Source organism: Mesorhizobium sp. BR-1-1-10, assembly GCF_020165595.1.
GTDB classification, from domain to species: domain Bacteria; phylum Pseudomonadota; class Alphaproteobacteria; order Rhizobiales; family Rhizobiaceae; genus Mesorhizobium; species Mesorhizobium australicum.
Window position 1 is genome coordinate 230,687 of the sequence record NZ_JAIUIL010000005.1, and the last position, 114,010, is coordinate 344,696.

A 114,010-nucleotide genomic window follows, 5' to 3' on the forward strand; every position below is an offset into this window, starting at 1 on the left:
CAGGGAGAAGATCCTGGTCTTCAACGGCTGCTATCACGGCTCGGTGGACGAGACGATGGTGCGGCTGATCGACGGCAAGCCCGTCAACCGGCCGGGACTGGCGGGCGAATTCCGCGACCTGACCCGCACGGCCAAGGTCATCGAATTCAACGATGTCGCCGCTCTCGAGGCCGCATTGAAGGACAGGGACGTCGCCTGCGTCATCGCCGAGCCGGTGCTGACCAATTCCTGCATGGTACTTGCCGACTCTGGCTACCATGATGCGCTGCGAAAATTGACGCGTGAAGCCGGCACCCTGCTCTTGATCGACGAGACGCATACGATCTCGACCGGTCCCGGTGGTTACACCAGTAAATATGGGCTGGAGCCCGACTTGTTCGTGCTGGGCAAGCCGATTGCCGGCGGCGTGCCGGCAAGTGTCTGGGGCATGAGCGAGGAGGTCGCCTCGCACTATGCCGACTATAACAGAACGAAAGAGCCGGGATATTCCGGCATGGGCACGACGCTGTCGGCCAACCCGCTGCAGTTCGCCGCCATGCGCGCCACGCTCGAGGAGGTGATGACGCAAGAGAATTACGACCGCATGGATCATCTGGCGCGGCGGCTCGATGCCGGGCTGAACGGCGTGATCGATCGTTACAATCTGCCCTGGCATGTCTCCCGCGTCGGGGCACGCGTCGAGTTCATCTGCGCGCCCGGCCCGCTGCGCAACGGTGCCGAGGCGGAAATTGCGCATGCGCCGGAACTGGAGGCTGCCATCCATGTCGCGCTGGTCAATCGCGGCGTGCTGATCGCACCGTTCCACAACATGATGCTGATCTCGCCGGCAACGTCAGGCACCCAGGTCAACCGGCTGATCGCCGCGTTCGGCGCGGTTGCGGCAAAGCTTGCGGCGTGAGACAAGCGCCCAAGCCAAACTTGAGTGCGATCATGACCTCACCTTCGGGCTCGACGCCCACCGAGGCGCAAGCCTTCCTCGACGCCCATCCCGAGATCGAGGCCTTCGATATCGTGCTGACCGACGCCAATGGTGTGGGGCGCGGCAAGATCGTGCGCAGGCATGAGCTGAAAAGCATTTTCGAGGGCGGCCGGCATATGCCGATCTCCATTCTCGGCCTCGACATCACCGGCGAGGATGTGCACGAAACCGGGCTGATCTGGGACAGCGGCGACGGCGACCTGAGGGCCTGGCCGATTCCGGGCACGCTGGTGCCGCTTTACGGCACGAAGCCACCGCGCGGCCAACTGCTGATGGCGATGTATCATCTCGACGGCCAGCCAATGTCGTCGGATCCGCGGCTGGCGCTTGCCCGGCAGGTCGACATATTGGCCGCCAAGGGACTCTATCCCGCCGGTGCCTTCGAGCTCGAGTTTTTTCTGCTGGCCAATGAGCGCGACGCCGACGGCAAGGTGCAGCCGGCGCGCGCGGTGCTCGATGGCCGCGTCTCGGGCAAGACCGAAGTTTATTCAGTCGACCATCTGCACGGCATGGAGCCGTTGTTCTCCGACATCTACGCCGCCGCCAAGGCGCAAGGCATTCCGGCCGAGACGGTGATTTCCGAATATGCGCCCGGCCAGTACGAACTGACGCTGAATTACCGCAAGGACGTGATGCGGGCGGCCGACGATCTGGTCATGCTGAAGCGGCTGGTGCGGGCGCAGGCGCGCCGCCATGGTGTCACCGCCTGCTTCATGGCCAAGCCGATCGAGAAATATGCCGGCTCCGGTATGCATTTCCATGTCTCGCTGCAGGACAAGGACGGCCGAAACGTCTTTGCGGAAGCCGCCGGCGAGAGCTGGTCGCTGCCGCTGCTGCGTGGCCTCGGCGGGCTGATCCAGACCATGGCGGAATCAATGCTGGTGTTTGCGCCGCATGCCAATTCCTGGCGGCGCTTCGTCTCGCAATCCTATGCGCCGGTGGCGCCGAGCTGGGGCGTCAACAACCGCTCGGTGGCGTTGCGCGTGCCGGCCGGCGATGCAAAGAACCGGCGCATCGAGCATCGTCCATCAGGCGTCGACGCCAATCCGTATCTGATTGCCGCGACGGTGCTTGCCGGCATCGTCAAGGGCCTCGACGAAGGGCTCGATCCCGGCCCCGAAACGACCGGCAATGGCTATGAAGCGGCCGTCACCCGCACGACGATGCCGGCCGATTGGCGGGCCGCCATCGAAGCGGCCAAGGCGTCCAGCTTCCTGAAGGGCGCGCTCGGCGAGGACCTGCACCGCACCTTTGTGGCGATCAAGCAGTCCGAGTACCTGCGCGTGGCGCGCACGGTGAGCGAGCTGGACTATCATCTCTATCTGCACGAAGTCTGATGCGGGGGACCGGCGGCGATCACTTTTTCGCCGTCACCATCAAATGAGCTGGCGCATTGGCCTTCCGGAACATATCATGAACAAATGAGCGCACTCCCTGTTCGTGAGAAACTGGCAATCCTGTCCGACGCCGCCAAATACGACGCCTCCTGCGCCTCATCGGGCGCGGCGAAGAAGGATTCTTTGAAATCCGGCGGCATCGGCTCCACCGAAGGCATGGGCATCTGCCATTCCTACGCGCCGGACGGCCGCTGCATCTCGCTGCTGAAAATCCTGCTGACCAATTTCTGCATCTACGACTGCAGCTATTGCATCAATCGCTCGTCCTCGAATGTCCGGCGCGCCCGCTTCGGCATCGACGAGGTGGTGAAGCTGACCATGGATTTCTACCGGCGCAATTATATCGAAGGGCTTTTCCTGTCCTCGGGCGTCATCCGTTCGCCTGACGAGACCATGGGCGAGATGGTCGAGGTGGCGCGGCGGCTGCGGCTGGAGGAAAAATTCTCCGGCTACATCCATCTCAAAACCATCCCCGAGAGTTCGGCGGACCTGATCGAGAAGGCCGGGCTCTATGCCGACCGCCTGTCGATCAATGTCGAATTGCCCACCGACGAGGGCGTGAAGAAGCTGGCGCCGGAAAAGAGGCCGGAGACAATCCGGCTTTCCATGGCCAATTTGCGCCGGAAAATGGAGGAAAAAGCCGAGCCGACATTGCGGACCAAAAAACGCGAACGCTTCGCCCCGGGTGGCCAGTCGACGCAGATGATCATTGGCGCGGACAACACCTCCGACGACGGCATCCTGCACGCCAGCGCCCGGTTGTATGGCAGCTACCATTTGCGGCGCGTCTATTACTCGGCCTTCAGTCCGATCCCCGATTCCTCGTCATCGCTGCCGCTCCGGAAGCCGCCGCTGATGCGCGAACACCGACTCTACCAGGCCGACTGGCTGATTCGCTTCTACGGATTTTCGCAGCCTGAAATCCTGGCCGACAGCAGCGATGGCATGCTCGATCTCGCCATCGATCCGAAACTTGCCTGGGCGCTGCGCAACCGGGGACGTTTCCCCGTCGACGTCAACCGCGCCGACCGCGAAGCGCTGTTGCGCGTGCCTGGCCTGGGAACCAAGGTGGTCGCGAAAATCCTCGAAACCCGCCGCTACCGGCGACTGCGGCTCGAGGATGTCGGCCGGCTCTGCCATTCGATCGCCAAGCTCAAGCCCTTCATCATCGCCGAAGGCTGGTCGCCAGGCGCGCTCACAGACAAGGCCGGACTGCGCGGCAAGATCGTGCAATCCTGCGAACAACTGGCGCTGTTTTGACGATGCGGCCGGCCGAGCTCGACCTCACCCGCCACACCGTTTGGCTTGAAAGCCAGACCGATTTCGCCGGCTGGCGCGACGCGGCTCGGCGGCTGGCGTTGAATGAGGTCAGACCCGAGGACATCAGCTGGCATGTCGTAGCCGGTCTTGACCGGCCGCCAAGCGACTTGCCTGACGTGCCGCAGGGCGCTGAGCTCATTGTGCCACGCGATTTCATCGGCCACGCCGAGACCGCCTTCTGCCATTCCGATCCCGGACGTTTCGCCTTTCTCTACAGGCTGCTGTGGCGGCTGCGCACCGAGCCCAAATTGCTGGCGATCGCATCGGATCCCGACACCAAACGGCTTGAAACCATGGAAAAGGCGGTGCGGCGCGACAGCCACAAGATGCACGCCTTCGTCCGCTTCCGGAAGATCGGTGACGGTGAGGATGAACGCTATGTCGCCTGGTTCGAACCCGACCATTTCATCGTCGAGCGCAATGCGGATTTCTTCGTCAGGCGTTTTACCGGCATGCGCTGGACGATCCTGACGCCTTACGCGTCCGCCGATTGGGATGGCGAGAGGCTGGCGATCGGGCCGGGCGCGGCCAAGGGCGATGCGCCAGACAAGGACGATACCGAGACGCTGTGGAGGACTTATTTCGAGAACATCTTCAATCCGGCACGCCTCAAGGTGAAGGCCATGCAAAAGGAGATGCCGAAGAAATATTGGCGGAACCTTCCCGAGGCCTCGCTCATTCCTGACTTGATCGCAGGAGCGGACGAGGCCGCCAGGGATATGATTGCGAAGATGCCGACAATGCCCGCGCCGCACCACGCCAAGGTGCAGGCGAGGCACTGGCCTAAGCATGAGCCTACCGAAGCGCCTGAGGACGATGCCGCGCACACGGTTTCCGAATTGCGCGAGGCCGCCAAGGGATGCCGCCGCTGTCCGCTTTGGCGCGATGCGACGCAGACCGTATTCGGCGAAGGGCCTGACAACGCCAAGGTGATTTTCGTCGGCGAACAGCCGGGCGACCAGGAAGACCTCGCCGGCCAGCCGTTCGTCGGCCCGGCGGGCAAGGTTTTCGATGCCATATTGGACGATGCCGGGGTCGACCGGCTGAAGGTCTACGTCACCAACGCGGTCAAGCACTTCAAATTCGAACCGCGCGGAAAACGCCGCATCCACTCCAAGCCGAATGTCGGCGAGGTTCAAGCCTGCCGCTGGTGGCTAGACCACGAGTTTGACCTGATCAAGCCGAATCTCGCCGTGGCGCTCGGCGCCACGGCGGCGCTATCCCTGCTTGGCAAGGCGGTCCCGGTGACCAAGATGCGGGGCCAGGTGATCGAACGCGAGGATGGCTTGCGTGTCTTCCTCACCATCCATCCCTCCTTCATCCTGCGCATTCGGGATCGCGCCGGCAAAGAAGCCGAACGCGAGCGGTTTTTGCAGGATATGAAGCAGGTGAAGAAGCTGATAGCGGCTTGATCTGCCGGTTTAGCGGATGAGAATTGCTCGGAGATCGTTCACGTTCGTGCCGGTCGGGCCGGGCACGAAGAGATCGCCAACGGCATTGAAGGCCGTCCAGGCATTGTTTCTGGCCAGCATCGCCTTGGCATCCACACCCGCCGCGCGCATGCGCGAAACGGTCGAGCCGTCGGCGAAGGCGCCGGCATTGTCTTCCGAGCCGTCGATGCCGTCAGTGTCGGCCGCCAGGGCGTGAATGCCTTCGATGCCATTGATGCCAATGGCGAAGGCAAGCAGGAATTCCGAATTGCGGCCACCCTTGCCTTTGGCCCGCAGCGTGACGGTGGTCTCCCCGCCCGAGAGGATCAGAACCGGCTTTTGGAAGGGCCGGTTGCGCGTCGCCACTTCGCGGGCGATGGCCGCGTGGACGCCGCCGACCTCGCGTGCTTCGCCTTCGATGGCATCGGAGAGGATGACGGCTTCGATGCCTTGCCGCCTCGCTTCCACCGCTGCCGCTTCCAGCGACACGCCGGCCGATGCGATCAGATGCACCTCGTTGCGCGCAAAGCGCTGATCGCCGGGATCTGGGGCGTCGGCCGCCGGCGACTGGATATGCGCCATGACCGCGTCCGGCAGTTTCATGCCATAGGCTGATATAGAAGCCAGGGCATTCTCACGGCTGCCGACATCGGGAACGGTTGGGCCGGAGGCGACAAGGGCCGGATTGTCGCCGGGGATGTCGGAGACCACCAGCGACACCACCTTGGCCGGCCAGGCCGCGGCAGCCAGCCGGCCGCCTTTGATGGTGGAGAGGTGTTTGCGGATGGTATTCATCGCCGCGATCGGCGCGCCGGAGGCAAGCAGCGCCTCGTTGACGGCGATCTCGTCGGCCAGCGTCAGGCCGGCGGCCGGAGACGGCAGCAGCGCCGAACCGCCGCCGGAAATCAGCGCCACGACCAGATCGTCCGCTGTCAGCCCTTGCACCTTCTCCAGCAGGCGCCGCGAGGCCTCGAGCCCGGCAGCGTCCGGCACCGGGTGTGCGGCCTCGATGATCTCGATGCGCTCGCATTTGGCGCCATAGCCGTAGCGGGTAACGACCAGGCCTTCGATCGTCTCATCCCAGACCTTCTCGAAGGCCGCCGCCATCTGCGCCGAGCCCTTGCCGGCACCGATGACGATGGTGCGGCCCTTCGGCTTTGCCGGCAAATGATCGCGAATGGTCTTTTCCGGATCGGCGGCCGCGACGGCGGCGTCGAAGATGGAGATGAGGAAGGATTCGGGATCGAGCACGGTCATCCTTGGCTGCCATCGGCGATTTGCGAATAGCCGCAAGGCTGGCCCCGCCCCTCATCCGCCTGCCGGCACCTTCTCCCCGTATAGTGACGGGGAGAAGGGAAGCGCTCCAGCGTTGGTACGCCCCTCTCCCCGTCTCTATACGGGGAGAGGGTGAGGGTGAGGGGGAGGGGCAGCGCTGACGTCACGATTTTTCTTCCGGCGGCAGAGCAAGCTGGCCTGCATCGATGGCCAGGTAATCGCACAGCGCATCGACCACCACGCCATGATCCTGGCGCTCAGGCAGGCCAGAGACCGCGATCACGCCGATGACACCGACGCCCTTGACCGCAACCGGAAAGCCGCCGCCGGCCAACACATAGTCAGCAATATCGAGCCCCTCGCCGATCTTGAAGGTGCGGTCGGGGCGCTGCTGCTCCAGCACCAGCCGGTAAGTGCTTCTGAGATAGCGCTTCACGACATTGATTTTGCGCCGCGCCCAGTCGGGATTGGAAGCGTTCGAGCCCGGCATCGCGGCATAGAACAGCGGCCGGTCGAAGGTCCTGATGTCGACGATGATGGGCAAGTCTTCCCGGAGCGCCCGGTCGCGGATGGCCGAACCGATCTCGAAGGCGACAGCCTCGTCGAAGGCCGTGAAGACAAGCGTCTCTTCCTGTCTCTTGATCAGAGCGATGTCGTCAGCAACGGCCATGTCGTTCCCCTGTCAACTTCGCCGCACGCTTTGACCGATGGCTGCCGCCGGGTCAAGCGGGGAACACGCCGCAGTGCTAAATTGCGATGTCGCTCTTGGCAGGCCGCCCCGCGACATAGACCTCGCGCACCGCGCGGTCGTCTCCCAGCGTCTGCAGCAGGAACAGTTCCTGCGCCAGCGTCTCGACCGTTTCCATCCTGAGCCGCATCGCCGGCGTCGCCCTGGCATCGAGCACGACGATATCGGCGTCGGTGCCATCCTCCAGCGTGCCGATCCTGTCCGCCACCGACAGCGCCTCGGCGTTGCCACGCGTGATCTGCCAGAATGACTGGAACGGGTTGAGCTTCTCACCATTGAGCGCGATTACCTTGTAGCCCTCTTCCATGGTACGCAGCATCGAATAGTTGGTGCCGCCGCCGACATCGGTGGCGGTCGCGATGCGCAATGGCTTGTCGCGGCAGCGAAAGCGCTGATAGTCGAACAGGCCGGAGCCGAGGAACAGGTTGGAGGTCGGGCAGAATACCGCCACCGAACCGCTGTCCGACAGCGCGTCCGCCTCACGCTCCGACAAATGAATGCAATGACCGAACAGGCTCTTTTTGCCAAGCAGCCCGTAATGTTCGTACACATCGGTGTAGTCGCGCGACCAGGGGTAGAGCTGTTGCGTGAAGGCGATCTCGGCGTGGTTTTCCGACAGATGCGTCTGCATGTGCAGGTCGGGATGTTCGCGGCACAGCGCGCCGGCCATCTCCATCTGCTCCGGTGAGGAGGTGATGGCGAAGCGTGGCGTGATGGCATAAAGCTGGCGGCCCTTGCCGTGCCACTCGGCGATCAGCGCCTTGGTGTCGTCATAGCCGGATTGCGGTGTGTCGAGCACGCCTTCGGGCGCGTTGCGGTCCATCATCACCTTGCCGGCGATGTTGAGCATGTCGCGCGCGTGCGACTCGGCGAAGAAGGCTTCCGCCGACGCCTTGTGCACCGAACAGTAAGCGGCGACCGTCGTCGTGCCATGGCGCACCGTCTCATCAAGGAACAGGCGCGCGATGCGGCGGCCATGCTGCGCGTTGGCGAATTTTGTTTCCTCTGGAAAGGTGTAGGTGTTCAGCCAGTCGAGCAGTTCGGCGCCATAGGAAGCGATGATCTGCATCTGCGGGAAATGCACATGGGCATCGATGAAGCCCGGCAGCAACAGATGCGGCCGGTGATCGATTTTTTTTGTCCCCTCGCCCGCCTGTTTCTCGACATCGGCGTAGGCGCCCGATGCAACGATCCTGCCGCCGCTTATCAGCAGGCCACCATCTTCCTCGTAGCGCCAGGCGGAGTGGTCGTCGATGGCTAGCGGCCAGCGCACGAAGGACAGCGTGCGGCCGCGCAGAAGTGTCGAGGTCATGCTTATTTCCCCGCGCCTTCGAACCAGGCGACCAGCAGCGCCCGCTCCTTGTCGGTGATCTCTGTGACATTGGCGGGCGGCATGGCGTGGCTGCGGCCTGCCTGCAGGTAAATCTCGCGGGCATGATCAGCAATGCCCGCGTCCGTATCCAGCATCACCCCCTTGGGCGCGTGGTAGATGCCCTCGTAGACCGGCTCCGCGGCATGGCACATCGAGCAGCGGCCAAGCACGGTGTCGCGCACCGCCGGGAAATGCGCCGAAGCGATATAGACTTGCGCCGAGGCGGAAACCTTGGGTTCACCGGTCAGCACCTTCGGCACGGTCGACAGCCAGATGATGATGAGGAACAGGACAAGGGCGCCCAGCCAGGTCCAGTGCGGGTTGCCGGCACGTTTGTGCACGCTGTTGAAATAGTGGCGGATCAAGACACCGATGATGAACACCAGCGAGGCGATGACCCAGTTGAACTGCGTCCCGAACGCCAGCGGATAGTGGTTCGACAGCATCAGGAACAGCACGGGGAGCGTCAGATAGTTGTTGTGGAGCGAACGCTGCTTGGCGATCTTGCCGTACTTCGGATCCGGCTTGCGTCCTGCGATGAGGTCGGCGACGACGATCTTCTGGTTCGGAATGATGACCATGAAGACATTGGCCGACATGATCGTCGCGGTGATGGCGCCAAGATGCAGGAAGGCGGCGCGGCCGGTGAACAGATGCGTCAGTCCCCAGGCGATGAACACCAGCACGCAATAGAGAACCAGCATCAGGCCGGTGTCGCTTTTGCCGAGCGGCGAGCGGCACAGGAGATCATAGACCACCCAGCCGACGCCGATCGTCGCCATCGACAGCAGGATGCCTATTGGCACCGACATCGGCAGCACATTGGGATCGATCAGGAACAGGTCCGCTCCGGCGTAATAAACCACGCACAGCATGGCGAAACCGGACAGCCAGGTGGCGTAGGATTCCCACTTGAACCAGGTCAGATGCTCGGGCATCTCGGCCGGCGCCACCCGATATTTCTGGATGTGGTAGAAGCCACCGCCATGCACCTGCCATTCCTCGCCGAAGGCGCCGACGGGCATGCCTGGTCGCTGGCGCAGGCCCAGATCGAGCGCGACGAAATAGAAGGACGAGCCGATCCAGGCGATGCCGGTGACGACGTGCAGCCAGCGCACGGCGAAGCTCAGCCAGTCCCAGAAAATCGCGAAATCCATCATTGAAGTCGTCCCTGCCGATGACGCGACTTTAAGGTGTGGCGCGTAAACGGAAAGAGGCGAGGTGTGCGATGACTTTCAAAAAAAATTGGAAAATACTAGGTTGATCCCTGCAAACCGGCGAAGGTGCTCCGCATGGCCTATCTCGACAACATCGCCGTCTTCGTCCGCGTCGTCGAGCTCGGCAATCTGTCGGCGGCCGGGCGCGACATGCGCATTTCGCCGGCGGTCGCCTCGAACCGTATCAAGGAACTGGAGAAGCATCTCGGCGTCCGGCTGTTCAACCGCACGACACGGCAGTTGATGCCGACCGAGCACGGCACCGTGTTCTACTCGGGCGCGAAGCAGGTTCTGGAGGCGATCACTGAAGCGGAGGCGGCCGTCTCGGCACTGTCCGGCCAGCCGCGCGGCACCATCAAGGTGACGGCGCCGCTTGGGCTCGGCCGGCGGCTGGTGGCCTCGGGCATTCCCGATTTTCACGACAAATACCCTGATATCGAGGTGCGGCTCAGGCTCTCGGACCACAATGTCGACATCATGAAAGAGGGCATCGATGTCGCCTTCCGGCTCGGCATCATCGAGGACTCCAGCCTTCGGATGCGCGGCATCATGGAATGCGAACGTGTGTTGGTCGCCGCACCCAAATATCTTGAGGCACGCGGCGAGCCCATGGATCCGCAGGAATTGATCGGCAGGAGACATGACTGCCTGATGCTGCGCTATTCCGGCGCACGCGAATATGTCTGGACCTTGCAAACGCCGGCCGGCCAGCAAAAATTCGAAGTGCACGGGCCCTACGACACCGATGACGGCGACGTGCTGACCGGTTGGGCTCTGTCGGGACGCGGTATCATCAACAAGCCGCGCTTCGAGGTCGAGCCGTTCATCCGCGACCGGCGGCTGAAGGTCATTCTCGCCAGCACCCCGCCTACGCCGGTGCAGTTCGCTGCCGTATATCCGCACAAGAAGCTGCAGGATCCCAAGGTGCGCCTGCTGCTCGACTTCATGGCGGAGCGCTGCCAGCGGCTGATCAAGGACATCCTGGCCGGCAAGTGACGGGCTCCTGGCCCATCGGATCCGGTTGCCTTGCCCGAAAGCCGGCCTAGGTTGGAGCCGGATGGCTGTGCGACGTCGCTGGCAGCCAGATGGGCCGCAAGATGCATCTCGCCGTTTCGCTCGACATTGCTTCTGCCACAGGGCAGGCCGGTCTGACATTCGGTGAGATCTCCGCCTTCGTGCGGAAGGCGGAGACGGCCGGTATCGAGATTGTCATGATCTCGGATTCCTTGCCGGACGGCGAGCGGTCGACCAGCCCGTTCGAAGCAACCACCCTCGTCGCCGCGCTGGCGACCGTGACCGAAAAGATCGGCCTTGTCGCCGCGGCCTCGACCGTTGCTCACCAGCCGTACAATCTGGCGCGCCGTTTTGCTTCGCTCGACATCATCAGCCATGGCCGCGCCGGCTGGAATGCGACCATGACGCAAGCGCCAGACGAAGCAGGCAATTTCAGCCGACCGGAAGAGTTCTCCGATGACGATTTTCGCCGCCGCGCCGAGGAATATATCGCCGTCGTCCAGCGCCTGTGGAACGGCTGGGATGCGGACGCGCTCCTGTTCGACAAGAGCGGCGGCCGCTTCCACGACCCCGAAAAGATGCACCTCCTCGACCACAAGGGCGAATTCTTCTCCGTGCGCGGCCCGCTGAACGTCGCACGCTCGCCGCAGGACACGCCGGTGCTGGTGCTGTCCGGTCTGTCGGAGGCCGACTTCGACATCGCCGCCCGCGCCGCGGACATCATCGTATGGGACGAATGGCCGGCGGTAGAGAGTAAGGCACGCTATGACGACTTCCGGCACCGCGTTTCCATGTGCGGGAGCGAACCGGATACCGTGAAGGTGCTGACCTGCATATCGCTTCCCAGCGAAGGCATCATCGGGCTGGCCGACAGGCTGGAGGAACAATTTCGGGCGAAAAGTTGCGATGGGTTTAACATCTTGATGTCACCGGAGCCTGCGGTGCTCGATGATTTCGTCCATCACGTTTTGCCCGAACTGCGGCGACGCGGCTTGTTTCGAGAGAACCACGTCGGAACAACCATGCGCGCGCATCTCGGCCTTGCCGGCGGAGGTGACCGATGAGCGCGCGCATGAAGCTCGGTGTCTTCCTGTGGGCGACGGGCCATCACATCGCCGCCTGGCGCCATCCCAAGACGCATGTGACCGCTGGCATCGACATCGATCACTACATCGCACTGGCGCGCACGGCGGAAGCCGCCAAGTTCGACATGATCTTCTGCGAGGACGCCGCCGGCCTGCGCGAGGCCAATGTCGGCATCGCCAGCCAGACGTCGCGCTCGATCGGCTTCGAGCCGATCAGCCTGCTTTCGGCGCTGGCCGTCCAGACCAGCCGCATCGGCCTCGTGTCCACGGCATCGACCAGCTACAACGAGCCTTACGGCCTGGCGCGGACCTTCCTGTCCCTCGACCATCTGAGCGGCGGCCGGGCCGGCTGGAATCTGGTCACGTCGGCCAGCCCGATCGAAGCCGCCAATTTCGGTGCGACGGGCCTCAAGCCTCACGCCGACCGCTATGAGCGGGCGCGTGAGTTCGCCGAGGTTGTCACCGGGCTGTGGCACGGCAAAGCATCAGGCCATGTCGGCCAGAGTTTTTCGGTGCGCGACCCGCTCGATCTGCCGTCTTCGCCACAGGGCGCGCCTGTCATGGTCCAGGCCGGCGCCTCGGATGTCGGCCGTGACCTCGCCGCCCGCACCGCCGACGTGGTGTTCACGGCCGCACAGACCTTCGAGGAGGCGAAGGCCTTCTACGACGACCTCAAGGGGCGCATGGCGGCCCATGGGCGCGAGCCCGACGACATCAAAATCATGCCCGGCGTCGCGCCCGTGGTGGCGGAAACCGAGGCCGAAGCGCGCGAGAAATTCGAGGAACTGCAGGAACTTATCCCGGACGATGTCGGCGTAACGCTGCTGTCCAGCTATCTCAGCATCTCCGACCTCTGGCGCTATCCGATCGACGGACCGCTGCCCGAACTGCCCGAGAGCGAGGGCATGAAAAGCCGCCAGGCCCTGGTCGTCGAGCAATCGCGCCGCGACGGTCTTTCCATTCGCCAGCTAGCGCGGCATTTCGCCGGGGCGCGCGGGCATTGGCGCATCGTCGGGACAGCGGCCCAAGTCGCGGACGAGTTGCAGGCGCGGTTCGAAGGCGGTGCCGCCGACGGCTTCAACGTCATGCCCGCTTATTTCCCTGGCGAGCTCGATGCCTTTGCCGCGCTGGTGGTGCCGGAACTGCAGCGGCGTGGCCTATTCCGCATGGAGTATGAAGGCACCACGCTGCGTGCGCATCTGGGCTTGAAGCGACCGAGCTAGCCGGCCATCGCCTTGCCATGCGGAGCGTGATGCCCTGGGTTCGAGGCCGCCCCGTGCACGACTAGAGCCGTCATGATCTCGGCGGCCGCCAGTGCGGCGATCACCTGCGGGCGCTTGTCCTTGACGGCGTCGCCACCGATCGGCGAGACGAGCCCGCCAAATTCAGCCTCCGTGCCGTCCGCCGATTTCAGGAACCAGTTTCTGAATGTCGCCTTCTTGGTCTTCGAACCGATCATGCCGACATAGGCAGCGTCGCCGCGTCTCAGCGCCTCTGCGACGATCAGGAAATCGAGCGCGTGGTCATGGGTGAGGATGGCGAAGGCGGTGCCGGCCGGGGCGGCGCGAACCTCGGCTTCCGGCATCGGCGTCAGCCGCGTCTCGACGGTTTCCGGCATGCCTTCCAGCGCCTCGGCCCGCGTCTCGATGACGACACCGTGCACGGGAAGAAGCGCTACCGTAGACGCGAGCGCCTGGCCGACATGGCCGCCGCCGAAGATGTAGACGTGCGGCAGATGGGCTTCCTCGGCTTCCGCCGCCGCAACCAGTTCGGCGGCCAGCGCTGCATCGACCAGCCGGATCAGCACCTCGACGCGCCCGCCACAGCACTGGCCGATCTCCGGCCCAAGCGGCACATCGAGCGTGGCGCAGATTTCGTCGACTTCGATGCGGGTTCCCCTCCCCCTCGAGGGGAGGGTGGCGGCGAAGCCGCCGGGTGGGGTCGTTGCGGCAGTGCTCGACCCCCTTGCGGTGCCTCCTGCGAGGACCCCCTCTGGCCGCTTCGCGGCCATCTCCCCCTCGAGGGGGGAGATGAGCATCTGCCTGGCTCTGTCGATGGCCATGTATTCGAGCTGACCACCGCCGATCGTGCCAAAGATCGCCGCCGGCGAGACAAGCATGAAGGCGCCCTTCTCGCGCGGCGTCGAGCCCTTGGTACCGGCCACTTCGACCAGGGCAAGTCGCGCGGCGCTGCCGAGAAAGGTTTTCAGGCTTTGCACGTTCGAGTTCATGGTTCACGGTTCCCGAATGAAAAATATAGGCTTTTTCGGTTGGGATTGCACGTTTGCCGGCCTTCAGGCGCCCGCCTTGACCTCTTTCTTCAACCGTTCGATCGCCATCAGCACGCGTTCGGGGGTCGCCGGCGCGTCGAGGCGCGGGCAGATCTTGTGGTCGGCGACGCTGGCCACGGCATCCGACAGCGCATGCAGCACTGCCATGCCATGCGGCAGCGGTGGCTCGCCGACCGCCTTGGAGCGATGGATGGTCGGCTCATAGGCCTGCGACCAGTCGGTCAGCGCGACGTTGAAGATCTTCGGCCGGTCCGAGGCCAGCGGGATCTTGTAAGTCGAGGGCGCATGGGTGCGCAGCCGGCCCTTGTCGTCCCACCACAGTTCCTCGGTGGTCAGCCAGCCCATGCCCTGGATGAAGCCGCCCTCGACCTGGCCGAGGTCGATGGCCCGGTTCAGCGAACGGCCGCAGTCGTGCAGGATATCGGCGCGCTCGACGACATACTCGCCGGTCAGCGTGTCGACCGACACTTCGGCACAGGCCGCGCCATAGGCGTAGTAGTAGAAGGCGTGGCCCTGGCCCTTGCCGCGGTCCCAGTGAATCTTCGGCGTCTTGTAGAAGCCGGCGGCCGAGAGCTGCACACGCGCGATGTAGGCCTGCTTGACCAAATCGTTGAAGCTGACTTCCTGGTTGCCGACGCGCACCCGGTTGGGCAGGAACACCACCTGGTCGAGAGGAATCTGATATCTCTCGGCAGCGAAGTCGGTCAGCCGCTGGCGGATCTGGCGCGCCGCGTTCTGCGCCGCCATGCCGTTGAGGTCGGCGCCCGAGGACGCCGCCGTCGGCGCGGTGTTGGGCACCTTGGCGGTGGTGGTGGCAGTGATCTTCACGCGGTCGAGGTCGATCTGGAACTCCTCGGCCACGACCTGCGCGACCTTGAGGTGCAGGCCCTGCCCCATTTCGGTGCCGCCGTGGTTCATGTGCACCGAACCATCGGCATAGACATGGACCAGCGCCCCCGCCTGGTTGGACTCGGTCTTGGTGAAGGAGATGCCAAACTTGACCGGCGTCAGCGCCAGGCCGCGCTTGACGAAGCGGCTGTTGGCGTTGAACGCGGAAATCTCGCGGCGGCGGCGCGCATAGCTGGCGCTCTCTTCCAGTTCCGCCACGATGCGCTGAATGATGCAGTCCTCGACCTTCTGGTGATAGGGCGTGACGCAGCGCGCGCCGATCGCCTCCATCGGGTCATAGAAATTCAGCTTGCGGATTTCGAGCGAATCCTTGCCGACGGCGAAGGCGACCTCGTCGATGACCCGCTCGGCGCCGATCATGCCTTGCGGACCGCCGAAGCCGCGGAAGGCGGTGTTGGAGACGGTGTTGGTGTAGAGCGGCGCCGACTTGGCCAACACCGCGGGATAGAAATACGCGTTGTCGCAGTGGAACAGCGCGCGGTCGCCGACCGGGCCGGACAGGTCGGCGGAAAAGCCGCAGCGCAAGGCATAGGTGAAGTCGACGCCGAGGATGTTGCCCTCGTCGTCGAAGCCGACTTCATAGTCGATGGCGAAATCGTGCCGCTTGCCGGTGGCGGTCATGTCCTCGTCGCGGTCGAGCCGGACCTTGACCGCCCGCTTCAGCTTCTTGGCGGCGATGGCGGCGATCGCGGCGCACTGGTTGGCCTGCGTTTCCTTGCCGCCGAAGCCGCCGCCCATGCGGCGCACCTCCACCGTCACCGCGTTGCTCGGCACGCCGAGCGTGTGGGCGACCAGATGCTGTGTCTCGCTCGGCCCTTGCGTCGAACAGTAGACCGTCACCTCGTCGTCCTCGCCGGGGATGGCGAGCGACACCTGGCCTTCGAGGTAGAAATGGTCCTGGCCGCCAAGCCACATGCGGTTCTTGATGCGGCGGGGGGCGGCCTCGATTGCGGCGGCCGCATCGCCACGCCTCAGGATCAGCGGCGTCGTGACCTGCTTGTCCTTGGTCGGATCGAGGTCCCATATGTCGATGACGGCGGGAAGCTCGTCATACTCGATCCCAGCCAGGCGCACGGCGCGACGCGCCGCCTCGCGGGTCTCGGCAATGACCGCGAAGATCGGCTGGCCGAAGAACTGCACCTTGCCTTCCGCCAGCACCGGATCGTCATGCATGTTGCTGGGCGAGACATCGTTCTCGCCCGGCACGTCGGCATAGGTCAGCACGTCGACGACGCCAGGGGCCGCGCGCACCGCCGAGAGATCGACGCTCTTCAGGACGCCATGCGCCACCTTGGACAGGCCAAGACCGACATGCAGCGTGCCGGCCGGCTCCGGCATGTCGTCGATATAGACCGCGCCGCCGCTGACATGCTTGTGTGCGGAATCGTGCCGCTGGTCGGTGGCGACGCCGCCGACTATCTTCTCGGCCTTGAGGTTTGATGGTGCGTGCTTGTTCATCAGGCCGCCTCGCTGCGTGATACCTGGAACGGCGCCTTGGTGCCGGTGGTTTCCACGTAAAAGCGCAACAGAAGGTTCTTCGCCGCCAAAGCTCGGTATTCGGCGGTTGCGCGCATATCGGTCAGCGGGGTGAAATCGCTGGCATAGCAGGCCATAGCCGCTTCCACCGTCACTTCGGTCCAGGCCTTGCCGAGCAGCGCCTTTTCGACGGAGGACGCCCGCTTCGGCGTTGCCGCCATGCCGCCATAGGCGATGCGGATATCGGCTACCGTGCCGTCCTTGGCCAAGGCCAGATAAAAGGCGCCAAGGGTCGCGGTGATGTCCTCGTCGCGGCGTTTGGTGACCTTGTAGACGGCGAACTTTGTCCCCTTTGCCGGCACCGGCACATGCACGGCCTCGACGAACTCGCCTGGCTGGCGGTCCTGCTTGCCATAGGCGATGAAGAAATCCTGCAATGGGATCGTGCGCCGTGTCTTGCCCCTGCGCAATGTCAGCCGTGCACCGAGCGCGATGAACGGTGGCGGCGTGTCGCCGATCGGCGAGCCGTTGGCGACGTTGCCGCCGATCGTGCCCATGTTGCGGACCTGTTCGCCGCCGATGCGGTCGAACAACGGCCCCAATGCCGGGATGCGTTTCGACAGCGTCGAAAAGGCTTCGGTGTAGGTGACGCCGGCGCCAATCGATATGACACCATTGTCTTCCGTGATGGTGCAAAGCCCCGGCAGATTGCCAATGAAGATCGCCGGCGAGATGTCGCGCATCTGCTTGGTCACCCACAGGCCAACGTCGGTCGAACCGGCGACGACGGTGGCGGTCGGTTCTTTTTCGAAGACAGCCGCGAAATCGTCGGCATCGGCCGGCACAACCAGCCGCGTCCCGCCGGCGCCGATCTCGACCCTGGCGCCATCGTGCAACGCCTGCAGCCGTGTGGTGATGTCCCGGCGCTCCGCCGCCAAGGGGTCCTTCGCCATCTTGCCGTAGCTCGATATGGCGTGCGCGGCGCGCATGATCGCCTCATAGCCGGTGCAGCGGCAGAGATTGCCTTGCAAGGCTTTTTCGATGGCCGCGCCCGAAGGGTCCGGTGACTTCATCCACAAGCCGTAGAGCGACATGACGAAACCCGGCGTGCAGAAGCCGCATTGCGAACCATGGAAATCGACCATAGCCTGCTGGACCGGATGCAACTGGCCAGCTTCGCCGCGCAGGTGCTCGACCGTCACGACATGGGTGCCGTCGAGCGAGCCCAGAAAGCGAATGCAGGCATTGACGCTTTCATAGACCAGTCCGGTGGCCGAAAGTCTGCCGATCAGCACCGTGCAGGCGCCGCAATCGCCCTCGGCGCAGCCTTCCTTGGTGCCGCGCAGCGAACGGTCGAGCCGCAGCCAGTCGAGCAGGGTCGCGTCAGGCGCCACGGATGACAGCGCGACATCCCTGCCATTCAGAATGAAGCGGATTTCGCTGCGGATATTGACCTTGGCCATGCCTCAGCTCCCCCTGTAGGTGGAATAGCCGTATGGCGAGATCAGCAATGGTACATGATAGTGCAGCGCCTGCGCCATGCCGAAGCGGATCGGCACACTGTCGAGGAAGGCCGGCTCGGGCAGCTTCGTTCCTTGGCCGCGCAGATAGTCGCCGGCCGCGAACACGAGTTCGTATTCGCCGGTGCGGAAGTCGGCACCGGCCAGCAGCGGCGCATCGCAGCGGCCATCGGCATTGGTGACGACCGTCTTCAGAAGCGTGCGGGCCAAACCCTCGATACGGTAGAGCGCGATGGACAATCCCGCCGCCGGGCTGCCGGTCGCGGTATCCAGGACATGGGTCGTCAGACGCCCGCCATCGGCTTTCGATGTCTCTGCCATTGGCCGCCTCCCATTTTCCAATACGAACAAATTGGCCGGTACAATCAAGCACTACTGATGAATTGTGCGCCAATTAAAGGCGATGCATAAGTCCCGGTCGAGCGGAGTGCGACAAAAACACTTTCAAAAATTTTGAGGGGAATGCGAGAAGCACCCTTTCGATATCCTGATCATACTTCCGGTGATGCCGGGCGCGGAGGGACGATGCGTTACACCAGGGACATGCGTGGCAACGGAGCCAATCCGCCGGATCCGAAATGGCCTGGCGGCGCGCATGTCGCCGTGCAGTTCGTCGTCAACTACGAAGAGGGCGGCGAGAACTGCGTGCTCCACGGCGACAAGGCTTCCGAAGCCTTCCTGTCCGAGATCGTCGGCGCGGCGCCCTGGGTGGGCCAGCGCCACTGGAACATGGAATCGATCTACGAGTATGGGGCGCGGGCCGGCTTCTGGCGGCTGCTGCGCCTGTTCAGCGAAGAGCAAGTGCCTGTCACCTGCTATGGCGTCGCCACGGCGCTCGCGCGCTCACCCGACCAGGTCACGGCGATGCAGGAAGCCGGCTGGGAAATCGCCTCGCACGGGTTGAGATGGATCGACTACCGCGACCACGACGCCGAGGACGAGCGCCGCGACCTCGAAGCGGCGATCAAGCTGCACTACGAGGTGACCGGCCAGCGCCCGACCGGCTGGTATACGGGCCGCACATCGATCAACACGGTGCGGCTGGTGGCGGAGGAAGGCGGCTTCGACTACGTCTCGGACACCTATGACGACGAGTTGCCCTACTGGTTCGAGCATGAGGACGGCACGCAGCTCATCATCCCCTATACGCTCGACGCCAACGACATGCGCTTTGCCACACCGCAAGGCTTCAACTCGGGCGACCAGTTCTTTGCGTATTTGAAGGACAGTTTCGATACGCTCTATGCCGAGGGCAAGGCCGGCCGGCCGCGCATGATGAACATCGGCCTGCATTGCCGCCTGGTCGGGCGGCCGGGCCGGGTGGCGGCGCTGAAACGCTTCGTCGATTATGTCAAATCGCACGACAAGGTCTGGCTGGCGCGGCGTATCGACATCGCCAAGCACTGGCAGGAAAACCACCCCTATCAGCCGGCCGCGCTACGCCCCTCGAAGATGGAATTCGAGACGTTCGTTCACGCCTTCGGCGGCGTTTTCGAACATTCGCCCTGGATCGCCGAGCGGGCCTACGAGCTGGAGCTCGGCCCGGCGCACGACACGGCGGGCGGCCTCCACAATGCGCTTTGCCGCATCTTCCGTTCCGCCAGCGAGACCGAACGGCTCGGCGTGCTCAACGCCCATCCCGACCTCGCCGGCAAGCTGGCCAAGGCCAGGCGACTGACGGCGGAATCGACCAGGGAACAGGCTTCCGCCGGCCTCGACGCGCTGACCGACAAGGAACGCGAACTGTTCTCCAAGCTCAACGCCGCCTACGTCACCACCTTCGGCTTTCCCTTCATCATCGCGGTGAAAGGCAAGACAAAGGAGGAAATCCTCGCCGAATTCGAAGCCCGCATCGGCAACAGCCGCGGCGTCGAATTCGAAACCGCCTGCAAACAGGTCGAGCGCATCGCGCTGCTGCGCCTCAAGGACATGCTTCCACAATAGGTTTGAACCCATGGATACGATCAGGATGCCCGAGCGAACCTATTATGCCCCAAAGGGCGGCCATTCCGGCCAGAGCGAACTTCTGACCGGCCGCGCCGTCTTTACCGAGGCCTATGCGGTCATCCCCAAGGGCGTGATGCAGGACATCGTCACCAGCGCCCTGCCGTTCTGGGACAAGACCCGTGTCTGGATCCTGTCGCGGCCGCTGTCCGGCTTCGCCGAGACGTTTTCGCAATACATCGTCGAGGTCGCGCCAGGCGGCGGCAGCGAGCGGCCGGAGCCCGATGCCGGCGCCGAAGGCGCCCTGTTCGTGGTCGAGGGCGAACTGACGGTTCTGCTCGACGGCATGAAACATGTGTTGCGCCCCGGCGGTTTTGCCTTCCTGCCGCCGGCCAGCGGCTGGACAGTCCGCAACGAAGGCAAGGCGGCTGTCCGCTTCCACTGGATACGCAAGGCTTATGAAGTCGTCGATGGCCTCGAGATTCCCGAGGCCTTCTTCACCAACGAACAGGAGATCGCGCCGACGCCGATGCCCGGCACCGAGGGCCGCTGGGCAACGACGCGGTTCGTCGATCCCGCCGATCTGCGCCATGACATGCACATGACCATCGTCACGCTCGAGCCCGGCGCGGTCATTCCCTTCGCCGAGACGCATGTCATGGAACACGGGCTCTATGTGCTCGAAGGCAAGGCTGTCTATCGGCTCAACCAGGACTGGGTCGAGGTCGAGGCCGGCGACTATATGTGGCTGCGCGCCTTCTGCCCGCAGGCCTGCTATGCCGGCGGCCCCGGCAAATTCCGCTATCTGCTCTACAAGGACGTCAACCGGCACGCCAAGCTCGGCGGGGCCGGCATCGCGAAGCGGACGTCATGAGCCGCATTGTCGCGCGGCCGCTGACCCGTGAGGCCTTTGCCGAATTCGGCGATGTCATCGACATGGGCGGCGACAACCACTATCCGATCAATGGCGGCAAGGCCGAGCGCTACCATGACCTCGCCACCGCGCAAGCCACGGGGCCGAATGCGCGCGTGCTGATCTCGATGGTGCGCGGCACGCCCTATGACATGCCGCTGAAGCTGACCATGGTGGAGCGCCACCCCTTGGGCAGCCAGGCCTTCATACCGCTGTCGCCGCGTCCGTTCCTGGTCGTCGTCTGCCCTGACGGCAAGGACGGGCCTGGCGAGCCTCATGCCTTCGTCACCGCACCGGGGCAAGGCATCAACTACTTCCGCAATCTCTGGCACGGCGTGCTGACGCCGCTCGGAGAGCCTCAGGACTTTTTGATCGTCGACCGTGGCGGCGACGGCTCCAACCTCGAGGAATTCCACTTCTCGCACGCCTACGAAATCCACCTCCCTGACGAGAGCTTGTGATGACCGACATTTCGCTGATCGACCGCCTGCTCGACGTCATCGAGCACGAGATCGTGCCGAAGACGGCAGAAGGCGTCGCCCACGGCAACAAGCTGTTCGGCGCGGCGATCCTGCGCAAGGACGACCATTCGCTGGTGCTGGCCGAGACCAACAACGAGATGGAAAATCCGCTCTGGCATGGCGAGGTGCATTGCCTGAAGCGCTTTTACGAGATGCCCAGGGCCGAGCGCGTCGACACCAAGGACGCCATCTTTCTCGCCACACACGAGCCCTGCTCGCTCTGCCTGTCGGCGATCACCTGGGCCGGCTTTGACAACTTCTACTATTTGTTCAGCCACGAGGATTCGCGTGACAGTTTTGCCATCCCGCATGATCTCAAAATTCTGAAAGAAGTCTTCACCCTCGACCCCGGCGGCTACAATGCCGAGAACGCCTATTGGAAAAGTTTTTCGATCCGCAGGTTGGTGCGGGCGCTGGCCGGGGCCGAACGCCAGCGGCTGGAGGAGCGGATCGGGAAAATCTCGGCGCGCTACGACGAATTGTCGGGCGACTACCAGGCGAGCAAGGCTGAGAACGACATTCCGCTGAACTGAGCTTCCGTCTCAACAATCGCCGCTTGTGTTACCCCCTTTATGGGGGCATACTGGATTATGGATAAACGCAGACCCACTTACGATCTTGATGCAATCAAGACGACATTTGGGTCTGTCGACACGCTGGCGATCACAACGTCCGCACTGCGGGATGCTGTTGGGCTGGGCTTCGATCGCGCCGGTGTGATCGAGGTGACCGACAGCATGACGCGGAAGATGTTTGTGAAGTCGATGACGACTTTCGCGGAGCATCGAGTGTGACAGGATGTCTATCGCGTGCCAGCGCGTGACATCCTTCTCATGTGAAATTCCAGGCGGATCTCGTGACCGAATTCACGGTCATGTCATTCAAGGAGAAATGACCATGGCGACAAGGGAGAGCAGTGAAACGAATAGGATGGTCTCCCCCGAAACCGGAAAAACGTTGATGCGCGGAGTCCGTCCATTCACCGTGACCTATAAGGGCGAGAGCATGATCGTCGACCTGCCCGGCTACTATCCGCCATCGGATGGCGAGGGTGTGCATGTCGGCGACGATATGGCCGCCGTTGATGCCGCGCTGCGCGCGCTCAAAGAGAAGATCGACGGCGTGCCGGCCCCGTCAACCATCCGCCGCATGCGCACGAAGCTCAAGCTGTCGCAGCGCGAGGCCGGATCCTTGTTCAAGGTCGGCGAGAACGCCTTCGACAAGTATGAAAGAGGCTTGATCGAACCGAGTGGCCCGACCATTCAATTGATGACATTGCTGGAGAAACATCCCGAACTGCTCGACGAATTGCGATAGCGGCACAGGTCGCATATTTCGCTGCTCCAGTCGCGAATGGCGATTGAAAGTTCTCGTGCCGCGGAGCGTTATGCCTGCCATGAAAATCATCACCGAATTTCCCCGCAAGGTCGTCGAATTTCCCGATATGGGCATCGTCATGCCCGATGGCTGCCGGCTATCGGCTCGGGTGTGGATGCCAGAGGATGCGGGCGACGATCCGGTGCCTGCCATCCTCGAGCACCTGCCCTACCGCAAGCGCGACGGCACGATCTTTCGCGATCAGCTTACCCATCCCTATTTCGCCGGCCACGGCTACGCCTCGATCCGCGTCGACATGCGCGGCAATGGCGATTCCGAAGGGCTGATGGACGACGAATATTCCGAGCAGGAACTGCAGGACGCCTGCGATGTCATCGCCTGGGCGGCGGCCCAGCCCTGGTGCAACGGCAGTGTCGGCATGATGGGTATTTCCTGGGGCGGCTTCAACTGCCTGCAGGTGGCGGCCAAACAGCCGCCGGCGCTCAAGGCGGTGATCAGCCTGTGCTCGACCGTCGACCGCTATGCCGACGACATCCACTACAAGGGCGGCTGCCTTTTGAACGAGAATTTCGGCTGGGCCTCGACCATGCTTTCCTATTCGTCGCGGCCGCCGGATCCGCTGATTGCCGGCGACAACAGATGGCGCGACCTCTGGATGACCCGGCTGGAGAACCTGGCCTTCATGGCGCCGCTGTGGCTCAGCCACCAGCATCGCGACGCCTATTGGAAGCGCGGTTCGATTTGCGAGGATTTTTCGGCCGTCAAGGCGGCTGTGCTGTCGATCGGCGGCTGGCACGACGGCTACCGCAACACGATCTCGCACCTTGTCACCAACATCGAGGCACCGGTCAAGGGCATCGTCGGACCGTGGATCCACAAATACCCGCACTATGCCGGCCCCAAGCCAGCCATCGGCTTCCTCCAGGAAGCGCTGCGCTGGTGGGACCGCTGGCTGAAGGGCGCCGAGACCGGCGTCGAGGCCGATCCCGACTACCGCGCCTATGTGATGGACAGCGTGCGTCCCGCGCGCTGGCATCCGGAGCGGCCCGGCCGCTGGATAGCCGAGCAGGAATGGCCATCGTCCAACATAACGATTGAAGCGCTCGAGCTCATGGCTCCGGGTGCAGGGCCTTCAACCGTCGCTTCGCCGCAAACCTGTGGGCTTGCCGGCGGCGAATACTTTCCGTTCACCTTCGGACCGGAACTGCCGGGCGATCAGCGTCCTGATGATGGGCTGTCGGCCTGTTTCGACCAGCCTGAGCTCACCAAGCCGATCGAGATCGTCGGCGCGCCGGAGCTTGAGGTCCAGCTTGCCTCGGATCGGCCCCAGGCCAACATCGCTGTCCGGCTCTGCGACGTGCATCCCGACGGCGCCTCGGAACTGATCTCCTATGGCGTGCTCAATCTGACGCACCGCAGCTCGCATGAATTCCCCGAGGCGCTGGTCCCCGGGGAGACGGTTTCGGTCCGTGTCGTGCTCGATCAATGCGCCTACCGCGTGCCGGCCGGCCATCGTCTGCGCGTCGCCGTTTCGACCGCCTACTGGCCCGCTATCTGGCCCTCGCCCGAGCCGGTACGACTGACCGTGTCGGCGGCCACGCTATCGGTGCCGTTGCGCCTGCTGGCAACAGGCGACGAAGCCGTTTTCGCCGAGCCGGAAGGTGCTACGCCGTGGGCGACCGAGACGGTTCGGCCCGCCAATTCCGAACGCCATGTCGACCGCGACGAAAAGACCGGGATTGTCACGCTGTCGATAACGGACGACTTCGGCGAAGTGCGCGATCTCGACCACGGACTGGTCAACGGCAGCATCGCCCGCGAAACCTGGACCATCCAACCTGACGATCCCCTGTCAGCCTCGGGAAAAACACACTGGACGCAGACCCTGTCGCGAAATGGATGGTCGGTCCGTACCGAGACATGGGCGCAGATGCGGTCGGACACGCAAAACTTCATCGTCAGCGCCCGAATCGAAGCCTATGAGGGCGAAAAACTCGTCTTCGAGCGCGATTTCGACGAAAAGGTCCCGCGTGCGCTTGTTTGAGCGCTGAAATCATTGATCCAAATGCGACGTGCGATTTACGCCACGGCATGTCGCATTCGGTCTTGCTTACCGCTTTCCCTTGCGGTCATTATTCCCTTTAACAAGAAGCAAGAAAATCGACCGCAGAGTCGAACCAACAGAGTGAGGAACTCAAATGTCAAACGAACTGGAATTCCTTAGCCGGCGCGTTGCGTCCGGCAAACTGAGCCGTCGTGATTTTCTCGGCCGGGCGGCAGCGCTCGGCATCGCCGCACCCTTCGCCAACGCGCTGCTTTCGAGCGCGGCGCGGGCGGCGGGTCCGGTCAAGGGCGGTACGCTGAAGGCCGGCCTGGTCGGCGGTGAATCCACCAACAGCCTCGACCCGGCGCTGATGATGACGCAGGTGCCGTTCGCCTTCGGCAAGTGCTGGGGCGAAATGATCGTCGAGCTGTCGCCGGAAGGCAAGCTCGAGAACCGCATCGCTGAAGACATCGGCTCGTCCAAGGACGCCAAGACCTGGACGCTGAAGATCCGCGACGGCGTCGAATTCCACAACGGCAAGACCGTGACCGCGGAGGACGTGGCCGCCACGCTGGAGCGCCATTCGGACGAGAAGTCGAAATCCGGCGCGCTCGGCTACATGAAGGGCATCGACACCATCAAGGCCAGCGGCAAGGAAGTGGTGCTGACGCTAAAGGAGGCCAATGCCGACCTTCCCTATTTGCTCAGCGACTATCACCTGATCGTTCAGCCCAATGGCGGCAAGGACAAGCCAGATGCCGGCATCTCGGCAGGGCCATACGTGGTCAAGACCAACGAGCCTGGCGTGCGCCATGGCGGCGAGCGCTTCGCCAATTACTGGCAGGGCGACAAGATGGGCCATGCCGACCAGATCGAGGTCATCGTCATCAATGACGCGACCGCCCGCACGGCAGCACTGCAGGGCGGCCAGGTCAACATGATCAACCGCGTCGAGCCGAAGATCGTCGACCTGATCAAGCGCGTGCCGGGCGTGACCATCCGCAACCACGCCGGTCCCGGCCACTACGTGTTCATCATGCATTGCAACACGGCGCCGTTCGACAACAACGACCTCAGGATGGCGCTGAAGCTGGCGATCGACCGCGAGGAGATGCTGACCAAGGTGCTGCGCGGCTACGGCTCGCTCGGCAACGACTTCCCGATCAACGCGTCCTATCCGCTGTTCAGTGAGATCGAGCAGCGCAAGTACGATCCCGACAAGGCCAAGTTCCACTACAAGAAATCAGGCCATGACGGCACCGTTCTGCTCAGGACCTCGGACGTGGCTTTCCCCGGCGCCGTCGATGCGTCCCAGTTGTTCCAGCAGAGCGCGGCCAAGGCCGGCATCAAGATCGAGCTCAAGCGAGAGCCCGGCGACGGCTACTGGAACGAGGTCTGGAACAAGCAGCCCTTCTGCGCCTCCTACTGGGGCGGCCGCTCGACGCAGGACCAGATGTATTCGACCGCCTATCTGTCGACGGCAGACTGGAACGACACGCGTTTCAAGCGCCCGGATTTCGACAAGATGGTGCTGGCGGCGCGCGCCGAACTCGACGAGGCCAAGCGCAAGCAGATGTACCATGACATGGCTGTCATGGTCCGCGACGACGGCGGCCTGATCCTGCCGATGTTCAACCAGTTCATCGACGCCACCGGCGCCAAGGTCGATGGCTGGGTGGATGATCCGCACCAGGAACTGATGAACGGCTACGCCCTGGCGAAGTGCTGGCTGCAGGCCTGAGTCCGGCTTTGCAGAGATGTCTTCACCCATCCTGAAACTCATTGCCCAGCGCATTGCGCTGGGCATCCTCCTTCTGTTGGCCATCTCGGTCCTGATCTTCGCCGGCACGCAGATTCTGCCAGGCGATGTCGCGCAAGCCATTCTGGGACAATCCGCGACGCCGGAATCGCTCGCCAATCTGCGCGAGCAGCTCGGGCTGAACGACCCCGCCTATGTCAGGTATTTCCACTGGCTCGGCGGCGTTTTGACCGGCGACCTCGGCACGGCGATGTCGAGCGGGCAGGATATCGCAACCTCGATCAAGTCGCGCCTGTGGAACACACTGTTCCTCGCCTTCTGGGCGGCGATCGTGGCCGTACCGCTGGCCATCATCCTGGGCCTGATCGCGGTGCGCTACCGCAATGGCTGGGTCGACAAGCTGATCTCCGGGCTGGCACTGGCCTCGACCTCCTTCCCCGAATTCTTCATCGGCTATGTGCTGGTCTATTTCTTCGCCGTGAAGTGGCAGATCTTTCCCGGCATCTCGACTGTCTACGAAGGCATGCCCTTCGGTGAGCGGATGCAGGCGATCGCGCTGCCGGCGACGGCGCTGACGCTGGTGGTGCTCGCCCACATGATGCGCATGACGCGAGCGGCGATCCTCAATGTCATGCAGTCGGCCTATGTCGAGACGGCGGAACTGAAAGGCCTGTCGGCGTTCAACGTCATCCGCAAGCACGCCTTCCCCAATGCCATCGCGCCGATCATCAACGTCGTCATGCTCAACCTCGCCTATCTCATCGTCGGGGTCGTCGTGGTCGAGGTGATTTTCGTCTATCCCGGCATGGGACAATATCTCGTCGATCACGTCACCAAGCGTGACGTACCGGTGGTACAGGCCGTCGGCCTGATCTTCGCCGCCGTCTACATCAGTCTCAACATCATCGCGGACATAGCGGCGATCGTCGCCAATCCGCGTCTCCGCCATCCGAAATAGGGGGGCTGATATGCTCGATATCAAACGCATCCCCATCCCCGCGCTGATCGGCATTGTCCTGACGGCACTGTTCGTGCTGGCGGCGATCTTCGCGCCCTGGATCTCACCGCATGACAACGCCGAAATCGTCGGCGATGTCTGGGAGCCGATATCGGCGGCGCATTGGCTGGGCACCGACAATCTCGGCCGCGATTTGCTGTCCCGGATGATCTATGGCGCGCGCATCACCTTGTTTATCGCGGTGCTGGCCACCGCGCTGTCGTTCTCGCTCGGCGCCATACTTGGCTTTTCGGCGGCCGTGTTCGGCGGCTGGTTCGATACGATCCTGTCGCGCCTCGTCGATCTCCTGATGTCGATCCCGACACTGATCATGGGCCTGGTGGTGCTCTCAGTGCTGCCAACCAACCTGGTGACGCTGATCCTGGTGATGGGCATTCTCGACTCGACGCGCGTCTATCGCCTGTCGCGCGCGGTCGCCGTCGACATCAACGTTATGGACTATGTCGAGGCCGCCAAGCTGCGCGGCGAAGGCAGCGCCTGGATCATTTTCCGCGAAATCCTGCCCAATGCGCTGTCGCCGCTGATCTCCGAGCTCGGCCTGCGCTTCATCTATGCGGTGCTGTTCCTGTCGACGTTGTCCTTTCTCGGCCTCGGCGTGCAGCCGCCGGACGCCGACTGGGGCGGCATGGTGAAGGAGAACAAGGACGGGATCGTGTTCGGCATAGGCGCCGCGCTCATTCCCGCGGCCGCGATCGCAGCACTGGCGATCTCGGTCAATCTTGTGGCCGACTGGGTGCTGAACCGCACGACAAGCCTGAAGGGAGGACGCGGATGACGGCCGACGTGAAGGCAAAGTCCACCCCTCTGCTCGATATCCGCAATTTGCGCATCGAGGCGACGGTCTATCCGCCAGGTGAGGCGCCGAAGAATATCGTGCTCGTGCACGACGTCTCGCTGACGCTGGAGAAGGGCAAGGTGCTCGGCCTGATCGGCGAATCCGGAGCCGGCAAGTCGACCATCGGCCTGTCGTCCATGGGCTATGGCCGTGGCGGCGTGCGCATCACCGGTGGCGAGGTGCTGCTCAACGGCCGCGACATCCTGAAGGGCGGCAAGGAAGGTTTCCGCAAGCTGCGTGGCCGCGAGGTCTGCTATGTCGCGCAGTCGGCGGCGGCCGCTTTCAACCCGGCGCACAGGCTGATGGACCAGGTGGTGGAAGCCACGCTGCTGCACGGGACGGCGACACGGGCGGAGGCCGAGAAACGCGCGATCGCGCTGTTCAAGAAGCTCAGCCTGCCGAACCCGGAAGCCATCGGCGAACGCTTTCCGCACCAGGTGTCAGGCGGCCAGCTGCAGCGCGTCATGACGGCTATGGCGCTGTGCTCGGAGCCTGACCTGATCGTCTTCGACGAACCGACGACGGCACTCGACGTGACGACGCAGATCGACGTGCTGGCGGCGATCAAGGACGCCATCCGCGACACCCATGTGGCGGCGCTCTATATCACGCACGATTTGGCCGTCGTTGCCCAAGTCTCGGACGAGATCATGGTGCTGCGCCACGGCCGGCTGGTCGAATGGGGCGGCACCCGCCAGATCATCAAGGAACCGCGCCAGGAATACACCAACGCCCTGGTTTCGGTGCACGAGATCGAACATGCCGAGCAGAACCCCGGCACCACGCCGTTCCTGTCTGTCAAGAACGTCACCGCTGCCTATGGCGGCGGCCAGGTCAAGGTGCTGAAGAACGTCTCGGTCGATATCTACCCCGGCCAGACATTGGCCGTGGTTGGCGAATCCGGCTCAGGAAAATCGACGCTGGCGCGCGCCATAACCGGACTTTTGCCACCCGAGCAGGGCACCGTCACGTTCGACGGACGCCCGTTGGCCAACCGGCTTGCCGATCGGCCGAAGGAGGATTTGCGCCAGCTGCAGATGATCTATCAGATGGCCGACGTGGCGATGAACCCGCGCCAGACCGTCGGCACCATCATCGGCCGGCCGCTCGAGTTCTATTTCGGCATGCGCGGCAAACAGCGCGATACCCGCGTCGCCGAACTGCTCGACAAGATCGAAATGGGCAAGGGCTTTGTCGACCGTTACCCGGCCGAGCTTTCCGGCGGCCAGAAACAGCGTGTTTGCATCGCCCGCTCGCTCGCGGCAAAACCCAAGCTGATCATCTGCGACGAGGTGACCTCGGCGCTTGACCCCTTGGTGGCGCACGGCATCCTGAAGCTTCTGCTTGAACTGCAGAAGGAGGAGAACGTCGCCTATCTGTTCATCACCCACGATCTGGCGACGGTGAAGTCGATCGCCGATTCGATCGCTGTGATGTATCGCGGCGAGGTGGTGCGCTATGGTTCGAAAAGCAAGGTGCTGACGCCCCCCTTCGATGACTACACCGACCTTCTCTTGTCATCGGTCCCGGAGATGGAGATCGGCTGGCTGGAAAAGGCGATCAAGGGGCGGCGCATGGCCAGCGCGGGGAACTAGCGCAGTTCACCGTTTCACGGAAACGGTGAACTGCTCTATCTCTTTGTTTTTACGCAATTTCGGAAGGAAGACCGTTCATACTTTCCTCGAATTGCTCCCGCCAGCCAGCGATCCGCAAGCCAGGGGAGATGGCGATCGTCATCCGCATGCAACACTAGGGCGCCACACGTCCTTTGGACGGGCGCCACTGGTGCGGCGTTGTTTCAACAAGGGGTAGGACATGAAGACTGAACTCGATCATTTCGCCGATCTCGCTGGCCAGGGCCGGATATCGCGTCGCGACTTTCTTGGCCGCACCGCGGCGCTCGGCGTGTCCGCCGCGCTGGCAACGACGCTGGCCGGGAGGGCCTTCGCGCAGAGCCCGGTCAAGGGCGGCATCATCAAGGCCGGCCTGCAGGGCGGTGAATCGACCAACAGCCTTGACCCTGCCCTGAACCTCAGCCAGGTCACCTACAGTTTCAGCAAGCAGTGGGGCGAGTATCTTGCCCGGCTAAGCCCAGACAACAAGCTGGTAAACCTGATCGCCGAAGACATCGGCGCTTCCAAGGACGCCAAGACGTGGACGATCAAGGTCCGTGACGGCATCGAATTCCACAATGGCAAGACGGTAAACGCCGAAGACGTTGCCGCCACCATCGAGCGCCATGCCGACGAGAAGTCGAAGTCGGGCGCGCTCGGTATCCTCAAGAACATCAAGGGCGTCAAGGCGAGCGGCAAGGAAGTGATCGTCACGCTCGGCGATGCAGACGCCGACTTCCCCTATCTGATGGCCGACTACCATCTCGTCATCCAGCCGAATGGCGGCAAGGACAACCCGAATGCCGGCATCAGCGCCGGTCCCTACAAGGTCACCGTCAACCAGCCGGGCGTGCGCCATGGCGGCGAACGCTTTGCCAACTACTGGCAGGGCGACAAGGCCGGCCATGCCGACCAGGTCGAGATCGTCGTCATCAACGACGCGACGGCGCGTCTCGCTGCCCTCCAGGGCGGTCAGGTCCACATGATCAACCGCGTCGAACCGAAGGTTGTCGATCTGGTCAAGCGCATTGCCGGCGTAAGCATAGAGAACGTGTCTGGCAAGGGCTACTACCCGTTCAACATGTTCTGCGACACCGCACCCTTCGACAGCAACGATCTGCGTATGGCGCTCAAGCTCGCCATGGACCGCGAGGAAATGCTGGAGAAGATCCTGCGCGGCTACGGCTCGGTGGGCAACGACTTCCCGATCAACGAAGCCTACCCGCTGTTTACCGCCATCGAGCAGCGCAAATTCGATCCGGAAAAAGCCGCCGCCCTCTACAAGAAGTCGGGCCATAGCGGCTCGGTCCTGCTGCGTACCTCCGATGTCGCCTTCCCCGGCGCCGTCGACGCCGCCCAGCTCTATCAGCAGAGTGCGGCCAAAGCCGGGATCAAGATCGAGATCAAGCGCGAGCCCGGCGATGGCTACTGGTCCGAGGTGTGGAACAAGAAGCCCTTCTCGCTCTCCTATTGGGGCGGCCGCGCCACGCAGGATCAGATGTATTCCACCGGTTACGTCTCGACAGCCGACTGGAACGACACGCGCTTCAAGCGGCCGGAATTCGACAAGATGCTGTTCACCGCGCGCGGCGAGCTCGACCAGGACAAGCGCAAGGCGATCTACCACGACATGGCGGTCATGATGCGCGACGAAGGCGGCCTGATCGTGCCCTTCTTCAACCAGTTCATCGACGCGGCCGCCACCAACAAGATCAGCGGCTGGGTCAAGAACCCGATCGGCGAAATGATGGATGGGTACGCGCTGGGAGAATGCTGGCTGAACGCCTGACATCTGTCTCATATTGAAAAGCGCCGCGTGTCCCAACGACACGCGGCGCACTCGTTTCAACAGACAATCGCGTGGAGTAACCGGTGGCGATCCAATCCAAGCTTCTGCTGATCATCCTCGATGGCGTTCCCTACCGCAACTGGCGCCGGCTGATGGGCAATCTCGAGGGTTGGGTGCAATCGGGCGAGGCGCGGGTGTGGAAGATGCGCTCGGTGCTGCCGTCGACCTCGGCCTGCTGCTATGCCTCGATCCACACCGGCGTTTCGCCGCAGGTGCACGGGATCGTGTCCAACGAAAACCGGTTTCGCGTCGGACAGCCCGATATCTTCTCGGAAGTCAGCAAGGCCGGCGGCGGGACCGGCGCGGTTACCCATTCCTACTGGTCTGAATTCTTCCGTTCCTATCCCTTCGACCTCGTCGAGGACATGGAATATGACGAGCCCGGCGGACCGATCACGCATGGCCGCTTCCACACCATGACCGGCTATAATCTCAAGAACCAGATGACGCCGAGCGATGTCGACCTGTTCGCGACGCTGACCATGCTCACCCGGCGCCACGGCATTGACTACGGCATCCTGCACACCTGCACGCTGGACTCGATGGGCCATCGCTTCGGTCACGACTGCCACGAGATGGACCATGCCTGCTACGCCATGGACGGCATGCTGGCGGCCTTCCTGCCGGGCTGGATCGAAGCCGGCTATGAGGTCATGGTCACCGCCGACCATGGCCAGACCGACCGCGGTCACCATGGCGGCCATGACGACGAGATGCAGGATTTCGCACTGTATTATTTCGGACAAGGCAAAGGGCCGGAAGCCGACACGCTGCTCGACCAGTTGCAACTGGCGCCAACGGTGTTGAGCCGGCTGGGCGTGCCGGTGCCGGCGACGATGAAGGCGAAGGCTTTTCTCACCTGATCGGACGGCTGGCGCCTCCCGCATCCGCCTGCCGGCACCTTCTCCCCCTAAACGGGGCGAAGGGATGCTCTGGCAACCGCCCCGCTCTTCGGTTAGCCTCCCAAAATTCCTTGGCGGAGGATGAACCTTTTTGGACCGATCGGCGACAGAGCAAACAGGAGCCAGGCGGCTCGACCGGCCATGACAGCGGCGACGGAGACCGATCGCGCGCTTGTCGACCGGGTCGCGAAGGGCGACCGGGCCGCCGTGCGGCTCCTGTTCATGCGTCACCACGCGCGGATCTACCGCTTCGTGGCGCGCCAGACGGGATCGGAAATGATGGCTGACGATATCGCCAACGAGGTGTTTCTCGAACTGTGGCGCCAGGCGCCGGGTTTCGAAGGGCGCTCCGAAGTCTCGACATGGCTGCTCGGCATCGCCCGCTTCAAGGCGCTGTCGCTGCTGCGCAAGAAGAAGGAAGACTGGATCGACGACGAGGCCGCCGCCGCGGTGCCCGACAGCGCCGACACGCCTGAGATCGTCACCATGAAGGAGGATAAGGCCGCCGCCTTGCGCCGCCTGATTGATGCCTTGCCCGAGGAGCACCGCACGGTGATCGATCTCGCCTATTATCAAGGCCAATCGGTGATCGAGATCGCCGAGGTGCTCGACATTCCGGTCGCGACCGTCAAGACCCGTATGTTCTACGCCCGCAAGAAACTCGGCGAAGCCCTGAAGGCCGCCGGTTACGACAGGGGGTGGCCATGAGCGCCGCTGAAAAGATGTCGCGCCGCGACGAAATGGAAACGCTGCTGCCGTTCTACCTGAACGGCTCGCTCGAAGGTTCGGATCTGGAAGCCGTCGAGGAATGGCTGGCCAACGATCCCTCGGCACTTGCCGCGCTTGGCGAGGCGGAAGCCGAATTCTCCGGCACGGCGGCGGCCAATGAGGCGATCCGCCCGCCGGCCGATGCGCTCAGCCGCTTCGCCAAGGCGCTGGACGCGGAGGCCGGGCCTGCACGCAGGCCGGCAGGATCGTCCTGGCTGGCGCAGGCCTGGGCCCGTTTCATGGCGGTGCCGGTCGGCGTCGCCTGGGCGGCGGCCGCGGTTCTGCTGGCCTTGATCGCGGTGCAGTCCCTGGTGCAGCCCGGCGGCAAGGGCGGCAATTTCGAAATCGCCGGCGCACAAGACGATCTGGCCAAATTGCCGTTTGCGCTGGTCAAGTTCAAGCCGGACGCCAAGATGGCCGACATTGCCGTCTTCCTCGACGCCAACAAGCTCAAGATCATCGGCGGACCGACCGCCGATGGCGTCTTCAGGCTCGCCATTCCGGCGACGACAGCCGCCGACTACGAGAAGGCGCGCAGCCTTGTTGCCGCGCAGCCTTTCGCCGAGACCGTGATCGAGGGAAGGAAACCTGTTGATGGCGGCTGAGGCGGTCATTCGATTTGCGGCTGTCCTTGCGGCGGCGATGACAATCGCCGCCGTGCCTGCGTCGGCGCAGACCAACGAGGCTAATCCCGAGCGGGCCAAAATCGATTGCAGCAACGAGGCCAATGCAACGGCGGCCGACTGCGTCAAGGACGGCGGCGCCACCAAAAACGGGTCGGGTGCGGCCCAGGCCAGCGCCGTTTTTCTGCCCGCCTTGATCGTCGACCTTTTCCCCAATCCGGCCGCCCCTCCTGCACCGGTGCCGACACCACGGCCGGAGCCCGCGACTTCCCCCGGGGGCAACCAGGCCGGCCCACCAGCCAGTGGACCGATCGTCTCGCCGACCGATCTCATCGCCGTCCAGTCGCGGCGCGCCGTGACCGGGGACTTCGTGCCGGACGAGGTGCTGGTGACGGTCGATGGCGATGCCGGCGCCGTGCAGCAAATCGCCGCTTCCTTCGGCCTAGAAGTGCGATCGCAGCGCCAGTCCCGGCTGCTTGGCGCCACTTTGGTGCGTTTCGGCATTCCCGATGGCCGCCCTGTCGGCGTGGTGCTGGCGCAGCTTGCCGCCGACGGCCGCACGCGGCGCCGCGAGCCCAACCACATCTACTCGCTGCAGCAGGCGGCCGGCATCGGCAACTATGCCTTCGACCGCATCGCGCTCGACGCCAAACAGGCCAGCGGCGAGAACGTGCGCGTCGCCGTCATCGATACCGGCATCGACGACAGCAATCCGGCGCTTGCCGGCGTCATCGCCGCGCAGTTCGACGCCATGCCCGACGTGCCGATCGAAAAGCGCGACCACGGCACTTCGATCGACGGTCTGATTGCCGGCGTCGGCCCGCTGGAAGGCATGGCGCCGGGCGCCAGGATCTACCATGCGCGCGCCTTCGAGGGCGGCAAGTCGACCATGGACGTCATCCTGTCGGCGCTCGACTGGGCGGCGGACCAGAATGTCAGCATCATCAATATGAGCTTCGTCGGACCGAAAAACGACCTGCTCGGCACCGCCTGCCGCAATGCACGGGCGCTTGGCATGGTGCTGGTGGCGGCGGCCGGCAATAACGGGCCGAAGGCGCCCTATGGCTATCCGGCCGCCTTTGACGGCGTCATCGCCGTGACCGCCACCGACGCCAAGGACGGGCTCATGCCGCAGGCCAATCGCGGCGCCTATGTGTTCATCTCGGCGCCGGGCGTCGACATGGTGGCGCCGAGCGGCGCCGGCTCGGATGTCGTTACCGGCACCTCGTTTGCCGCGGCAATCGTCAGCGGCGCCATCGCCAACCTCATCCATGCCACGCCCGACCGCTCGGCCGACGACATCGAGAAGGCGCTTGCGGCGACCGCGAAGGATCTCGGGCTTAAGGGGCGCGACAATGATTTCGGCTACGGCCTGCTGGACATCAAGGCTGCAGGGACGGCGAAGGAATAGCCAACGACGGCTCAGGCCGCGCTTTGCCGGGACGAAGCAGGAACCAGAACGCGGCGATGTGCGTGATCATCAGCAGCGGCACGTAGATGATGGGGATCGCGTAGGTGGCTCCCAACTGCTCCGCGTGCTCGGGAAGGCCTTCCTGAACCGCGTGGTAATAGTCGACGACGAGGTCGGCCATTCCGACGAGATTAAAGGCGACGACGAACGACCAGAAGAGCAAGCGAACTCTGGCCGTCAGCGATGCCAGCATGGCCAGCACCCCGGTGGCGAAGTCGCCATAGGCGGCGAACATGGCGAAGCCGGCAGGCAGATTGGGGCCGACCACGCCCTGAAGCAGGAACACGAGACCGAAGAAGCGGAAACTGTGCAGCGTGGCAATGGCGCGTTGCGCCGCCATCCGATCCATCGAGTCCAGCCATGGCAGGCCATATGCACCGAAGCAAAGCAGCCATGCGACATAGCCCAGGACGAGTTGGATCTGGAACAGCATCGGCGTTGACATCGGTTTCCTCGCAACAGGTGGTCATGCGGTCCCGCACTTCGACCGTTAGCTAAGACTGCTTTCATAGTTCGGCCATCCGCTGTGATCAGAACAGCCTATGAAGCAGAGATACACAATTCGGCACGGTGCGTTGGACGGGGTCGAGGTATTCCTGGCCGTCGCGCGGCATCGTAACTTCCGCCGTGCCGCGGCCGAACTGGCGGTAACGCCATCCGCGGTGAGCCAGGCGGTGCGCGCGCTGGAAGCCCGCATCGGTGCGGCCCTGTTTGCCCGCACGACCCGAAGCGTCGGCCTGACCGAGGCTGGCCAGCGGTTCCTCGACCGCGCCGGACCTGCCTTCGAGGAGATCATGGCCGCAGGCGAGATCGCCCGCGATGTCGGCCAGCGGCCGACCGGGCTTTTGCGACTGTCCGTGCCCCGCGCGGTCGTGCCGCTGGTCCTGGAGCCTATGATCGCGTCGTTCTGCCGGGCCTATCCCGAGATCGAACTGGAGATCGCCGCCAGCGACGAGATGGTCGATCTCGCCGCCGGCGGATTCGATGCCGGCATCCGGCTGGGCCAGTTCATCGCGCCCGACATGATCGCGGTGCGGCTGACGCCGCCCTTCTCCTTCGTGGTCGTCGGCAGCCCGGACTATCTCGAGCGCCACGGCCAGCCAGAACAGATCACCGATCTGCGCCGCCACGCCTGCCTGCGCCTGCGCCGCGCGAACGGCGCCGTCGCACCCTGGTCCTTCGCCGACGGCAACGGGGCGATCGAGGCGGTCGTCTCGGGCCCGCTGATCGCGCATGACTATCCAACCTTGCTGGGGGCCGCGATCCAAGGCGTCGGCCTGGCGCAGACGCCTCGGCCTGTCGCCGACGGCGCAATAGAACAGGGGAAACTCAGACCGGTGCTGGAGGACTTTGCCGGCGCGACCCCGGGCGTCTTCCTCTATCATCCAGGCAAGCGTCAGGTCCTGCCGAAGCTGCGCGCCTTCATCGATCATCTTAAATCCGCGGGCTGAGACAACGGGCAGAGGCAGCGCAGAAGTCGTTCCAGCAATTGACCCCGCTGGCGAGTGGTCAGGCCGGCGCGCCGGCGACCGATCCCCTGACCACCAGGTCGACCGGCCAGGCCTCGCCGCGCGCGCCCTCCTCCAGTCCCGATATCCGCGCCGCCAGCCGCTCGGCGATGCGTGCGCCCGCCAGCCGGATCGACGAGCGCGTCGTGGACAGCGGCACGGAAAAATTCTCCGGCTTCAGCCAGGGAAAAACGTCGTCATGGGCAATCAGCGAGACGTCGCCGGGAATGCTGAGGCCAAGGTCGCGCACCGCGCGCACGACACCGAGCGCCATGATCAGGCTGGAACAGGCGATTGCCGTCGGCGCGCCTTCCTGTTCGAGCAGGCGCCGGGCGGCGCGATAGCCGTTCTCCTCGGTCATGACGAGCGAGCAGACATGGCGATCGTCCAATGCCAGGCCACTGGCGGCCAGCGCCCGGCGCAGGCCGCGCTCGCGGTGGATGGCAAAGGTCTCGCGGTCGTCGCCATTGATCAGCGCCAGCCGCCGGTGGCCGAGTTGGACGAGCAGCCGCGCGGCTTCGTGGAAGGCGCCTTCATTGTCGATGTCGAGAAAGGGATAGTCGAAATTCAGGCCCTCGCTGCGGCCATGGACGATGAAAGGAATGCCGAGCGTGTTGACCAGCGCCACGCGCCTGTCGTGCGGCCTCGGCGAAGAGATGTAGACGGCATCGACCTGCCGGTTGGCGACGATGCGGCGGTAGGTCGTTTCCTGGTCATCGGCATCGGTCGGTGACAGGACAAGGTCGAGCTCGTGCGAGCGGGCATAGTCGCCAAGACCGGACAGGAATTCGACGAAATGGGGATCGATGTCGACGGCTGCACCCGTCGGCAGGACATAGCCGATCATTCCGGACTTACCCGTGGCCAGCCGGCGCGCACTCGGATTGGGGCGATAGCCGTGGCGCTTGGCTGCGTCCACGACACGCCTGCGGGTTTCCTCGTTGACTTCGGGATAGCCGTTCAGCGCCCGGCTTACCGTGGTCTGGGAAAGCGCCAGCATATGCGCGAGTTGCTTGAGGTTCACGAGAGGCCTCCCTGCCTCAAAGCGCTTTTAAATTGAATCGACCCAAACGCCACAAGGGCGTGGCCAACTCCACATGGACCATAAGCGTGCCGGGGCCCGGTTTGAAACGAAAATTGCTGCTGCAGTGCCGAAAAAGCATGTTGCGGTGCAAATTTTTGGACCCTGGCAGACGGCGACTAAATCGATTAGTTCCTGCTTCCCCTTGACACCCGCCCGATTCAGTGGCGAGATCAACAAAGCCAAAGCGGTTTGGAAGACTGTTCGAAAGGTTGCGGTTCCCTTGCGACTGAGTCACAGTCCTGCGGCGTCGGCGGGCGGAATGGAGGTTCCGTCCGGTGTGTATGATCCACTGGGAGGAATACCGATGAAGAAAATGCTTTTGCTGGGTGTTGCGTCTGCCGCATTCGCCCTGAGCGCGCCCGCGCATGCCGAACTGAAGTTCAAGCCGGGCGAGGACAAGCGCTTCAACTGGGCGAATTACGAGGATCTCAAGAAAGTCGACCTCAAGGGCGAGACCCTGACCATCTTCGGACCGTGGCGTGGCGAGGACGAGACGCTTGTCCGGTCAGTACTCGATTATTTCTCCGAAGCCACCGGCGCAGAGGTCAAATATTCCTCGTCCGAGAATTACGAGCAGCAGATCGTCATCGACACCCAGGCCGGCAGCCCGCCCAACATCGCCGTCCTGCCGCAGCCGGGCCTCATCCAGGACCTCGCTTCCAAGGGCGTGCTGACCCCGCTCGGCGACGACGTCGCAGCCTGGGTCAAGGAGAATTACGCCGCCGGCGACTCCTGGGCCAAGCTCGGCACTTACAACGGCAAGGACGGCAAGCCAGGCTTCTATGCCTTTCCCTACAAGATCGACGTGAAGGGGCTGGTCTGGTACTCGCCCGACAATTTCGAGGAAGCCGGCTACAAGGTGCCGAAGACGCAGGAAGAACTTGCCGAACTCGAGAAGAAGATCATCGCCGATGGCGGCAAGCCGTGGTGCATCGGGCTTGGTTCGGGCGGCGCGACGGGCTGGCCGGCGACCGACTGGGTCGAGGACATCATGCTGCGCACGCAGACTCCCGAAGTCTACGACAAGTGGGTGAAGAACGAGATTCCGTTCAACGACCCGGCCGTGGTCAACGCCATCGACATCTTCGGCAAGATCGCCACCGACGACAAGATGGTCGACGGCGGCGCCAAGGCGGTCGCGGCGACCGACTTCCGCGACAGCCCGAAGGGCCTCTTTACCGTACCGCCGAAGTGCTACATGCACCATCAGGCATCGTTCATCCCCTCCTTCTTCCCGGAGGGCGTGAAGCTTGGCCAGGATGCGGACTTCTTCCCCTACCCGCCCTACGCCGCCAAGCCGGAACTCGGGACGCCGCTGGAAGTCGCCGGAACGCTGGTGATGATCACCAAGGATTCCAAGGCATCGCGCGAATTCATCAAGTTCCTGCAGATGCCGCTCGCGCATGAATTGTGGATGGCACAGAAGAGCTTCGTCACACCCTTCAAGGGGGCCAACAAGGACGCCTATGGCAGCGATGCGCTGAAGAAGCAGGGCGAGATCCTGGTCGGCGCCACGACGGTGCGCTTCGACGGCTCCGACCTGATGCCCGGCAAGGTCGGCGCCGGCTCGTTCTGGACTGGCATGATCGACCTGGTCGGCGGCAAGTCCGCCCAGGACGTCGCCACCGACATCCAGAAGAGCTGGGACGCCATCAAATAGGCCGCTCCGGCGCGACCTGATCTTTCCTCATCTTGCTGCTGGATCCGGGCTACGGCCCGGATCCGACCGGCGGGGCACGCCGGAAGCTTCGCGTTTCGATTGTTCCGAATAACTGAAAGTCGGCGCATTGGTCGCCAGCATCGCTGGCCGGTCACGCGCAGGGAGAGGGACCCATGGCGGCTCAGATTTTCTCGGCAATATTCGTCATCATCATCGGCGTCGGCGGCTGCGTCGCCTATTTCTGGGGCGCCAACAAACTGCTTGACCTGATCTTCCCCGCGCGCGGGGTGTCCGGAACGGCCGCCGTCAACAATCTGCGCCGGCAGGGATTGGTGCGGCCCTGGTTGTTCGTGGGTCCGGCGCTGATCATCCTGACCATCTACCTGGTCTATCCGGTGATCGCGACGCTGTGGCTGTCCTTCTTCGATCGCGGCGGCACGAGTTTCGTGGGATTCGCCAACTATGAATGGGCGCTGCGCGATCCGGATCTGCGAAACGCCATCCGCAACAACATATTGTGGCTGGCGGTGGTGCCGGCGGCCTGCACCTTCCTCGGCCTGATCATCGCCGTGCTCACCGACAAAATATGGTGGGGAACGATCGCCAAGAGCCTGATCTTCCTGCCGCTGGCCATCTCCTTCGTCGGCGCCAGCGTGATCTGGAAGTTCATCTACGAGTATCGTGGCCAGGGCCAGATCCAGATCGGCCTGCTCAACGCCATCATCCAGTATTTCGGCGGCCAGCCGCAGGTCTGGATATCGCTGCCGTTCTGGAACAACTTCTTCCTGATGGTCATCCTGATCTGGATCCAGACCGGCTTCGCCATGGTCATCCTGTCCTCGGCGCTGCGCGGCATCCCCGAAGAAACACTGGAAGCCGCGGTCATAGACGGCGCCAATCCGTTCCAGATCTTCTGGAAGATCATGGTGCCACAGATCTGGGGCACCATCGCGGTGGTATGGACCACCATCACCATCCTGGTGCTGAAAGTGTTCGACATCGTCCTGACCATGACCAACGGTCAATGGAACAGCCAGGTGCTGGCCAATCTGATGTTCGACTGGATGTTCCGCGGCGGCGGCGATTTCGGCCGCGGCGCGACCATAGCCATCATCATCATGATTGCCGTCATTCCGATCATGGTCTGGAACATCCGCCAGGCCAACAAAGAGACGGGAGGGCACTGAGATGGCCGTCGCGACCGGAAATTCCTTCGCCAGCCGTTTCGGCGTCCATATCGCAGTGCTCGTCTTCGTGCTGATCTGGACCATCCCGACGCTCGGCATCCTCGTCTCGTCGCTGCGCGACAAGGACCAGATCATCGCCTCGGGTTGGTGGAATTCCTTCGCCAGTTCCAGCCAGACGGAAGCCGGGCGACTGCCGGCCGCCTCCACACAGGTAGAAAAGGACGGCAAGTTCGTTCTCCAGGGCAACATCTTCGGCGACGGGGCCAAGCGCGCGATAAGCGCCTTCGGCGTCAAGGCGGCGGCACCGACGCAGTATCCTGCCGGCACATCAGCCGATCTCGGTGACGGCGTGACCCTCCAGATCAACGCCGACGGCAGCTTCGTCATGGCCTCGCCAAAGGCGTTCGAGGGCGACAGGGGCCAGCGCGTCTACTACGCTTCGTCGGCGCCGCCGAAATTCACCACCGACAATTATCAGACCGTGCTGTTTTCCGAAGGCATCGGCCGCTCCTTCATGAATTCGCTAACGGTCACCATCCCGGCGACCGTCATCCCGATCCTGATCGCGGCCTTTGCGGCTTACGCACTGGCCTGGATGCGCTTTCCAGGCCGCGCGCTCCTGATCGCCGTCGTCATCGGCTTGCTGGTGGTGCCGCTGCAGATGTCGCTCATTCCACTGCTGAAGCTCTACAATGGCGTCGGCACGTTCTTCGGCGTGCCGTCCAAGACCTACCTCGGCATCTGGCTGGCGCATACCGGCTTCGGACTGCCCTTCGCCATCTACCTCTTGCGAAGCTATATTGCCGGCCTGCCGCGCGAGATCATGGAATCGGCGCGCATCGACGGCGCCAGCGATTTCGAGATCTTCGTCAAGATCGTGCTGCCGCTGTCCTTCCCGGTGCTTGCCTCCTTCGCCATCTTCCAATTCCTGTGGGTATGGAACGATCTCCTGGTGGCAATGGTTTTCCTCGGAACGGCGCCCGATCAGATCGTGCTGACGGCCAAGCTCAATGCTCTGCTTGGCTCGCGTGGCGGTAACTGGGAGATCCTGACGACATCGGCCTTCATCACCATCATCGTGCCGCTGATCGTCTTCTTCTCGCTGCAGCGTTATTTCGTCCGCGGGCTGCTGGCCGGCTCGGTGAAAGGAGGTTGAGACCATGCAATCGGCTTTGAAGGCGACTTCGAAACCAGACCCCGCCATCGACCGCGACTGGTGGCGGGGCGCGGTGATCTACCAGATCTATCCGCGCAGCTATCAGGATTCCAATGGCGACGGCATCGGCGACCTCAAGGGCATCATCGGCAGGCTGCCCTACATTGCCGCCCTTGGCGCGGACGCCATCTGGATCTCGCCTTTCTTCAAATCGCCAATGAAGGATTTCGGCTATGACGTCTCGGATTATTGTGACGTCGACCCGATGTTCGGTACGCTGGCGGATTTCGATGCGCTGACGGCGGAGGCGCACCGACTGGGCCTCAAGGTGATGATCGACGAGGTGCTGTCGCATACCGCCGATATCCACCCTTGGTTCAAGGAAAGCCGCTCGAGCCGCACCAATCCCAAGGCCGACTGGTATGTCTGGGCGGATGCAAGACCCGATGGCACGCCGCCCAACAACTGGCTGTCGATCTTTGGCGGCTCGGCCTGGCAATGGGACACCAGCCGCCAGCAATACTACCTGCACAATTTCCTGGCCGAGCAGCCCGACCTCAATTTCCACAACCGCGAAGTCCAGGACGCGCTGCTCGACGTCACCCGCTTCTGGCTGGAACGCGGCGTCGACGGCTTTCGCCTCGACACCATCAATTTTTACTTCCACAGCCAGGGGCTGGAAAACAACCCGCCGCTGCCGCCGGAACAGCGCAACGACCAGACGGCGCCGGCGGTCAATCCCTACAACTACCAGGACCATATCTACGACAAAAGCCGACCGGAAAACCTCGCCTTCCTCGAGCGCTTCCGCGCGCTGCTCGACGAGTACACGGCGACCGCAGCGGTCGGCGAAGTCGGCGATTCGCAACGCGGGCTGGACGTGGTCGCCGCCTATACCGCCGGCGGCAAGCGCGTGCACATGTGCTATTCCTTCGACTTCCTGGCGCCGGAAAAGATCAGTGCCGCCAAGGTCCGCTCGGTGCTGGAAGCTTTTGGCCGGGTGGCCAGCGACGGCTGGTCGTGCTGGGCGTTTTCCAACCATGACGTGATGCGACCGGCCTCGCGCTGGGCCGCCGACGAGGCGGACCCGTCGGCCTATCTCAAGGTCATCTCGGCATTGCTGATGTCGCTGCGCGGTTCGGTCTGCATCTACCAGGGCGAAGAACTCGGCCTCGGCGAGGCCGACCTGCGCTTCGAGGATCTGCAGGATCCCTACGGCATCCGTTTCTGGCCTGAATTCAAGGGCCGCGACGGCTGCCGCACGCCCATGGTGTGGGATGGCAATGCAAGGAATGGCGGCTTCTCCCAGGCAAAACCCTGGTTGCCGGTACCGGCCGAGCATCTGCCGCAGGCGGTCAACGTGCAGCAAGGCGACGAAACCTCCCTGCTTGAGCATTACCGGCGCTTTCTTTCTTTCCGCCGCGCTCATCCGGCACTGGCCAAGGGGGACATCGCCTTCATCGAAAGCCAGGGCGACACCGTCGCCTTCACCCGCCGGTCGGGCAATGAGGAGATCGTCTGCGTCTTCAATCTGGGCGCAAGGCCGGCGAAGGTTGACCTCGGCAACCGAACCCTGCAACCTTTGCCGGGACACGGGCTCTCCGGGCAGGCGAGCACCGGGTCGGTTGAGCTCGGCGGCTATGGCGCCTGGTTCGGACGCATAGGCTGAAACATCCGAGGAATCACTGGAGGAAACCAATGGCCGATGTCAATTTGAGACAAGTGAAGAAGTCCTATGGCAATCTTAACATTCTCCACGGCATCGACCTCGACATCAAATCGGGCGAGTTCATCGTCTTCGTCGGCCCGTCGGGCTGCGGCAAGTCGACCTTGCTGCGCTCGATCGCCGGGCTCGAGGAAATCACGTCGGGTGAACTCAAGATCGACGGCCACGTGGTCAACGACGTGCCACCCTCGAAGCGCGGCATCGCCATGGTGTTCCAGTCCTATGCCCTCTACCCGCACATGACCGTCTACGACAACATGGCCTTCTCGATGAAGATCGGTGGGGAAAGCAAGGCCGAGATCGACAAAAGGGTTCGGCAAGCCGCCGAGATCCTGCAGCTGACCAAATATCTCGACCGTCTGCCCAAGGCGATGTCGGGCGGCCAGCGGCAGCGCGTCGCCATCGGCCGCGCCATCGTGCGCAATCCGAAGGTGTTCCTGTTCGACGAACCGCTGTCGAACCTTGACGCCGCATTGCGCGTTGCGACGCGCATCGAGATCGCCAAGCTCAAGGAATCGATGCCCAACACGACCATGATCTACGTCACGCACGACCAGGTCGAGGCGATGACGCTGGCCGACCGCATTGTCGTGCTGAAGGACGGGCACATCGAGCAGGTCGGCACGCCCATGGAACTCTACAAGAACCCCGGCAACCTCTTCGTCGCCCAGTTCATCGGCTCGCCGGCCATGAACATCCTGCCGGCGACGGTCGACAAGACGGGCAATCCGACCATCGTCAGCCATGTCGGCGGCCGCAAGGCGACGGTGCCGATCGCGACACCTGCTTCGGCAAAGGGAGCGGCGGTCAGCTTCGGCGTACGGCCGGAAGATCTCGCGATCGCCAGCGGTGCGGATTATCTGTTCGAGGGGACCGTCGATTATCTCGAACAGCTTGGCGAGGTCCAGCTGGTCTATGTCGATATCGGCCGGGCCGACCTGCCGCTGGTGACCAAGCTGCCGGGCAATGTCGAGGTCAAGCGCGGCTCGACGCTGCGGCTGACCGCCAATGCCGGCGATCTCCATATCTTCGATGCGGATGGTCGCTCCTTTGCCCTCCACGAAGCGGAAGCAAAGGCGGCCTGAAGACGGCCGTCCGGTAATGAAAGAACAAGAGCGGCGGGCCTGGCCCGCCGCTCTTGTTGTCTGCACAGGCTGGTTAGTTGTTGCCGAAGAGATTGCGATCGGCACCCTGATGGGCCGGCTTCTGCACGTCGCCGGACGAGTTGAGCAGCTTGTAGACAGGCGAATCGCTGTTGCGGATCGCACCTGTATGCGACGTATCGACATTGACAGTCGACGAAGCAGTGGGCTGGTTGACGCCGTTGGAGCCATAATTGTCGCTGCCGGCGAAGGCGCTGCCGGAGACGGCCAGAACGGCGGCGGCGGCAATGAGGATCTTGTTCATTTTAGGTACTCCTGAATTTTGGAAGTCCCGCAGACCGGCGGACAAAAGCCTACCGGCCGTGGGATGGCCATTAGTGGCCGAAGAGGTTGCGGTCGCTGCCCTGCTGGACAGGCGCCGAGGTGGCCGGAGCCGACTTGCCGATCGACGCGGTATTCGAATTGTCGGTCGAAGCGGCAGCAGCCTGATTGGCGCCGTTGGAGCCATAGTTGTCGCTGCCGGCGAAAGCGCTGCCAGAAAGGGCCAGAACGGCGGCGGCAGCAATAAGGATCTTGTTCATGTTAGGTACTCCTGAATTTTGGAAGTCCGGCTGCCGGCGGGCCAGAGCCCACCGGCCGTGGGATGGCCGTTAATGGCCGAAGAGGTTGCGGTCGCTGCCCTGCTGGACAGGCGCCGAGGTGGCCGGAGCCGACTTGCCGATCGACGCGGTGTTCGAATTGTCGGTCGAAGCGGCAGCAGCCTGGTTGGCGCCGTTGGAACCATAGTTGTCGCTGCCGGCGAAAGCGCTGCCGGAGAGAGCCAGAACGGCAGCGGCAGCAATGAGGATCTTGTTCATTTTAATACTCCTGAATTTGTAGGGTCCACCAGCGCGGCAGGGTCACCCGCCGCGTGCCGGGGATCGCTATTAATTGTTGCCGAAGAGGTTGTGGTCGGCGCCCGTCACAGGCGTCTGGGCAGCCGGCTCCGACTTCTTGGTCGAAGCGGTGTAGGAGCTGTCGACAGTGGCCGTGGGGGTCGCGGCGTTCGAACCATAATGGTCGCTGCTAGCGAAGGCGCTGCCGGAAATAGCCAGAAGGGCGGCGGCAGTGAGAATGATCTTTTTCATTTTTGTACTCCAGTATTTTTCCCGTCCGTCTAGCGGCGTGTCTTGGGATTAAATCGCGTCGTTCGGACAGCCCCGATGTGGGAGAGCCCCCTTGCCGTTTCCAATCACGAAGTTGTTCAGCGTGGACCATGACTCCACCACTTGAAATTGTACCAACGCCTTCTACATGTCTTATTTTTCCATTTGATATCAAATACTTGCATAAGATCACGGCCCGATCACCAACTGTGTCGGAAGGCTGGGCGTTCACACCGTCCTGCACGCACCGTCAACAGAAACGAACCGTTCGGTTCGATTTTAGACTCTGCTAATAGTCACTTTTCGAAACCATTAACCCTTTTCCGGCCCGGCTGAGGGTCGAAAACGGTGCCCGCGCGCCTGGCGAGAAGAGGCGATTCCCCCGCTGCAACCGCGCCGGGACGATCCCGCGTACGTGTCGCGCCGCATGGATGCGATGTCGCTTTCGTGCCGATGTCGCAAACCCTGTCGTGATTAGATCGAGCGATCTCAGGTGCCGCTGCGTGACGACGGAGCGGAGAATTGGGAAGCCGGTCAGATTCCGGCGCTGCCCCCGCAACGGTGGTGGAGTTCAAGTCGCAACGGGAGACCACTGGGCGAAAGCCTGGGAAGGTGTCGCGATGGTCCGCCAGGACAACTCCAGAGCCCGGAAACCAGCCCGAGATCGCTAGAACTCGACTGATCGCGGTGGGCGGTCAAGGGGCGGATGGTGTTGTCCGGCTTTCGCCGGCTTGCGCCCAGTCCTTCCTCCATCACCACCAGTTCAGTCCTTGAAAAATGAGGACAGGACATGGACGCGCGCAACGACATGCTGAGGCTTTTGAACGGCCGCAGACAGGGCCTTTCGCTGGAACAGCCCTTCTATACCGACCCGGACTACTTCAAGCTTGACATGGAACTGATCTGGTATCGCGACTGGCTTTTCATCGGCCATGATTGCGAGTTGCCCAAGCCGGGCAGCTTCATCACCGTGCAGATCGGCGATTATCCGGTCGTGCTGGTGCGCGATCAGCAGGGCAAGATCAACGCTTTCCACAATTCCTGCCGCCATCGCGGCAGCCGCGTCTGCAACACCGAGAAGGGTATGGCCGCCAAACTGGTGTGTCCCTATCACCAGTGGACCTACGAACTCGACGGCCGGCTGCTGTTCGCCCGCCAGATGGCCGATGGGTTCGACAAGAGCCAGTTCGGGCTCAAGCCGGTCGCCTGCGAAAGCGTCGCCGGCTATGTCTTCATCTGCCTGGCCAAGGAGCCCGCCGACTTCGCGCCGATGCGGGCGATGATCGAGCCCTATCTCCTGCCGCACCGGCTGAGCGAGGCCAAGATCGCCTTCGAGAGCACGATCATCGAGAAGGGCAACTGGAAGCTGGTCTGGGAAAACAACCGCGAATGCTACCATTGCGCGGGCAATCATCCTGAGCTGTGCAAGACCTTCCCGGAAGCGCCGACCGTGACCGGCGTGCAAGGCGCCGACAGCGATCCGGAGATGCTGGCCCACTGGGCGAGGTGCGAAGCTGTTGGCCTGCCCAGCAAGTTTCGCATCGACCCGGCTGGACAATACCGCGCCACCCGCGCGCCGCTGCTGCGCGATGCCCAGAGCTACACGATGACCGGCAAGCGGGCGGTGAAGAAGAACCTGTCCGACAGCGTCTCGGCCGACCGGATCGGCACGCTGATGCACTATCACTACCCGACAACCTGGAACCATATCCTCGTGGATCATGCGGTGACGTTCCGCGTGTTGCCGGTCAGCGCCACGGAAACAGCGGTTACGACCAAATGGCTGGTCCACAAGGATGCCGTGGAAGGCGTCGACTACGATCTCGCCGAACTCACCCATGTCTGGACCGAGACCAACGACCAGGACCGCCGCATCGTCGAGGAAAACGCCTTCGGCATCCTGTCGCCGGCCTACGAGCCCGGTCCCTATTCGGAGCTGCACGAGGGCGGCGTCATCCAGTTCGTCGACTGGTACGCGCGCTTTATCGGCCCACGGCTTTCCGAAGACGGCCGGCCTGCTCTGCGCAGTGTCGCCTAGCGCATGTCGGCCAAAACTGTGCAGCGGCTTTGGGATCACGACACGCCCAAAATGAAAGGTATGCAGGGATGAACGCCATGACTGATCTTGGGCTCTATCGCCACCTCGACCAGATGGCGCCGTGGAACGACAGGCTGCAGGTGCTGGAAGTAACCGGCGTCAGCGACGAGGCGCCCGACGTCAAGACCTTCACCTTCCGCTCCGACAACCAGACCTGGTTCCGCTACAAGCCGGGCCAGTTCGTGACGCTGGAATTGCCGACACCGGACGGCCCGCTGATGCGCACCTACACGCTGTCATCATCGCCGTCACGGCCATTCTCGATCGCGGTGACGGTGAAGGCGCAGGCGGGCAGCGTCGGCACACGCTGGATGTTCGATCACCTGACGCCCGGCTCGCACGTCAAGGCCTATGGACCGGGCGGCGGCTTTTCGCTGCACAGCCACCCGGCGGCGAAATACCTGTTCATCTCGGCCGGTTCGGGCGTGACGCCGATGATGTCGATGCTGCGCTGGCTGAACGACTGCGCGCCATGGACCGATGTCGGCTTCGTCAATTGCGCGCGGCGCCCGGAAGAGATCATCTTTCGCAAGGAACTCGAACTGCTCGGCGGCCATATGCCGGGCCTGTCGCTCGGCTTCATGATCGAGGAGCGGTCGAGCCGCGAGGGCTGGTACGGCCATATGGGCCGCATCGACGCCATCCGGCTGCCGCTCCTGGCGCCCGATTTCCGCGAACGCGAAATCTTCTGCTGCGGCCCCGACCCTTTCATGCGCGCCGTGCGCGGCATGCTGGAGGCCGCCGGGTTCGACATGGCAAAATACCATCAGGAGAGCTTTGCCGCGCCGGCGATGGAGGAAATCCCGGCGCCGTTTGCCTCGCCGGCTGAAGACGGCGCGGCGATTTGCGTCCAAGCCGCGACGCCGATCCGCTTCGCGCTTTCGGATGTCGACGCCGATTGTGTCGCCGGCCAGACCGTGCTGCAGACGGCGCGCGCCTCGGGTGTGCGAATACCGGCCGCCTGCGAATTCGGCCTGTGCGGAACTTGCAAAGTGAAGAAAGTCTCCGGCAGCGTCGAGATGAGCCACAATGGCGGCATCCTCGATCATGAGATCGATGATGGCTTCATCCTGGCCTGTTGTTCCAAGCCATTGTCGCCGCTTGAAATCGAGGCTTGATCCGCCCGGCTTTCGACTGAACCCGGAAATGGTCCCGCGTTGCCGGCAAAGGTTACCTTGCCAAGGAAGACCTGAAAGTTTACAGGCGTTGTTGGTGGAAGCGGTCCTGCTGGCGGGCAGGAAATGCAGGACGGGGCAACAATGACGCATGACTCCCACGCCTATGCGGTAGCGAGCCGGGATATCGTTTTCGAATCTTTCGATGGCGAGGCCGTGGTGCTCAATCTTGCCAATGGCAAATATTTCGGCTTTTCCGATTCCGGCAGCAAGGTATGGCAGGCGCTTTCATCCGGCGCGGACGCCCAGGCTCTGGTCGGGCTGAGCGCCGGCGGCTCGACAATAGGCCAAGCCGAACTCGAACGCTTCATATCGCAATTGCTCGAATTGGGTTTGCTGGTGCGCTTGGACGCGGCGGCGCAGCCTTTGCCGGGCGATTTGCCTGCCGAGCTTGCCGCCACGAACGAGCCGCTCAATGTGAGCATTCACGACGACCTCGCCGACCTGATCGTCGTTGATCCCATCCACGAGGTCGAGGAACCTCTCGGCTGGCCGGCGGTCAAGCAGGCTTCCTGACGGGGCGGCCGCAGCGTGATGGAAGGCGATTGATGCCGCGCGTCACGCTCGAAACCTTGCCGGATTACGCCAGGTATCTCATCGCCGCCGCTGAAGGCGCGGCCGCGTGCTATCCGACCATGCGAAAGGTTCGCCTGCCCTGGCTTGAACTGACCGTGCATCTCGGTCACGGCGTGCTTGCCGATGCATTGGGCCATGGTTTTGTCGAGACCGGGCATGACCAGCCGGCACCGTCCACGGGTCGCATCTTCATCGCGCATCCCGGCATTGACGGCATCCCGGAGCCGGCGCACTGGGGCGATGCCCATTTCACCGAGCACGGTTTTGCCAAACGGCTCGCCGAAGCCGGTTTGCGCGGGCACCATTTCCACGACCTGGATTTCTGGCAGGTCTACGATCCGCACCGCCGCGTCGGCGTGCAGCTGATGGCCTCGGCCGATGCCTTTCCGCCCTGGGAGCCGGGAGCACCGCTGCGCGCCTTCCTGCACTGGGAATATGCCGCGCGCGGCATGCGGCTGACGCATGCCGGCACGCTTGGCATCGACGGCAACGGTATTCTGCTTGCCGGCTCGGGCGGGGCCGGGAAATCGGGGACCGTCGCCGCCGGCCTGCTTAACGGGCTCGACAGTGTCGGCGACGACTATGTGCTGATCGATCTCACCGACGGCGTGACCGCGCGCCCCCTTTTTTCGACGTTGAAGCAGGACACGGAAGGTTTCGCCCGGCTGGGCCTGCGGCAGCGGCTAACGGCGCAAGGCCCGCTGAACTGGCAAGGCAAGCACACGTTCCATATTCATGATATCGCGCCTCGGCCGGTGCCCGCCATGCTGGACATCGTCGCGCTGGTGGTGCCACATATCAGCGGAGGCGGAGCAAGTTCGATTATGCCGGTGTCGCGCAGGGATGCCATGATTGCCTTGGCGCCGTCCGGCATCGCCCAGATGCCGGGCGAGCGCGAAAGCGGCTTTCGCTTCTTCAGCGAATTGACGCGCCACCTGCCGTGCTTCCGTTTGTCCCTCGGCATCGACCCGGCAGAGATCGCCCGCACGATCGAGGATTTCCTGACACGAGGCGCCCGGTGAAGCTCAGCGTGATCATGCCTGTGTACAATCGCGAGCGCTATGTCGTCTCGGCGCTGCGCTCGCTCGTGCGGCAGCAAGATGCCGCCGATCTCGACATCATCGTGATCGACGACGGCTCGACCGACGGGTCGCCGGAGGCCGTGCGTTCGATGATGGCCGAGAACCCCTGCATTCGTCTTTTCCGGCAAGAGAACATGGGCGTGACCCGGGCCCGCAACGCTGGTCTCAGACTGCTCACGCCGGAAACGGAGCTCGTGTCGTTCCTCGATTCGGATGATGTCTCGCCTGCGGGACGATTCAAGGCCGATATCGCATGCTTTGACGCCGACCCCGCTCTGGAGCTTACCTATTCCCTGATGATGATGGTCGAACACATCGACGACGATCTGCTGGAACCCTGCCCCGGCAGCCATTTCATGACCGTGCGGGGAATTCATCTGTCGTCGGGCATTTTCTCGCGTAAGCTCATCGAACGGATCGGCGGCTTCGATGAGGCCTTCGGCCAGGCTGAAGACACAGACTACCTGCTGCGCACCTTTGAAAGCGGCCCCAGATTCGTCCTGCCGGATACCGTATCGCTTTACTACCGACGTCATCCCGGCAACATGACGAAGCAGGTCGACACATCCCTTCGGGAATTCTTGCGGGCCATCCACAAATCGATGAAACGGCGCAAGGCCGACCCTTCACTGCGCGGGATCGAAGGCATATTCGATGTCAAAGAACTCGCCAACTGGCGCTTCATGTAGCATGCGGAGCTATGGCGTCGTCATACCGGCCTTCAACGCCAGCGGCACCATCGCCGAGACGCTACGATCGGTCGCGGCGCAGACAGTGCGGCCTGAGCTGGTGGTGATCGTCGACGATGGATCCAGCGACGATCTCGCGGCGGCGATCGGCGGAACGGACCTGCCGCTGCAATTGCTGCGCCAGGCAAATGCCGGACCTGGGAGCGCCACGACAAGGGGCATCGCCGCCTTGTCGACGCCGCTCATTGCAACGCTCGATGCCGACGATCTGTGGCTGCCGAGCAAGGCCGAAACACAGCTCGCGCATCTCGAAAGGCATCCCGCAACGTCGGGCGTTTTTTGCCATTTGCGAAACTTCCGCAATGACCGGCCCGATGCACCCGAGGACGCGATCGTACCCGGTTGGTCGCGGACCACGATGCTGATCCGGCGCGAGGTCGCCGAGACCGTCGGACCAATCGTCGATCCTCCGGGCGGCCGCGGCGAAATGATTGACTGGATCGCGCGGGCACGCGAGGCGGGCCTTGCCCTCGACATGGTGGAAGAGGTGCTGGCGCTGCGCCGCATCAGGCCCGGCAGCCTGTCCTATGGCCGCGATGCCGCGCGCGACCGCGGCTATCTCGAAGTGGCGCGGCTCGCCATGCTGCGACGGGCCCGGAACAAGGCCGGCGCGGGCTGATGGCGGGCATTCGCCGCATCAGCCGACGTTTCCCGGACTATGGCTGGTCCTGGCCGACGGGCGGGCTCGACCAACTGCTCAAGGCCGCCCTTCTTGCCGATGAGGGCGCGGCTGCCGGTTGCGCCTTGCAGTGGCTAAGCGCGAACGACATCGACCTCGTCTCCTTCAGGGAACATCGACTGCTGGCCGCGATCTGCGACCGGTTCGGCCGGAAATTGGCCGGCCAATCCGCCTATCCGCGCCTTGTCGGCCTGCAAAAGATGCTGTGGACCAAGTCGCGCATGGCGATGCGCGAGGCCGAACCGGCGCTGCAGGCGATGACGGATTCCGGCTGCCTGGTGATGCTGATCAAGGGTGCCAGCCGCATTGCCTTGAACGCCTCGGCGCAGCGTGGCCGGGTGGCGCACGACATCGACATATTGGTGCGGCCGCAGGACATGCCGGCGGCATTCGGCGTGCTGCGCGACGGCGACTGGCAGATCGCCACCGGGGTGAGTCCCCAATATCTGAGGACAAGGCTGGCGTCGCTGCGCTCGATGAATTTTTTCAAGGGCAGTTATGGCGATATCGATCTGCACCAGCTTGCCTATGACGGCTCGCAGCAAAGCGACGAGGATGACCAGGCGATCTGGCAGCGCGCGGCGACGGCCGAATTCAGCGGTGTCGGCGTGCTGGTGCCGTCGCCCGCGGATCGCATCGCGCTCGCCATCGCGCATGGCGGGCTCGATGCCCATACCCACAGCGATTGGCTGGTCGATTGCGCGGTGGCCATTCGCACCGGCGGCGTCGACTGGGACGTGTTCCTCGATGTCGTCGCCAGGCGTGGCCTTGCCGTTGCCGCGGCGGTGGCGCTTTCCTACCTTGCGCTCGCTGTTGGCGTGACGGTGCCTGACAAGGTGCTGGCGCGCGTGCTGGACATGGCCGACCGCACCGGCCTTGCACGCTGGTCGGCGGTGCTGCAGGCCAAGCCGCGAACCGACTTCGGCAGGCTGACCTGGCTGTCGCGCGGCTTCGCCAAGCAGTTGCGGCTGAGACGCAAGAGCGGTCGGCTGCGGCAGGAGCCGCCCGCCAGGGCGTGGCGCGGCAGAGCATGGCGCGGCAGGCAGGCACCTCGCGAGCCGCTGGAAGGACAGTCGCCCCTGGCCTTCTCGCAGACCATACCGTGCCCTGCGACGGCGGGGGAGATGATGCTGGACATCACGATCAGGATCAGCGTCCCGCCGGTCCGGCGCCGCATCGAAATGGAGATCAATGTGGGCGACGACCACGTCGCGCGTCTGCGTGCGATGGCCATCAGCCGGTCTGGTGGAGAGCGGGTGCTGTGCTTTCGCGGCAAGGTTACGTTCGATGGCCGACAGCATGCCCTGACGCTGGAAGCGCGGCCGTCCCGGCAGTTCCGCCAATGGGACGATCAGGCGACGGTCGCCGCTTACGGCGCATTGCCTTTCCATCTGGTCTCGGCGATTTTTTCACCGCTGCGCTGAACTATCGCTGGTCGCCTAAAGGTCGGCGGCGCCGTGCGGGGCGCGAACCCTCGCCTATACGGCGCCCTCGTCGGGCTTCGTCACCCGCCGCAACGTCAGGTTGATCCTGCCGCCGTTCTTGAGCAGCGCCGAGGTCGAAGGGTAGATGCGGTCGACGCCATGGAAGGCAAGACGGCCCTCGCCGCCAAGCACGACGACATCGCCGCTTTTGAGCCTGAACGATTTGGTGGCGCCATCGCGGGTTGTCTGGCCGACCCTGAACAGGCAATCGTCACCCAGCGAGACGGAGACGACGGGTGCCGAGAAATCGGCCTCGTCGCGATCCTGATGCAGGCCCATCTTCGCTTCCGGCGTGTAGAAATTGATCAGGCAGGCCTGCGGTGGATTGGGATAGCCCGAGACCTGACGCCATAGATCGAGCAGACTGTCGGGGATAGGCGGCCACGGCTCTCCGGTCAACGGATGCGTCGGCTGGTAGCGATAGCCGCGTTCCTTGTCGGTGACCCAGCCGAGCGGACCGCAATTGGTCATGCGTACGCTCATTTCCTTGCCGGTCCGAGGCATGGCCGGCACGAACAGCGGCGCCTGCTGGACAATGCTTCTCACCTCCTCGACCAGCGTCTCCTGGACGGCGCGGGACAGATGGGCCGGCATGTGACGGATGCCTTTGGGCAGAACGAGCATGGGTTGGCTCATGTGAATGGTTCGGAGCCTCAGCATGCCACCGCCAGACGAAAACGGCGACCCGAAAGCGGTCGTGGTTTTTACGAGGGATGGCCGCAGCGAATTCGTCTTGGCCAAATGGCGGTTGACGAACAAAGAAATAGTCAAGATTTAGAACCGGACCGGTTGACACAAGAATTTTCAGCTTCCGCGTCCAGCGAAGCCGCGGGCAGCCAACGAGAGCGAGGGATATGGAAGTGACATTTCTTCAAGGCTTCAACGCGATCGAACGGGGCTGCATCTGGTCGCGGCGAGGACTGCTTGCCACGACATGCCTGGCGACGCTGGCTGGTGCCTACCAAGCCTCCGCCCAGCAGGCAGGCACCCAGGCATCGGGCGGCGCCACCATGCTCGAGCCCATTACGGTCAGCGGCGAGGCCGGCGGCGACACGTCCCGTGAGGACGACAGGACGGTGGCTGCCAAGCGCAGCTCCGGTGCGACCAAGACGGACACGCTCCTCATCGAAACGCCCCGCTCCGTCTCGGTGGTGACACGCAAGGAACTCGAGGAGCGCGGCGCGCAGGACATTATCGAGGCGGTGCGCTATTCCTCAGGCGTCAGCACCGGCGCTTACGGATTCGACCCGCGATTCGACCAGATCTATATCAGGGGCTACGACGCAACCACGCTCGGCGACTACAAGGACGGCCTGCGCCAGCCCTATATCAACTACGGCACGTTCCGCACCGACCCCTATTCGCTCGAACGCGTCGAGGTGATCAAGGGACCGGTATCGGTGCTTTACGGCGCGGGAACGCCGGCAGGCATCGTCAACAAGGTGCCCAAGCTGCCGACCGAGGACAGGATCAGGGAAGTCGAACTGCTTTATGGCACGAAGGACAGGGCGCAGGCCGCCTTCGATTTCGGCGGCCCGGTCACCAAGGGCAGTGACGATTTCCTCTACAGGATCGTCGGCCTGGCGCGAAACGGCGACACCAATTTCGACATCGCCGACGACCGCTATTTGCTGCAGCCGTCGTTCACCTGGAATCCGGACGCCGCGACGTCCTTCACCATCTATGGGCTGGTGCAGGCGGACGAGACCGATTCCAATGTCGGCGTGATCACCGATCCGTCGGGAAAGGTCCACACCCTGCGCGAGAGCGACCCCGACTATGACCATCAGAAGATCCGGCAGCAGCAGGTCGGCTACAAGTTCGAGCACGATTTCGACGGCGGCATCACGGTGCGCCAGAATGTACGATACTCCCATCTCGACCTGAGGTCGCGCTATCTCGCGGTTTCCGGTTGGACAGGTACGGTCGCGCATCGTTATGCGACCTCAATTCGCGACGAAATGAACGTTTTCCAGGCCGACAACCAGGTCGAGGCCAGGTTCGACACCGGGGCGCTCGCCCACACGTTGCTTCTCGGCCTCGACTACACGGACCTGACCTCTTCCTTCGGCTATGGGTTCGATCCGACCGATCCGGCTTACGATTTCGATATTGCCAACCCGACCTACGGTTTCTCCGGCCCGACCCCGGACACCACGTTCTCTGCGTCCGACGCGGATCTGAGCCAGACCGGCGTCTATGCGCTGGATCAGGTCGAACTGGACAAATGGCGTTTCACGCTCGGTGGCCGCCAGACCTGGGTCGAGCAGACGCGCGACTATTTTGGGGGCGGTTCCGAAGCGGTGGACAAGAACGCCTTCAGCATGCAGGCCGGCGCCCTCTATCTGTTCGATAGCGGCGTCGCGCCCTTCGCCAGCTACGCGACGTCATTCGAACCGATCTCGAACCGCTCGGCCGATGGCGGCGGCATTCTTCAGCCTACGAAGGGCGAACAGTTCGAAGTGGGGGTCAAGTACCAGCCACCGGGAACGGATATCCTGCTGTCCGCGGTCGCCTACCATCTGGTCGAGAAGAACAAGCCGGTAGTCGTCGATCCCAATGCGGGCACCTATCGTTCACTGGGCGAGGTCACCAGCAATGGTTTTGAACTGGAAGCCCGCGCGGCCGTCATGGACGGGCTCGACGTGATCGCGGCCTATAACTACAACCATGCCGAGATCACGGGCGCCGGCCCTGACTCGACGGAGTTGGACAAGGTCCCCGCCGTCACCCCCGAACATGTCGCGAGCCTCTGGGCGAACTACAAATTCGACGAGGGCAGTGCGGCACCCGGCCTTTCGGTGGGAGCCGGCGTGCGGCTGCAGAGCGCGACCTATACCGACACGTCAAACACCGCCAAGAACGATGCCGCCGTCTATCTCGATGCCTCGGCGTCCTACGATTTCGGCGCCATCGACAAGAGGTATGAAGGTGTCTCGGCCGCTTTCGCCGTCCGCAACATTGCCGATGACCGCGCGACGGTGTGCAATTCCGGTTATTGCTACATGGGCCAGGGCCGCAACATCACGGCTTCGCTGAAGCGCCGCTGGTAAAGGCAACGCCGCGCGCCTTTCGGACGCGCGGCGCACTGATTTCAGCGTTTTGACACAACCATGCCCGGCGATTAGCCAAGCTCTGGAATACGCAGAACCTGGCCCGGATAGATCTTGTCGGGATGGGTCAGCATCGGCTTGTTTGCCTCGAAGATGACCGTGTTCTTGGCGCCCTGGCCCTTACCATAGCTCTTTTCGGCGATCTTCCAGAGATTGTCGCCCTTCTGGACCGTATAGAAGGTCGGCTCCTTGGCTGCGGCCGCCGTGCCGGAAGCCGGCGCGACCTGTAACTCGTCAGCCTGCACCTTGGAAACGCCCAGCGTGTTGCCGACGGCGATGACCGCCTTTTCGAAGATCGACTGGTCCTTGACGACGCCCTTCAGCACCGCCGTATCGCCCTGGACAACGACCTGCACGCCATCGGTACCGAGCTTGTGTGAATCGAGCTCTTTCTTGAGCGTGTCGGCGGTGGGTGCGGCTTCCTCGTCGCCGCCGATGCCGAGCTTCTTGCCGACGTTCTTGACGAAATCGAACATACCCATCTCTAGGTCTCCCTTGCTGTGGCAACAAGGGAAACCTCGCATCCGCAACGCAAAATTGAAAGTGGTTTTGCGGGCACGATTTGCGTGTTGCTCAATCGTTCTCCACGCGACCGCGCAGCTTCTTGATCGTACCGCGCCCCGCCTTGCTCTTCAGCCGACGCTCGACCGCGCCTTTCGACGGCCGTGTCTTCTTGCGCGGCGGCGGCGGCGGTTCTGCGGCCTTGGCGACCAGTGCCGCCAGCCTGGTCCGTGCGTCGGCGCGGTTTTGCTCCTGTGTGCGAAAGCGTCCGGCCTCGATGACGATGACACCATCCTTGGTGGCGCGCTGGCCGGCAAGTTTTATGGTCCGCTCGCGTACGCGGTCCGACAGGCCCTCGGCGTTCCGCGCGTCGAAGCGAAGCTGCACCGCCGTCGCCACCTTGTTGACGTTCTGGCCGCCGGGACCGGACGAGCGGATGAAATCCTCGTGCAGGTCGCCCGGGTGAATCACGGCTTCGCCCGATATGATGATGTCGTCGTCGATCGGCATGCCGCAGTCATGGCGCGGCGGACCGAAAAAGAAAAGGCCCGATCGAAAGCGCAGCCCCTAACTGACATATACGATCCTGATCACGACGCCCAGGCGAGTTCGCCAAGATGGCGACGAAGCCATTTCGTCTCTTCCGATGCCGTGCGCCCGAAATGCCGTTTGAAGTCGCGGCTGAATTGGGACGGGCTCGCGTAGCCTACCAAAGCCGCGACCTCTGCGATCGTCCTGTTCTGGCGTGCTATCATCAATCGTGCTTCGTGGAGCCGTATCGCCTTCACGTACTGCATTGGACTGTTGCCGGTCAGGCTCTTGAAATGGACATGGTAGGAAGGAACGCTCATGCCCACGTCTTTTGCCAGGTCGCCGATCGAAATTTCAGAACCGTAGTTCTCTCGCAACCAGGCCAGGCTCTGGATAATCCTTCCGGACGTGCCTTTCTGCTGCAGCGCCGCGAGCATTGCACCGCCCTGCGGGCCGACCAGCACCCGGTAATGCAGTTCGCGCAGAATGCCGTCACCAAGGACGAGAGCTTCAACGGGGCTGCGAAGTGCCACAAGGAGGCGCAGCAGGACATCCTCTATTTCGGGGGCCATCCTGCTTGACACGAGACCTCGCGGCTTGCCGCGCGCCGGTTCGGCATGCATCTGAGCTTGTATGGCGAGCTCGGCTGCCATCTGCATATCGAACTCAACATAGACCGCAAGCAATGGTCGCTCCGAACTGGCCATCGATTTCATGCGGAATGGAACGGGCACCGAAACCGCCAGATAGTGCTCCTCGTCGTAGAGGTAGATCTCCCTTTCGAGGATACCCTGCTTGCTTCCCTGTAATACGAACACCGCGCCTGGCTTATAGAGGACCGGGATGTCGTGAAGCACGGCTTCCGTCCGGAGTATGCGGACGCGGTTGAACGCGGTCGGATTGTAGCCGCGACGAGGGGCGAGAGCTCCGGCCAACTCGACCAGCTTGGATCGTCCGTGTTTGGCGGAAATAGGATTTGGCAACAAATTCAGAGGATCCGCAATCGAAACGCTCGGTTCCTCATAATATTTGTCAACTCATCACCAATCAAGGAAAGCTTGCGAGTCATGTCACAGAAGACCTTCTTTATCACCGGCGCGAATTCCGGCTTCGGCTTGGCGATAGCTTCCGCGGCTATCCAGATCGGCCATAAGGTGATTGGCGCCGTTCGCTCGGAGACATCACGCGCAGCGCTCGCCGACGTTCTTCCCGCAGTTCGACCGGTACTGTGCGACGTAACGGAATTCGACGCCATACCCGACGTGGTCAGGCAGGCGGAGAACGAACATGGACCGGTTGACGTGCTGATCAACAATGCCGGCTATGGGCATGAGGGAGTGCTTGAAGAGTCGCCGATCGAAGAGATGCGGCGTCAGTTCGACGTTAATGTCTTCGGCGCTGTCGCCGTCGCTAAGGCTTTTCTTCCCCGGTTCCGCGAGCGACGTCGTGGATTCATCGTCAATGTCACGTCGATGGGCGGCATGATTACCATGCCCGGCATTGCTTACTATTGCGGCAGCAAGTTTGCGCTCCAGGGCATATCGGAGGTGATGAGTTCGGAAATGGCCCCGTTCGGTGTCCGCGTGACCGCGGTCTGCCCCGGCTCGTTCCGGACGGATTGGGCTGGACGATCAATGGTCCGCACAGAGAGATCAATCACTGACTACGACGCGCTTTTTGATCCGATACGTGAGGCGCGACAGGTAAAGAGCGGCAAGCAGCTCGGTGATCCCGATAAACTGGCAGCCGCCGTTTTAGGCCTGGTCGAGTCCAGTGATCCGCCGCCGCAGCTTCTGCTTGGCAGCGATGCTCTCAAGCTCGTGTCGGACAGAATCGAACGTCTCCGGCAGGAAATCGAGGTGTGGAAGTCTGTCACTGTCTCGACCGACGGCTGACGGCACCGACGTCCTGCCTGCGCCTATTCCGCCGCTTCCTGCATGTGCGGCGCCGCGCCGAGGACGGAGGCGTCGACATGGCTTTCGAACTTCTCGAAATTGACGGCGAACATGCCGACCAGCCTTGCCGCTTGCCGGTCATAGGCCGATTTGTCGGCCCAGGTCGATCGCGGATCGAGGATGGCGCTGTCGACACCAGGCGCCGCCAGCGGCACCTCGAAGCCGAAATTGGCGTCGGTGCGGAAAGCGCCTGCCTTCAGCGAGCCGTCGAGGGCAGCGGCGAGCAAGGCGCGCGTCGCCTTGATCGGCATGCGCTTGCCGGTGCCATGGGCACCGCCGGTCCAGCCGGTGTTGACCAGCCAGCAATCGGCGCCGTGGCGAGCGATGAGCTCGCGCAGAAGATTGCCGTATTCCGACGGATGGCGCGGCATGAACGGCGCGCCGAAACAGGTCGAGAAAGTCGCTTCCGGCTCGGTCACGCCCCTTTCCGTTCCGGCCACCTTGGCCGTGTAGCCGGAAAGGAAATGATACATCGCCTGCGCCGGCGTCAGCCGGGCGATCGGCGGCATCACGCCGAAAGCGTCGGCGGTCAGCATGATGATGTTCTTCGGGTGACTGGCGCGCCCGGTCTTCGAGGCATTGGGGATGAAGTCGAGCGGATAAGCGCAGCGTGTGTTTTCGGTGAGCCTGCCGTCATTGAAATCCGGCATGCCATCGGCGTCGAGTACGACGTTTTCCAGCACGGTGCCGAAGCGCTGCGTGGTGGCGAAGATCTCCGGCTCGGCTTCCGCCGACAGCTTGATCGTCTTGGCGTAGCAGCCGCCTTCGAAATTGAAGATGCCGTGCGGACCCCAGCCGTGCTCGTCATCGCCGATCAAGGTGCGCGACGGATCGGCCGACAGCGTGGTCTTGCCGGTTCCCGACAGGCCGAAGAAAATAGCGGCATCGCCGGCCGGTCCCTCATTGGCCGAGCAGTGCATAGGCATCACGCCTTTCTCCGGCAGGAGGTAGTTGAGCATGGTGAACACCGACTTCTTCATCTCGCCGGCATAGGAGGTGCCACCGATCAGCACGATCTTGCGCGTCAGGTCGACGGCGATCACCGTTTCGGTGCGGCTGCCGTGGCGGCCGGGATCGGCGCGGAAGGACGGCAGGTCGATGATCGTCATCCCGGGCACGAAGTGTTCGAGTTCGGCCGCCTCGGGACGGATGAGCAGGTTACGGATGAACAACGAGTGCCAGGCAAGTTCGGTGATTACCCTGGTGGGCAGCTTTAGCTCCGCGTCGGCACCGCCGACCAGATCCTGCACATAAAGGTCCTTGTCCCCGGCATGGGCCTGGAAGTCGGCGAGCAAGGCGTCGAACTGTGCCGGCGAGATCGCCTTGTTGTTGTCCCACCAGACTTGCGGCTCGGTGGCGGCGTCGCGGACGATGAACTTGTCCTTGGGCGAGCGACCGGTGTGCTGGCCGGTCTCGGCGAGCAGCGCGCCATGCGCGGTCAGCCGGGCTTCACCGCGCCGGATCGCTTCCTCGTAGAGCGCGGCCGCGCCGAAATTGTAGCGCACCGTGCCAGAGGTTTTCAGACCGACACGATCGATCGCGCAGGCAGGATTGCGTTTGCCGACTTCCGACATTGGTGACCCTTTTCAAGATTTGCCGCATCTTTGCCGGCGTATTTCCGGCACACCCACTAAGCAGGCTAGGATGGTCAGAACCAGAAAAGCCAAATGATATCAAATCATTAATCGATTTAAATATTTTGAAAGTTGTTTAAATCGTTTATATATGCGAAAAGTTTCACGGTTGCCCAAAGGATTGGCGAGGTTCGTTCGTCCAATCCATGTCGAGGTTGGATTGTGGCCGGCGGCACCCCGCGCGTGACAGCGGTTAAGGCCTATGCCACATTTTGTACCTAATTTGTCCTGCAAAAGCCCCTTCTCTACGACAGAAGGGACAGCTCATGAGGGAGCCGCTTGAAATGGCAACAATCGCGCTTGTCGATGACGACCGCAACATTCTGACGTCGGTGTCGATCGCCCTCGAATCCGAGGGGTATCGTGTCGAGACCTACACGGATGGTGCGTCCGCGCTGGAAGGCCTGGCGGCCAGGCCGCCTAATCTCGCCATCCTCGACATCAAGATGCCGCGCATGGACGGCATGGAGCTGCTGCGCCGGATGCGCCAGAAATCCGACCTGCCGGTGATCTTCCTGACCTCTAAGGACGACGAGATCGATGAATTGTTCGGTCTCAAGATGGGCGCCGACGACTTTATCCGCAAACCGTTCTCGCAGCGCCTGCTGGTGGAGCGGGTGCGCGCCGTGCTGCGCCGTGCCAGTGCCCGCGAGGCCGCGGCAAAAGCGCCGAGTCAGCAGGCCCGCTCGCTCGAACGTGGCCAGCTCGTCATGGACCAGGAACGCCATACCTGCACCTGGAAGGGTGAGCCGGTGACGCTTACCGTCACGGAGTTCCTGATCCTGCATTCGCTGGCGCAGCGTCCCGGCGTGGTAAAAAGCCGTGATGCGCTGATGGATTCGGCCTATGATGAGCAGGTCTATGTCGATGACCGCACGATCGACAGCCACATCAAGCGGCTGCGCAAGAAGTTCAAGGCTGTCGACGACGACTTCGAGATGATCGAAACCCTTTACGGAGTCGGATATCGGTTCCGCGAAGCGTAATTTGATGTATGTCGAGCAAAAGCGGTCCCCAGTGTGGGGCTGCGACATACATCAAACCTGGGACTAGCGGGAGCTGCTGTTCGATGGCAGTGGAAGCACAGCGAACAAGACCGGCGGGCGCCGCCAGGCGGCCGTCGCGCATCATGCCTTCCTTCGTGTCGAAAATCACGGTGCCGATGCGCCGCTTCCTCGGCCACCATATCTTTTCCAGCCTGACGCGGCGTATTCTTTTCCTCAATCTCGCCGGGCTGGCGGTGCTCGTCACCGGCATCCTCTATCTCAACACCTTCCGCGACGGGCTGATCGACGCGCGCGTCGAAAGCCTGATGACGCAGGGCGAAATCATCGCCGGCGCGATTGCGGCGTCGGCGACGGTCGAGACGGATTCGATCAGCATCGACCCGGAAAAACTGCTTGAGCTGCAGGCCGGCGAAAGCCTGGGGCCTGGCTCGGACCAACTCGACAATCTGGATTTTCCGATCAATCCCGAGCGCGTGGCGCCGGTCCTGCGGCGGCTGATCTCGCCGACCCGCACCCGAGCCCGCATCTATGACCGCGACGCCAATTTGCTGCTCGATTCGCGCCATCTCTATTCGCGCGGTCAGATCCTGCGCTACGACCTGCCGCCGGTCGAGGAGGAGGAGCCCGACCTTGTCGAGCGCGTCCAGAAATTCATCTTCGACTTCTTCCGCAACACCGACCTGCCGGTCTATCACGAACAGCCCGGCGGCAACGGCGCCGCCTTCCCGGAAGTGGTCAAGGCATTGACGGGCAGTCCGTCGACCATCGTGCGCGTCTCGGAACAGGGCGAGCAGATCGTCTCGGTGGCGGTGCCGATCCAGCGTTTTCGCGCCGTGCTCGGCGTGCTGATGCTGTCGACCGAAGGCGGTGATATCGACAAGATCGTCGCCGCCGAACGCAAGGCGATCCTGCGCGTCTTCGGCATCGCGGCGCTCGTCACAGCCATCCTGTCGATGCTTTTGGCGTCCACCATCGCCAACCCGCTGCGCCGGCTGTCGGCGGCGGCCGTACGGGTGCGTCGCGGCGTCAAGAGCCGCGAGGAAATCCCAGACTTTTCCGACCGCCAGGACGAGATCGGCAATCTGTCGATTGCCGTGCGCGACATGACCAACGCACTCTATGCGCGCATCGAGGCGATCGAAAGCTTCGCGGCCGATGTCTCCCATGAGTTGAAGAACCCGCTGACGTCGTTGCGCAGTGCTGTCGAAACATTGCCGCTGGCGAAGAATGACACCTCCCGTGCGCGCCTGATGGAGATCATCCAGCATGACGTGAAACGGCTGGACCGCCTCATCACCGACATTTCCGACGCCTCGCGCCTTGATGCGGAATTGGCGCGCGAAGATGCCGGCACCGTCGACCTGAAGAAATTCGTCACCGACCTCGTCGCTGTTTCGCGTGAAACCACGCGCAACAAGAAGGCGGTCGAGATCGAGCTCAAGGTCGCCAAGCTGCCGCAGGGCGCCAAGGGCTATATCGTCGTCGGTCACGATCTGCGCATCGGCCAGGTCATCACCAATCTGATCGAGAACGCCCGTTCCTTCGTCCCCGAGGACCATGGCCACATCAGCCTGTCGCTGGCGCGCGCCGGCAAGTTCAACATCCTGACCGTCGACGACAACGGTCCCGGCATCCGCGCCGACGCCATCGACCGCATCTTCGAACGTTTTTACACCGACCGGCCCGCCGGCGAGGCGTTCGGCCAGAATTCCGGCCTTGGCCTGTCCATCTCCAGGCAGATCGTCGAGGCCCATGGCGGTACGCTGACCGCCGAAAACATACCAGGCACCAAGCCCGGCGAGATCAAGGGCGCACGCTTCGTCGTGACGCTCCCGGCCGAGGGATGACCGCCAATCGCCAGGGATCGCGACGTGCGGCCTGACAACATACACGCCACGGCGCTGCTGATCGGCGAGAGCGGCATTCTCATCAGCGGCTCATCCGGGTCGGGCAAGACAACGCTGGCGCTGACGCTGATCAGCCATTGCCTGCAACGCGGATTGTTCTCACGGCTCGTCGGCGACGATCAGCTCTTCGTCGAAGCCCATGCCGGGCGGCTGGTGTGCCGTGCGCCCGCCACCATCGAGGGCCTTGCCGAGGTGCCGGGACATGGGCCACGGTCCCTGCCGTTCGAACCGGCCTGCGTCGTCGATCTGCATGTGCGCCTGTTGCCGGCCGGCGAAATCGCACGCTTCCAGGAGGATGCAAGCGACGACATCGCCGGCTGCGCGGTGGCGCGCATCGATCTGGCCGAGCGCAATGTCGCGGCCGCCTTGCTCGCCGTGATGGCGCGGCTGTCGATCCCGCCTTTTCTATGATCCGCGCTGGGTTTTTTGCTGCAATGCGTCAAAATGGCGTGGGCCGGCGCAATTTTGGGCTTGTCAACGGGCCGCGTGTCGACAAGATAGCGCTCCCGCCGCCTGGATTGGCTGGCGAGCATAAAATGCGCCTGTGAAGCGGCGATGACGGGAGCCACCAAAGAATGATCGGACTCGTGCTTGTAACGCACGGTCAACTGGCCACCGAGTTCAGACATGCCGTCGAACATGTCGTCGGGCCACAAGACAATTTCGAAACCGTGGCGATCGGTGCCGACGACGATATGGAACAGCGTCGCCGCGACATCGTCGACGCCGTCGCCCGTGTCGATACGGGGGCGGGTGTAATCGTGTTGACCGACATGTTCGGCGGCACGCCGTCCAACCTTGCCATCTCGGTAATGGAGTCCGGCCGCACCGAGGTGATCGCCGGCATGAACCTGCCGATGCTGATCAAGCTGTCGTCGATCCGCAAGGGCGACAACATGGCGGCCGCGCTCGATGAAGCGCAAGCCGCGGGCCGCAAATACATCAACGTCGCCAGCCAGCTTTTGAGCAGCAAATGAGTACGCTGTCGCCTGACAAGGACCAGATCGTCAGGGAGTTTCCGATCGTCAACCAGCGCGGCCTGCATGCGCGCGCCTCGGCGAAATTCGTCCAGCTTGCCAGCGGTTTCAACGCTTCGGTCCATGTCGAGAAGGACGGCGTCAAGGTCGGCGGCACCTCGATCATGGGCCTGATGATGCTGGCGGCCAGCCCTGGATACTCGATCCGCGTCACCGCCAGCGGCCCGGAGGCGCTAGAGGTCATGGACGCGCTGGAGCAGCTCGTCGCCTCCCGTTTCGGCGAGGAGTGCTGACCCGGAAGTCAGCCATCCGAGACATGCACGAATAAAGATTTCTTTATATCCCATTGTCGTGCGAAGCCCGATCTGCTAGTCAGGCCGGCAATTCGCGCCCTTCGACGCGCCGACCGGCGCGGGCGCATCCGCAACCAATTCGCAAGCCAAACGATCAATTCACAGCAAGACAATTCGCATCGGAGCACTGCCATGACGGGTAGCAAGGACTATGTGGTCGCCGACATCTCTCTTGCCGGCTGGGGCCGCAAGGAACTCGATATCGCCGAAACCGAAATGCCGGGCCTGATGGCCTGCCGCGAGGAATTCGGGGCCAAGAAGCCGCTCAAGGGCGCGCGCATCACCGGCTCGCTGCACATGACGATCCAGACGGCGGTGCTGATCGAGACGCTTAAGGTGCTCGGCGCCGACATCCGCTGGGCTTCCTGCAACATCTTCTCGACCCAGGACCACGCCGCCGCGGCCATCGCCGAGACCGGTATTCCGGTCTTCGCCGTCAAGGGCGAGAGCCTCGAACAGTACTGGGACTACACCGACAGGATCTTCCAGTGGGCCGATGGCGGCCTCTCCAACATGATCCTCGATGACGGCGGCGACGCCACCATGTACATCCTGATCGGCGCCCGCGCCGAAGCCGGCGAGGACGTGCTGTCCAATCCGCAGAGCGAGGAAGAGGAATATTTCTACGCCCAGGTCAAGAAGCGCCTGAAGGCTTCGCCGGGCTTCTTCACCAAGCAGAAGGAGGCGATCCGCGGCGTCACCGAAGAGACGACGACCGGCGTCAACCGGCTCTACCAGTTGCAGAAGAAGGGCCTGCTGCCCTTCCCGGCCATCAACGTCAACGATTCGGTCACCAAGTCGAAATTCGACAACAAATATGGCTGCAAGGAATCGCTGGTCGACGGTATCCGCCGCGGCACCGACACGATGATGGCCGGCAAGGTCGCGGTCGTCTGCGGTTATGGCGACGTCGGCAAGGGTTCGTCCGCCTCGCTCAAGGGCGCGGGCGCCCGCGTCAAGGTCACCGAGGTCGATCCGATCTGCGCGCTGCAGGCGGCGATGGACGGCTTTGAAGTGGTCACGCTGGAAGATGCGGCACCGACCGCCGACATCGTCATCACCACCACCGGCAACAAGGATGTGGTTACCCTCGACCACATGCGCTCGATGAAGGACATGGTGATCGTCGGCAACATCGGCCATTTCGACAACGAGATCCAGGTTGCGTCGCTGCGCAATCTGAAATGGACCAACGTCAAGCCGCAGGTCGACATGATCACCTTCCCGGACGGCAAGCGCATGATCCTCCTGTCGGAAGGCCGCCTGCTCAATCTCGGCAACGCCACCGGCCACCCGAGCTTCGTCATGTCGGCCTCCTTCACCAACCAGGTGCTGGCGCAGATTGAGTTGTTCACCAAGGGCGAGCAGTACCAGAACCAGGTCTATGTGCTGCCCAAGCATCTCGACGAGAAGGTCGCACGCCTGCATCTCGACAAGCTAGGCGCCCGCCTGACCGAGCTGTCGGGCGAGCAGGCCGCCTATATCGGCGTCACGCCGCAGGGGCCATTCAAGCCGGAACACTACCGCTATTAACCAAAGCCGAATTTGCTACAAGATATTGATGCCGGGCGATTGACTTTTCGCCCGGCATTATTTTTGCGCCGAATGATTCTTCACGCCGATTCCAGCAGGCGCTATTGTTGTGATTCGCGGGTCCAGGGGCGAGGACCGGCGCACGCGTCAGGGCGGTCTTGCATTCAGGCGGCGAAGAGGACCAAGACATGCCGGGGGAAAACCCGCTTCACGCGGGACAGGCCGTTTCCGGCGGCCATCAGGATTCGGGGACCACTGGCTCGCGGCGCCTTTCGTGGCGTGGCCGCGCGGGGCTGTTGCTTGCCGGCTCCACACTTGCCGGCCCGCTGCTTGGCGGGGTTGCATGCGCCCAGGGCGCCGAAGTGGCGGCCGGCCTTTCGGTCAGCACGATCGAGGTCATGCAGCTAGCCGTCTTTGCCGGAGTGATGGGAGCGGCATTCCTTTCGGCCATCGTTCTCATTCGCGAACGCGCGCGCACCTCGGCGGAAAATGTCGAGCTGAGAAGCCGCGTCGCCGATATCAGCGCAGCGTTGCGACGTTCGGAAGCGCTGCTCAATCTGCGCGACCAGCGTGTGGTGGTCTGGGCCTCGGAAAACAAGAAACCCGAGCTCATCGGCACATTGCCGACCGAAAGCGGAGCGCCGGAGGAACGGGCCGCATTCCTAGCCTTTGGGCGCTGGCTGATGCCGCGCTCGGCGGCGGCACTCGAACATGCCGTGACGGGTTTGCGGGAAAAAGGCAGGGCGTTCGACCTGGTGGTGGAATCGCAGGCCGGCGCTCCGTTGGAAGTGCATGGCCGAAAGAGCGCGGCCCATGTGCTGGTGCGGTTTGTCTCGCTGTCCGAGACACAGCGCAGCCAGGCCCGGCTCAAGATCGAAAACCAGCGGCTGGCCGCCGACCATGACACGATGATCGGCCTGCTCGAGGCGCTGAAGATGCCGGCATGGCTGCGTGACGAGCATGGCCGGCTGAAATGGGTCAACCGGGCCTATGCCGACGCGGTCGAAGCCGAGAACGCTGAAGCCGCCGTGCGTGACGCCCAGGAATTCCTCGGCGGCCAGGCGCGCGAGGCCATCGCCGCCCAGCACAAATCGCATCCGGTGTTCGAGCAATCGCTTTCGACGGTGATCGAAGGCGACCGCCGCGTGTTTGCCGTGACCGACTTTGCCGGCGCCGACGGTTCGGCCGGCCTTGCCTGCGATACCAGCGCCATCGAGGCCATCCGCGGCGAATATGAGCGGACCGTGCGCAGCCATGCCGATACGCTCGACCAGCTCAACACGGCAGTCGCCATCTTCGACACGAACGAGAAGCTGCGCTTCTTCAATCAGGCTTTCCAGAAACTGTGGGGGCTCGACAGCGGCTTCCTGCACAGCGCGCCCGACAACGCCCTTTTGCTCGACCGGCTGCGCAGCGAGGGCAAGATCGCCGAACAGCCGGAATGGCGCCGCTGGAAGGAAGGCCTGCTCGGCGCTTATCGTGCGGTCGAATCGCAGGAACACTGGTGGCACCTGCCGGACGGCAAGACCATCCGCGTCGTCGCCAACCCGCAACCCAAGGGCGGCGTCACCTGGGTGTTCGAGAACCTGACCGAGAAGATGGATCTCGAAAGCCGCTACCGCACCGCGGTCCGGGTCCAGGGCGAAACGCTCGACAATCTGGCCGAAGGCGTGGCGGTGTTCGGTCCCGATGGCCGGCTGCGGCTGTCGAACCCGGCCTTTGCCACGCTGTGGGGGTTGGGCACGGAAGTCGCCAAGCCCAATGTGCACGTATCGACCATACGCGAGCTCTCAGATCGGCAGGCGGTCGAGAGCCCCTGGCCCGGCTTTGTCGCCGCCATCACCGGCTTCGACGACGAGCGCCGCGAGCGTCACGGCCAGACCGAGCTCAACAACGGCACCGTGCTGCGCTACGCGGTGATTCCGCTGCCCAACGGGCAAGTGATGATGACCTTCGTCGACGTCACGGACAGCGTCCATGTCGAACGCGCGCTCAAGGACAGGAACGAGGCGCTGGAGAAATCGGACCAGCTCAAGAACGACTTCGTCCAGCATGTGTCCTACGAACTGCGTTCGCCGCTGACCAACATCATCGGTTTCACCGAGCTGCTGTCGCTGCCGGCGACTGGCCCGCTGACGCAGAAGCAGCGCGAATATGTCGAACATGTCGGCTCGTCCTCCTCGGTGCTGCTGACCATCGTCAACGACATACTCGACCTGGCGACCGTCGATGCCGGCATCATGCAGCTCGACATTTCCGAGGTGCATGTGGACCGCACCATCGCGGCTGCCGCCGAGCTTGTCGCCGACCGGCTGGAGGAGCATTCGATCCGCCTCGCGGTCGATGCCGCCGCCGCGCCGAAGACGTTCCATGGCGACGAAACGCGCATCCGCCAGATCCTCTACAATCTGCTCAGCAACGCCGCCAACTACGCGCCGGAGGCCAGCACCATCCGGCTGGCCTGCCGTCAGTTGGCGGACGGGGTCGAGTTCTCGGTTCACGACGACGGACCCGGCATGCCGCCCGATGTTCTCGATTCGGTGTTCCGCCGCTTCGAGCCGCGCGCCAATGGCGGCCGCCGGCGCGGCGCCGGCCTCGGCCTGTCGATCGTCAAGAGCTTTGTCGAACTGCATGGCGGCGCCGTTCGCATCGAAACCGGCAAGGACAAGGGCACGACAGTCATCTGCACCTTTCCCGACATGCCGGGTATCCGCGCAGCGGCCGAGTAGCGCGCTCGATGACGGAACCGGTGCTGGAGCGTTTGCTCGCCGACGAGACCCAGACAGCCCGGCTGGGCGAGGATCTGGCGTTGGCGCTGCGCGTGGGCGACGTGCTGGCGCTCAAGGGCGATCTCGGCGCCGGCAAGTCGACGCTGGCAAGGGCACTGATCCGGGCGCTGGCCGACGATGCCGGTCTCGAAGTGCCGAGCCCGACGTTCACGCTGGTACAGAGCTACGATACCCGCGTGCCGGTTCACCATTTCGATCTCTACCGCCTGTCCTCGGCGGCCGAGCTCGACGAACTCGGCTTCGAGGAGGCGCTGGCGCAAGGTGCCGCCCTGATCGAATGGCCTGAACGGGCTGACGGCTATCTGCCCAAGGCGACGGTGCTGATCGAACTCGTCCAGCATGGCGAGGGCCGGCTGGCCCAATTGTCGGGGCAAGGCGCTACCTTCGACCGTATGGCGCGCTCGCTGGCCATGCGCGGCTTTCTGGAGAGCACCGGCTGGGGGCAAGCGCGGCGCCGGCATTTCATCGGCGATGCCTCGGCCCGCTCCTACGAGATCGTAACGCTTGCCGGCGAGGCGCCGCGCGTGCTGATGAACTCGCCGCGGCTGGTGCTCGGCCCGCCCGTGCGCGACGGCAAACCCTATGCCGTGATTGCCCATACGGCGCAGTCGGTGTCCGCCTTCGTCGCAATCGACCGTGCGCTGCTGGCCGCCGGGGTCGCGGTGCCCAGGATCGACGCGCAGGATCTCGACCAGGGTTTCCTGCTGCTCGAGCATCTGGGCTCGGAAGGTTTCCTCGACGGCAATGGCGAGCCGGTCGCCGAACGGTACGAGGCGGCGGCCGAACTGCTTGCCATGATGCACGGCAAGGCCTGGCCTCACCGCATGGAGGCGGCTCCCGGCGTCGTTCATGACGTGCCGCCCTTCGATCGCGACGCCATGCTGATCGAGGCCGACCTGCTGATCGACTGGTACGTGCCGGTGATATCGGGCGAGCCGGCAAGCGAGGCGCTGCGTTCCGGCTACCACAAGATATGGAATGCGCTTCTCGACCGGCTGCAAGGCAGCGAATACACGCTGATGCTGCGCGACTTCCACTCGCCTAACATCATCTGGCGCGGCGAGCGATCCGGCCTCGACCGGCTCGGCATCGTCGACGTCCAGGACGCGCTGATCGGGCCTTGCGCCTATGACGTCGCCTCGCTCGCCATGGACGCCCGGGTCACCATGGCGCCCGAGATCGAGAAGCGGACGCTCGATGCCTATGTCGCCGCGCGTCATGCAGCGGGCGGCTTCGACGAAACACGCTTCCTCGAAGCCTATGCAATCATGGCCGCACAGCGCAATTCCAAGATTCTAGGCATTTTCGTGCGCCTCGAAAAACGTGACGGCAAACCCTATTATCTCAGGCACCTGCCGCGCATCCGCGATTATCTCAGGCGGGCGCTGTCGCATCCCACGCTCGCCGACCTGCGGGATTTCTATAGCGCGCACGGGCTGCTGGAGGAACGAGCGCTGTGACAATGAAACCGGACACCGCCATCGTCCTTGCCGCCGGGCTCGGCAAGCGCATGAGGCCGATCACCGACGCTATCCCCAAGCCGCTGGTCCGCATCGCCGGCAAGACGCTGCTCGACTGGGGCCTCGACAGCCTGGCGGCGGCCGGCGTCGGCAAGGCGGTGGTCAATGTCCATTACCTTCCCGAACAGATCGTCGCTCATGTGGCCGCGCGCCGCGCGCCGCGCGTCGTCATTTCCGATGAGAGCGACCGGCTGCTCGATTCCGCCGGCGGCATCGTCAAGGCGCTGCCGGAGCTCGGCCAGGAGCCGTTCTACATCCTCAACGCCGATACATTCTGGATCGACCACGGCCCGCTCAATCTCGGGCGGCTTGCCCTTGCATGGGACGCCGCGAAAATGGATATTCTGCTGATGCTGGCGGATCTCCATCAGGCGACAGGGCACTGTGGCAGCACCGATTTCCTGGTGGCGCCGGATGGCGCCCTGCGGCGTTCGAAAGGCGATCCCGCTGGCCTGATCTATGCCGGCGCGGCGATCATCCATCCGCGCCTGTTCAAAAACGCACCCGCCGAACCGCATTCGCTCAATGCCTATTTCGACAAGGCGATTGCCGCCGGCCGCCTGTTCGGCATGCCGATGCATGGCCACTGGATAACCGTCGGCACGCCCGATGCCATTCCGCTCGCCGAAGACGCAGTGGCCGGCGCACTCATCGGATCGCAATGAGCGGCTCAAGCCGCGTTTTCTCCATTCCCTCCGGAGCGCCGTTTCTGCCGACGCTGGCCGAGGCGCTGCTTGACGGCCGCCTTGTCTCCGGCTTTCGGTTCGACGGTGACCCCCTCGCTTTGGCCGATGTTACCATCTATGTGCCGACGCGCCGGGCCGCACGTGCCTTGCGCGGCGTCTTCGTCGACAGCCTGAAGGCGCGTGGCGGCGGCGGTTCGGCGATCCTGCCGGTGATCCGGCCGCTCGGCGAATTCGACGAGGATGAGGCCGCATTCGAGACCGATCCAACGGCGGCAATCGATCTCGCGCCCGCGATCCCCGCCACCGAGAGACTGTTGCTGCTGACGCCGCTGGTGCGGGCGTGGAAACGCCGGTTGCCCGCCCATGTCGCGGTCCTCTTCGCCGAGGAGATCGTCGTCCCGGCCTCCACCGCCGACGCGATCTGGCTGGCGCGCGATCTGGCCGGGCTGATGGACGAGATCGAGACGGAAGGCACCGATTGGGCCAAACTTGCCGGGCTCGTCAGTGGCAACCTTGCCGGATGGTGGCAGGTCACGCTCGAATTCCTCGGCATCGTCACCGATGCCTGGCCGAAATTCCTCGCAGAGAGCGACCGCTCCAACCCAGCCGCGCATCGCAGCGCCCTGATCCGTGCCGAGGCCGCGCGGCTGCGGCGCAATCCACCCGCCGGGCCGGTCATAGCCGCGGGGTCCACCGGCTCCATACCCGCCACGGCGGAACTGCTTGCGACCATCGCCGGCCTGTCCGGCGGTGCCATCGTGCTGCCCGGGCTGGACCAGATGCTCGACGAAGCCTCCTTCCAGGCGCTCGTCGCTCCCGGCGCGCGTCCAGCCGTGCTGGGCCATCCGCAATACGGCCTGGCAAAGCTGATCGGCAAGATCGGCGTGCTGCGCGGCGATGTCGAGGAGATCGGTGCGGCCGAGCCGAAGCTCGCGCGCCGCGCCGCCCTTGTCGGCGAGGCGCTGCGGCCGGCCGAGACCACGGAATTGTGGGCGGAAACACGAAACGGGTTTTCAGCGTCCGATATTGCCGGCGCCTTCGCCGACGTGACGCTGCTGGAGGCGGCAAGCGAGCGCGACGAAGCCGTCGCGATCGCCGTCGCGCTCAAGCAGGCAGTGGAAGAACCCGGCCAAAGGGCCGCTCTCGTGACCGGCGACCGCGCGCTGGCACGCCGCGTCTCGGTCGAGCTCAAGCGCTTCGGTGTCGTTGCCGACGATTCCGGCGGCACGCCGCTGTCCAACACGCCGGCGGCCAGCCTGCTCAGGCTGGCGCTCGAAGCGGTGTTCCGGCCGGGCGATCCGGTCGGCCTGCTGTCGCTGCTCAAGCATCCCCTGCTTGGCCTGGGTCTGGAACGGGTCAACGTGCGCCACGCGGCGGAATTGGTCGAACTGGTGGCGCTGCGCGGCGGCACCGGCCGCCCCGACATCGCTTCGCTGCCGGATCTTTTCGAGGCCCGCCTCACCGGGCTAGGCGACGGCAGCCGGCCGCCGTTCTGGTTTGCCCGCCTGACCGTGCGCTCCATTGAGGTTGCGCGGACCCTTCTCGCACGCCTGGCTGACGCGCTGGCGCCGCTTTCGGCCTTTCGCGGCCAGGCGGAGGCCGGCCTTGCCGAGCTGGTCGAAGCCAGCGTCGTTGCCCTGGAAAATCTCGGCCGTTCCGCCGACGGTGGTCTTGGCGAACTCTACGCCGGCGATGCCGGCGAAAAACTCGCCGAACTGCTGCGCGGGCTGGTCGCGGCTTCGGCGCGGCTGTCGTTCGCGGCAATCGAATGGCCCGATGTGATGGAGGCGCTGATCGCGCCCGAGACCGTCAAGCCAGCGCAAGGCACCGACAGGAACATCGCCATCTGGGGCGCCCTGGAGGCGCGGCTGCAGGATGTCGACACGCTGGTCATCGGCGGGCTCAACGAAGGAGTCTGGCCGCGCAAGCCGGAGAGCGACCGCTTCATGTCGCGGCTGATGAAGACCGGCATCGACCTGGAACCGCCGGAGCGGCGCATCGGGCTTGCCGCGCACGATTTCCAGATGGCCATGGGCGCGAGACATGTGGTGCTGGCCCGCTCGGCGCGTGCCGGCGACGCGCCCGCCGTGCCGTCGCGCTGGTTGCAGCGGCTGCTCACCTTCATCGGCAACGATCAGGCGGCGGCACTGCGCCGGCGCGGCGATGAGCTGCTCGCCTGGGCGCGCGCGCTCGACACGGGGCCGAAGCGGGATTTCGCGCCACGGCCGCAGCCGAAGCCACCGCTCTCGGTCCGCCCGACGCATTTCTCCGTCACCGAAATCGAGACGCTGCGCCGCGACCCCTACGCTGTCTATGCCCGGAGGATCCTTGGCCTGACGCCGCTCGATCCGCTCGTCCGCGATCCGGGTGCGGCGGAGCGCGGCACGCTGTTTCACGCCATCCTGCATCTCTTTTCGTCCGAGGTGGCCGACCCGCGCGCGCCGGACGCATTGGCCGGGCTCATCGCCGCCGGCCGCGCCTGTTTTGCCGAGGCGGCGCTTCCGGCCGATGTCGAGGCGGTGTGGTGGCCGCGGTTCGAAAAGCTCGCCGCCAACATCATCGAATGGGAGCGAACGCGCGCCGACGCGGTCATCCAGCGGCATGCCGAGGAGCGCGCCGGCAAGACTGTGGTCGGACAGTCCGGCGTAACGCTGTCCGGCTATGCCGACCGTGTCGACCTGCTGGCCGGCGGCATGGCGGACATTCTGGACTACAAGACGGGCTCATCGCCTTCCAAGGCACAGGCCCATACGCTATTGGCGCCGCAACTGGCGTTGGAAGGGGCGCTGCTCAGGCGTGGCGCATTCAAGGATTTGGGCAGGCGCGAACCGTCGCAACTGGCCTTCATCAGGTTGAAGCCGAATGGCGAGGTGTTCGAGGAGTCCATACTCGAACACAACCGCCAACCACGCACCGCCGTCGATCTTGCCGAAGAGGCCTGGGCGCGGCTGGAAAAACTGCTGATCCATTATGCCGACCCGGCGACCCGCTATCTGTCGCGCGCGCTGCCGTTTCGCGAAGGCGAAACCGATGGCGATTACGACCACCTCGCCCGCGTGCTCGAATGGTCCGCCGGCGGCGACGCCGGGGATGAGGGAGGGGAGGCATGAAGAAAGCCTATCCGATACCGAGCGATACGGCTTCGAGCCAGGCGCGGGCCGCCGATCCCGGCAATTCGGCCTGGGTGTCGGCCAATGCGGGATCGGGCAAGACGCACGTGCTGGCCCAGCGCGTCATCCGGCTGCTGCTCAACGGCACCGATCCCTCGAAGATATTGTGCCTGACCTATACGCGCGCCGCGGCCGCCAACATGTCGAACCGGGTTTTCTCCACGCTGTCGGAATGGACATCGCTGGGTGATCTGGAGCTGGCCGCCAGAATAGAGGCGCTGGAAGGGCGCCGGGCCGATCGCGACACCATGCGCCGTGCCCGCCGCCTGTTCGCCGAGGCGCTGGAGACGCCTGGCGGGTTGAAAATCCAGACCATTCACGCCTTCTGCGAATCCGTTCTGCATCAGTTCCCCCTGGAAGCCAACATCCCCGCCCATTTCGAAATGCTCGACAGCCAGATGGAGGCCTCGCTTTTTGCCGCTGCGCGCCGCGAGATGATCTCCGCCGCCGGCGACAGGACTTTGGCGGAGGCCTTCGCCACTATCCTGGAACGCGGCGGTGAAGCCGGTCTCGACGCCTTGCTTGGCGAGATCGTGCGCAAGCGTGACGGGTTGCGCCATTTCCTCGATGCTGTGGGGCGTGACGGCTTCCAGCCGCTGTTCGATGAATTCCATTTCCAGCCCGGCCAGACCGCCGGAGGCATAGCGGCATCTGTATGGCCGCTGCCTGGCTTCCTGCCGGACTATTTTGCCGGCTTTGCCCAGGCAGCCGAAGCCACCGACGCCAGGTCGGTGTTGAACAACATCCTGCCCTATGCGCGCCAGGCCTTCGCCGAGAGCGACCCTCTCCGCCGGCTGCAGTTGCTTGCAAGAGCCTTCCTCAAGACCGACGGCGATCCTTATGATCCGGCAAAGGCGTTCAAAAAGGCGCTCACCGACCGGCTGCCTGAGCTGGCCGAGCGCTATGTGTCGGCCGCCAGGGCCATCATGGAGACTGTCGACCGGCTGGCGCTATTCCGGATGCTGGAGGGCACACGCGCGGCCCTGACCATCGCCGACTGGCTGATCGCACGCTACGAAGTGCTGAAGCGCGGCCGCGGCTTTCTCGATTTCAACGACCTGATCACCCGCACGGTGAACCTTTTGGCGCGGCCCGATGCCGGCCCATGGGTGCAATACAAGCTCGACCAGGGCATAGATCACATCCTGCTCGACGAGGCGCAGGACACCAGCCCGGATCAATGGGAGGTGGTGAAGCGGCTGGCGGAAGAATTCTTTGCCGGCTTCGGCGCCCGCGAGCGGGTCCACCGCACGGTCTTTGCCGTCGGCGACGAGAAGCAGTCGATCTACTCCTTCCAGGGTGCGGCACCCGACTCCTTCGCCGACAGCCGGTTGTTGTTCGCCGGGCGTGTGCGCGATGCCGAAGCGTCCTTCGCCGACCTCAAGCTGACCTGGTCGTTCCGCTCCACTGACGATGTGCTGGCCGCCGTCGACCGGGTCTTTGCCGACCCCATCGTGCGGCGCGGCATCAGCCACGATCCCGATCCACTGAACCACAAGGCGATCCGCACCGATGCGCCAGGCTATGTCGAGGTCTGGCCGTCGATCGGCGCCGAGGCCGTCGACGAACCCGACGACTGGGCGCAAGCGATCGATCATGCCCATGCGCCGGCGGTACGCGTCGCCGAGAATGTCGCGGCCACCATTGCCGGCTGGATCGGCAAGGGGGAAATCATCGAGGGGCGTGGCAAGCGGCTGCGGCCGGGCGACGTGCTGGTGCTGGTGCGCAAGCGCGACAGCTTCGTCCACGCGCTGACCCGCGCGCTCAAGCGCCGCGACATCCCGGTTGCCGGCGCCGACCGGCTGAGCCTGTCGGGCCATATTGCCGTCAAGGACCTGATCGCGCTCGGCCACCTTTTGATCCAGCCGCAGGACGATTTGTCGCTCGCCGCTCTGCTGCGCAGTCCGGTCTTCGACCTGCCGGAAGAGACACTGTTCACGCTCGCCGCGCAACGGCCGTCCGGCGTGTCGCTGGCGGCATCGCTGCGCCAGCATGCCGGCGAAAGCGAAACGCTCGCGGCGGTCGTCGCGCAACTCGGCGCCTGGGCTGACGAGGCCGCCTTCAAGCCGGTGTTCGAATTCTATGCCGCCCTGCTGGCGCGCGATGGCGTACGCCGCAAGATGATCGCGCGGCTCGGGCCGGAAGCCGGCGATATTCTCGATGAGTTCCTGAGCTTCTGCCTTGCCGAAGAGCGGACCGGCCTCCCCGGGCTGGAAGCCTTCCTGTCGACACTGGAAAACGCCGGTCCCGAGATCAAGCGCGAGATGGACCAGACCCGTGACGAGGTCCGGGTCATGACCGTGCACGCGGCCAAGGGCCTGGAGGCGCCCGTGGTGTTCCTGGTCGACGGCGGTTCCGCCCCGTTCAGCGACCAGCATTTGCCGCGCCTGATGCCTTTCGACGGCTCTGGCCGACATTGGGACGGCAGGGGCTATCTCTGGCGTTCGGCCAGCGACGTCGCCAACGGCTTCTCGAAGACGGCCGCCGCTCGCGCCCGCGAACTCGCCGACGACGAGTACCGCCGGCTGCTCTATGTCGGCATGACGCGCGCCGAGGACCGGCTTATCGTCTGCGGCTATCACGGCAAGCGGGCGCCGAACGCCGGCACATGGCATTCGATCGTCAGCCGCGCGCTGAGCGGCGCGCCCGAAAGCGAACAGCGTCCGCATCCTGCCGGCGGGGAGCCTGTCTACCGTTTCCACATCACCAAACTGCCGCCGGTTGCGCCAAGTCCGGGCGAACAGGCACGGCAGGCCGATGCTTTCGGACCCTTGCCGACGACCCTGTTCAGGCCCTTGCCGCCTTTCGAGGACCTGCCGCGTCCCCTGTCGCCGTCGGGCGCCTCGGCGCTGATCGAGGAAGGCAAGGAAGCGGTGGTCGACAAGGCGTCGCCGGTGCTGGACGCCGCTGCCGAGCCGGGTTTTGCCGTGCTGCGCGGGCTCGCCCTGCACAAACTGCTGCAGATGCTGCCCGGCATCGCCGAGGACGCACGGGTGGACGCTGCGAAGCGTTATCTCTCCCGAACGGGTGCGGCGTGGCCTGAGGCCGAGCGTGAAAAGGCCCTGGCATCGGTCATCGCCATCCTTGCCGACCCCGGCCTCGGTCAGCTGTTCGCGCCCTCCTCGCGCGCCGAGGTCGCGATCATGGGCAGCCTGGAGGTCAAGGGCAAAATCCGCTCCATTTCGGGCAAGATCGATCGGCTGGCGGTGACCCCGAATGCGGTCTCGATCGTCGACTACAAGACCAACCGGCCCGCACCCGCCTCCCTGGCGGAAGTCCCGCCGGCCTATCTGCTTCAGCTCGCGCTCTATCGCGCCCTGCTGCAGCCGCTTTATCCCGGACGGGAGGTCAAGGCAGTCCTGCTGTTCACCGAAGCGCCAAGGCTGATCGAACTGCCGTCCCGGGCCATGGACGACGCCCTTGCCCGACTCACGGGAGCGTGACACAAGAACTGCTTGAAGAAGGGCGCGACAACCACCACATTTGGTGGGACGAAAATTTCGAAAGGATTTCCGCATGACCACCGTCAAGGTCGACAAGAACAATTTCCAGGCTGACGTGCTTAATGCCCAGGTGCCGGTTGTGGTTGATTTCTGGGCGGAATGGTGTGGCCCTTGCAAGATGATCGCACCGGCGCTTGAGGACATCGCCACCGAGCTCGGCGCCAAGGTCAAGATCGCCAAGCTGAATATCGACGAGAATCCCGAGCTTGCCGCCCAGTTTGGCGTGCGCTCGATCCCGACGCTGATGATCTTCAAGGGCGGCGAAGTGGCCGACATCAAGGTTGGCGCCGCGCCCAAGACCGCACTGTCGCACTGGGTCAACGGCAATCTCGCCTGATCCCATCTGAATTCCAAGCATTGAGCCCGGCCATCGCGCCGGGCTTTTTGTTGGCGTCATCGGTGCGCCGCTCTGGCCCTCACATCGGGCCACTCCATGTCCTCTGTTGACAGCAGAAGCAGGGAGAGAGAAATGACCGGATCCGCCAAGGCCACCGTCTTCATCGACAACGAACGCGTCATCGTCACCGAATACCGCTTTCAACCGGGCGACAACACCGGCTGGCATCGCCACGGCCACGACTATGTCGTGGTGCCGCTGATGGACGGCAAGCTGAAGCTGGTGACCAAGGACGGCGAAACCTTCGCCGAGATGAAGAAAGGCGCGCCGTATTTCCGCAAGGAGGGAGTGGAACACGACGTCGTCAGCGCCAATGAGGGCGAGTACGCTTTTATCGAGATTGAGCTGAAGTAAGCGGCACCTCTGACGCTGAGCGAGACCTCCCTAACTTCGTCATACCAGGGCGAAGCAGGAGCGAAGCTCCGTCGCGAAGGCCCAGGTATCCATGCTGTGACGGCCATCGACGAATACAGCGGAAGGAAATTCCGCACCGCTGCGGCGCTTTGAAGTCGCGGTTCCTGGGGTCTGTGCTGCTTCGCTTCGCTCCTCGCTACGCCGGGGGATGACGAGGCGATGGACGGCCTCAGGTTGGGGGCGTGCCGTTCTCGGCGAGAACCGCGCCGGCCAGGTAAAGTGACCCGCCGATCAGGATGCGCGGCGTGGGGCCGTCCCAAGTGTCGCGCAGCAGCATCAGGGCGCTGGCGACGGAGCTTACCGGCTCGGCCGTCAGCCCGGCTTCCGTGGCACGGATCGCCAGTTCGTCATTCGGCACACCGGCATCGCTCATGCTCACGGGCACGGTGTAGACATGCCGGACGAGGCCCTTGAAGGCGCGGAAATAGCCGGCCTGATCCTTGGTGTTGATCATGCCGGAAATGAGGAAGAGCGGACGCGGGTTCTTTTCTTCCTGCTCGGCCAGCGCTTCGGCGATGACGACGCCAGCGCCGGGATTATGGCCGCCGTCGAGCCAGATGTCGGCGCCCTTCGGCGCCAGTTCCGCCAGCCGGCCCTGCGCCAGCTTCTGCATGCGGCCCGGCCAGGCGACGTTGGTCATTGCCTTCTCGGCGGCGCGGTGGCTGATCTCGAAGCCGGCCGCCTTGACCGCGGCGATCGCGGCGGCCGCATTGGCGAACTGGTGCCGACCGGGCAGGCGCGGCGGCGGCAGATCCATCAACCCATCATCGTCCTGACAGACCATGCGGCCGTTTTCCTCGAAAGCGAGAAAATCCTGCCCGTAGACCAGGGTCGGGCATTCCAGCCGCTCGGCGGCGTCGATCAGCACCTGCAGCGCCGTCTCGCTTTCCTGCGCGCCGATGACCACCGGACAGCCACGCTTCATGATCCCGGCCTTTTCGGCGGCGATCAGTTCGACGCGATCGCCGAGATAGGCCTCATGGTCCATCGACACCGGCATGATCACCGACACGGCCGGCCGCGCGATCACATTGGTGGCGTCGAAACGGCCGCCAAGACCGACCTCGATGATCGCGACATCGGCCGGATGTTCCGAAAACAGGATGAAGGTGACGGCGGTGAGGATTTCGAAGACGGTGATCTTCTGGCCTGCATTGGCCTTGGCAACGCGGGCAATGGCCTCCGCGAAGATGTCGTCGTCGACCAGCCTGCCGCCGCCTTCGGCGGCCAGCCTGTAGCGCTCGTGCCAGCTGACCAGATGTGGCGAGGTGTGGACATGGACGAGCCGGCCGGAGGCTTCCAGCAGCGCCCGCGAGAAGGCGGCGCAGGAACCCTTGCCGTTGGTGCCAGCGATGTGGATGACCGGCGGCAGCAGGTCCTGCGGATTGCCCAACCGCTCCAACAGCCGCGAGATGCGGTCGAGCGAAAGGTCGAAGCCCTTCGGGTGAAGCGCCATCAGGGCTTCGATTTCGCGGTCCGCGGCAAGCGTCGTCATGGCAAATCCCGTGCATGGCCTGGAGCCAGAATCGCTCCCGCAAAGACCACGGCTATCGAAAGGCTACAGCGCGCAACGGATGCCGCGCAATCGCTGTTCGCGGCGGCCAATGTCGCGTCAGGCCAGTCTCACGTCAGGCCAGTCTCACGTCAGGCCAGTCTCACGTCAGGCCAGTCTCACGTCAGGCCAGTCTCGCGTCATGTCGATGTAGCGTCAAGCTTGCGGCCGGACTTCGGCGGCAACCACGGCCGGCGGCAAGATTTCCGGTTCCAGAGGCTTCTGCTCTTCCGGCATCTTGAGCAGCATCTTCAACAGGCGGGCGATGGTCTCGCGCAGCTCCAGCCGCGACACCACCATGTCGACCATGCCATGCTCCATCAGATATTCGGAGCGCTGGAAGCCGTCCGGCAACTTCTCGCGGATGGTCTGTTCGATGACACGCGGCCCGGCAAAACCGATCAGCGCGCCGGGCTCGGCGATGTGCACGTCGCCCAGCATGGCATAGGAGGCGGTGACGCCGCCGGTGGTCGGGTTGGTCAGCACGACGATGTAGGGCAGGCCGGCTTCCTTCAGCCGGTCGACACCAACCGTGGTGCGCGGCAATTGCATGAGGGACAAAATACCTTCCTGCATGCGCGCGCCGCCGGAGGCGGCGAACAGGATCAACGGCCGCTTGCGCTGCAAGGCGACCTCGAAGCCATGCACGATGGCATCACCCGCAGCCATGCCGAGCGAACCGCCCATGAAAGCGAAATCCTGCACCGTCACCACCACCGGCAAGCCCTCGACGGTCCCCAGCGCATTGATGATGGCGTCTTCCAGGCCGGTCTTGGCCTTGGCGTCCTTCAGCCGGTCGACATAGCGTTTCTCGTCGCGGAACTTCAGCGGATCCTGCATGACCTTGGGATTGTCCAGGGTCTCGTACTTGCCGTCATCGAAGAAGAATTTCAGCCGCTCCTTGGCCGAGATCTTCATGTGATGGCCGGAAGACGGGATGACGAACTGGTTGGATTCCAGGTCCTTGTGGAACACCATCTCGCCAGTCTCGGGATCCTTGATCCAGAGATTCTCGGGCATGTCGGTGCGCCGGCCGAGCATCGAATTGATCTTCGGGCGAACGTAATTGGTGATCCAGTTCATCGCTTCGGCTCCTGTCCTGACGAAGAGTTGGGTAAAGACGTAGGGAAACTATTCGGCGGCAGCAAGGCGGGCCGAACGCACGCCTTGCGCAAGGCCGCTGACCAGCGTGGCGACTGCCTCCGCCGGATCGGCGGTCTTTTCACCGTTCGGCCCCAGCACGTTCGCGACCGCGTTGACGATCGCCGTGCCGACGACCACGCCGTCGGCGTTGGCCCCGATCACGCGCGCCTGTTCGGCGGTCTTGACGCCGAACCCGACGCAGACCGGCAGGTTGGTGTGACCCTTGATGCGCTGGACCGCTGTGGCGACCTTGCCGGTGTCGGCAAGCGCCGAGCCGGTGATGCCGGTCATGGACACGTAGTAGACGAAGCCGGATGTGTTCTGCAGCACCTTGGGCAGGCGCTTGTCGTCGGTGGTCGGCGTCGCCAGCCGGATGAAATTGATGCCGGCCTTCAGCGCCGGGATGCAGAGTTCCTCATCCATCTCCGGCGGCAGGTCGACGACGATCAGCCCGTCGATGCCGCTGGCGATCGCGTCCTTCAGGAAGCGGTCGACGCCATAGATGTAGATCGGGTTGTAGTAGCCCATCAGCACGATCGGCGTTTCATCGTCGCCGGCGCGGAAGTCCGACGCCATCTTCAGCGTCTTGACCAGCGTTTGGCCGCCTTTGAGCGCCCTGAGGCCCGCCGCCTGGATCGCCGGGCCGTCGGCCATCGGGTCGGAAAACGGCATGCCGAGCTCGATGATGTCGGAGCCGGCGCCGGGCAGCGCCTTCATGATCGACAGCGAGGTTGCATAGTCGGGGTCGCCACCCATGAAATAGGTGACGAGGGCCGGGCGGCCTTCGGCCTTCAGCTTCGCCATGCGGCGGTCGATGCGGGTTGTCATGTCAGGCCCTTTGGACGAATTTTGCTCATAATCAACTCCCAGGTCGAACGGTCCAAAGGGCCTAGATCTCCATGCCCAGCATCGAGGCCACCGTGTGCACGTCCTTGTCGCCACGGCCGGACAGGTTGACGATGACGATCTGGTCCTTGTCCATGGCGGGCACGATCTTGACCGCATGGGCTATGGCGTGCGCGGATTCCAGCGCCGGAATGATGCCTTCGACGCGGGTCGTCAGCTTGAAGGCCTCGAGCGCCTCGGCGTCAAGGATCGGCACATAGTCGACACGGCCGGAGTCGCGCAGCCAGGAATGCTCCGGGCCGACGCCGGGATAATCGAGGCCGGCCGAAATCGAATGGCCGTCCATGATCTGGCCGTCGGCATTCTGCAGGAGATAGGTGCGGTTGCCGTGCAGCACGCCGGGGGAGCCGGCATTCATCGAGGCGCAATGCTCGATGCCGTCGAGGCCGCGCCCGCCGGCTTCGATGCCGATGATCCGAACTTCCTTGTCATCGAGGAAGGGATGGAACATGCCGATGGCATTGGACCCGCCGCCGACGGCGGCGATGATGGTGTCGGGCAGCCGCCCCTCCTGTTCGAGGATCTGCGCGCGCGCCTCGGTTCCGATCACCGACTGGAAATCGCGCACCAGTTCCGGATAGGGGTGCGGGCCAGCCGCGGTGCCGATCAAATAATAGGTGTCCTCGACATTGGTCACCCAATCACGAAGGGCTTCGTTCATGGCGTCCTTCAGCGTGCCGTGGCCGGCGGTGACGGGCCGCACTTCGGCGCCGAGCAGCTTCATGCGGAAGACGTTGGGGCTCTGCCGGGCAACGTCGGTCGCGCCCATATAGACGACGCAGGGAAAACCGAAGCGGGCCGCGACGGTCGCGGACGCCACGCCATGCTGGCCAGCACCGGTCTCCGCGATGATGCGCTTCTTGCCCATCCGCTTGGCCAACAGGATCTGGCCCAGGCAGTTGTTGATCTTGTGCGAACCGGTATGGTTCAAATCCTCGCGCTTGAAATAGACTTTCGCGCCGCCCCCGAGGCCCTTCGCCGAGGAAACCTCACGAAGATGCCTGGTCAGGCCCTCGGCGAAGTAGAGCTTCGACGGCCGTCCGGCATAATGGGTCGAAAGACCGGTCAGTTCGGCCCTGAATTCCGGATCGTTCTTGACCTCGTTCCAGTTTTTTTCCAAGTCGAGGATCAGCGGCATCAGCGTTTCGGCAACGAAACGACCGCCGAAAATGCCGAACATGCCCTGTTCGTCGGGTCCGGTGCGGAAGGAATTGGGTGTCGCCGGCTTGTTCATCGCCGATCTCCTAGATCTGTACTTTGAGCATGTCCTGTCGGAAAACCGGTTCCCACTTTTCCGGGACATGCTCAGGGTTCGAAATTTTGTTCAGGCAGCGCGGTCGTCCCGCGCGGCCCTGACGGCCCGGAAAAACTGTTCGATCAGCGCCGGATCCTTGACGCCCGGGGCGCTTTCCACGCCTGACGAAATGTCGATCGCGGGCGGATTGGCCAGCCTAAGGGCATCGCCGATGTTGGCGGCGTTGAGCCCACCGGAAAGCATGTAATCGATCCCGGCGTCAAGGCCGGCGAGAATGCGCCAGTCGAAGGCGACGCCATTGCCGCCCGGCAGCTCCGAGCCCTTTGGAGGCTTGGCGTCGAACAGGAACCGGTCGGCGATGCCGACAAACGGCTTTATCCGTTCGAGATCGGCGGCCTCGCTGAGCGGCAACGCCTTCATCACCGGCAGCCCATGGCGGGCTTTCAGTTCAGCCACTCGCTCGGGGGTTTCGGAGCCGTGCAGTTGCAGCATGTCGGGCTGCAGCTTTTCGACGATTTCGTCGAGGAAGGCGTCTCTGGCATCGACGGTGACGGCAATCGCCGAGGCCTTGCCACGAGCCGCTTCGCGCAGACGGCCGGCTTCGGCCGGCTCAACATAACGCGGGCTTTTTGGAAAGAAAATGAACCCGACATGGCTGGCGCCGCCGGCCAGGGCCGCGGCCATTGCCTGGTCGGTCTTCAAGCCGCAGATCTTGATGTCGAGCGCCATGGCGCGGAATTGGCACGAAAAGCGCCAAGAGTCGAGAAAAAGCATGCTGTTTGCCGGCAAGGCCAAAGGCGCTACCTATGGATGGACAGCATGCAAGGCGGGAGCACAGCCATGGCCGACCAGACCGTTGCCGAACTGAAGCAGAAGATCGCGCAGGCGCGCGAGGTCATAGCGCACCTCATGGACAGGGCCGCATTCAACGGCGCCGAGGCGCATCGAGCGCTGGATTATTTCGGCGGCGAAGCTTTCGATCGGAACTTTCTACCCTGGCCGCATCATGCTGACGAAGGGTTGCGGCCGGATGAGCTCAATGCGGCGAATGATGATTGAGGCGCCCTACTCGAACACAATCGCCTGCAGGGCGCCGCCATTGCGCTTCAGCCAGTCCTTGCAGCGGTCGGTGTCGGGGCAGAGCTTTTCGCACAGTTTCCAGAATTTCGGCCCGTGGTTCATCTCCTTGAGATGCGCCACCTCATGCGCGACGAGGTAGTTTATGACAGGCTGCGGCGCCATCATGATGCGCCAGGAAAAGGACAGATTGCCTTCCGAAGTGCAGGAGCCCCAGCGGCTGGAGGTGTCCTTGTAGCGGATCGCCTTGGCGCGCTTGCCAAGCGCCTCCGTATGCTTGACGACCAGCTTCTCGATCTCCTTCTTGGCCTCGCGCTTCAAAAAATCGGCGATGCGGCGCGGCAGATGGATGCGGTCGCCATGCACGATCAGCAGCGGGCCACGGTCGTCGCGCGATATGGTGACAGTGCCGCGCTTTGACGGCTCATGTACGATACGGTGGGCCACGCCGCGCACCGGAATCTTTATGCCCGGACGCACCTGCGGCCGCGTCGGCACCTTGGCCAGCCGCTGTTCCAGCCAGTCCTGGTGGCGGTCGAGGAACCTGTCCACTTCACCGCGGCGCAGGCCCGGCGGCACGGTTATGCGCAGGCCCTGTCCGCCGGAATCGATGCGCAGCGTCAGACGCTTTGCCCTGGCGCTCTCGACGATCTTGAGCGGCAGCGTGCGGCCGGCGACGCAATATTCCCGCTCCACCACAGGCGTGGGTTTGGGCTTCGTCAGATTGCGGAAGAACCCGATGGTCATGGCGGGACGATACGCGATTCGAGGAGAACGAATAGAACAAAAAAGAAACGGCGCCGCTCGCGCGACGCCGTCATCATACCTTGGCCCTGTCGCCGGGCTTCAGTCGTCGAGCAGGTTCGAGCCTTTGCCACGCTTGGTGGGGGTCGTTCCGGTGCTCGGATCGGTCTTGGCCGGCGCGGTCGACGTGTTGCGGTTGGCCATGAACCGGTCGAACTCGTCCTGATCCTTGGCGCGGCGCAATTCGCGGGCATACTCGTCGAACTGCGTCAGCATCTCGTCGAGCTTGCGGCGCTCTTCGTTCAGGCGCTCAAGCTCCTTTTCGCGCCAGTCGTCGAAAGCGACGTTGCCGGTGCGGGCGGAGCCGTTGCCCCAGCGCGCGGCCTTGTCGGAGCCACGGCGGCAGCCGGCGAAGATGCCGTCGGTCGCGCGGTTGACGTCACGCTTGAAGCCCTCGAGCCGGTCGCCCCAGATGATGTAGGCGAGCATGGCGAAGCCGAGCGGCCAGAACACCATGAAACCGATCACCATCAACGCGATGGTCGCCGGCGTCCAGGCCGGGCGGATCAATGCAGATGTGTTCATTTTCTCCCATTCCTTCGGTTGGAGACAGCCAGAACCGGCTGCGTGGAATCGAAATGGGAAGGCGAAAACGGCGATTCAAGACAATGTCCGCCAAAACCGAACAAGGGCCTGAAATGATTATCGCTTTTTGAGCATATCGAGGAAAAGCACGACCAACCCGGCGATCAGGCCCCAGAATGCGGCGCCGACACCGAACAGCGTCAGCCCGGAGGCGGTCACGACGAAGGTGACGGTTGCGGCCATGCGCTCGCCCTCGTCCTTCAGCGCGATCGCCAGCGCGTTGGCGAGCGACCCCATCAGCGCAAGTCCCGCCACCAGCACGATCAGGCTCTGCGGCAGGACGGCGAAGATCGCCACCAGCGAAGCGCCGAAAATCGCGAAGACGAGATAGGCAAGCGCGTAGAACGGCCCGGTCTTCCAGCGTTCGGCGGGATCGGGATGGACGTCAGGGCCGGTGCAGATGGCCGCCGAGATCGCGGCCAGATTGGTGGTTCCGGCACCGAATGGTGCCGACAGGAGCGAAAACAGGCCGGTGACGCCGATCAGCGGGCCAGGTTCAGGGTGGTAGCCGGCCGCCCGCAGTACCGCCAGCCCCGACAGGTTCTGCGAAGCCATGGTGACGAGGTAGAGCGGCAGCGCCAGGCCGATGATCGCCTTGGCGGTGAAATGGGGAGCGATAAACGTCAGTGTCGACAGTTCGGGCGCGGGCAGGCCGCCGACACGGCCCGTAAGGAAGGCGGCAAGGCCACCGCCAACCAGCACCGCCAGCACCGACAGCGCCGGATTGAACAGCCGGATGACGAAGAATACCGCGATCAGCGGCAGGATGAGCCAAGGGTCCGCCGGGATGGCCTTCATGGCATTGATGGCGAAGGTGACGACGATGCCGGCCAGCATGCCGGAGGCGACCGAAGCCGGTATTCTCGATATCAGCCGGGTCAGCGGCCCAAACAGGCCGGTAGCGACCAGCAGCACGCCCGTGACGATATAGGCGCCGACGGCCTCGCCCATCGAGAAGCCGCTCGAGGCGGCGACCAGTGCAAGGCCCGGCGTCGACCAGGCGGTGATGACAGGCATTTTCGTGCGCCATGACAGCCACAGGCACTCGACGGTCATGGCCAGGCAGATCGCCGTCACACCGCTTGCCGTCTCGACCTGCGTCGCGCCGACCGCCTTGGCGGCGGCAATGACGATGGCCAGCGTGCCGCCGAAACCGACGATGGCCGCGACGAAGGCGGAGATCGGGATGGACAGGCGCATCGTCACTGGCCTCGCCTGGCCATATCGCCGACCGCCCGCACCAGCATGTCGAGATCCTGCGGCCGCGACAGGCGGTGGTCGCCGTCAGGGATCAGCGACAGCGTGACATCGTCGGCCGGCAGCAGGCTGACCAGCCTCAAGGCATGGCTCGACGGCACGTCGGCGTCGGCCAGTCCCTGCAAGATGTGAACCGGGCAATGCGTGTCGATCGGCCCGGTCATCACCCGGTTATCGCGCCCATCCTCGATCAGGGCGCGGGTGTAGACGTAAGGCTCGGGGGAATAATCCGAGGGTTCCGCGAAGAAGCCCTTTTCGGCGAGATCGCGCTTCTGTGGCTTGGTCAGCACCGGCTCGATCAGGTCGCTGGTAAAATCCGGCGCCGGGGCCAGCAGCACCAGGCCGACGACGTTTGCGTCGCCCGCCTTGCGCAATTCCTGCACCATGCGCAGCGCGATCCAGGCGCCCATCGACGAACCGACCAGGATCTGATCGCCTTTGGCGAAATGCCGGAAGACGGCAAGGCTTTGCGCAAGCCATTTCGAGATCGTGCCGTCGGCGAAGGCGCCGCCGGATTCGCCATGGCCCGAATAATCGTGCCGCAGGAAGGCCCGGCCTTGCCGTGCCGCCCAGTCCGACAACGTCTCGGCCTTCGTGCCCAGCATGTCCGACTTGTAGCCGCCGAGCCAGACGATGCCGGGCGTCGAGCCGGCTGAATGGCGCACCGCGATATCAGATCCGTCGACATCCAGAAAAGTTGGAGCCAGGGAGGATGGGGGCGTGGCGATCATGGTTTTTTCCTCAGGCCCGTCTTTTGGCACGCGGTCCTTGTGGCACAGCCGGAGGCGTGGCGAAAAGTACTCGCGCTGTTTCTTTGTTTGGTGCAGGCCAGCGATCAGGGTGATTTTCTGTCAATGCTGTGCTATTGACTCCGCCCGCGCGCTCACCACATTGGCGCGTCCACGTATCAAGACCGACAAATCCCGAACGAAACGGCCAAGGAGACCACGACCATTCGCAGACCTTTCAAAGCAGCGGCGCCGACCAAGGATGGGCCGCGCTCCAATCGTGACATCCGGGTTCCCCGGGTCCAGCTTATCGACGCCGACGGCCAGAATCGCGGCGATATTTCCATCAACGACGCATTGCTGCTCGCCGAAGAGGCCGGGCTCGATCTCGTCGAAATATCGCCCAACGCGGTCCCCCCCGTCGTAAAAATCCTCGATCTCGGCAAGTTGAAATACGCCAACCAGAAGAAGGCGGCCGAGGCGCGCAAGAACCAGAAGGTCATCGAGATCAAGGAGATCAAGATGCGCCCGAACATCGACAGCCATGACTACGAAACCAAGATGAAGGCGGTGCGCCGCTTCTTCGAGGAAGGCGACAAGGTCAAGCTGACGCTGCGCTTCCGCGGCCGCGAGATGGCGCATATGGAACTCGGCATGCAGCTTCTGAACAAGGTGCGCGAGGAGGTGGCGACCATCGCCAAGGTGGAAGCCGAGCCGAAGCTCGAAGGCCGCCAGATGATGATGGTGCTGGCGCCGCGCTAAGGTTTGCGGAACGCACTTGGATCACGATGACGTCAGGCCCGGACATCGCGCTCTAATCCGCCTGAATTGTGCTACAGGGCGTCCCGGCGATCGGCGGGACGCCTTATTTCTTAGCTCAAAGCTGCGATCGCCGGCAAAGCTCTTCGACGATCGGATTCCCGCATGGCCAACGACAAGGTTTCGGACGTCAAGGACGTCAAACACGGGCTGGGCAACTACCAGCAGATGCGCCGGCTGGTGCTTGCCGTGCTCGTGGTGGTGCTGTTTCTGGCGCTGCTGTTCGGCCAGTCGACCTTCCCGCCGGACACGCCGGTGCACGAAACGATCGAGATGTTCGGCGTGCTCTTGATTTTCCTCGGCATCGTCGGGCGCCTCTGGGCGACGCTCTATATAGGCGGGCGCAAATCCTCCGAGGTGGTGACCGGCGGGCCCTACTCGATCACCCGCAACCCGCTCTACGTGTTCTCGACCGTGGCCGCCGCCGGCGTCGGCGCGCAGATCGGCTCGTTCTCCGGCATCATTCTTTTCGCGGTTCTGTGCGCCGGTGCCTTCCATATCGTCATCCTGCGCGAGGAGAAGTTCCTCAAGGAGGCGCTCGGTGCACCCTATGCCGACTATCTGGCACGCGTGCCGCGCTTCTTCCCCAAGCTTTCGCTCTACCAGGAAGGCGACACCGGCAGCTTCAGGCCGAGCCTGCTTTTGACCACACTGCTCGACGGGCTGGTGTTCCTGATCGCGCTGCCGGCTTTCGAACTGATCGACGGCGCGCAGTTGTCGGGCATGCTGCCGGTCTGGTTTAGGCTGCCCTGACCGGGGACAGTGCGTCGCACGGTGCTGAGGTGTTGCGCCCGCGCCATCTTTGATCTATAGCACCGCCGTTCCAAGAAAACCGCCCGGCAGGGCATGCCGTGGCGGTTTCATTTGCTTTTCGGGCTTTGGTCGGCCCGGAGCGAACAAGAAGCGCGATCGTGCGCCAACAATACGGAGTAGCAAAATGCCCAAGATGAAGACCAAATCGGCCGCCAAGAAGCGGTTCAAGATCACAGGTACGGGTAAAGTCCTGTCGGCTGCGGCCGGCAAGCGTCACGGCATGATCAAGCGTTCCAACAAGTTCATTCGAAATGCCCGCGGCACGATGGTTCTGGCTGAACCGGATGGCAAGAAGGTCATCAAGAATTTTCTGCCGAACGGCCTCTAAGGCATTCGGTCCGGACACGCATCAGTTTTACGCAATTTCGAACGGAACGCCGCCAGGCACCTGGAATTGCTTTTAAGGAGATCATGACATGGCACGCGTAAAGAGAGGCGTCACCTCGCACGCCAAGCACAAGAAGGTCCTGAAAGCCGCGAAAGGCTTCTACGGCCGCCGCAAGAACACCATCCGCATCGCCAAGCAGGCGGTGGAAAAGTCGCTGCAGTACGCTTACCGCGACCGCAAGAACCGCAAGCGCTCGTTCCGCGCGCTGTGGATCCAGCGCATCAACGCCGCGACGCACGAGCATGGCCTGACCTATGGCCGCTTCATCGACGGTTTGAACAAGGCCGGCATCGAGATCGATCGCAAGATCCTGTCCGACATGGCCATCCACGAGCCGCAGGCTTTCGCCGCCCTGGTGGCCAAGGCCAAGGTTGCTCTTGAGTACCTCAAGAACACCACTCCGAATGCTTTTGAAAGCGCTGTCGCCTAGAGCATGATGCCAAAAAGTTTCTGACTTTTTGGACAACATCATGCTCCAGGGAAATTAGCGGGGAGCGCGATCTTTTCCGAAAAGTCTGCAACTTTTCGGGATCGGGCTCCGAGCCCAGCGCTTCCCAAGCATTCGAAATTCTGATTTGGGGAACCCGCGCTGGCACGGCTGGCGCGGGTTCTTTTGTCTCTGCCTGAAATTTCACTTTTAAAGTGACTTTCACTTAAGCCGACTTCCAACGCAGCGAGTTTGATCGTGAACGACGCAACCATTGGCCTTGATGCACTCGAAAATACCCTGATGGCTGACATCGCCTCGGCCGCCGACGAGACGTCGATCGAGGCGGTGCGCGTCTCGGCGCTTGGCAAGAAGGGCTCAATCTCGGAAATGCTGAAGAAGCTCGGCGCGATGAGCGCCGAGGAACGGCAGGTGAAGGGCCCGGCGATCAATGGCCTGAAAAATCGTGTCACCGAGGCGCTGACGGCCCGCAAGGCTGAACTGAGGGATGTGGCGATCGCCGCCCGTCTGGCGGCTGAGAAGGTCGACGTGACGCTGCCGGTGCGGCAGTCGCCGGCCGAGCGCGGCCGCATCCATCCGATCAGCCAGGTCATCGACGAAATCGCCGCGATCTTCGGCGATCTCGGCTTCGCCATCGCCGAAGGTCCCGATATCGAGACCGACTACTATAATTTCACCGCGCTGAATTTTCCGGAGGGCCACCCGGCACGCGAGATGCACGACACCTTCTTCTTCCAGCCGGACGAGAAGGGCGAGCGCAAGCTTTTGCGCACTCATACCTCGCCGGTGCAGATCCGCACCATGGAGAAGCAAAAGCCGCCGATCCGCATTGTCATTCCGGGCAAGACCTATCGCCAGGATTCCGACGCCACCCACTCGCCGATGTTCCATCAGGTCGAAGGGCTGGTGATCGACAAATCAGCCAACGTCGCCAACATGAAGTGGGTGCTGGAAGAGTTCTGCAAGGCCTTCTTCGAAGTGCCGCAGGTCAAGATGCGCTTTCGCCCGTCCTTCTTCCCGTTCACCGAGCCAAGCCTCGAGGTCGATATCCAATGCGACCGCTCCAGGCCCGGCGAAGTGCGCTTCGGCGAAGGCTCCGACTGGATGGAGATCCTGGGTTGCGGCATGGTGCACCCCAATGTGCTCAGGGCCGGCGGGCTCGACCCAGATGAATACCAGGGTTTCGCCTGGGGCATGGGCATCGATCGCATCGCCATGCTGAAATACGGCATGCCCGACCTGCGCGCCTTCTTCGACGCGGATGTGCGCTGGCTGTCGCACTACGGCTTCCGGCCGCTCGACATGCCGACGCTGTTCGGAGGCCTGAGCGCGTGACGGCCCTGAAGACTTCTGCTGCCAGCTACCACGGAACAGCCCAATGAAATTCACCCTCTCCTGGCTCAAGGATCATCTCGAGACCAACGCCACGCTGGCCGAAATCGTCGAGCGACTGACCTCGGTCGGCCTCGAGGTCGAGCATGTCGACGACAAGGCGGGGCTGAAACCCTTCGTCATCGCCAAGGTGCTGACGGCGGTGCAGCATCCCGACGCCGACCGGCTGCGGGTGCTGACCGTCGATACCGGCGACGGCAAGCCGCCGGTGCAGGTCGTCTGCGGCGCGCCGAACGCCCGCGCCGGCCTGATCGGCGCCTTCGCCGCGCCCGGCACCTATGTGCCCGGCATCGACGTGACGCTGACTGTCGGCAAGATCCGTGGCGTCGAAAGCCATGGCATGATGTGTTCGGAGCGCGAACTGGAACTGTCCGACGAGCATAATGGCATCATCGACCTGCCCGAGGATGCGCCGGTCGGCACCAGCTTTGCGTCCTATGCGCATCTCGACGATCCGGTCATCGAGATCAATCTGACGCCGAACCGGCCCGACGCCACCAGCGTCTACGGCATCGCCCGGGATCTGGCGGCGAGCGGGCTTGGCCGCCTCGTCGGCGGGGCGATCATGCCGCATGTCGGCAACGGCATGTGCCCGGTGAAGGTGACGATCGAAGCGCCGGAGCTTTGCCCCGGCTTCGCCCTCAGGCTGGTCAAGGATGTCAAGAACGGACCCTCGCCGAAATGGCTGCAGCAGCGGCTGATCGCCATTGGGCTGAGGCCGATCAGCGCGCTGGTCGACATCACCAATTACGTCACCTTCGACCGCGGACGGCCGCTGCATGTCTTCGATGCCGCCAAGGTCGCCGGCAAGCTCGTGGTGCGCCGCGCCAAGAATGGCGAAAAGGTGCAGGCGCTCGACGGGCGCGAATACACGCTGACGCCGGAGATGTGCGTGATCGCGGACGACAATGGCGTCGAGTCCATTGCCGGCATCATGGGTGGCGAACACTCCGGCTGTGACGAGAACACGACGGACGTGCTGATCGAATCCGCTCTTTGGGACCCAATCACCACGGCCCGCACCGGCCGCACGCTCGGCATCATCACCGACGCGCGCTACCGTTTCGAGCGCGGTGTCGACCCTGAATTCATGGTGCCGGGCATCGAACTGGCGACCAAGCTGGTGATCGATTTCTGCGGCGGCACGCCGACCGAGGCCGAGGTGGCCGGCTATGCCGGGCATCAGCCGAAGATCGTGTCGCTTCCGCTGTCGGAAGTGAAACGGCTGACCGGTATCGAGGTGCCAAAGGCGGAGAGCCTCGACATCCTGTCGCGTCTCGGCTTCCACGCCCAGGGATCGGGCGACGTCGTCGACGTCACGGTGCCGTCCTGGCGGCCCGATGTCGACGGCAAGGCCGATCTGGTCGAGGAAGTCATGCGCATCCATGGCGTCGACAACATCGCGCCGCAGCCGCTCGGCGCGCATGACGTGGTCAACGGCAAGATCCTGACCACGCTGCAGATTCGCACCCGTGCCGCGAAGCGTTCGCTTGCGGTGCGCGGCATGATGGAGGCCGTTACCTGGTCGTTCATCCCGGCCAAACACGCCGAACTGTTCGGCGGCGGCCAGACGGCGCTGAAGCTTGCCAACCCAATCGCCGCCGACATGTCCGACATGCGGCCCTCGCTGCTGCCGGGGCTGATTTCGGCCGCGCAGCGCAACGCCGACAAGGGCATCGGCGACGTGGCGCTGTTCGAGGTCTCGGGCACCTATGAGGGCGACGGCGCCGACCAGCAGCGGCGCGTCGCCGCCGGCGTGCGCCGCGGCACGGCCAAGCTCGACGGCTCCGGCCGCAACTGGGCCGGCAATTCGGGCCCGGTCGGCGTGTTCGACGCCAAGGCGGACGCGATCGCCGCGCTTGAAGCCTGTGGCGCGCCGGTCGACCGGCTGCAGATCGAGGCCGGCGGACCCGCCTGGTACCATCCCGGCCGTTCCGGAACGATCAAGCTCGGCCCGAAGACCGTGCTCGGCACGTTCGGCGAGTTCCATCCGAAGACGCTGGAAGGGCTCGATGTCTCGGGGCCGCTCTGCGGCTTCGAGGTGTTCGTCGACGCCGTGCCCGAGCCGAAGGCCAAGCCGACCAAGACCAAGCCCAGGCTGGACCTGTCCGCTTTCCAGGCGGTGAAGCGCGACTTCGCCTTCGTCGTCGACAAGGGAGTCGAGGCCGGCACGCTGGTACGTGCCGCGCTTGCCGCCGACAAGAAGCTGATCACGGCTGTCTCGGTCTTCGACGTGTTCGAGGGTGCGTCGCTGGGCGAAGGCAAGAAGTCGATCGCCATCGAAGTGTCTATCCAGCCGGTCGAGAAGACACTGACCGACGAGGATTTCGAGGCGCTTGCCAAGCGCATCGTCGAGAATGTCGGTAAGCAGACGGGCGGCGTGCTGCGCGGCTGAGACTTGCGAGCGGATGGCGAATCGCTCTCCAAAGGGCGATGGACCATCTGCGCTATTCTGGGCTCTCCTTCGAGAAACAGCGTACGGCTTTTCTCGACATCGTCGCGGCTGACCCGCTGCTTGCCGAAATGCTGGCGAGGGCGCGCGCGCTTGCGCTGCCGGATTGGCTGGTGGTTTCCGGCGCGCTTTACAACAGCGTCTGGAACCACCTGACCGGCAAGCCGCCGGGCTACGGCATCAGGGATGTCGACCTGTTTTATTTCGACGACTCCGACCTGTCCTACGAGGCCGAAGACGCGGTGATCCAACGGGCCGCCAGGCATTTCGAAGGACTGCCACTGCCGGTGGAAGTACGCAACCAGGCGCGCGTGCATCTGTGGTATCCGCAAAAGTTCGGGCAGCCGTGCCCGCGCTATACGAGTGCCAGCCAATCCGTCAGCTATTTTGCCTCGAAGACGCATGCGGTCGGGGTGCGCTACGACGCCGACGGGCAGCTGGACCTCGTGGCGCCGTTCGGGCTCGACGACCTTTTTTCGTTTCGAATTACGCCCAGCCGGCTGATGGATAACCGGAAGACGCATGAGGAGAAGGGCGCGCGAGCGCGGGCGTATTGGCCGGAGATTACGGTGGTGCCGTGGTGAGCTAACAGAGTTTCAGGTTGGCGCGAGGCACCCCCCTCTGTCACAGAGGGGGGTGCCTCGCGCCAACGCCCTTTAATTCGCTGCATAAAAGGGCGCGCCCTTTTCCACCTTCACCCATTCACCAGCGCGAGCAACTCCTCGGTGTAGCGCTTGCCCATCACCTTGTCGGGCGACAGCGCATCGCCGATCGCCGCGACCTCTGCCGCGCTGAGCACGATGTCAGCCGCCGCCGTATTCTGCTCCAGATGGCGGATTTTTCGCGCACCCGGGATCGGCACGATGAAGTCGCCCTGGTGCAGCACCCAGGCCAGCGCCAGCTGCGCCGAGGTGACGCCCTTCTCCACCGCTATCCTTTCCAGCGTGGCGATCACCTTGGCATTGGCTTCCATGGCGTCGGCCTGGAAGCGCGGCAAGGTGCGGCGCCAATCGTCGTCGCTCAGGGTCTCCGGCCTCGCGATGGTGCCGGTGAGCAGGCCGCGGCCGAGCGGGCTGTAGGGCACGAAGCCAATGCCCAACTCGCGGCAGACGGCGAATGTCTCGTCTTCCGGGTCGCGGCTCCACAGCGAGTATTCGCTCTGCACTGCTGATATCGGGTGCACTGCGTGTGCCCGGCGGATGGTGGCGGCACTTGCCTCCGACAGGCCAAGCGCCCGCACCTTGCCCTCGCGCACCAGCTCGGCCATGGCGCCGACCGTATCCTCGATCGGCACGTCCGGGTCGACGCGGTGCTGGTAATAGAGGTCGATGACATCGGTGCCGAGCCGCTTCAGCGACGCCTCGGCGACGGCCTTGACGTGCTCGGGACGGCTGTCGACACCGGCCATGCGATCCATGCCGGTGCCTTCCTCCAGGATCTTGAAGCCGAATTTGGTCGCGATCGTCACCTTATCGCGAACCGATTTCAGCGCTTTGCCCAGCAGGATCTCGTTCTCGTAGGGGCCGTAGACCTCGGCCGTGTCGAAGAAGTTGACACTATCTCGACGGCGCGGTGCAAGGTGGCGATCGCCTCGGCTTCCGGCTGGCCGCCATAGGCAAAGCTCATGCCCATGCAACCGAGGCCGACCGGATAGACTTCGAGTTCAGTTCCTAGCTTGCGGGTTTTCATCACGCATCTCCTTGTTGTGATGCCTAGGAAATAACGCCTTGCAGCACGTTCGATAATCGGCTCTTCTTCGTACGGGTCGTTCCATGAAATAGATCAATGAATCGGGCACATCTCTCACAGCTCGCGGTGCTGGCAACCGTTGCCCAATGCGGCAGTTTTCGCGGCGCGGCCAGGGAACTGGCGATAGCTCCCTCCGCGGTGAGCCACGCGGTCTCCAGCCTGGAGGCACGGCTTGGCGTGCGCCTTTTGGCGCGCAGCACACGCAGTGTCGCTCCGACCGAGGAAGGCGCACAATTGCTGGAGCGATTGCGGCCGGCGCTTTCCGAGATCGACCTGGCGCTGGAGACGGCCGTCGAGGCGCGCGACCGGCCCGCCGGGAACTTGCGGCTCAGCGTGCCGCGCACGTCAGCGCATCTGGTGCTGACGCCACGGCTCAGCGCCTTTGCATCGGCCTATCCCGACATCGTGCTGGAGATCATCATCGAGGATCGCTTCACCGACGTGGTGGCAGGCGGTTTCGATGCTGGTGTCAGGCTCGGCGAGAGCCTGCAGCGCGACATGATCGCGGTGCGCATCGGGCCGGACATTCGTGGCGCGGTGGTGGGCGCACCATCCTATTTCGAGGCCATGCCCCGGCCGCGCCACCCGCGCGACCTCGCCGAGCATCGCTGCATCCGCTTCCGCTTCTCCAGCGGCATCCTCTACCGCTGGGAATTCGAAAAGGACGGCGAGGAGGTCGAGATGGCGGTGCAAGGGCCGCTGATCCTCGACGAGGACCATCTGATCGCCCAGGCCGCGGTCGACGGCGCCGGGCTCGCCTTCGTTTTCGAGGATTATGTCCGCGCGCCGCTCGCCGATGGACGGCTGATCCGCGTGCTGGAGGACTGGTGCCCACCCTTCCAGGGATTCTTCGTCTATTACCCGAGCCGCCGCCAGATGCGGCCGGCGCTGAGGGCTTTCGTCGATTTCTTCAAGGTGGGTGGGTAGGCAACTCTCCTCCTCGTCGGCAAGGGGAAGAAAGCTGGCCGCGCCAACGTTCGCCTCGCATGCAGGCTTCAATCACCAACACCGCGACCCGCTATGGATGGGCAACCATCGTCCTCCACTGGCTGATCGGGATTATCTTCATCGGCCAGTTCATGCTCGGCTTCGTCATGGTCAGGACCCCGAGCCAACGCACGGCCTTCGAATTGATCCAGCTGCACAAATCCCTGGGCTTCCTGCTGCTGGGGCTCATCATCCTGCGTATCGCCTGGCGGCTCGGCAATGCGGCACCGCCCTTGCCGCCTTCTGTCGGCGCCCTGGAGCGCCGCTCGGCGCCGCTGGCGCATCTGGCGCTCTATGCCTTCCAGATCGCCCTGCCCCTGTCAGGCTGGGCGCTGGTGTCGGTCTCGACGCTGGAGATTCCCAGCATGCCGTTCAACCTGTTCGTCATGCCGAACCTGCCGCTCGCCGAATCCGATGCCGCCGAAAGCTTTTGGACGTCGGCACACTGGTATCTCGCCTATGCCGGCGCGGCGCTTGTCGCCCTGCATGTCGCGGCTGCCCTGCGCCACCGTTTCCTGCTTCGCGACGGGGTGCTCGCGCGTATGATCACGCCTTCGTCAGCCGGGGAATAGAAGGCGCCTTGGTCTCGTTTGTGGGGTGAGGACGCCAGAGAGCGCTTCCTCCTAACAAGGAACAACCCAATGCGTGCGCGAATCCTCGGATTGGCGGCTATCGCCGCCTGCCTTGCCATGCCTGTTTATGCGGCGGTCGTGCTCGGCGATGCCGTTGGCAGCTATACGATCAGCCAAACTGGCTCCGCGATCCGCTTCACCATCGGCAAGGCCGGCGGCGGCGGTTTCGACGGCGCCTTTGCCCGTTTCAAGGGCATGATCCGCATCGACAACAACGATGTCAGCCGTTCGAAAGTCGACCTGACCATCTATCCCGAAAGCGTCGGCACCGGCCAAGGCCGCATCGATGCGTTCCTGCGCTCCGACGCGGTGTTCGACGCGACCAACAGTCCCGAAATCCAGTTCCGCTCGACCAGCGTGACCCGCACCGGCGACACGTCGGCCCTTGTCACCGGCAGGCTGACGGCGCGCGGCAAGACGTTTCCGGAAAAATTCACCGCCGAGCTCGACGGGTTGAAGGGCGGCACGATCAAATTCCATGTCACCGGCAAGGTGCTGCGCTCGCGCTACGGCATGGATGTCGGCACGCCGCTCTATTCCAACGTCGTCGATTTCGACATGACGCTGACCGGGAAAAGGGGCTAGCGCGCGGCTGAGGTACCTGGGTTCCTTGCCCGCTTTCGTGGGGCGAGGAACCGAGCGACCTGCATTGGCTTTTCCAGCGATTTCAGGCAAACCTCCTTGCCTGTAATCTATAGGGAGAAGCGTGATGTTCCGATGGGGTGTGTTGTCGACGGCCAAGATCGGCCGCGAGCAGCTGTTGCCGGTAATCGTCGAAGCGGAGAACGGCGTGCTGTCGGCGATCGCCAGCCGCGACCTAGCGAAGGCCAAGGCATTAGGCGACCGCTTTGGCGCGCGCCATGCCTTCGGCTCCTATGAGGAGTTGCTCGCTTCCAACGAGGTCGATGGCGTCTACATCCCGTTGCCGACCTCGCAGCATGTCGAATGGACTGCAAAAGCCATCGAAGCGGGCAAGCATGTGCTGGTCGAAAAGCCGCTGGCACTCGATGCCAAGGACATCGCGCCGCTGATCAAGCTGCGCGACCAGAAGAAGGTGCTGGTCTGCGAAGCCTTCATGGTCATCTACCACCCGCAGTGGATCAAGGTGCGCGATCTCATCGCCAGCGGGGCCATCGGACGGCTGCGCCATGTGCAGGGCGCGTTTTCCTACTACAATGTCGACCCCAACAACATGCGCAACAAGCTCGATCTCGGCGGCGGCGCGCTGCCCGACATCGGCGTCTACCCGACCGTGTCGACACGCTTCTCGACCGGTAAGGAGCCGTTGCGCGTACAGGCGACGATCGAGCGCGACAAGACATTCGGCACCGACATCTATTCATCGATCCGCGCCGATTTCGGCGATTTCGAGCTGTCCTTCTACTTGTCGACGCAGATGGCGGCGCGGCAGGTGATGGTGTTCCACGGCGAGAAGGGTTTCATCGAACTGTTCTCGCCCTTCAATGCCGGGCTCTACGACCATCACCGCGTCGAACTGCACAACCAGAACCACACCGAGGCGCAGGTGTTCCGCTTCCCCGGCACGCAGCAATACAGGCTCGAGGTCGAGACCTTCGCGCGGGCAGCTCTTGGCGGCAAGGAGCGCGTCTTCACGCTGGAAGAATCCGTGCTCAACCAGAAAGTCATCGACGCCATCTTCCGCGCCGGCGACACAGGCGGCTGGGAGACCGTCTGAAACCCGTATTGCATAGCCGGCTAATCCTGGGGAGGAAAAATGGCTGACGACGCGGATGTGATCATTGTCGGCGCCGGCCTTGCCGGACTGGTTGCCGCCGCCGAGCTTGCGGAAGCGGGCAAGAAAATCATCATCGTCGACCAGGAGCCGGAGCAATCGCTGGGCGGCCAGGCGTTCTGGTCCTTCGGCGGGCTTTTCCTCGTCGATTCACAGGAGCAGCGCCGCATGCGCATCCGCGACTCCCATGACCGGGCGCTCGAGGACTGGATGGGCACCGCCGCCTTCGACCGGCCGGAAGACCACTGGCCACGCAAATGGGCCGAGGCCTATGTCGGCTTCGCCGCCGGCGAGAAGCGCTCCTGGCTGATCGAGCGCGGCCTGAAATTCTTTCCTGTCGTCGGCTGGGCCGAGCGCGGCGGCGGCAACGCCATCGGCCATGGCAATTCGGTACCGCGCTTCCACATCACCTGGGGCACCGGTCCCGGCGTGCTCGAGCCTTTCGTGCTGCGCGTGCGCGAGGCGCAAAAGCGGGGATTGATCGACTTCAGGTTTCGTCACCGGGTCAATGCCCTGACGCGGACGGGTGCAGCCGTGACCGGCGTACAGGGCGACATCCTGCAACCGAGCCCTGTCGAGCGCGGCCACAGGAGTCCGCGCGACGTATCAGGCGGTTTCGCATTGCAAGCGCAGGCGGTGATCGTCGCCTCCGGCGGCATTGGCGCCAACCATCGGCTGGTGCGGGAAAACTGGCCCAAGCGGCTGGGCAACGCGCCGCAGCGCATGATCACCGGCGTGCCGGACCATGTCGACGGCCGCATGCTGGCCATATCGGAACACGCCGGCGGCAGGGTCATCAACCGCGACCGCATGTGGCACTATGTCGAGGGCGTCAAGAACTGGGCGCCGATCTGGACAGACCATGCGATCCGCATCCTGCCCGGCCCATCCTCGCTGTGGCTCGATGCCCGGGGAAAACGCCTGCCAGTGCCACTCTATCCCGGCTTCGACACGCTGGGCACGCTTAGCCATATCATGAGCACCGGCTTCGACTATTCCTGGTTCATCCTGACGAAAAAGATCATCCAGAAGGAATTCGCGCTGTCGGGCTCGGAGCAGAACCCCGACCTGACGGGAAAAAGCTGGCGCCAGGTGCTCGGTCGCGCCACGTCGGGCATTCCCGGCCCGGTCAAGGCGTTCATGGAAAAGGGCGAGGACTTCATCGTCGAGGCCAATCTTTCGAAACTGGTCGCGCGCATGAACGCGCTGGCCGGCGGCGAACCGCTGCTTGACGTCGCAACGGTCGAGCGCGAGATCCGCGCCCGCGACATGCAACTCGACAATCCGTTCTCCAAGGACATGCAGGTGACCGCGCTGCGCGGCGCGCGCGCCTATCTCGGCGACCGCCTGATCCGCACGGCAAAGCCGCACAAGATGCTCGACCCGGCGAACGGACCGCTGATCGCGGTGCGCCTCAACATCCTGACCCGCAAGACGCTGGGCGGCCTGCAGACCGATCTCGACAGCCGCGTGCTCGATGCCGGCGGCCAGCCGGTGCCGGGCCTCTATGCGGTCGGTGAAGTGGCGGGCTTCGGCGGCGGCGGCGTGCATGGCTACGCGGCGCTCGAAGGCACATTCCTGGGCGGCTGTATCTTCTCGGGCCGCAGCGCCGGCCGGGCGGCGGCACGCTCAGTGGGGTGAGACAGCGGCGTGCTGCCGGCATTTGGCTGAGCCGCTGCCATCGACCGTGCACCCAATAAACCGCGGCTTAGGAGATTTGGCGCGCCCGAAGAGATTCGAACTCCTGACCCCCAGATTCGTAGTCTGGTGCTCTATCCAGCTGAGCTACGGGCGCGCATCAGGCCATGTTTTCGACGGCCCCGCGATCCGGTCCGAAAGACCGGCCGCGAATGTGTGCAGTTCCCTAACGACTGAATTCGCGAAAAGCAAGCCGATCCGGCAAAAGTTTTGTCGCAGGCCTGTCATGCGGCGATGCCGGCGCTCATCCCGGCACTTCGAGCCGCTGTGACTGGCCTGATCCTGGCGATCGGGAACTGTTGGAGAGAGCGACGGGTCCGCAAGGTGGTAATCTCGGGAAACGGGACGGAAGCCGTCAGGCTGGGCGGCGCAGGCTGCCACGGGCCTGGTCGAGCCGCACCGGCTGGTCGGGGATGGTGACGGCGAATGTGGTGCGCCCGCCGATCGATTCGACCAATTCCACCGTGCCGCCATGCGCCCTGATCAGTTCATGCGCGATCGCCAGGCCAAGGCCGGTGCCGCCGCTGCGCGCCGAGCCGCGGAAGGCCGCGAACAGGTTTTCGCGCGCCTTCGGCGGCAGGCCGGGGCCGGTGTCGGTGACGGCGATGCGGCTGACGCTGCCCATGCGCTCGGCCGAGACCGCCAGCCGCCGCACCACGGCGCTTTCGGTATCGGCCGCCATCGCCTGCACCGAGTTGCGGCAAAGATTGGTGAGCACCCGGAAGAGCTGGTCGGAATCGGCATCCACCTCGAAAGCCATCTCGACCGCGTTGATGAACTCGATGCCCTGCTCGATGTCGAGCAGGCCGTGCACGTCCTCGACCAGTTGGCGCAGCCTCACCCTGCGGCGCGACGGCGGCGGCTCCTGCGTGCGGCCGTAATGAAGCACGCCCTCCGAATAGGAGACGGCGCGGTCGAGCGCGCGCAGAAGCTTCGGCGCAAAGGCCTGCACGGTCGGATCCTTGACCAGGCGAAGGCGGTCCGACATCAGCTGGGCGGAGGCCAGGATGTTGCGCATGTCGTGGTTGATCTTCGACACGGCGAGACCGAGGTCGGCCAGATGCTTCTGCTCGGCCAGCATCTTTTGCAGCCGCTCCTGCATCTGCGACAGTTCGCGCTCGGCCACTCCGATCTCGTCGGAACGAGCAGCGGGGCGGATGATCCGTCCAGGGTCGTCGGGAGCTTCCGAGAAGGAGAGCATCGAGCGCGTCATGGTACGGATCGGCCCGATCATGATCAGGTCGATCGCGGCATAGACCAGCATGGCCGTGAACAGCGAGATCAATAGCGAGACGAAAGCGACGTTGCGCGAATAGATGAGCATGGCCTTGCGGAGCGAATAGTCCGGCATGATCAGCTCGAACTCCTTGTCGCTGTCGCCGACCGGCCCGAAGACGCGCAGCATCCTGTCGCCGCCGAAAAAAAGCGTATCCAGCGCGCCGGTCATGCCCTTGACCATGCCGACGCTGGCGAGATCGATGTGTTCGTCGACCTGCGGCGGCATGTCGGCCACCACCAGAAGCCGCGACACGCCGCCGTCGCGCACCGCGATCGCCTTGGCGCCGATCGCCATCAGCACGTCATTCTGGGCCGTACGCGACAGCGAGGTCGACTCGCCCTGCACCAGCACGATCGACACGGCTGCGGCCGTGCTCAGCCTCTCCTTGAGCCAGCTCAGCCGGTAACTGGCGATCCAGGGCAGGAAGATGAGCACTTCGGCCAGCAGCACGAAAACGATGGTGAGCAGCAGCAGCTTCGTCGACAGACCACGCGACAGCGGTACCGTGCGGACAGCGGCTGACGCCGGTCCGGTCCCTTCCCCTGCTTGGCTGGCTTCGCTCATGCGACTCGATCTTCACAATCACTTGATCAGCCAAGATTAGGCGATTACGGCTTTTTTGCCAATTTCTCCCTTGGTCGGAAAAATAGATGCTCCAAAACAGGTGCGTCTTTAGGGCGCCGACGCCGGATTGACTTCCAAAACCCTTCTTTCTATAAGCCCGCTCACGCTCGGGCCATTCGTCCCGGCGCGGTTTCGATCGCGCCAAAACCGGCCCGGCAAAGCTCCTGTTACAAAGTGACAGAATCAAGAAGGGCCGCACCCCGCGGTATTAAAACAAATGAAGCGTACCTACCAACCGTCCAAACTCGTCCGCAAACGCCGGCACGGCTTCCGTGCCCGCATGGCCACCAAGGGTGGCCGTGGCGTCGTCGCAGCTCGCCGCAACCGCGGCCGCAAGCGGCTCAGCGCCTAAGCGAGACGAGATCGTTGCCCGCAACCGGCAAGCCAGTGGGGCAAAATCCCGAGCGGCTTCTGAAACGCGCGGAATTCCTGGCCGTCCGTCGTGGTGAAAAGCGACGCGGACGGTTTTTCCTCGTCGAGGTCCTCGACCGCGGCGATGGCGGGGGGCCGCGCGTCGGCTACACCGTCACCAAGAAGGTCGGCAATGCCGTTGTGCGCAACCGCGTCAGGCGGCGGCTGAAAGAAGCCGTCCGCGTCCATGCCGCAGATGACATGGTGCCCGGCAATGATTATGTCATCGTCGGGCGCGATGATGCGCTGCGCGCCCCTTTCGGCCAGTTGAAGGCCGAACTCTCCCGCCGACTTCGCGGAACACGATAGGCCAAGGGCTCTCGATGGAAAACAACCGGAACTTCTTCATCACCATCGCCCTGTCGGTGCTGATCCTGGCGGTATGGCAGTACTTCTACGTGCTGCCGCGCAGCGAGGCGCAGCGCGAGGCCGCCAAGATCGAGCAGCAGCGCGTCGAGGAACAGAAGAAGGCGGCCGATGCGGCCAATCCGGGCGCATCGACACCGGCCCCAGGGACAACCGCACCAGGCGCGACCACCCCGGGCGCCATTCCCAACGCGCCCGGCGGTGACGTGGTCACCGTGGCCGGCCGCGATCAGGCGCTGGCGGCATCCAAGCGCGTCAAGATCGACACGCCGAGCCTCGAGGGCTCGATCAATTTGACCGGCGCGCGGCTCGACGACCTCAAGCTCAAGCACTACACCGAGACCGTCGACAAGAATTCACCCGAGATCGAGCTGCTCAACCCGCAGGCGCTGCCCACCGGCTATTTCGCCGAGATCGGCTTTGTCGGCAACGACAAGACCGGCGCGGTGCCGGGTGCGGAGACGGTGTGGAGCGTGGACGGCAATCCGACGCTGACCCCGTCGACGCCGGTGACGCTCACCTACACCAATGACAAGGGCCTGACCTTCAAGCGCACCTTCTCCGTCGACGCAAACTACATGTTCACCGTGTCGGACACGGTGCAGAATTCCGGCTCGAGCGCGGTTTCGCTGTTCAACTATGGCCGTGTCACGCGCTACGACAAGCCGGCCGTCGCCAGCACCTATGTGCTGCATGAAGGCCTCATCGGCTTCACCGGCACGGAAGGCCTGCAGGAACACAAATACGCCTCGGTCGAGAAGGACAAGCAGTACCAGCCTGGCAAGTCGACCGACGGCTGGCTCGGCATCACCGACAAATATTGGGCCGTCACCCTGGTGCCGACCGAGAAGCAGCCGTTCCAGCCTCGCTATGCCTATTTCGAGGATGGCCGCCACCGTTACCAGTCCGACTTCCTGACCGACCCGATCAATGTCGAGGCCGGCCAGTCGGCGACCGTCGAGACCGAAATCTTCGCCGGCGCCAAGGAAGTCGGCAAGATCAACGCCTATGCCGAAGACCGCCATATCAAGCGGTTCGACCTTTTGATCGACTGGGGCTGGTTCCACTTCATCACCAAGCCAATGTTCTGGCTGATCGACACGCTCTACAAGTTCCTCGGCAATTTCGGGCTGGCGATCCTGGCCACCACGGTCATCGTGAAAGCCATTTTCTTCCCGCTCGCCAACAAGTCATACGCGTCGATGGCGAACATGAAGAAGGTGCAGCCCAAGATGCTCGAGATCCGCGAGAAATACGCGGACGACAAGATGAAGCAGCAGCAGGCGATGATGGAGCTGTACAAGACCGAGAAGATCAATCCGCTCGCCGGCTGCTGGCCGGTGGCGCTGCAGATCCCGGTCTTCTTCTCCCTCTACAAGGTGCTCTACATCACCATCGAGATGCGGCACGCGCCGTTCTTCGGCTGGATCCAGGATCTGGCCGCGCCCGATCCGACCTCCATCTTCAACCTGTTCGGGCTGGTTCCGGTCACGCTGCCGCATATGCTGATGATCGGTGTGTGGCCGCTGATCATGGGCGTCACCATGTTCCTGCAGATGCGCATGAACCCGACGCCGCCGGACCCGACGCAAGCCGCGATCTTCACCTGGATGCCGGTCATCTTCACCTTCATGATGGCGGGCTTCCCGGCCGGTCTCGTCATCTACTGGGCCTGGAACAACACGCTGTCGATCCTGCAGCAGGGCGTGATCATGAAGCGCCAGGGCGCCAAGATCGAGCTGTGGGACAATCTGGTGGCGCTGTTCCGCAAGAAACCGTCACCGGCGGAATAGCCGGCGCCTCTTGGCAAGAGAGCCCGCCCCAGCGACTGAGCCATAAAATTGGGCGGCCCCGGCAAGCAAACAGATTTGACGGCTGGGTCCTGTGTTCTACAGGGCCCAGCCTTTTAGTTTCAGCGATGCGGTGGTCCGGCACGCGATAAAACAGGCACCGAGTCGGCAATTCCTGGTCTCCGTCATTGCCGGCAAATCAGCCGGCCCTCGCCGCTGCCGGATTGTTCCGCATGGAACTTATCCTGCGTTCAAGAGTTCGCGCAACAGGCTTCCTAAGCTCCCGCGTGAGAGGATCAGGTCGGCGCGCCCATCCAAATTCAAGGCAGTGCAGTAGATCGACCTCATCACATGCAACTTGCAGAGAGGCATTCCGATGAGCAGCAACATTCACCCAAAGACGGCCAAGCCCACCAACAAGGATTTGAAGCAGAATCCCGGAATCGGCGCCTCCAGGGGCACGATCAAGGGAGGCAATCTTCTCGACGAGGACGAGGAACTGGACGGCGAGAACACTTTCAAGGGAGATGTCGATAACGACACCACGCCGCAAGGCGGCGTCAATCCCCGACAGACCGGGCGAACCAACCAATAAGCCTGCGCGATCGGCGTGGGCTGCCGAGGAAGACCGGATGGTCCGAGCCCGGGAGCCGGGAGAGCGAATGGCACCGAAAACGACTTCGCTCTCGAGATGACATCACGTCGATCCGATCAATCGCCTGATTGGAGGCTCTCATGCTGGATTTCGAGCACGCCAGGCATCGGATGGTGGAGGCGCACATCGCGCGCCGTGGAGTGCATGACAGGCGGGTTCTGAATGCGGTACGCCGGGTTGCGCGAGAGCAATTCGTCGACGAGGGTTTCGAGGAATTCGCCTATGAGGACAGTCCGCTGCCGATCGGCAGCGGACAGACGATCTCGCAACCCTTCATCGTGGCGAAAATGGCGGAGATGGCCGAGATCGAGGCGACCGATCGCGTGCTGGAAATCGGCACCGGCTCGGGCTACGCGGCGGCTGTGCTGGCCGAACTTGCTGAACACGTCTTCACCATAGAGCGGCATCGATCGCTCGCGCAGCAGGCGGAGCGGCGGCTCAATGCCGCCGGGTATCGAAATATCGAGGTCCGGGTCGGCGACGGCACAAAAGGCTGGCAGGAAAAGGCGCCGTTTGACGCCATCGTCGTCGCGGCCGCCGGAACGTCCATCCCCCTCGGCTTGCAGGAGCAGTTGGAGATCGGCGGCAGGCTGATCATCCCGGTCGGTGAAGACCTCTACTCCCAGCGGCTCGTTCGCGTCACGCGGATCGCTGCAAACAAGTTCGAGGAGGAGGACCTCGGTGGTGTCATGTTCGTGCCGCTGATCGGCGAGCACGGCGGACACGACGAAAACGCATCGGTGCGCGAGGCGCGCGCTCCTCCATTGCCGCAGCAAATTGCAAGGGCGGCCGAAGATTTGCCGCAGATCGACGATCCGGCCTTCGGCGCGATGTTCGATCGGTTCGGCAGCCGGCGCGTCGTCCTGCTCGGGGAGGCGAGCCACGGCACTTCGGAATTTTATCGTGCCCGTGCGGCTGTCACCCGACGCCTCCTCCAGCGACACGGCTTCACCATCGTGGCCGTCGAGGCGGATTGGCCGGATGCGGCGCAGATCAACCGGTATGTTCGCGGAGGGGAGCGGCGGTCGGATGCGCAGCCGCTCTTCCAGCGCTTCCCGACCTGGATGTGGCGCAACGCCGAGGTGTCCGAATTCATCGGCTGGCTGCATGAATACAACCGGGATGTGCCCGGTCATGCGCGGAAAGCAGGCTTTTATGGGCTCGATCTCTACAATATGAGCGGCTCGATCGCCACGGTGCTTGCCTATCTGGACAAGGTCGATCCCGAAGCGGCCGCCGTCGCGCGCGAGCGCTATGGCTGTCTGATGCCCTGGCAGAACGAGCCCAGCACCTACGGACGCGCGGCGCTGCGGCCGGGCTACAGAACCTGCGAAGAGGCCGTTGTGCGACAGTGCATGGATCTGTTCGAGCGATCCATGATGGAGGGCGACGGCGATCTCCTCGACGCCAAGCAGAGTGCACGTCTGGTCGCATCGGCCGAGCGCTACTACCGCGTGATGTATTATGGTGGCGCCGAGACCTGGAACCTCCGCGATCGGCACATGTTTGAAACGCTCGATCAACTTCTCGAAGCGCATGGGCCGAAGTCGAAGGCCGTGGTGTGGGCGCATAACTCGCATATCGGGGACGCGCGGCATACCGACATGGGCACTGTCCGTGACGAGTTGAACATCGGCCAGCTCTGCCGGGAGCGCTTCGGTGCCCAGACGGCGCTGATCGGCTTCGGGACGGATACCGGTACCGTCGCCTGTGCCTCGGATTGGGACCGTGAGATGGAGGTAAAGGACGTAAATCCGTCGCTGCCGGGCAGCTTCGAGCGGCTGTGTCACGAGAGCGGCAAACCGTCGTTCCTGCTGGATTTTGAGCGCCATGGCCAGCTCGGCGCCGACCTGGCGGCGCCGAGGCCGGAACGCTATATCGGCGTCATCTACAGGCCGGAGACTGAACGGCTCAGCCATTACATGGACTCGTCCGTCTCCCGCCAGTTCGACGCCTTCGTCTGGTTCGATCGAACGTCCGCGGTCACGCCGCTCAGCAAGCCGGCCGACAGCATCGGCAAGGTACCGGATACATTTCCCTTCGGCATCTGAATGTCCGGGACTCACTTCCAGCGCCTGACGGTCGGCCTGTCCTCAATCGCGCGGCCGGTCGAAAAAGCCTGGTTCGTCCAGATATTTTCTTTGGGCAGGCCTCCATTCACGTTCCCGTGATCGGCGAAACTGCAGGCACCCGCGCGGCGTGACTGCTTGTGCGTTTCCAAAAGGCTATCAATTCCGATCAGCCCTCACCCGGAGGAAGACCACATGCGCTTGCCCACATTCAGGACCATCGCCGTATCAGCCCTTGTCGCCGGCATGGCGATTGCCGCCCCAGCCCACGCCAAGAACCCGAATGTCGGCGGCGCGCCGATGTACGCCACCAAGAACATCGTGCAGAACGCGGTCAAGTCGAAGGATCACACGACGCTGGTCGCCGCCGTCAAGGCCGCCGGCCTGGTCGACACGTTGCAAAGCGCGGGTCCGTTCACCGTGTTTGCCCCGACCAACGAGGCTTTCGCCGCACTGCCGGCCGGCACCGTCGATACGCTGCTCAAGCCCGAGAACAAGGACAAGCTCACCAAGGTGCTGACCGCGCATGTCGTGGCTGGCAAGATTTCAGGCGCCGAGATGATGAAGAAGGCCAAGGCGATGGGCGGCAAATACGAGATGAAGACCGTGTCGGGCGACACGCTCACGGCCGAGATCAAGAAAGGCAAGCTCTACATCATGGACGAGTCCGGCGGCGAGGCGAAGGTGACGATCGCAGACGTCAACCAGTCGAACGGCGTCATTCACGTCGTCAACAAGGTGCTGTTGCCGAAGTAACGGCTTCCGGCGAAAGGGGGCGTTGGCAGGCCGTTGGGGCTTTCTCGGTCCGCCATCCCCGCCTCGTGACGAGGTGCCATGTTTCTTGGGAAGCCGTATCGGCGAGGCCGGGGTCCTGTCGTCCCTCACAGGACCCCGGTTTCTTTTTGCGTCCTGTGAGGGCGAATGGGCGTCAGCGGCGCTCAACTTCCGACCGCTTCCACCGCCTCATTCCATGACAGCGCTGTGGTCGATCTTGGCCGGCGTTCCCGGTTTGCGCAGCAGGAGCACCAGCGGGATGGCGGCCAGCGACAGGAGCATCATCAGCTTGAAGTCGTTCATGTAGCTGATAACAGTCGCCTGCAGCGTCACCACGCCGTCGAGCGCGGCGCGGCCGGCGGCGGTGTAGGGGTTCATCGCCTGGAAGATCGCCGGATCGTTGAACGCCTGGTTGAAGGGCGTCACATAGGTGGCGATGCTGGCGTGATTGATCTGCACATTCTGCGTCAGGAGCGCGGTGACCACCGATATGCCGACGCTGGAGCCGATGTTGCGCGACAGATTGTAGAGGCCGGTGCCTTCCGCGCGCCGCTCCGGCGCCAGCGTGGCGAAGGTTATGGTGGTCAGCGGCACGAACAGGAAGCCGAGCCCCGCCCCCTGGATGAAGCCGGTGGAGATGATGGTCCACTGCGAAACGTCGGGCGTCCAGCCGGTCATGTCGTACATCGCCCAGGCGGTGATCAGCAGGCCGATGAGCAGCAGCCAGCGCGTGTCGACCTTGCCGATCAGCCGGCCGACCAGGAACATGCAGGCCATCGTGCCAAGCCCGCGCGGCCCCATGACGATGCCGGCCGTCACCACGGGGTAGCCCATCAGCGTCTGCAGATAGGGCGTCATCAGCGCCAGCGAGGCCAAGTAGGTGATGCCGATGATGAAGATGAAGATCATGCCGACGGCAAAATTCCGGTCCAGGAACAGCCTCGGATTGACGAAGGTGTTGCGGCCGGTGAAGGTGTGGACGAGGAAGATGTAGAAGGCCGATGCGCAGATCACCGCCTCGACGATGATCTCGGATGACGAGAACCAGTTGAGCTGCTCGCCGCGATCGAGAAACATCTGCAAGGCGGCGATGGTGATGCTGAGCATGCCGAAACCCAGCCAATCCAGCCTCGCCTTGAAGTCCAGCTTGGTTTCCAGGACGTACAGCGACACGCCGGCGAAGGCCAAGGCGCCGATCGGCACGTTGATGTAGAACACCCAGCGCCAGCTGACATTTTCGGTCAGCCAGCCGCCGATGACCGGTCCCAGCACCGGCCCGACCATCACCGAAATGCCGAACAGCGCCATGGCGGAGCCGCGCTCTTCCACACTGTAGATATCGAGCAGGATACTCTGCGAGAGCGGCACCAGAGCCGCGCCGAACAGGCCCTGCAGCAGGCGGAAGCCGACGATTTGCGGCAGCGATTGCGCGAAGCCGCACAGCACCGAGGCGACGACGAAGCCGGTGATCGAGGTCAGGAGGATGCGCTTGCGGCCGAAGCGGTTGGCGAGGTAGCCCGAAGGCGGCGTCATCACCGCCGCCGCCACGATGTAGGAGGTCAGAACCCAGTTGATCTGGTCGGCGCTGGCCGAGACGCTGCCCTGGATGTAAGGCAGCGCGACATTGGCGATGGTGGTGTCCAGCGCCTGCATGATGACGGCCAGGATCACGCAGGCAGTGATGGCGCCGCGATTGGCGACCACCGGCGTGGCAGCTGTCGCGGACGCGCTGGTCATGACTTTTGTCCGAACAGGCCGATGAGATTGGTGACGAAGTCCGGTAGGCCGCGTGCATGGCCCGTCTCGACGTCGACCACCGCGCTCATGCCGCCGCGCAACGGCGGCTTGCCCCCGATACCATCGATCGTCACGCGCATCGGGATGCGCTGCACGACCTTGACCCAGTTGCCGGTGGTGTTCTGCGCCGGCAGCAGCGAGAAGCTTGACGAGGAGGCGGGGCTGATCGAGGCAACGGTGCCGTGCCACACGGCGCCCGGATAGGTGTCGACGCTGATCGTCGCCGTCTGCCCCGGCCTGACATAGGTCAGCTCGGTTTCCTTCGGCTCGGCCGCGATCCACAGGTCGGTCGACGAGACCAGGCTGAACGCCGGCTGCGAAGCCGGCAGGTACTTGCCGACCTGCAGTGCGTCGACATTGGTGACGATGCCGTCGAACGGCGCCTTGACCACGGAATCGCCGAGGTTGCGCTGCGCATCGTCGACGCCCGACTTGGCCTGCAGGTAGAAGGGGTTCTTCTCCACCGGCTGGTTGGCGTCGCCGCCGAGCTGGGCCAGCGTGGCCTGCGCCTGCGCCTTGGCGACGGACACTTTCTGGCGCGCGGCGACGAGGTCGTGCTGGGCGCTGTCGAAAGACGCCTTCGAGGCGGTGGAGGTCTTGAGCAGATCCTGCTGCCGCTGGAAGGCGGCCTCATAATAGGGGATGTCGGCTTGCGCCTGCTCGATCTGCGACAGCGACTGCTGGTAGCTCGCCTCCAGGGTCAGCACCTGGTTGCGCACGGTGCCGAGTTGGGCCTGGGCGGCGGCGAGAGCGGTCTCGAAGGAGGCCGGACGCAGGCGAAACAGCACGTCGCCCTTCTTCACGGCCTGGTTCTCATGCACGTCGATCTCCTCCACCGTGCCGGAGACGTCGGTGGAGACGCCGAGCGACTGGGCCTGGATATAGGCATTGTCGGTCGTCATCAGCTGGCCGCCGGTGACATAGTAATAGCCACCGACGACGAGCGCGACCGGAAGCAGCGCAAAAAGGACCGGCCGTGTCAGGCTGCGCTTCGGTTTGGCCGGAACAGGAGGGGCGACGGCGGCGGGGGTCTGCCGTGGCTGCGGCTCCTTGGCCGGAGCCTCGAGTGCCGCAGGCTCCAGGGCAACCGGCGCTTCCAGCTCGTCATTGTCGATGACGACGTTGGCTCGCCGCTGCTCCCGCTCATTGTCGAGCCGGATGATCTGGTCTGTCCGACCCGCTGGCGTCTCGTCTCCGGCGGGCTTTTTGGGGTATGTTGATTCAGCCATGTATTTTCTCCCGGTCGACGGCCGGCTGGGTGCAAGCCGCGAGCAGATTGGATTTGATCAAGCTTAGGGTTTGCAGCAGACGCTGCTGTGTTTCAGGCGAAAGGCCGGCGAAGGCCTCGTCTCGAGTTTTCTGGCCGTTGCCGCGCATGATCTCGAGCAGCGGACGGGCCTGCGGCTTCAGGTAAAGCAGCCAGGCCCTGCGGTCGGCGGGATCGGGCCGGCGCTCGATGAAGCCGCGGGCCTCCATCTTGTCGAGCAGCCGGGCGAGCGTGATCGGCACGATCTCGATAAGGTCGGCGAGCTTGTTCTGGTGGATGCCTTCATGCAGCGAAAGGTACGCCAGCACCTGCCACTGGGCGCGGGTCAGTCCCGAAGCGCGCGACCGCTGCTCGAACCGCTTGCGAAGCAGACGCGCAACGTCGTGCAGCACGAAGCTGATATTGGGGGAAGAGGGCATGGGAGGAGATCGGGGTCGATGGACAATTTTTCGTGAGCATGCTTATTATCATCATGCACATAATCCTGCTGGACGCCCCGCGCAAGACC

At 63.7% G+C, this 114,010-nt stretch carries 102 protein-coding genes, 1 tRNA gene, 1 pseudogene and 1 riboswitch (1 of these 105 only partly in view); of the genes and pseudogenes, 70 read left to right on the top strand and 34 right to left on the bottom strand.

The genetic code is table 11. The features are described from left to right. From LB555_RS12590 to LB555_RS12605, 4 genes are all read left to right on the top strand, one after another. Positions 1-898, top strand: the 3' portion of a protein-coding gene (locus LB555_RS12590) for an aspartate aminotransferase family protein (RefSeq protein WP_224682986.1). Its footprint begins 482 nt before the window's first position; only the last 898 of its 1,380 coding nucleotides appear in the window; the start codon falls outside the window, past its left edge; its stop codon occupies positions 896-898. Positions 899-930: 32 nt separating this feature from the next. Continuing rightward, positions 931-2,316, top strand: coding sequence for a glutamine synthetase family protein (locus LB555_RS12595; protein ID WP_224682987.1), 1,386 nt, complete (start codon positions 931-933; stop codon positions 2,314-2,316). Positions 2,317-2,400: 84 nt separating this feature from the next. After that, positions 2,401-3,636 carry a putative DNA modification/repair radical SAM protein gene (locus LB555_RS12600; RefSeq protein ID WP_224682988.1) on the top strand — a complete coding sequence of 412 codons (1,236 nt, stop codon included), beginning with the start codon at positions 2,401-2,403 and terminating at the stop codon, positions 3,634-3,636. Between the two features lie 2 nt (positions 3,637-3,638). Next, entirely contained in the window at positions 3,639-5,108 is a 1,470-nt protein-coding gene (locus tag LB555_RS12605; protein ID WP_015314307.1) for a UdgX family uracil-DNA binding protein, read from the top strand. 9 nt (positions 5,109-5,117) lie between these two features. Here LB555_RS12605 and LB555_RS12610 read toward each other — a convergent pair whose 3' ends face one another. The 4 genes from LB555_RS12610 to LB555_RS12625 all read right to left on the bottom strand — a co-directional run bounded on the left by LB555_RS12610 (position 5,118) and on the right by LB555_RS12625 (position 9,681). Then, a complete protein-coding gene (locus LB555_RS12610) occupies positions 5,118-6,383 on the bottom strand; it encodes a glycerate kinase (RefSeq protein WP_041163250.1) in 1,266 nt (421 codons plus the stop codon). A gap of 181 nt (positions 6,384-6,564) precedes the next feature. Then, entirely contained in the window at positions 6,565-7,071 is a 507-nt protein-coding gene (locus LB555_RS12615; RefSeq protein ID WP_015314309.1) for a heme-degrading domain-containing protein, read from the bottom strand. 76 nt (positions 7,072-7,147) lie between these two features. After that, the gene (gene guaD, locus LB555_RS12620; protein WP_015314310.1) at positions 7,148-8,461 is read right to left on the bottom strand and encodes a guanine deaminase; all 1,314 of its coding nucleotides are present in this window, start codon (positions 8,459-8,461) and stop codon (positions 7,148-7,150) included. A gap of 2 nt (positions 8,462-8,463) precedes the next feature. Next, entirely contained in the window at positions 8,464-9,681 is a 1,218-nt protein-coding gene (locus tag LB555_RS12625) for a urate hydroxylase PuuD (protein ID WP_224682989.1), read from the bottom strand. A gap of 132 nt (positions 9,682-9,813) precedes the next feature. Between LB555_RS12625 and LB555_RS12630 the strand changes: the two genes are divergently transcribed. The 3 genes from LB555_RS12630 to LB555_RS12640 all read left to right on the top strand — a co-directional run bounded on the left by LB555_RS12630 (position 9,814) and on the right by LB555_RS12640 (position 13,060). After that, positions 9,814-10,734, top strand: coding sequence for a LysR family transcriptional regulator (locus tag LB555_RS12630; protein ID WP_015314312.1), 921 nt, complete (start codon positions 9,814-9,816; stop codon positions 10,732-10,734). 89 nt (positions 10,735-10,823) lie between these two features. After that, the gene (locus LB555_RS12635) at positions 10,824-11,816 is read left to right on the top strand and encodes an LLM class flavin-dependent oxidoreductase (RefSeq protein WP_015314313.1); all 993 of its coding nucleotides are present in this window, start codon (positions 10,824-10,826) and stop codon (positions 11,814-11,816) included. Further along, positions 11,813-13,060, top strand: coding sequence for an LLM class flavin-dependent oxidoreductase (locus LB555_RS12640; protein WP_224643413.1), 1,248 nt, complete (start codon positions 11,813-11,815; stop codon positions 13,058-13,060). Before LB555_RS12635 ends, LB555_RS12640 begins: the two co-directional genes overlap by 4 nt. Here the strand turns inward: LB555_RS12640 and xdhC are convergent. From xdhC to uraH, 4 genes are all read right to left on the bottom strand, one after another. Next, a complete protein-coding gene (xdhC, locus tag LB555_RS12645) occupies positions 13,057-14,067 on the bottom strand; it encodes a xanthine dehydrogenase accessory protein XdhC (RefSeq protein WP_224682990.1) in 1,011 nt (336 codons plus the stop codon). The genes LB555_RS12640 and xdhC overlap by 4 nt on opposite strands. Before the next feature lie 63 nt (positions 14,068-14,130). Next, positions 14,131-16,494 (bottom strand): xanthine dehydrogenase molybdopterin binding subunit, encoded by a 2,364-nt coding sequence (xdhB, locus tag LB555_RS12650; RefSeq protein WP_224682991.1) that lies wholly within the window; start codon positions 16,492-16,494, stop codon positions 14,131-14,133. After that, positions 16,494-17,975 (bottom strand): xanthine dehydrogenase small subunit, encoded by a 1,482-nt coding sequence (xdhA, locus tag LB555_RS12655; RefSeq protein ID WP_224682992.1) that lies wholly within the window; start codon positions 17,973-17,975, stop codon positions 16,494-16,496. The genes xdhB and xdhA overlap by 1 nt, the downstream gene beginning before the upstream one ends. Positions 17,976-17,978: 3 nt before the next feature. Next, complete coding sequence (gene uraH / locus LB555_RS12660; RefSeq protein WP_140821682.1) at positions 17,979-18,353, bottom strand: hydroxyisourate hydrolase; 375 nt, start codon at positions 18,351-18,353, stop codon at positions 17,979-17,981. Between the two features lie 204 nt (positions 18,354-18,557). On the opposite strand from uraH, the gene puuE reads away from it, so the two are divergent. The 16 genes from puuE (at position 18,558) to LB555_RS12740 (ending at position 35,570) form a co-directional block, all read left to right on the top strand. Continuing rightward, the gene (gene puuE, locus LB555_RS12665) at positions 18,558-19,976 is read left to right on the top strand and encodes an allantoinase PuuE (protein WP_224682993.1); all 1,419 of its coding nucleotides are present in this window, start codon (positions 18,558-18,560) and stop codon (positions 19,974-19,976) included. Positions 19,977-19,986: 10 nt separating this feature from the next. Further along, a complete protein-coding gene (locus LB555_RS12670; RefSeq protein WP_140723429.1) occupies positions 19,987-20,850 on the top strand; it encodes a bifunctional allantoicase/(S)-ureidoglycine aminohydrolase in 864 nt (287 codons plus the stop codon). Then, the gene (locus LB555_RS12675) at positions 20,847-21,350 is read left to right on the top strand and encodes an ureidoglycolate lyase (protein WP_140723432.1); all 504 of its coding nucleotides are present in this window, start codon (positions 20,847-20,849) and stop codon (positions 21,348-21,350) included. Before LB555_RS12670 ends, LB555_RS12675 begins: the two co-directional genes overlap by 4 nt. Then, positions 21,350-21,943 (top strand): nucleoside deaminase, encoded by a 594-nt coding sequence (locus tag LB555_RS12680; protein WP_224682994.1) that lies wholly within the window; start codon positions 21,350-21,352, stop codon positions 21,941-21,943. The genes LB555_RS12675 and LB555_RS12680 overlap by 1 nt, the downstream gene beginning before the upstream one ends. 57 nt (positions 21,944-22,000) lie before the next feature. After that, positions 22,001-22,204 carry a type II toxin-antitoxin system MqsR family toxin gene (locus LB555_RS12685; RefSeq protein ID WP_224682995.1) on the top strand — a complete coding sequence of 68 codons (204 nt, stop codon included), beginning with the start codon at positions 22,001-22,003 and terminating at the stop codon, positions 22,202-22,204. Positions 22,205-22,301: 97 nt separating this feature from the next. Continuing rightward, positions 22,302-22,727, top strand: a complete 426-nt coding sequence (locus tag LB555_RS12690; RefSeq protein WP_224682996.1) for a type II toxin-antitoxin system MqsA family antitoxin — start codon at positions 22,302-22,304, stop codon at positions 22,725-22,727. 79 nt (positions 22,728-22,806) lie between these two features. Then, positions 22,807-24,792 (top strand): CocE/NonD family hydrolase, encoded by a 1,986-nt coding sequence (locus tag LB555_RS12695; protein WP_224682997.1) that lies wholly within the window; start codon positions 22,807-22,809, stop codon positions 24,790-24,792. A gap of 154 nt (positions 24,793-24,946) precedes the next feature. Continuing rightward, positions 24,947-26,533, top strand: coding sequence for an ABC transporter substrate-binding protein (locus tag LB555_RS12700; RefSeq protein WP_015314325.1), 1,587 nt, complete (start codon positions 24,947-24,949; stop codon positions 26,531-26,533). A 16-nt stretch (positions 26,534-26,549) separates the two neighbouring features. Further along, entirely contained in the window at positions 26,550-27,509 is a 960-nt protein-coding gene (locus LB555_RS12705; RefSeq protein WP_015314326.1) for an ABC transporter permease, read from the top strand. Positions 27,510-27,519: 10 nt separating this feature from the next. Further along, complete coding sequence (locus LB555_RS12710) at positions 27,520-28,344, top strand: ABC transporter permease (protein ID WP_015314327.1); 825 nt, start codon at positions 27,520-27,522, stop codon at positions 28,342-28,344. Then, positions 28,341-29,999, top strand: a complete 1,659-nt coding sequence (locus tag LB555_RS12715) for an ABC transporter ATP-binding protein (RefSeq protein ID WP_224682998.1) — start codon at positions 28,341-28,343, stop codon at positions 29,997-29,999. Before LB555_RS12710 ends, LB555_RS12715 begins: the two co-directional genes overlap by 4 nt. 220 nt (positions 30,000-30,219) lie before the next feature. Then, positions 30,220-31,806: an ABC transporter substrate-binding protein gene (locus tag LB555_RS12720; RefSeq protein WP_224682999.1), complete on the top strand. Its 1,587-nt coding sequence runs from the start codon at positions 30,220-30,222 to the stop codon at positions 31,804-31,806. An 83-nt stretch (positions 31,807-31,889) separates the two neighbouring features. Beyond that, positions 31,890-32,729: an alkaline phosphatase family protein gene (locus LB555_RS12725; protein ID WP_224683000.1), complete on the top strand. Its 840-nt coding sequence runs from the start codon at positions 31,890-31,892 to the stop codon at positions 32,727-32,729. A gap of 180 nt (positions 32,730-32,909) precedes the next feature. Next, the gene (locus LB555_RS12730) at positions 32,910-33,476 is read left to right on the top strand and encodes a sigma-70 family RNA polymerase sigma factor (protein ID WP_224683001.1); all 567 of its coding nucleotides are present in this window, start codon (positions 32,910-32,912) and stop codon (positions 33,474-33,476) included. Beyond that, positions 33,473-34,141, top strand: coding sequence for an anti-sigma factor (locus LB555_RS12735; RefSeq protein WP_140714396.1), 669 nt, complete (start codon positions 33,473-33,475; stop codon positions 34,139-34,141). Before LB555_RS12730 ends, LB555_RS12735 begins: the two co-directional genes overlap by 4 nt. Next, positions 34,131-35,570 (top strand): S8 family serine peptidase, encoded by a 1,440-nt coding sequence (locus LB555_RS12740; RefSeq protein ID WP_224683002.1) that lies wholly within the window; start codon positions 34,131-34,133, stop codon positions 35,568-35,570. The genes LB555_RS12735 and LB555_RS12740 overlap by 11 nt, the downstream gene beginning before the upstream one ends. Here the strand turns inward: LB555_RS12740 and LB555_RS12745 are convergent. Further along, positions 35,542-36,075, bottom strand: coding sequence for a hypothetical protein (locus LB555_RS12745; RefSeq protein WP_224683003.1), 534 nt, complete (start codon positions 36,073-36,075; stop codon positions 35,542-35,544). The genes LB555_RS12740 and LB555_RS12745 overlap by 29 nt on opposite strands. A gap of 97 nt (positions 36,076-36,172) precedes the next feature. Here LB555_RS12745 and LB555_RS12750 point away from each other — a divergent pair, with 97 nt between their 5' ends. Then, the gene (locus LB555_RS12750; RefSeq protein WP_224683004.1) at positions 36,173-37,081 is read left to right on the top strand and encodes a LysR family transcriptional regulator; all 909 of its coding nucleotides are present in this window, start codon (positions 36,173-36,175) and stop codon (positions 37,079-37,081) included. A 58-nt stretch (positions 37,082-37,139) separates the two neighbouring features. On the opposite strand, the gene LB555_RS12755 is transcribed toward LB555_RS12750, so the two are convergent. Continuing rightward, entirely contained in the window at positions 37,140-38,162 is a 1,023-nt protein-coding gene (locus LB555_RS12755; protein WP_224683005.1) for a substrate-binding domain-containing protein, read from the bottom strand. 364 nt (positions 38,163-38,526) lie between these two features. Between LB555_RS12755 and LB555_RS12760 the strand changes: the two genes are divergently transcribed. The 5 genes from LB555_RS12760 (at position 38,527) to LB555_RS12780 (ending at position 45,036) form a co-directional block, all read left to right on the top strand. Continuing rightward, positions 38,527-39,882: an ABC transporter substrate-binding protein gene (locus LB555_RS12760; protein ID WP_015314336.1), complete on the top strand. Its 1,356-nt coding sequence runs from the start codon at positions 38,527-38,529 to the stop codon at positions 39,880-39,882. Between the two features lie 173 nt (positions 39,883-40,055). Then, positions 40,056-41,069 carry a carbohydrate ABC transporter permease gene (locus LB555_RS12765; protein WP_015314337.1) on the top strand — a complete coding sequence of 338 codons (1,014 nt, stop codon included), beginning with the start codon at positions 40,056-40,058 and terminating at the stop codon, positions 41,067-41,069. Position 41,070: 1 nt separating this feature from the next. Next, a complete protein-coding gene (locus tag LB555_RS12770; RefSeq protein ID WP_224683006.1) occupies positions 41,071-42,225 on the top strand; it encodes a carbohydrate ABC transporter permease in 1,155 nt (384 codons plus the stop codon). Between the two features lie 4 nt (positions 42,226-42,229). Then, complete coding sequence (locus LB555_RS12775; RefSeq protein WP_224683007.1) at positions 42,230-43,894, top strand: alpha-glucosidase; 1,665 nt, start codon at positions 42,230-42,232, stop codon at positions 43,892-43,894. Positions 43,895-43,923: 29 nt separating this feature from the next. After that, a complete protein-coding gene (locus tag LB555_RS12780; protein ID WP_015314340.1) occupies positions 43,924-45,036 on the top strand; it encodes an ABC transporter ATP-binding protein in 1,113 nt (370 codons plus the stop codon). Between the two features lie 73 nt (positions 45,037-45,109). On the opposite strand, the gene LB555_RS12785 is transcribed toward LB555_RS12780, so the two are convergent. From LB555_RS12785 to LB555_RS12800, 4 genes are all read right to left on the bottom strand, one after another. Next, the gene (locus LB555_RS12785; RefSeq protein ID WP_015314341.1) at positions 45,110-45,358 is read right to left on the bottom strand and encodes a DUF680 domain-containing protein; all 249 of its coding nucleotides are present in this window, start codon (positions 45,356-45,358) and stop codon (positions 45,110-45,112) included. A 70-nt stretch (positions 45,359-45,428) separates the two neighbouring features. Then, a complete protein-coding gene (locus tag LB555_RS12790) occupies positions 45,429-45,635 on the bottom strand; it encodes a DUF680 domain-containing protein (RefSeq protein ID WP_015314342.1) in 207 nt (68 codons plus the stop codon). Between the two features lie 69 nt (positions 45,636-45,704). Further along, positions 45,705-45,911, bottom strand: a complete 207-nt coding sequence (locus LB555_RS12795; protein WP_015314342.1) for a DUF680 domain-containing protein — start codon at positions 45,909-45,911, stop codon at positions 45,705-45,707. A gap of 69 nt (positions 45,912-45,980) precedes the next feature. Beyond that, entirely contained in the window at positions 45,981-46,181 is a 201-nt protein-coding gene (locus LB555_RS12800; protein WP_015314343.1) for a DUF680 domain-containing protein, read from the bottom strand. 492 nt (positions 46,182-46,673) lie between these two features. Next, positions 46,674-46,876: riboswitch (cobalamin riboswitch) on the top strand. A gap of 113 nt (positions 46,877-46,989) precedes the next feature. Between LB555_RS12800 and LB555_RS12805 the strand changes: the two genes are divergently transcribed. From LB555_RS12805 to LB555_RS12835, 7 genes are all read left to right on the top strand, one after another. Continuing rightward, on the top strand, positions 46,990-48,237 hold the full coding sequence (locus tag LB555_RS12805) for an aromatic ring-hydroxylating oxygenase subunit alpha (protein ID WP_140711622.1): 1,248 nt from the start codon (positions 46,990-46,992) through the stop codon (positions 48,235-48,237). A 77-nt stretch (positions 48,238-48,314) separates the two neighbouring features. Continuing rightward, complete coding sequence (locus LB555_RS12810; RefSeq protein ID WP_224683008.1) at positions 48,315-49,415, top strand: hybrid-cluster NAD(P)-dependent oxidoreductase; 1,101 nt, start codon at positions 48,315-48,317, stop codon at positions 49,413-49,415. 141 nt (positions 49,416-49,556) lie between these two features. Continuing rightward, positions 49,557-49,988 carry a PqqD family peptide modification chaperone gene (locus LB555_RS12815; protein ID WP_140615104.1) on the top strand — a complete coding sequence of 144 codons (432 nt, stop codon included), beginning with the start codon at positions 49,557-49,559 and terminating at the stop codon, positions 49,986-49,988. 32 nt (positions 49,989-50,020) lie between these two features. Then, positions 50,021-51,070, top strand: a complete 1,050-nt coding sequence (locus LB555_RS12820; protein WP_224683009.1) for a serine kinase — start codon at positions 50,021-50,023, stop codon at positions 51,068-51,070. Next, positions 51,067-51,819, top strand: coding sequence for a glycosyltransferase family 2 protein (locus LB555_RS12825; protein ID WP_015314347.1), 753 nt, complete (start codon positions 51,067-51,069; stop codon positions 51,817-51,819). The genes LB555_RS12820 and LB555_RS12825 overlap by 4 nt, the downstream gene beginning before the upstream one ends. A 1-nt stretch (position 51,820) precedes the next feature. Then, positions 51,821-52,498: a glycosyltransferase family 2 protein gene (locus LB555_RS12830; RefSeq protein ID WP_224683010.1), complete on the top strand. Its 678-nt coding sequence runs from the start codon at positions 51,821-51,823 to the stop codon at positions 52,496-52,498. Continuing rightward, entirely contained in the window at positions 52,498-53,982 is a 1,485-nt protein-coding gene (locus LB555_RS12835; protein ID WP_224683011.1) for a nucleotidyltransferase family protein, read from the top strand. The genes LB555_RS12830 and LB555_RS12835 overlap by 1 nt, the downstream gene beginning before the upstream one ends. 54 nt (positions 53,983-54,036) lie before the next feature. Here LB555_RS12835 and LB555_RS12840 read toward each other — a convergent pair whose 3' ends face one another. Continuing rightward, positions 54,037-54,666, bottom strand: a complete 630-nt coding sequence (locus LB555_RS12840) for an alpha-ketoglutarate-dependent dioxygenase AlkB family protein (protein WP_015314350.1) — start codon at positions 54,664-54,666, stop codon at positions 54,037-54,039. 230 nt (positions 54,667-54,896) lie between these two features. On the opposite strand from LB555_RS12840, the gene LB555_RS12845 reads away from it, so the two are divergent. Beyond that, a complete protein-coding gene (locus LB555_RS12845) occupies positions 54,897-57,095 on the top strand; it encodes a TonB-dependent siderophore receptor (RefSeq protein WP_224683012.1) in 2,199 nt (732 codons plus the stop codon). Positions 57,096-57,166: 71 nt separating this feature from the next. Here LB555_RS12845 and lysM read toward each other — a convergent pair whose 3' ends face one another. The 3 genes from lysM to LB555_RS12860 form a co-directional block, all read right to left on the bottom strand. Further along, the gene (gene lysM / locus LB555_RS12850) at positions 57,167-57,637 is read right to left on the bottom strand and encodes a peptidoglycan-binding protein LysM (RefSeq protein WP_015314352.1); all 471 of its coding nucleotides are present in this window, start codon (positions 57,635-57,637) and stop codon (positions 57,167-57,169) included. 91 nt (positions 57,638-57,728) lie between these two features. Then, positions 57,729-58,166 (bottom strand): alternative ribosome rescue aminoacyl-tRNA hydrolase ArfB, encoded by a 438-nt coding sequence (arfB, locus tag LB555_RS12855; RefSeq protein ID WP_015314353.1) that lies wholly within the window; start codon positions 58,164-58,166, stop codon positions 57,729-57,731. 80 nt (positions 58,167-58,246) lie between these two features. Next, a complete protein-coding gene (locus LB555_RS12860) occupies positions 58,247-59,173 on the bottom strand; it encodes an AraC family transcriptional regulator (RefSeq protein ID WP_224683013.1) in 927 nt (308 codons plus the stop codon). Between the two features lie 81 nt (positions 59,174-59,254). Between LB555_RS12860 and LB555_RS12865 the strand changes: the two genes are divergently transcribed. After that, a complete protein-coding gene (locus LB555_RS12865; RefSeq protein ID WP_224683014.1) occupies positions 59,255-60,082 on the top strand; it encodes an oxidoreductase in 828 nt (275 codons plus the stop codon). 23 nt (positions 60,083-60,105) lie between these two features. Here LB555_RS12865 and LB555_RS12870 read toward each other — a convergent pair whose 3' ends face one another. Continuing rightward, entirely contained in the window at positions 60,106-61,716 is a 1,611-nt protein-coding gene (locus tag LB555_RS12870) for a phosphoenolpyruvate carboxykinase (RefSeq protein ID WP_015314356.1), read from the bottom strand. Positions 61,717-62,060: 344 nt separating this feature from the next. On the opposite strand from LB555_RS12870, the gene LB555_RS12875 reads away from it, so the two are divergent. The 13 genes from LB555_RS12875 (at position 62,061) to LB555_RS12935 (ending at position 79,972) form a co-directional block, all read left to right on the top strand. After that, the gene (locus LB555_RS12875; RefSeq protein ID WP_010912942.1) at positions 62,061-62,762 is read left to right on the top strand and encodes a response regulator transcription factor; all 702 of its coding nucleotides are present in this window, start codon (positions 62,061-62,063) and stop codon (positions 62,760-62,762) included. A gap of 83 nt (positions 62,763-62,845) precedes the next feature. Then, positions 62,846-64,630, top strand: coding sequence for a sensor histidine kinase (locus tag LB555_RS12880; protein ID WP_140875776.1), 1,785 nt, complete (start codon positions 62,846-62,848; stop codon positions 64,628-64,630). Positions 64,631-64,654: 24 nt separating this feature from the next. After that, complete coding sequence (locus LB555_RS12885; protein ID WP_140719125.1) at positions 64,655-65,101, top strand: HPr kinase/phosphorylase; 447 nt, start codon at positions 64,655-64,657, stop codon at positions 65,099-65,101. 164 nt (positions 65,102-65,265) lie between these two features. Beyond that, a complete protein-coding gene (locus LB555_RS12890; RefSeq protein ID WP_010912939.1) occupies positions 65,266-65,667 on the top strand; it encodes a PTS sugar transporter subunit IIA in 402 nt (133 codons plus the stop codon). Then, a complete protein-coding gene (locus LB555_RS12895) occupies positions 65,664-65,960 on the top strand; it encodes an HPr family phosphocarrier protein (protein WP_015314359.1) in 297 nt (98 codons plus the stop codon). Before LB555_RS12890 ends, LB555_RS12895 begins: the two co-directional genes overlap by 4 nt. Before the next feature lie 192 nt (positions 65,961-66,152). Beyond that, a complete protein-coding gene (gene ahcY, locus LB555_RS12900) occupies positions 66,153-67,553 on the top strand; it encodes an adenosylhomocysteinase (protein WP_140719127.1) in 1,401 nt (466 codons plus the stop codon). 188 nt (positions 67,554-67,741) lie between these two features. Further along, positions 67,742-70,282, top strand: a complete 2,541-nt coding sequence (locus LB555_RS12905; RefSeq protein ID WP_140719129.1) for a sensor histidine kinase — start codon at positions 67,742-67,744, stop codon at positions 70,280-70,282. Positions 70,283-70,290: 8 nt separating this feature from the next. After that, a complete protein-coding gene (tsaE, locus tag LB555_RS12910) occupies positions 70,291-71,802 on the top strand; it encodes a tRNA (adenosine(37)-N6)-threonylcarbamoyltransferase complex ATPase subunit type 1 TsaE (protein ID WP_224683015.1) in 1,512 nt (503 codons plus the stop codon). A 2-nt stretch (positions 71,803-71,804) separates the two neighbouring features. Next, positions 71,805-72,527, top strand: a complete 723-nt coding sequence (locus LB555_RS12915; protein ID WP_181174466.1) for a nucleotidyltransferase family protein — start codon at positions 71,805-71,807, stop codon at positions 72,525-72,527. Beyond that, complete coding sequence (addB, locus tag LB555_RS12920) at positions 72,524-75,658, top strand: double-strand break repair protein AddB (protein WP_224683016.1); 3,135 nt, start codon at positions 72,524-72,526, stop codon at positions 75,656-75,658. The genes LB555_RS12915 and addB overlap by 4 nt, the downstream gene beginning before the upstream one ends. Beyond that, entirely contained in the window at positions 75,655-79,161 is a 3,507-nt protein-coding gene (gene addA / locus LB555_RS12925; protein WP_224683017.1) for a double-strand break repair helicase AddA, read from the top strand. Before addB ends, addA begins: the two co-directional genes overlap by 4 nt. Positions 79,162-79,234: 73 nt before the next feature. After that, entirely contained in the window at positions 79,235-79,558 is a 324-nt protein-coding gene (gene trxA, locus LB555_RS12930; RefSeq protein WP_015314366.1) for a thioredoxin, read from the top strand. A 132-nt stretch (positions 79,559-79,690) separates the two neighbouring features. Beyond that, entirely contained in the window at positions 79,691-79,972 is a 282-nt protein-coding gene (locus tag LB555_RS12935; protein WP_015314367.1) for a cupin domain-containing protein, read from the top strand. A 229-nt stretch (positions 79,973-80,201) separates the two neighbouring features. Here LB555_RS12935 and LB555_RS12940 read toward each other — a convergent pair whose 3' ends face one another. The 5 genes from LB555_RS12940 to LB555_RS12960 form a co-directional block, all read right to left on the bottom strand. After that, positions 80,202-81,527, bottom strand: a complete 1,326-nt coding sequence (locus tag LB555_RS12940; RefSeq protein ID WP_224683018.1) for a bifunctional folylpolyglutamate synthase/dihydrofolate synthase — start codon at positions 81,525-81,527, stop codon at positions 80,202-80,204. A gap of 213 nt (positions 81,528-81,740) precedes the next feature. Further along, positions 81,741-82,667 carry an acetyl-CoA carboxylase, carboxyltransferase subunit beta gene (gene accD, locus LB555_RS12945; protein WP_015314369.1) on the bottom strand — a complete coding sequence of 309 codons (927 nt, stop codon included), beginning with the start codon at positions 82,665-82,667 and terminating at the stop codon, positions 81,741-81,743. A 48-nt stretch (positions 82,668-82,715) separates the two neighbouring features. Then, positions 82,716-83,555: a tryptophan synthase subunit alpha gene (gene trpA / locus LB555_RS12950; protein ID WP_140719140.1), complete on the bottom strand. Its 840-nt coding sequence runs from the start codon at positions 83,553-83,555 to the stop codon at positions 82,716-82,718. A gap of 61 nt (positions 83,556-83,616) precedes the next feature. Next, positions 83,617-84,867, bottom strand: a complete 1,251-nt coding sequence (gene trpB / locus LB555_RS12955; RefSeq protein WP_224683019.1) for a tryptophan synthase subunit beta — start codon at positions 84,865-84,867, stop codon at positions 83,617-83,619. 90 nt (positions 84,868-84,957) lie between these two features. Then, the gene (locus tag LB555_RS12960; RefSeq protein ID WP_140712443.1) at positions 84,958-85,617 is read right to left on the bottom strand and encodes a phosphoribosylanthranilate isomerase; all 660 of its coding nucleotides are present in this window, start codon (positions 85,615-85,617) and stop codon (positions 84,958-84,960) included. 111 nt (positions 85,618-85,728) lie between these two features. Between LB555_RS12960 and LB555_RS12965 the strand changes: the two genes are divergently transcribed. After that, positions 85,729-85,947: a hypothetical protein gene (locus LB555_RS12965; protein ID WP_140711650.1), complete on the top strand. Its 219-nt coding sequence runs from the start codon at positions 85,729-85,731 to the stop codon at positions 85,945-85,947. 6 nt (positions 85,948-85,953) lie between these two features. On the opposite strand, the gene LB555_RS12970 is transcribed toward LB555_RS12965, so the two are convergent. The 4 genes from LB555_RS12970 to LB555_RS12985 form a co-directional block, all read right to left on the bottom strand. Beyond that, positions 85,954-86,712 (bottom strand): M48 family metallopeptidase, encoded by a 759-nt coding sequence (locus LB555_RS12970; protein WP_015314374.1) that lies wholly within the window; start codon positions 86,710-86,712, stop codon positions 85,954-85,956. A gap of 99 nt (positions 86,713-86,811) precedes the next feature. Beyond that, complete coding sequence (locus LB555_RS12975; RefSeq protein ID WP_224683020.1) at positions 86,812-87,294, bottom strand: DUF2852 domain-containing protein; 483 nt, start codon at positions 87,292-87,294, stop codon at positions 86,812-86,814. 117 nt (positions 87,295-87,411) lie between these two features. Beyond that, positions 87,412-88,554, bottom strand: a complete 1,143-nt coding sequence (locus tag LB555_RS12980) for a benzoate/H(+) symporter BenE family transporter (RefSeq protein ID WP_224683097.1) — start codon at positions 88,552-88,554, stop codon at positions 87,412-87,414. Positions 88,555-88,556: 2 nt separating this feature from the next. Then, positions 88,557-89,342, bottom strand: a complete 786-nt coding sequence (locus tag LB555_RS12985) for an alpha/beta hydrolase (protein WP_224683021.1) — start codon at positions 89,340-89,342, stop codon at positions 88,557-88,559. Positions 89,343-89,564: 222 nt separating this feature from the next. Between LB555_RS12985 and infC the strand changes: the two genes are divergently transcribed. From infC to LB555_RS13020, 7 genes are all read left to right on the top strand, one after another. Next, the gene (gene infC / locus LB555_RS12990) at positions 89,565-90,101 is read left to right on the top strand and encodes a translation initiation factor IF-3 (RefSeq protein ID WP_023772325.1); all 537 of its coding nucleotides are present in this window, start codon (positions 89,565-89,567) and stop codon (positions 90,099-90,101) included. Between the two features lie 162 nt (positions 90,102-90,263). Further along, positions 90,264-90,911: a methyltransferase family protein gene (locus LB555_RS12995; protein ID WP_140660118.1), complete on the top strand. Its 648-nt coding sequence runs from the start codon at positions 90,264-90,266 to the stop codon at positions 90,909-90,911. Positions 90,912-91,095: 184 nt separating this feature from the next. Further along, on the top strand, positions 91,096-91,299 hold the full coding sequence (rpmI, locus tag LB555_RS13000; RefSeq protein WP_006201248.1) for a 50S ribosomal protein L35: 204 nt from the start codon (positions 91,096-91,098) through the stop codon (positions 91,297-91,299). 88 nt (positions 91,300-91,387) lie between these two features. Further along, positions 91,388-91,789: a 50S ribosomal protein L20 gene (rplT, locus tag LB555_RS13005; RefSeq protein WP_006201247.1), complete on the top strand. Its 402-nt coding sequence runs from the start codon at positions 91,388-91,390 to the stop codon at positions 91,787-91,789. 300 nt (positions 91,790-92,089) lie between these two features. Continuing rightward, positions 92,090-93,142: a phenylalanine--tRNA ligase subunit alpha gene (pheS, locus tag LB555_RS13010; protein WP_224683098.1), complete on the top strand. Its 1,053-nt coding sequence runs from the start codon at positions 92,090-92,092 to the stop codon at positions 93,140-93,142. Positions 93,143-93,185: 43 nt separating this feature from the next. Further along, positions 93,186-95,594, top strand: coding sequence for a phenylalanine--tRNA ligase subunit beta (pheT, locus tag LB555_RS13015; protein ID WP_224683022.1), 2,409 nt, complete (start codon positions 93,186-93,188; stop codon positions 95,592-95,594). A gap of 38 nt (positions 95,595-95,632) precedes the next feature. Next, positions 95,633-96,235, top strand: coding sequence for a nucleotidyltransferase family protein (locus tag LB555_RS13020; protein WP_224683023.1), 603 nt, complete (start codon positions 95,633-95,635; stop codon positions 96,233-96,235). A 110-nt stretch (positions 96,236-96,345) separates the two neighbouring features. On the opposite strand, the pseudogene LB555_RS13025 reads toward LB555_RS13020, so the two are convergent. Next, a pseudogene (locus LB555_RS13025) lies at positions 96,346-97,340 on the bottom strand (aldo/keto reductase). A gap of 96 nt (positions 97,341-97,436) precedes the next feature. Between LB555_RS13025 and LB555_RS13030 the strand changes: the two are divergent. The 5 genes from LB555_RS13030 to LB555_RS13050 all read left to right on the top strand — a co-directional run bounded on the left by LB555_RS13030 (position 97,437) and on the right by LB555_RS13050 (position 102,413). Beyond that, a complete protein-coding gene (locus tag LB555_RS13030) occupies positions 97,437-98,327 on the top strand; it encodes a LysR family transcriptional regulator (protein ID WP_015314384.1) in 891 nt (296 codons plus the stop codon). A 59-nt stretch (positions 98,328-98,386) separates the two neighbouring features. Then, positions 98,387-98,959: a cytochrome b gene (locus LB555_RS13035; protein ID WP_140615164.1), complete on the top strand. Its 573-nt coding sequence runs from the start codon at positions 98,387-98,389 to the stop codon at positions 98,957-98,959. 69 nt (positions 98,960-99,028) lie between these two features. After that, positions 99,029-99,604 (top strand): YceI family protein, encoded by a 576-nt coding sequence (locus LB555_RS13040; protein WP_224683024.1) that lies wholly within the window; start codon positions 99,029-99,031, stop codon positions 99,602-99,604. A gap of 124 nt (positions 99,605-99,728) precedes the next feature. Further along, on the top strand, positions 99,729-100,715 hold the full coding sequence (locus LB555_RS13045; protein ID WP_224683025.1) for a Gfo/Idh/MocA family protein: 987 nt from the start codon (positions 99,729-99,731) through the stop codon (positions 100,713-100,715). A 39-nt stretch (positions 100,716-100,754) separates the two neighbouring features. Further along, positions 100,755-102,413 carry an FAD-binding dehydrogenase gene (locus LB555_RS13050; protein ID WP_224683026.1) on the top strand — a complete coding sequence of 553 codons (1,659 nt, stop codon included), beginning with the start codon at positions 100,755-100,757 and terminating at the stop codon, positions 102,411-102,413. A gap of 77 nt (positions 102,414-102,490) precedes the next feature. Here the strand turns inward: LB555_RS13050 and LB555_RS13055 are convergent. Then, positions 102,491-102,567 (bottom strand) — tRNA-Arg (locus LB555_RS13055). Between the two features lie 258 nt (positions 102,568-102,825). Then, positions 102,826-104,313 (bottom strand): ATP-binding protein, encoded by a 1,488-nt coding sequence (locus LB555_RS13060; RefSeq protein WP_015314389.1) that lies wholly within the window; start codon positions 104,311-104,313, stop codon positions 102,826-102,828. Between the two features lie 277 nt (positions 104,314-104,590). Here LB555_RS13060 and rpmH point away from each other — a divergent pair, with 277 nt between their 5' ends. The 6 genes from rpmH to LB555_RS13090 all read left to right on the top strand — a co-directional run bounded on the left by rpmH (position 104,591) and on the right by LB555_RS13090 (position 110,420). After that, positions 104,591-104,725 carry a 50S ribosomal protein L34 gene (gene rpmH, locus LB555_RS13065; RefSeq protein ID WP_008833937.1) on the top strand — a complete coding sequence of 45 codons (135 nt, stop codon included), beginning with the start codon at positions 104,591-104,593 and terminating at the stop codon, positions 104,723-104,725. 14 nt (positions 104,726-104,739) lie between these two features. Continuing rightward, positions 104,740-105,093 carry a ribonuclease P protein component gene (gene rnpA, locus LB555_RS13070; RefSeq protein ID WP_140660126.1) on the top strand — a complete coding sequence of 118 codons (354 nt, stop codon included), beginning with the start codon at positions 104,740-104,742 and terminating at the stop codon, positions 105,091-105,093. Positions 105,094-105,107: 14 nt separating this feature from the next. Beyond that, positions 105,108-106,943, top strand: coding sequence for a membrane protein insertase YidC (gene yidC, locus LB555_RS13075; protein WP_140789878.1), 1,836 nt, complete (start codon positions 105,108-105,110; stop codon positions 106,941-106,943). A 373-nt stretch (positions 106,944-107,316) separates the two neighbouring features. Then, positions 107,317-107,535 (top strand): hypothetical protein, encoded by a 219-nt coding sequence (locus LB555_RS13080; RefSeq protein WP_015314392.1) that lies wholly within the window; start codon positions 107,317-107,319, stop codon positions 107,533-107,535. Between the two features lie 140 nt (positions 107,536-107,675). Next, positions 107,676-109,646 carry a protein-L-isoaspartate(D-aspartate) O-methyltransferase gene (locus LB555_RS13085; RefSeq protein ID WP_224597992.1) on the top strand — a complete coding sequence of 657 codons (1,971 nt, stop codon included), beginning with the start codon at positions 107,676-107,678 and terminating at the stop codon, positions 109,644-109,646. 213 nt (positions 109,647-109,859) lie between these two features. Then, entirely contained in the window at positions 109,860-110,420 is a 561-nt protein-coding gene (locus LB555_RS13090) for a fasciclin domain-containing protein (protein WP_140789884.1), read from the top strand. Between the two features lie 207 nt (positions 110,421-110,627). Here the strand turns inward: LB555_RS13090 and LB555_RS13095 are convergent, their stop codons facing one another. The 3 genes from LB555_RS13095 to LB555_RS13105 are packed head-to-tail and all read right to left on the bottom strand — an operon-like array spanning position 110,628 to position 113,921. Continuing rightward, the gene (locus LB555_RS13095) at positions 110,628-112,175 is read right to left on the bottom strand and encodes a DHA2 family efflux MFS transporter permease subunit (RefSeq protein ID WP_224683027.1); all 1,548 of its coding nucleotides are present in this window, start codon (positions 112,173-112,175) and stop codon (positions 110,628-110,630) included. After that, positions 112,172-113,464 carry an HlyD family secretion protein gene (locus LB555_RS13100; protein ID WP_224683028.1) on the bottom strand — a complete coding sequence of 431 codons (1,293 nt, stop codon included), beginning with the start codon at positions 113,462-113,464 and terminating at the stop codon, positions 112,172-112,174. Before LB555_RS13100 ends, LB555_RS13095 begins: the two co-directional genes overlap by 4 nt. Beyond that, a complete protein-coding gene (locus LB555_RS13105) occupies positions 113,457-113,921 on the bottom strand; it encodes a MarR family winged helix-turn-helix transcriptional regulator (RefSeq protein WP_140660130.1) in 465 nt (154 codons plus the stop codon). The genes LB555_RS13100 and LB555_RS13105 overlap by 8 nt, the downstream gene beginning before the upstream one ends. Between the last annotated feature and the right edge of the window lie 89 nt (positions 113,922-114,010).

What these genes read in the sequence shown, in the direction of transcription:
- accD (WP_015314369.1), bottom strand. Translation starts at nt 82,667, where the DNA reads ATGAACTGGATCACCAATTACGTTCGCCCGAAGATCAATTCGATGCTC.
- LB555_RS12865 (WP_224683014.1), top strand. Translation starts at nt 59,255, where the DNA reads ATGTCACAGAAGACCTTCTTTATCACCGGCGCGAATTCCGGCTTCGGC.
- LB555_RS13090 (WP_140789884.1), top strand. Translation starts at nt 109,860, where the DNA reads ATGCGCTTGCCCACATTCAGGACCATCGCCGTATCAGCCCTTGTCGCC.
- LB555_RS12735 (WP_140714396.1), top strand. Translation starts at nt 33,473, where the DNA reads ATGAGCGCCGCTGAAAAGATGTCGCGCCGCGACGAAATGGAAACGCTG.
- LB555_RS13085 (WP_224597992.1), top strand. Translation starts at nt 107,676, where the DNA reads ATGCTGGATTTCGAGCACGCCAGGCATCGGATGGTGGAGGCGCACATC.
- LB555_RS12730 (WP_224683001.1), top strand. Translation starts at nt 32,910, where the DNA reads ATGACAGCGGCGACGGAGACCGATCGCGCGCTTGTCGACCGGGTCGCG.
- pheT (WP_224683022.1), top strand. Translation starts at nt 93,186, where the DNA reads ATGAAATTCACCCTCTCCTGGCTCAAGGATCATCTCGAGACCAACGCC.
- LB555_RS12975 (WP_224683020.1), bottom strand. Translation starts at nt 87,294, where the DNA reads ATGAACACATCTGCATTGATCCGCCCGGCCTGGACGCCGGCGACCATC.
- LB555_RS12635 (WP_015314313.1), top strand. Translation starts at nt 10,824, where the DNA reads ATGGGCCGCAAGATGCATCTCGCCGTTTCGCTCGACATTGCTTCTGCC.
- yidC (WP_140789878.1), top strand. Translation starts at nt 105,108, where the DNA reads ATGGAAAACAACCGGAACTTCTTCATCACCATCGCCCTGTCGGTGCTG.
- xdhC (WP_224682990.1), bottom strand. Translation starts at nt 14,067, where the DNA reads ATGAACTCGAACGTGCAAAGCCTGAAAACCTTTCTCGGCAGCGCCGCG.
- trpB (WP_224683019.1), bottom strand. Translation starts at nt 84,867, where the DNA reads ATGAACAAGCCGGCGACACCCAATTCCTTCCGCACCGGACCCGACGAA.
- LB555_RS13020 (WP_224683023.1), top strand. Translation starts at nt 95,633, where the DNA reads ATGGACCATCTGCGCTATTCTGGGCTCTCCTTCGAGAAACAGCGTACG.
- LB555_RS13095 (WP_224683027.1), bottom strand. Translation starts at nt 112,175, where the DNA reads ATGACCAGCGCGTCCGCGACAGCTGCCACGCCGGTGGTCGCCAATCGC.
- LB555_RS12605 (WP_015314307.1), top strand. Translation starts at nt 3,639, where the DNA reads ATGCGGCCGGCCGAGCTCGACCTCACCCGCCACACCGTTTGGCTTGAA.
- trpA (WP_140719140.1), bottom strand. Translation starts at nt 83,555, where the DNA reads ATGACAACCCGCATCGACCGCCGCATGGCGAAGCTGAAGGCCGAAGGC.
- LB555_RS12770 (WP_224683006.1), top strand. Translation starts at nt 41,071, where the DNA reads ATGGCCGTCGCGACCGGAAATTCCTTCGCCAGCCGTTTCGGCGTCCAT.
- LB555_RS13060 (WP_015314389.1), bottom strand. Translation starts at nt 104,313, where the DNA reads ATGAGCGAAGCCAGCCAAGCAGGGGAAGGGACCGGACCGGCGTCAGCC.
- LB555_RS13080 (WP_015314392.1), top strand. Translation starts at nt 107,317, where the DNA reads ATGAGCAGCAACATTCACCCAAAGACGGCCAAGCCCACCAACAAGGAT.
- LB555_RS12785 (WP_015314341.1), bottom strand. Translation starts at nt 45,358, where the DNA reads ATGAACAAGATCCTCATTGCCGCCGCCGCCGTTCTGGCCGTCTCCGGC.
- LB555_RS12720 (WP_224682999.1), top strand. Translation starts at nt 30,220, where the DNA reads ATGAAGACTGAACTCGATCATTTCGCCGATCTCGCTGGCCAGGGCCGG.
- LB555_RS12700 (WP_015314325.1), top strand. Translation starts at nt 24,947, where the DNA reads ATGTCAAACGAACTGGAATTCCTTAGCCGGCGCGTTGCGTCCGGCAAA.
- pheS (WP_224683098.1), top strand. Translation starts at nt 92,090, where the DNA reads ATGGCTGACATCGCCTCGGCCGCCGACGAGACGTCGATCGAGGCGGTG.
- LB555_RS12795 (WP_015314342.1), bottom strand. Translation starts at nt 45,911, where the DNA reads ATGAACAAGATCCTCATTGCTGCCGCTGCCGTTCTGGCTCTCTCCGGC.
- guaD (WP_015314310.1), bottom strand. Translation starts at nt 8,461, where the DNA reads ATGACCTCGACACTTCTGCGCGGCCGCACGCTGTCCTTCGTGCGCTGG.
- LB555_RS12895 (WP_015314359.1), top strand. Translation starts at nt 65,664, where the DNA reads ATGAGTACGCTGTCGCCTGACAAGGACCAGATCGTCAGGGAGTTTCCG.
- LB555_RS12965 (WP_140711650.1), top strand. Translation starts at nt 85,729, where the DNA reads ATGGCCGACCAGACCGTTGCCGAACTGAAGCAGAAGATCGCGCAGGCG.
- uraH (WP_140821682.1), bottom strand. Translation starts at nt 18,353, where the DNA reads ATGGCAGAGACATCGAAAGCCGATGGCGGGCGTCTGACGACCCATGTC.
- LB555_RS12615 (WP_015314309.1), bottom strand. Translation starts at nt 7,071, where the DNA reads ATGGCCGTTGCTGACGACATCGCTCTGATCAAGAGACAGGAAGAGACG.
- LB555_RS12765 (WP_015314337.1), top strand. Translation starts at nt 40,056, where the DNA reads ATGGCGGCTCAGATTTTCTCGGCAATATTCGTCATCATCATCGGCGTC.
- ahcY (WP_140719127.1), top strand. Translation starts at nt 66,153, where the DNA reads ATGACGGGTAGCAAGGACTATGTGGTCGCCGACATCTCTCTTGCCGGC.
- LB555_RS13045 (WP_224683025.1), top strand. Translation starts at nt 99,729, where the DNA reads ATGTTCCGATGGGGTGTGTTGTCGACGGCCAAGATCGGCCGCGAGCAG.
- xdhA (WP_224682992.1), bottom strand. Translation starts at nt 17,975, where the DNA reads ATGGCCAAGGTCAATATCCGCAGCGAAATCCGCTTCATTCTGAATGGC.
- xdhB (WP_224682991.1), bottom strand. Translation starts at nt 16,494, where the DNA reads ATGAACAAGCACGCACCATCAAACCTCAAGGCCGAGAAGATAGTCGGC.
- LB555_RS12845 (WP_224683012.1), top strand. Translation starts at nt 54,897, where the DNA reads ATGGAAGTGACATTTCTTCAAGGCTTCAACGCGATCGAACGGGGCTGC.
- LB555_RS12875 (WP_010912942.1), top strand. Translation starts at nt 62,061, where the DNA reads ATGGCAACAATCGCGCTTGTCGATGACGACCGCAACATTCTGACGTCG.
- LB555_RS13050 (WP_224683026.1), top strand. Translation starts at nt 100,755, where the DNA reads ATGGCTGACGACGCGGATGTGATCATTGTCGGCGCCGGCCTTGCCGGA.
- LB555_RS12750 (WP_224683004.1), top strand. Translation starts at nt 36,173, where the DNA reads ATGAAGCAGAGATACACAATTCGGCACGGTGCGTTGGACGGGGTCGAG.
- addB (WP_224683016.1), top strand. Translation starts at nt 72,524, where the DNA reads ATGAGCGGCTCAAGCCGCGTTTTCTCCATTCCCTCCGGAGCGCCGTTT.
- LB555_RS12935 (WP_015314367.1), top strand. Translation starts at nt 79,691, where the DNA reads ATGACCGGATCCGCCAAGGCCACCGTCTTCATCGACAACGAACGCGTC.
- LB555_RS12905 (WP_140719129.1), top strand. Translation starts at nt 67,742, where the DNA reads ATGCCGGGGGAAAACCCGCTTCACGCGGGACAGGCCGTTTCCGGCGGC.
- LB555_RS12985 (WP_224683021.1), bottom strand. Translation starts at nt 89,342, where the DNA reads ATGATCGCCACGCCCCCATCCTCCCTGGCTCCAACTTTTCTGGATGTC.
- LB555_RS12835 (WP_224683011.1), top strand. Translation starts at nt 52,498, where the DNA reads ATGGCGGGCATTCGCCGCATCAGCCGACGTTTCCCGGACTATGGCTGG.
- LB555_RS12675 (WP_140723432.1), top strand. Translation starts at nt 20,847, where the DNA reads ATGAGCCGCATTGTCGCGCGGCCGCTGACCCGTGAGGCCTTTGCCGAA.
- LB555_RS12960 (WP_140712443.1), bottom strand. Translation starts at nt 85,617, where the DNA reads ATGGCGCTCGACATCAAGATCTGCGGCTTGAAGACCGACCAGGCAATG.
- puuE (WP_224682993.1), top strand. Translation starts at nt 18,558, where the DNA reads ATGCGTTACACCAGGGACATGCGTGGCAACGGAGCCAATCCGCCGGAT.
- tsaE (WP_224683015.1), top strand. Translation starts at nt 70,291, where the DNA reads ATGACGGAACCGGTGCTGGAGCGTTTGCTCGCCGACGAGACCCAGACA.
- LB555_RS12695 (WP_224682997.1), top strand. Translation starts at nt 22,807, where the DNA reads ATGAAAATCATCACCGAATTTCCCCGCAAGGTCGTCGAATTTCCCGAT.
- LB555_RS12880 (WP_140875776.1), top strand. Translation starts at nt 62,846, where the DNA reads ATGGCAGTGGAAGCACAGCGAACAAGACCGGCGGGCGCCGCCAGGCGG.
- LB555_RS12775 (WP_224683007.1), top strand. Translation starts at nt 42,230, where the DNA reads ATGCAATCGGCTTTGAAGGCGACTTCGAAACCAGACCCCGCCATCGAC.
- LB555_RS12640 (WP_224643413.1), top strand. Translation starts at nt 11,813, where the DNA reads ATGAGCGCGCGCATGAAGCTCGGTGTCTTCCTGTGGGCGACGGGCCAT.
- LB555_RS12685 (WP_224682995.1), top strand. Translation starts at nt 22,001, where the DNA reads ATGGATAAACGCAGACCCACTTACGATCTTGATGCAATCAAGACGACA.
- rpmH (WP_008833937.1), top strand. Translation starts at nt 104,591, where the DNA reads ATGAAGCGTACCTACCAACCGTCCAAACTCGTCCGCAAACGCCGGCAC.
- trxA (WP_015314366.1), top strand. Translation starts at nt 79,235, where the DNA reads ATGACCACCGTCAAGGTCGACAAGAACAATTTCCAGGCTGACGTGCTT.
- LB555_RS13035 (WP_140615164.1), top strand. Translation starts at nt 98,387, where the DNA reads ATGCAGGCTTCAATCACCAACACCGCGACCCGCTATGGATGGGCAACC.
- LB555_RS12630 (WP_015314312.1), top strand. Translation starts at nt 9,814, where the DNA reads ATGGCCTATCTCGACAACATCGCCGTCTTCGTCCGCGTCGTCGAGCTC.
- LB555_RS12625 (WP_224682989.1), bottom strand. Translation starts at nt 9,681, where the DNA reads ATGATGGATTTCGCGATTTTCTGGGACTGGCTGAGCTTCGCCGTGCGC.
- LB555_RS12810 (WP_224683008.1), top strand. Translation starts at nt 48,315, where the DNA reads ATGACTGATCTTGGGCTCTATCGCCACCTCGACCAGATGGCGCCGTGG.
- LB555_RS13100 (WP_224683028.1), bottom strand. Translation starts at nt 113,464, where the DNA reads ATGGCTGAATCAACATACCCCAAAAAGCCCGCCGGAGACGAGACGCCA.
- LB555_RS12800 (WP_015314343.1), bottom strand. Translation starts at nt 46,181, where the DNA reads ATGAAAAAGATCATTCTCACTGCCGCCGCCCTTCTGGCTATTTCCGGC.
- LB555_RS12690 (WP_224682996.1), top strand. Translation starts at nt 22,302, where the DNA reads ATGACCATGGCGACAAGGGAGAGCAGTGAAACGAATAGGATGGTCTCC.
- LB555_RS12790 (WP_015314342.1), bottom strand. Translation starts at nt 45,635, where the DNA reads ATGAACAAGATCCTTATTGCTGCCGCCGCCGTTCTGGCCCTTTCTGGC.
- LB555_RS13030 (WP_015314384.1), top strand. Translation starts at nt 97,437, where the DNA reads ATGAATCGGGCACATCTCTCACAGCTCGCGGTGCTGGCAACCGTTGCC.
- LB555_RS12940 (WP_224683018.1), bottom strand. Translation starts at nt 81,527, where the DNA reads ATGACGACGCTTGCCGCGGACCGCGAAATCGAAGCCCTGATGGCGCTT.
- LB555_RS12830 (WP_224683010.1), top strand. Translation starts at nt 51,821, where the DNA reads ATGCGGAGCTATGGCGTCGTCATACCGGCCTTCAACGCCAGCGGCACC.
- rplT (WP_006201247.1), top strand. Translation starts at nt 91,388, where the DNA reads ATGGCACGCGTAAAGAGAGGCGTCACCTCGCACGCCAAGCACAAGAAG.
- LB555_RS13105 (WP_140660130.1), bottom strand. Translation starts at nt 113,921, where the DNA reads ATGCCCTCTTCCCCCAATATCAGCTTCGTGCTGCACGACGTTGCGCGT.
- arfB (WP_015314353.1), bottom strand. Translation starts at nt 58,166, where the DNA reads ATGCCGATCGACGACGACATCATCATATCGGGCGAAGCCGTGATTCAC.
- addA (WP_224683017.1), top strand. Translation starts at nt 75,655, where the DNA reads ATGAAGAAAGCCTATCCGATACCGAGCGATACGGCTTCGAGCCAGGCG.
- LB555_RS12680 (WP_224682994.1), top strand. Translation starts at nt 21,350, where the DNA reads ATGACCGACATTTCGCTGATCGACCGCCTGCTCGACGTCATCGAGCAC.
- LB555_RS12805 (WP_140711622.1), top strand. Translation starts at nt 46,990, where the DNA reads ATGGACGCGCGCAACGACATGCTGAGGCTTTTGAACGGCCGCAGACAG.
- LB555_RS12600 (WP_224682988.1), top strand. Translation starts at nt 2,401, where the DNA reads ATGAGCGCACTCCCTGTTCGTGAGAAACTGGCAATCCTGTCCGACGCC.
- LB555_RS12595 (WP_224682987.1), top strand. Translation starts at nt 931, where the DNA reads ATGACCTCACCTTCGGGCTCGACGCCCACCGAGGCGCAAGCCTTCCTC.
- rpmI (WP_006201248.1), top strand. Translation starts at nt 91,096, where the DNA reads ATGCCCAAGATGAAGACCAAATCGGCCGCCAAGAAGCGGTTCAAGATC.
- LB555_RS12760 (WP_015314336.1), top strand. Translation starts at nt 38,527, where the DNA reads ATGAAGAAAATGCTTTTGCTGGGTGTTGCGTCTGCCGCATTCGCCCTG.
- LB555_RS12610 (WP_041163250.1), bottom strand. Translation starts at nt 6,383, where the DNA reads ATGACCGTGCTCGATCCCGAATCCTTCCTCATCTCCATCTTCGACGCC.
- LB555_RS12820 (WP_224683009.1), top strand. Translation starts at nt 50,021, where the DNA reads ATGCCGCGCGTCACGCTCGAAACCTTGCCGGATTACGCCAGGTATCTC.
- LB555_RS12995 (WP_140660118.1), top strand. Translation starts at nt 90,264, where the DNA reads ATGGCCAACGACAAGGTTTCGGACGTCAAGGACGTCAAACACGGGCTG.
- LB555_RS12915 (WP_181174466.1), top strand. Translation starts at nt 71,805, where the DNA reads ATGAAACCGGACACCGCCATCGTCCTTGCCGCCGGGCTCGGCAAGCGC.
- LB555_RS12715 (WP_224682998.1), top strand. Translation starts at nt 28,341, where the DNA reads ATGACGGCCGACGTGAAGGCAAAGTCCACCCCTCTGCTCGATATCCGC.
- LB555_RS12705 (WP_015314326.1), top strand. Translation starts at nt 26,550, where the DNA reads ATGTCTTCACCCATCCTGAAACTCATTGCCCAGCGCATTGCGCTGGGC.
- LB555_RS12745 (WP_224683003.1), bottom strand. Translation starts at nt 36,075, where the DNA reads ATGTCAACGCCGATGCTGTTCCAGATCCAACTCGTCCTGGGCTATGTC.
- LB555_RS12780 (WP_015314340.1), top strand. Translation starts at nt 43,924, where the DNA reads ATGGCCGATGTCAATTTGAGACAAGTGAAGAAGTCCTATGGCAATCTT.
- LB555_RS12890 (WP_010912939.1), top strand. Translation starts at nt 65,266, where the DNA reads ATGATCGGACTCGTGCTTGTAACGCACGGTCAACTGGCCACCGAGTTC.
- LB555_RS12870 (WP_015314356.1), bottom strand. Translation starts at nt 61,716, where the DNA reads ATGTCGGAAGTCGGCAAACGCAATCCTGCCTGCGCGATCGATCGTGTC.
- LB555_RS12740 (WP_224683002.1), top strand. Translation starts at nt 34,131, where the DNA reads ATGGCGGCTGAGGCGGTCATTCGATTTGCGGCTGTCCTTGCGGCGGCG.
- LB555_RS12815 (WP_140615104.1), top strand. Translation starts at nt 49,557, where the DNA reads ATGACGCATGACTCCCACGCCTATGCGGTAGCGAGCCGGGATATCGTT.
- LB555_RS12970 (WP_015314374.1), bottom strand. Translation starts at nt 86,712, where the DNA reads ATGACCATCGGGTTCTTCCGCAATCTGACGAAGCCCAAACCCACGCCT.
- LB555_RS12840 (WP_015314350.1), bottom strand. Translation starts at nt 54,666, where the DNA reads ATGCTCGTTCTGCCCAAAGGCATCCGTCACATGCCGGCCCATCTGTCC.
- LB555_RS12980 (WP_224683097.1), bottom strand. Translation starts at nt 88,554, where the DNA reads ATGCGCCTGTCCATCCCGATCTCCGCCTTCGTCGCGGCCATCGTCGGT.
- lysM (WP_015314352.1), bottom strand. Translation starts at nt 57,637, where the DNA reads ATGGGTATGTTCGATTTCGTCAAGAACGTCGGCAAGAAGCTCGGCATC.
- LB555_RS12710 (WP_015314327.1), top strand. Translation starts at nt 27,520, where the DNA reads ATGCTCGATATCAAACGCATCCCCATCCCCGCGCTGATCGGCATTGTC.
- LB555_RS12670 (WP_140723429.1), top strand. Translation starts at nt 19,987, where the DNA reads ATGGATACGATCAGGATGCCCGAGCGAACCTATTATGCCCCAAAGGGC.
- LB555_RS13040 (WP_224683024.1), top strand. Translation starts at nt 99,029, where the DNA reads ATGCGTGCGCGAATCCTCGGATTGGCGGCTATCGCCGCCTGCCTTGCC.